Origin of the sequence: Longispora albida DSM 44784 (genome assembly GCF_000379825.1) — a bacterium.
In the GTDB taxonomy this organism is placed as follows: Bacteria; Actinomycetota; Actinomycetes; order Mycobacteriales; family Micromonosporaceae; genus Longispora; species Longispora albida.
In genome coordinates this window covers 55,395-167,477 of record NZ_KB903825.1, presented here as the reverse complement: position 1 = coordinate 167,477, position 112,083 = coordinate 55,395, and the positions used below count along the sequence as shown (strand labels likewise).

Genomic DNA, 112,083 nt, shown 5'->3' with positions numbered 1-112,083 from the left:
CCAGCGATGCCGGCGATCGACGACAGGGTGACGACCCGGCCGCCGGGGCGGATGACGTCGAGCAGGGCCTCGGTGGTGCGCTCCTGTGCCGTCAGGTTCACGGCGATCACCGCGTCCCAGTGTTCCGGCTTCATCCGGCCGAGGGTCTTGTCGCGGATGATGCCGGCGTTGTGGACGACGATGTCGACGCCGTCGTGCCGGTCACGGAAGTACGTGGCGAGAGTCGCGGGAGCGTCGTCCTTGGTGATGTCGAGCTGGAGCGCCGAGCCACTGATCCTGTTGGCCACAGTGGACAGTGCCTCGCCCATCGCCGGTACGTCGAGGCAGACCACGTGCGCGCCGTCGCGGGCGAGCACCTGGGCGATGGCCTCGCCGATGCCCCGGGACGCGCCGGTGACCAGGGCGACCTTGCCGTCGAGCGGCTTGGCGGGGTCGGCGGCCTCGTGGACGGTACCGGCGCCGATCCGGATCACCTGCCCGTCCACATAGGCCGACTTCGCCGACAGGAGGAAGCGGAGCGTGGAGTCGGCGGAGTCCTCGGCGCCCGGGGCCACGTACACGAGCTGGGCGGTCGCGCCGCGCTTCAGCTCCTTGCCCGCCGAGCGGACGAAGCCTTCGAGCGCCCGCTGGGCGGTGCGCTCGTGCCGGTCGGCGCACAGCTCGGGCGGCGTGCCAAGAACGAGAACCCGGCCGGAAGCCATCACGCGCCGGATCACCGGGTGAAAGAATTCGTGGAGGCGGGCCAGCTCCGTGCTGCTCCTGACGCCACTCGCGTCGAAGACCAGCCCGTGGTACCTGGCCTCGGCGGACTCGCTCGCCTCGAAGTGCACCGTGGCGTCGGCGGCCTCGAGGGTCTTGGCCACGGCGGCGTCGAGCCTGCCGCCGGGCGCGGCGCCGAGCAGGACGGGGCCGGCGGCGACCGGCTGGCCCGGCCGGTACCTGCGCAGCTTCGCCGGGTCGGGCAGGCCGAGCTTGGGGACGAGGAAGCGCCCGGGGCCGGACGCTGCGAACTGCTGGTACCGATCGGTCATGGAAAATGCCTCCCTACTCGGCCGTAATCTTACTCACGAGTAGGTTAGAGTGGTAGCCATGACCGAGAAAATCCGCCGGGTCGCCGTGGTCGGCGGCAACCGGATCCCGTTCGCCCGGTCCAACGGGCCGTACTCGCACGCGTCCAACCAGGACATGCTCACGGCGGCCCTCGACGGCCTGATCGCGCGGTACGGGCTGGCCGGCGCGCGCATCGGCGAGGTCGCGGCCGGCGCGGTGCTCAAGCACAGCCGGGACTTCAACCTGACCCGCGAGGCGGTACTGGGCAGCAGGCTCGACCCGCACACCCCCGCATACGACGTCCAGCAGGCCTGTGGCACCGGCCTCGAAGCCGCGATCCTCGTGGCCAACAAGATCGCGCTCGGCCAGATCGACTCGGCTATCGCCGGTGGCGTCGACACCACCTCCGACGCCCCGCTCGGCGTCAACGAGGACCTCCGCCGGATCATGCTCGACGCCAGCCGGGCCCGCTCGCTCGGCGGCAAGCTCAAGCTGGTCGCCCGGCTCCGGCCCGGCCAGCTCGTCCCCGACATGCCCCGCAACGCCGAGCCGCGTACCGGGCTGTCGATGGGGGAGCACGCCGCGATCACGGCCCAGGAGTGGGGCGTCACGCGGGAGGACCAGGACGAGCTGGCCGCGCTGAGCCACCAGCGGCTGGCAGCGGCGTACGAGGAAGGCTTCTTCGATGATCTGGTCACGCCATTCCTGGGGCTGAAGCAGGACCAGAACATGCGCGGCGACTCCACAGTGGAGAAGCTGGCGAAGCTCAGGCCGGTGTTCGGCCGGGGCGAGGGCGCGACGATGACGGCGGGCAACTCGACGCCGCTGACGGACGGCGCGGCCGTGGTGCTGCTCGCGAGCGAGGAGTGGGCCAAGGAGCGCAAGCTGCCGGTCCGGGCGTACCTGACGTTCAGCCAGACGGCGGCAGTCGACTACGTGCACGGTGACGAGGGGCTGCTGATGGCCCCGGCGTACGCGGTGCCGAGGATGCTGGAGCGCGCCGGGCTGACGCTGCGGGACTTCGACTTCTACGAGATCCACGAGGCTTTCGCCTCGCAGGTGCTGGCGACGCTGGCGGCATGGGAGAGCGCGGAGTTCTGCAAGGACAGGCTCGGTCTCGACGCCCCGCTCGGGTCCATCGACCGGTCGAAGCTGAACGTGCGCGGGTCCTCGCTGGCCGCCGGGCACCCGTTCGCGGCGACGGGCGGGCGGATCGTCGCCACCCTGGCGAAACTGCTGGAACAGAAGGGTTCCGGCCGGGGCCTGATCTCGATCTGCGCGGCCGGCGGCCAGGGCGTGACGGCGATCCTGGAGCGGTAGAAACTGTCTGTAGCCATAGCCACACCAACCGTCTACTGTGCAGGAAAACGAACAGTAGCCGGGAGGAAACTATGGGCGACGCACGGCAGATCCTCGAAGACTACGTCTCCGGCGCCAAGGTCATGCAGCTCGCCACCGTGACCGAGGACGGCTCGCCTGTCGTGTGCAACGTGTGGTTCGCGTCGACCCTGAGTCCCGACAAGCTGTACTTCATCTCCCGTCCCGCCCGCGAGCACAGCGCCAACATCCGGCGGGACGGCCGGGTGGCCGGCAGCATCCTCGACATCGAGCTGGACGAGCTGGGCCAGGAAGTCCGGGGCGTCACGTACACCGGGACGGCCCGCGAGCTGCCGGCGACCGGCGTGGACACCGAGATCGGCGTCTTCGCCGGGCGCTGGCCCCGTGCCGCCCGGGCGATCGACGCGGCCCGGATGGCCGCCGGCACGAACCACCACCGGATCTACGAGGTCACCGTCACCGGGTGGATCCTCTTCGACGAGGAGAACTTCGCGGATCAGCCCCGGCAGCCGGTGCCCGTGGAGGATTGAGGGTATTCGCGGTACTCGATCATCGTGGAGTCGATCGAGGACTGTCCTGAATAGCCGGAATTGGCAAATAGCGCAAAGGCCGTCACCCCGGCGTGTCGCCTGCCGTTGACCCGCGTGACAGGTGCTTGACAGCACGCGGGAGGGGTGTAGATGTCTGTGCGGTGGGAGACCGCCTTCGTCCAGGGTTACGGGCGGCTCGTCCGGGCTGCGTACGTGCTGGACGCCGGGCACCGCAGCCGCCAGGCCCGCTGGTGGCGCGCGCACCAGCTCGTGCACCGGGCACTGCCCTGGCGGGCAGGCCGGCAGATCGCCGCCGACGCCGAGGACGGGTACCAGGTCATGCTCGCCCGGGTGCTCAACCGGGCGCTGAGCCGGCGGTGGTCGTGGCCGGGCGCGTTCAGCCGCCTCGCCCGCGCCGCGACCCCGCCCGGCGGGCCGGAGCACGCGGCCGTCGACGCCGCGCTCGCCTCGGCGGAGCCACAGGCCCGGGCCGCGTACCTGCTGCTGATGGCCGAGGGCATGAACCGCAAGAGCGCCACGGCCGTGCTGACCATCGCCGGGGCGCCCGATCCGTACTCCGCGGTGTCGGCAGCCCTGAAGATCCGCGACGGGCTCGCGCACGACCACGGGCTCGACGCCGCCCGCCAGGCCGAGCTGCTCGACGAGCCGGCCATGAACCCGACCGTGGCCCGCATCCAGGCCCCGGCCCCGGCCCTGCTCCGGACGGCCCGGCTCGGCCGTGGCCTCGCGGGCGGCGCCGCTGCCGCCGTGCTGATCGCGGGTGCCGTCGTCCTCACGACCGGCGCGGCCAGTACTCCCCAGAAGCAGCAGCCGGCCGAGAAGCCAGCGGGTGGCGTGCGTCTGGTCGGCGGGACGGCCTGGCAGGGCAGCGCGTACCCGGTGCTGGCCAGCTGGCCCTCGCGCGGCGAGTCCCAGCAGGACAAGCAGCTCACCGGCGCCGCGGTCACGGCGTGGCGGGACAAGAAGAACGTCCAGGTCGGACGGGGGACCGATGGCGCCCCGCCGGTCGGCACGCCGCAGCTGCTCTTCGCGGGGAAGGTCGACGGGGTGCCCGTCGTGCTCCTCGCGGACAAGTCGAGGCTGGCCCGGTACACGGAAGGTAAGGGCCTGGAGCTGTCGCCGATGCCGGCCGCCACGGTCGCCGGGGCGAGCGCGCTGCGCCTGGCGGGTACGAGATATCTGCTCGCGCCGTGGGTGAAGCAGGCCCAGACCGGCGTGCTGGGCGGCGCCTGGCAGGACCTGCCGGCCAAGGACGGCGTGACCGACCCGGTCCGCCCGGTCGCCGGGTCCTGCTACACCGGCCCGCTGCTCCGCCTCACCCTCGCCGACGTCGGGCAGAACGCGCCCGTCAGCCTCGCCGACCTCGGCCAGATCGGCCTGGTGCACCTGACGCAGGGCGAGCCCGGCGCGCCCAGGGCACTCGACGCCCCCGGCGGCGTGTGGGACAAGCTCGGCTGCCAGCTCACCGAGTGGCAGGAGACGGCCGTCGTGGCGGTCCACGCCTGGGAGTTCTGGTCTGGCCAGCTCCCGGCGGGCGGCGGGGCCGGCCGGTGGGCCTGCCTGCGCGGCGACCTCGCCGACGGCAGCAACCAGGCGCGGGCCGTGCTCACCGGCGGCACCGGCGTGCACTCGACGGCTGTCGTGCGCGGCTCCCGGGTGTGCAGCTCGCTCGGCGGGCCGGTCGCCGCGACGACATGGTGGAAGGCTCCGGCCGGCACGTGGCACGTGCTTGCGGCCGCCAGCCCGGGCACGGAGAAGATCGAGGTCACCGTCGGCACGGCCAAGCCCGGAGCCGCGAAGACCTACGTCACGGCCGGCCCGTTCCCCGACCAGAATCGCCCGGTCACCGTGAAGGCGACGGCCGGCGGCAAGGAACTTCCCGTCCTCGGTGTGATCGGAGGCTGACGAGATGGCGCGAGCCCGCTGGTGGGCGCAGGCCCTGGAGGACATACCCCGGCCACGCCGGGCACCGGACCACCTGTTCGCGCTGGCGAGCCTGATCGCCCGGCTGCTCCCGCCGGGCAGGCGCAACGCCCAGCCGGGCAGGTACGGCAAGACCCGGCGGCGCAACGCCACCGGGCACAGGTACTAGGCAGGGCTGAGCCCGGCGGTCACGCGATCCCCCAAGACGCGCGAACCGCCGGGCTCAGCCCTGTTCAGGCTGTCCTATGCCACGTCGGCCCTGGCCGGTTCGGAGCACTTCTTGCTCTCCGTGCCGAGCCGCCGGTAGTAGGGGAAGACCCACTGGCTGCCGAGCTGGTTGGTGATGGTGACCTTGTCCAGGTACCAGTCGGAGGACCACCACGTCCGCGAGCACAGCTTCACGGACACGCCCTCGAAGTTCTCCAGGTCGGTCAGCTCGAAGTCGAAGCTGTCGGACTGACCTGCCCCGAAAGGCTTCTTGCCGTTGTCGAGCAGCAGGAAGCCCGTGCTGCGGTGGGTGCCGTGGAGTTGCAGGTAGACGGTGCCGTCAGTGCCGGCCTCCGGCCCTTTGCCGGTCAGGACCTCCACGGTGTACCGCACCGGGAGGCGTGCCGTGCCCGGCCGGGACCCGGCCTCGCTGACGGGGAGGCCCGGATCCGGCACGGCGGCGTCATGCGCGCTGGCCGGGCTCGCGGCCGTGGCCAGCAGACACGAGAAGAGAAAGGCGCTCAGTTTCACAAGGCGCCACAATAGTCGCTATTCGGACAGAAGCCCGTACAGCTTGCGGCGGGTTTCGCTGAGGATGGCCAGTGCGCGCTCCTGCTGTTCCGCTGAGCCGACCGCCATCACCTGGCCCATCGCCTGCATGATGCCCATCGCGGCGGCCCGCAGGTCGTGCGCGGACTGGCCGGCCTCCTCGGAGATCTGGGTCCACGGCGGAGTGTCCAGCGTGGCGGCCTCGGTCTGCCCGGCCTCGGTCAGCGAGAACCGCTTGCGGCCCTCCGACTCCTGCCCGCTGATCAGGCCCTCGTCCTCCAGCAGCTGCAGCGTCGGGTAGACCGAGCCGGGGCTCGGCCGCCAGGCGCCGCTGGTGCGCTGGTCCAGCTCATTAATCATCTCGTACCCGTGCATGGGCCGCTCGGCCAGCAGGCCCAGGATCGCCGCGCGGACGTCGCCGCGCCTGGCCCCCCGGCCCCGCCCCCGGCCGCCGTGCCCGCGGCCCCTGCCGCCGCCGAACGGGCCGAACGGGCCGAAGGCGAAGGCCAGCCGCTCGGGTCCGCCCCTTCCTCCGGAGCCGTGGCCGGTGAAGCCCCGGCCCCGGCCGCCGTGCTCGCCGCGCCGGTCGCAGTGCTCACGGCGCTCGCCGTGGTGGTGTTCTGCGTGGTGTCGCATGTCGTTTCCTGTTCTCTCGATTATCTCGACACGTTGACGATATATCGAGAAGCAGTCGCGAGACAACGTATTTGGCGTCACGGATTACCGTGCACGAGACCGGCTGGAGGCCGTACCGTCTTAGGGACGCGGGACTTTGGAGGGCGATGTGCGGCAGATCGTGCGCAGGGCGGCCAGAGCCGTCCTCTACGACGAAGACGGGATGTTGCTGCTCATCCGGCGTACGAAGCCCAACCGGCCGATCTACTTCACGACCCCCGGCGGCGGGATCGAGCCGGGTGACTCCTCGCCGGTCGACGCGCTCGAACGCGAGCTGCGCGAGGAACTCGGGGCGACGGCCACCGGCTACCAGCAGGTCCTGCTGAACACGTTCCCGTACCACGAGGGCGTCGTCGTGCAGTACTTCTTCGTCTGCCGGCTCACCAGCCTCGACATGTCGGCGCGCCACGGGCCGGAGTTCGAGGATCCGAGCCGTGGCCGGTACGACCTGGCCCGGGTGCTCCCGCCGGAGGGGCTGCCGCCGATGCTCCGGCCGGAGGGGCTGCGCGAGTTCCTGATCACGAACCACGAGGCGCTGATGCTGGCCGCGGGCTTCGCGAAGGTGTGAGAAAAGGGGCCAGGCTGATGCCTGGCCCCCTCGTTTCCGCTACACGCACCAGCAGGTGACTGTGCAGTCGGGGTTGAAGCAGCAGTAGTAGCTGCCGCCGCTCGGGTAGGAGGCTCCCCGGAAGCCGCAGTTGCGGGCGCAGGCCGCGGTCGCGGCGGCCTTCGGGACCAGGTAACCGAGCAGCTTGTCGGCGAGACGGCCCATGATGACCTCTTTCGATGGGTGACGGGTCGCCTTCACTCTAAAGATTGTTGTCTATTAATGGAATGAGCAGTTTCACGCCGCCGGGTACGCGGAGTAGTCCGGGAAGTTGCCGTAGAGCCGGCCCTCTCCCGTGGTCACGGCGTGGACCAGGTGCTCGCCGCCGACGAAGGCACCCTTCCACGACGCGCCGCGCCCGCCGAACGCCTCAGCACGGTCACCACGGGACCTGGGCTGGTTGATGCCGACCTTGAACGCCTGGAGGTCCACGGCGAGCTTCGCGGCCTCCTCGGTGTCGTCGCAGGCCAGGCTGGCGACCAGGGCGCCGTTGGAAGCGTTCATCGCGGCCAGCAGCTCGTCCTTCGTGTCCACCACGATGATGGTGTCGACCGGGCCGAACGGCTCCGCGTGGGCCAGCCGGGACCGGCCAGGGGGTGCCAGCAGGGCCACCGGGGCGACGTAGGCCGAGGTGTCCTGGCCGGGCAGGAAGTGGTCGCCCAGCGCACCCCGGTACAGCGGTACCGCGCCGCCGCGCAGCGCCTCGTCCACCTTCCGCCGCAGCTCGCCGGCCTTGCCAGCGCTGATCAGCGGCCCGTAGTCGAGCTCGGGCAGCGTGCCGTCGGCGGAGGCCAGCGGGTGGCCCAGCCGGATCGAGGAGACGACGGGCAGGTACATGGCGAGGAACGCGTCGACCAGGTCCCGCTGCACCACGAACCGGGGGTAGGCGGTGCAGCGCTGCTTGCCGTACTCGTAGCCCTTGCGGATGTGGCCGGCGAGCAGGTCCCACTGGCTGAAGTCCCACACGCCCCAGGCGTTGAGGCCCTCCTGCTCGATCATGTGCGGCTTGTCGGAGTCGAGGAGCGCCGCGGCGACCTTGCCACCGTTGGACCGGCCGCCGACGAAGGCCACCGCCCCGATCTCGGGCGCGCGGACCAGCACTTCGGACAGTTCCTCGCCGCCGCCGGACACCAGGGTCACCGGGAGCCCGGCCCGGCGCATCAGCGCGTGCGCCACGGTGAGGCACACCGCGCCACCCTGCGTCGGGGTCTTCGCGATCACGGCGTTGCCGGCCAGGAGCTGGACCAGCTCGGCATGCACGAGGACGCTCATCGGGTAGTTCCAGCTGGCGATGTTCGACACCGGGCCGGGCAGCGGGTCCCGCCCGGCGGTCATCGGGCCGATCTCCGCGAGGTACCAGCGCACGCCGTCGAGAGCCCGGTCGACGTCCGCGCAGGCCAGCCGCCACGGCTTGCCGATCTCCCAGCACAGCAGGAGGGCCAGGGTGTCGCGGTGCTCCTGGAGGGCGTCGACAGCGGCCGATACCCGGGCGTGCCGCTCGGCCAGGGGCTGCACGGCCCACTCGCGGTGCTCGGCGGCGGCGTGGGCCACCGCGCGGCCGGCGGTGACCGGGTCGAGACGGGGCAGGTACGCGAGCAGGGAACCATCCACCGGGGTGTGCAGCGGGCTCGGCGTACCGGCGTCCGACCAGGCACCCTCGATCAGGTTCAGCAGCCGGTCACCGGCGAAACCCTCCGGGGTCGCCCCGGCGGCACGGGCGAGAACGTCGGTCCAGCCGGTACCTGCGACAAGCTCAAGCGCCATGACGGCTCCTTCACAGTACGTGGAAGAAGCGGCGGCAGCACTGGCGTCGCTGATCCGTTCACCCTGCCGGTGACGGGCACGCCGAAGCAACGTGACCTGGAGCACTTAGGTAGTGCCGGCCCGCTGAGCGTTAGATCAAGAACTACGAGGCCCAGGTAGTTCTGACGTGGTTGATGTGGACGGTCATCAGCTTCTCTGCGGCGTCGGCGTCGCCCTTGGCCAGGGCGTCGAGCAGGCCGTGGTGCTCGCGGGCCGAGTCGACCAGGCCGCCGCGCGCGTGCAGCTCGGCGAGGCCGTAGAGCCGGGAGCGGGTCCGCAGGTCGTTGACGACGTCGACCAGGTGCCGGTTGCCGGCCAGGGCGAGCAGGCCCAGGTGGAAGCGCAGGTCGGCGTCGATGTAGGCGATGAGGTCGCCGCGCTCGGCAGCCGCGACGATCTCGTCGGCGAGCGGGCGGAGGGCTGTCAGCTCCGGCGCGGTGGCGCGCTGGGCGATCGAGCGCATCATCGGCACCTCGATCAGGGCCCGGATCTCCAGGAACTCGTCGAGATCGCGGTCGGACAGCGCGGTGACCCGGAAGCCCCGGTTGCGCACGACCTCGAACATGCCCTCCTTGACCAGGTCGAGCAGCGCCTCGCGGACCGGGGTGACGGAGACGCCGAAGGTCGTGGCGAGGGTCGCGGCCGAATACACCGTGGCGGGGCGCAGCTCGCCGGAGATGAGCGCGGCGCGCAGGGCGGCGGTAACCTCCTCACGGAGGGTCCGGCGGGCGGCGGAGGGGAGCCTGAGGGTTGGCAGGTCGTGCTCGCTCGCCACAGGTCTCTCCATTCGCCAGTGCCCAGTGCCTCGGGTGCCCAGACGGTACCACTAGCCACCCAGTGTGACCGGTGCCGTCAAGTACCCGGCCGGGCTGATTTCTATGTAGTACGTCATATGTTAGGCCAGGGGTCCGGGGGCTGTCACCGCGCACCCGGTCCAGCGGGCCGTGCGGCGGGCGACGGGCGTGCCGTGCCGGATTTGATTGCGCTATTCAAGTTTTCCAATGGGTGTCACGCCGCCCGCCGCCGGCAATACGTTCTTCTGTTTCGGTTGAATTTGTGCTGGTTGGAATGTCTACAGGGGACTGGAGATTGTGTGCCGCGTGGTGTTGACTGTGACCGCAGCAATCCATATGCGAGCGTCGCGAAGGAATCCCATGTCTGTCTCCACCCCTCTCACCGTGGGCGATCCCCAGGCGGGGGAGCGCCCCGGCCGGGCCGAGCGGCTGCTGCTGCCGGCAACGTTCATCACGAACCTCGGTAACAACATCCAGGTCATCGCGGCAGCCCTGCTGCTGATCCAGGCGAACAAGGAAGGCTCCGTCGCCTTCGCCGTGAGCTGGCTGTTCATCGCAGTGGCCATCCCGCAGATGCTGCTCAGCGTCTACTTCGGCAGGCTGGCCGACCGGTTCGACCGGCGGACGATGTGCATCATCGCCGACGTGTGCAGCATGGTCGCGGCCGCGTCCCTCCCGGCATTCCTGCTGCTCGGCGGGAATGCGGGCATCGGGGTGTACATCGGTAACTTCGCGCTGGCGTGTTTCGCCGCCGTGTTCATGCCGGCCAGTAACGGGCTCGTCAAGGAGCGCATTCCCGAGGCGCGGCTGGGTAAATTCAATGCCAATTTCGATATCGCCACCCAGGCGGGCACGCTGATGTCTGCCGCGATCGGCGGTTTCATGATCCAGTGGTTCGGCGCCGAGCCGATGCTGTTCTTCAACTCCCTGACGTTCCTCGGTTCCGCCGTGCTGCTGTTCCTGATGGGCAAGCGCCCGGCGGACCCGGCGCCCGCCGCTGTCCCGGCCGGGGTCACCGGCCCGGCCCCCGAGCCGGCCGAGCCGACCTTCACGCTGGTCAAGGCGCCGGTGGTCCGGCTGTCGATGTTCGTGTCGCTGGTCTTCGTCACGATCACGCTGAGCAACGTGCTCAACCCGGTGTTCGTGATGTCCACCCTGAAGAAGGGGGCCGGCGCTGTCGGCATCGTCGACACGATGGCCGCGATCGGCTTCCTCATCGGCGGCGTGCTCTACAAGCGGATCTCCGCCAGGTTCGGCAACTTCACGATCGCGGTCGCGGCGTTCGTGCTGTGCGCGGTGCTGACGGCCTTCCAGGCGTCCTTCGGGCTCGTCGGCATGATCGTGCTGCTGGCCCTCGGCGCGCTGGTGCTCTGCCACGCCTCGGTCGCCGCCCGGACGCTGCTGATGACCTCCGTGCCGGAGAACAAGGTGTCCGGCGTGTTCGGCGCGGTCAACGCCTTCCGGCTGGGCTTCGCGACCGTCGCGGCCCTGACCATCTCGAAGTTCGCCGACGACACCAACATCGAGTACGCCTTCTTCGCCTTCGGCGGGCTGATGCTGGTCGTCTCGGTGGTCACCGCGCTGACCCTCATGGGCACCCCGAAGAACGCCCGCGCCGCCAGCTGGTAGGCCACCCCACCTGGGGTAACCAGCGTCACAGAGCAGCCCGTCCCGGTTTGCCCGGGGCGGGCTCCTCTGTGTCCATATCGGACTTGGAGATCGGCTGGGCCAGGTGTTTCACTGGTCCGTCCACAGTTGATCTCTGGAAGGGCACGCATGTCCGTCAGCTCGACCCTGGTACCACCCGCCACGGGCCCCTCCCTGGCAGAACGCCTGTTCGTCCCGGCGAACTTCATCGCGAACCTGGCGAAGAACGCCCAGCTCCTCGCGGCGTCCATCCTGCTGATCAAGGCCGAGAAGACCGCGCTGGCCGTCGCGGTGCTCGTCGTGGCCAACGCCATCCCCACGGTCGGCCTGTCGCTGTGGTTCGGCAGGCTGGCCGACCGCTTCGACCGCCGTACCCTGTGCCTGGTGTCCGATGTGGTCAGCGCGGTCGCCGCCCTGGCCCTGCCGCTCTGGATGCTGTCGGGCGCGCCGGTCAACGCCGGCATCTACGTGACCAACTTCGTGCTCGCGGTGTCGGCCGCCCTGTTCGTGCCGGCCAGCAACGCCATGATCAAGGAGCGGGTGCACGCGGACCGGCTCGGCGCGTTCAACGCCCGGTTCGAGATCTCCACGCAGGCCGCGGCGCTGATCTCGGCGGCGGTCGGTGGCTTCCTGATGAAGGCGGTCGGGATCGAGCCGGTGCTGTACTTCAACGCCGTCTGCTTCGTGGTCTCCGCGCTGCTGTTCTTCGCGATGGGCCGCAAGCCGGCCGTGGCGACCGTCGAGGTGACCGACGCCGAGGGCAAGACGACGACGGTCGTGGCCGCTGACGCCGGTACACCGGTACGGGCACCGATCGTGAAGATCTCCGTGCTGTTCGCACTGGTCCTGGTCACGGTGACCCTGAGCAACGTGCTGAACCCGGTGTTCGTGCTGGAGACGATGAAGGCCAGCGAGTTCGAGGTGGGCCTGGTGGACGCGTTCGCCGGCATCGGCTTCATCGTCGGCGGGCTGTTCTACAAGAAGATCGCCAAGCTGGGCAACTTCACCATCGCGATCGGGGCCTTCGTGCTCTGCGGGCTGGTGACGGCGTTCCAGGCCTCGTTCGGGCTGGTCGGCATGATGGCGCTGCTCGGCGTCGGCGCGTTCATCCTGTGCAACGCGGCGATCGCCACCCGGACGCTGCTGATGACGTCGATCTCCGCCGACCGGGTCGGCCGGGTGTTCGGCGCGGCCAACGCCTTCCGGGTTGCCTTCGCCGCCGTGGCGACGCTGACCCTGGCGCAGTTCGCGGACAGCCAGAACGTCGAGTACGCGTTCTTCGCGTTCGGCGCGCTGATCGCCGGTGTCGCGATCATCTTCGGTGTGCTGCTGTGGCGCACTCCGGCGGAGCGCCGCGCTGTTTCCTGGTAGCGCCGCAAGATCGTGGGACCCCTCACGTCGCTATAGCGACATGAGGGGTCCCACCGCCATTACGGGCGTAGCGTCCACTTCTGGCCGGAGCACGTGGCCAGTTCGAGCTTCGTGCCGTTGGTGGGGTTGTTGCCCACCGGGGCCAGGCACTTCGTGCCGCTCGTGACCGTGCCGTCGGCCTGTGCCACCCACTGCTGCCCGGCCGAGCCGTTGCAGGTCTGGATGGCGACGACCGCCGCCGCGCCGTCCAGGCACACGCCGCCCTTGCCGGTCAGCGTGCCGTTCGCGTTGAACGACCAGCGCTGGTGCGTGGCGCCGTTGCAGGAGTAGAGCGTCGGCTGGGTGCCGGGCGTGGTCGAGCCGTAGGGGATGTCGGTGCACTTGCCGGTGGCCTGGTGCACCAGCTCCACATTGGCCGGAGCCGGTACGGCAGTGCCGGTCGCCGTCAGCTCGGCCGCCGACGTCCACGGCCCCCGGTTACCGGCCTCGGTGATGGCCCGCAGCCGCAGGTACCGGCCGGTCGCCGCCGGGAAGCTCACCGTCTTCTCGGCCGAGGTGTCCGCGAACGTCCCCGTCCCGACCGGGCTGCCCCAGGTCGTGGTGGAGTTCGACACGTACACCTCGTACTGGCCGATCCGGCCGTTCACGCCGCCGTCCTGGCGGGGCAGGTAACGGAGCGAGTCCACCTTGTACGCCGCGCCCATGTCGATCTGGATCTCGTGCGGCAGCGTGCCACCCGACCAGGCCGTGTGCCACATGGTCGACGTGTTGCCGTCGAACGCGTTCGCAGCGGCGTTGTTCGCGCTCGCCGTCTCCTGGCTGTCGGCGTACACGAGCGACCAGCCGGTCTTCGGGATCGCCGGGGAGCCGGGCGGGGTGGACGGGGCGGGCAGCGAGGCACCCGCGATCGTCACCGAGAACGCGCCGCTCTGCGAGCCGGCCTTGGTCCACAGCACACCGGCCTCGAAGTACCAGCCGGTCGCGGCGGCGTCGTACGCGGCCTTCGTGCCGTGCGCCGGAAGCGCCGTGCCGCCGAGCGTCACCGAGGCCGGAGCCGTCGCCACGTGCGTGGTGAACTCGTAGCCCCGCGAGGCCGGCTTGCCGGTGTAGGAGCCGGTCGAGGCGCCGACGCTCACCGTGATGTCACCGGTACCGGACTGCGGAGCGGTCACGTTCACGGCCTGGGTGGCGAAGGAACCGGTCTGGTAGGCACGGGTGACGCCGTCGTCCTCGTACAGGTTGAACGAGGAGTTGCCGCGCGGGTAGATGTCGTAGGTCAGGGTGCTGACCGGCTTCTCCCCGGTGTAGTTCATCTGGGGCCACATCGGCACGATCGCGCCGCCCTTGACGAACAGCGGCAGCCGGTCGAGCGGCGCGTTGTAGCCGTTGATCGTGGTCGGGCCCTGGTAGACGGTGCCGGTCCAGTAGTCGGTCCACGTGCCGGCCGGCAGGTAGATGCCGTCGCGGGTCGTGGTGTTGGAGACGACCGGGGCGACCAGGAACGAGTCACCGGCCATGAACTGCCCGCTGGTCGCGTTGCCGCGCGCCACCGGGTCGTCCGGGTACTCCAGGACGAGCGCCCGCGTCGACGGCGTGCCGGTCAGGCTGGCGTTGCGGCTCATCGTGTACATGTACGGCATCAGCCGCATCTTGAGCTGGAGGTACTTGCGGTTGACGCTCAGGTACGGGTCGGCGAACCGCCACGGCTGCTTGTCGTTGTAGCCGGTGGCCGGATTCGTCGCGCCCCAGCCGGACATCGTCATGAAGGCCGGCGTGAACGCCTTCCACTGGAGGTCACGGGTGAAGGTGGCAGGGGAGCCGGAGAAGATGCCGTCCACGTCACCAGCGGCGTAGTTGTGCCCGGACAGCCCGGCCCCGGCGATGGCCGGCACGTGCCAGCGCATGTCGTCCCAGGTGCCGTACGTGTCGCCCGTCCACACCACAGCGTTGCGCTGCGTGCCGGCCCAGCCGTCGACCGTCCACACGAAGCGGCGGGCGTCGGAGTTGTTCTCGATGCCGTTGACGGCCTGCTGCACGCCGTCGAAGGCGTACTTGTAGCCGGAGCCGATCCAGGCCACGTCGGTCTTCACGGCCCGGGTACCGGCGGTGCCGACCTCCCAGCCGATGTTCGCCAGGCCGGTCGACGTCCACAGGCCGGTCTGGAAGCCCTTCGCCTTCAGGTCGGTGACGACCTGCTGGAGGCTCTCGTAGTTGCAGCCGTAGCCGTCGTTCGGGAGGAACCAGCCGCTCGGCATGTCCTTCGCGCGGGCGTCGCTGGCGTACGCGACCACGTCCGGCGTCTTCAGGTGCCCGGCGCGGTTCTGCGGACCCTGGTTCGGGTCGGTGTCGTACGTGCTCCAGCAGTCGGCGTTGCCCAGCTCGAAGCCCCACATCGGCGCGAGGAACGGCTTGCCGGTCACGTCGGTGTAGGCGTTGAGCACGCCCTTGAGGCTGGAACCGGCGAAGTAGTACGCGTCGAACCGGTTCTCGTCGTGGGTGAAGTTCGACGGGCCGGTGAAGGCGTAGGTCCCGCCAGCCCACGTGTTACGGAGCACGCCGTAACCGTTGGTGGACATGTAGAACGGCGCGGGGGAGGCGTTGGTGTTCTCCCGCCACTTGTTGTCCACCTTGACCGGTACTGTCTTGTCGCGCAGCGCCCACTCGCCGAGCCGCAGGCCGGTGCCGTAGAACTGCTCGTCGGCACCCCGGCTGAGCGCCTGGGTCGTGGCGCTGCCCGTCCAGCTCAGCGGGGCCGACTCGGCCCAGAGCAGGGTGGCGTTGTCCGCACGGTACGCCTCGAACCGCAGCGGGGACTTGTTGACCCGCAGCGTGACGGCGCTGGTGTTGATCCGGTAGTAGGACCCGGCGTCCGACCAGTTCGTCGTGACCGCGCCGAAGTCGGTCCTGATCGTGATGTCGGTGCCGGCCGGGTCGGTGAACGTCCCGTTCGGCGCGAGCTGCACCCGGAAGATGTCGGCCCTGGCGAAGGTGACCTTGGCCTTGGCGTTCCCGGTGAGCGTGATGTTGTACGTGCTGCCCGCCTGGGCGAAAGCGGTGACATTTCCAGCGGTCGCGGCTGCCGCTGGGGACAGCGGCATGGTCGCGAGGGCAGTGCCACACAGGAGGGCGCCCAGTAGCAGGCGAAGGCTGCGCGGAGGTGAAGTCATGGCGCTCATTGGGCAGCCGGCTGCCCATTCATGTCAATGCTTCGCTAGAAACGAGCAGTAACGAGCATGAATGGACGAACGGGCTGCGGATTCGCGCAGAGTTTGCGCCGTCGGCGGTTGGTTTGTGATGCAACCTGTGTGATTCCGTCGCTGGCCTAGGAAAGGTACTCCACCACTGTGGACACGATGCCGGCGTCGCGGAGGATGCGCTGGTGGCCCAGGCCCTCGGTGAGGACGAGCTTGCCGTCCGGCCAGGCGTCGGAGATCGCGATCCCGTCGGTGTGCAGGGTCTGCTTGTCCCGCCTGTCGTGGATCACGAGGGCCGGAGGGAGGCTCGAGGCCAGGGCGGCCCTGGCCGGGATGTTGAAGTCGGCCATCGGCCGTCCGACCCTGCGTTCGAGCCGCTGGAGGAAGCCGGCCCGGATCGGCTCACCGAAGCCCAGCGCCTTGCCCCAGCCGTAGCTGTACGGCACCGGATCGGCCATCGGCGCGATCATGACCAGCCGGTCCGCGGTCAGCCCGTCGAGGACGGCTGCCGCCACGGCGCTCGACCCGGCGGAGTGGCCGATGAGCGCGTGGGCGGGCCCGCACACCGTCACGACCCTGGTCAGCGCCTCGGCGAACTCGGTCAGCAGGCCGCGCCGCTTCCCGAACCCGCCGGGCGCCGACCCGCCGTGGCTGGGCGCGTCGAGGCCGATCACCCGGAACCCGGCCTCGGTCAGCGGGGCGATGAAGTGCTCCCACTGTGAGCGCCAGCCGCCCCAGCCGTGCATCAGGTACACGTTCGGGCCGGAGCCCCAGGACTCGACGGCGAGGTCGCGGCCGTGCAGCTGCACCGGGACCCGGGTGCCGGGCGCGGCGGCCGGCTTGATCCTGCCGCGCGGGACCGTGCACCACAGCCGCTCGGCGAGCGCGGAGCCGAGGCCGGGGGCTGTGCGCTCCAGGGTCCAGAAGGCGCCACGATAGGTACGAACGATCGTGCTTTTTACCAGCGAGGAAGCGGCCATCGGGATCAGCTCCAAAAAAAAGGGGGGTTAGCGGGCCTGGTCGACCAGGTTGCCGAAGGATCGCCGGGTCCTGGTCTCGGCCAGCGGGTCACGCATCATCCGGTAGGCGTGGTAGAAGCCGAGCATCACGCCATACAGGTCGTGGGCGAACTGCTCGGGGTCGGCGTCTTCGCGGAAGTGGCCCTCCGAGACGCCGCTGCGGAACATCAGGGCGATGGATTCCAGCAGGTCACGGTGGTCGCGGACCAGCTGGTCGCGCACCGGGCCCTCCTGGTCGTCATACTCGGTGGCGGCGGCGACGAAGACGCAGCCCGCCGCTGCCGAGCGCCCGGTCTCCATCCAGCACTCGAAGAGCGTGGTCAGCCGGGGGATGCCGCGCGGCGCGGCGATGGCGGGATGGATGACCAGCTCGGTGAAGCTGTCCCTGGCGAAGGCCAGGACCTGCAGCTGCAGGGCCTCCTTCGAGCGGAAATGGCCGAACAGCCCGCTCTTGGACATCTTCATGCTGGTCGCGAGGTTGCCGATCGTCAGGCCGGACAGGCCGAGCCGGCCGGCAGTGGACACCGCCTGCTCCAGGACAGCCTGACGGGTCTCCTCACCCTTACCCATGACGCTATTTTGCGCACGATCGTGCGGTCACGTCAAGCTCTTGATCATCCGGAACGCGTCCTCCACGCCGCCGGTCACGTCCTGGATCGGGTACAGCACTCCGCGGACGGTGGCGGTCGCGTCTAGGACGAGGGTCAGCCGCTTCAGCCGGACAGTACCGCCGGCGCGGAAGGTGGGGAGGCGCAGCGCGGTGGTCAGCTCCAGGCCGGCGTCGGACAGCAGCGGGAAACGGATGCGGTTGGCCTTGGCGAAGGCCGCCTGCTCGCTGGGCAGCTGGGTGCTCAGGCCGGACACGGCCGCGCCGAGCGCCGCGAACTCGTCCAGCCGGTCACGGAACGTGCAGGCCTCCAGGGTGCACCCGGCCGCGCCGGGGATCTGGCCGGCGCCCGGCATGCCGGTGCCCGGATAGCAGTAGAGCACCGTGAAGGCGCTGTCCACTGCGAAACCCTCGACTTTTGTACCCACGAGAGCGCGCACCCGCTGCGCCTCAGCCGACCCCGGCTCCGTCGTGGCACTCGTGCTCCCGTCGCCGAGCAGCCACGTGTCGCCCCACTCCTGGAGCGCGACGAGCACCGGCAGCGCGCCGCGCCCGAGATCCGTGAGGACGTACTCGGAGCGCGGCGGCCGGTCCGAGTACTGCCGCCTGGCCAGCACCCCGGCGTCGGTCAGCTTGACCAGCCGCTCGGTGAGGACCTTGCGGGAGACGCCCAGCTCGGCGCGCAGCTCCTCGAACCTGTGCAGCCCCCGGGCCACGTCGCGGAGCACGAGCAGGCTCCACCAGTCGCCCACCACGTCGAGGGCCTGCGCGATCGCGCACTCTGAGTCGTCGAGCCGGGTACGTCGTGCCATCGGCCCAGTATAGTGAGTTCCCAAAAGAGACTGAGTCAGGTTAGGGTACCGGCCATGCGCGGCATTCCCCGGATCGTGTGGACCCTCGCTGCCGGGCGGTTCGTCAACGCCATCGGCAGCTTCGTCTCCCTCTACCTGTTCCTCTACCTGTCCGGCCCGCGCGGTCTCAGCCTGACCACGGCCGGCCTGATCAGCGGCGGGCTCGGAGCCGGCGTGCTGATCGGCAACTTCACCGGCGGCTGGTTCGGCGACCACTACGGGCACCGGCGGGTCATGCTCCTCGCGTCCACTGTGGGCGGGATCGGCGTGATGACGATCCCGTGGCAGCCGGTGTGGCTGCTGTTCCTGGCCATGCCGGTGCTCGGGTACGCGGGCGCGACGGCCGGGGTGTCACAGGGCGCGCTGGTCGCGCTCGCCGTCGAGCCCGGCGACCGGCGGCGCTCGGTCGCGGTGAGCCGGGCGGCGTTCAACGCGGGGTGCGTGATCGGGCCGCCGCTGGGGGCGCTGCTCATGGCGTACAACATCGAACTGCTCTTTGTTCTTGATGGTCTTGTCACGCTGGCCGTGCGCGCCGTGACCGCACGGCTGCTGCCGGGCGAGCCGCCACGGGAACCGATCAGGCCGGGCAAGCCGGCGGAACGGAAGCTGTGGCGGGCCGTCGTGGCCGATCGCAGCCTGCTGATCCTGCTGCCGGCCATCGTCGTCGTGGACCTCGTCTACCGGCAGCTCTACTCGACCCTGCCCGTCTACCTGCGCGACAGCGGCCACCCCGTCGGCCTCTACGCCGCCCTGATCGCGATCGGCTCCGGCATGATCCTGTGCCTGGAGATCCCGGCGGCCGTCGCCCTGCGGAAGCGGCCGGCGCTGGTGATCATCGCGGCCGGATACGGGCTGGTCGGGCTGGGCTTCGCCGTCTTCGGCCTCGGCCGGGCCGCGTGGCTGATGGTCGCCGCGATGGTCGTGCTCACCATCGGCGAGATCCTCTACAAGACCACGGCCACCGCGCACGTGCTCGACTCCGCGCCGCCCGGGATGGAAGGCAGGTACCAGGGCCTCTACATGGGCGCGGCCACCAGCGGCTCGATGCTCGCCCCACCCGTCGGAGCCCTCGTCTACGGCCTGGCCCCGGGACTGCTGTGGCCGCTGTGCGCGCTCGCCGCGCTCGCCGCGGCCCTCATCGCCTGGCGGGCCCGGTGTCACGATCGTGGGACCCCTCAAGTCGCTATAGCGACTTGAGGGGTCCCACGATCACAGCGGCTTGTGGAAGTGCACGTCGGCGGCGCCGGCCGGCAGGCCCTGGGTACGGCCGGTCTCCAGGTAGCCGAGGCCACGGTAGAACTCGGGGGCCTGGAAGGTCATCGAGGACACGACGATCCGGGTACAGCCGCGCCGGCGGGCCTCCTCCTCTGCGGCGGCGATCAGCTGGCGGCCCCAGCCGTCGCGGCGGTGGTCGGCGTGCACCCAGAGCATGTTGATGCCGGCGCAGCCGCCCCAGGTCCAGCCGGTCAGGCCGCCGATCAGCTCACCCTCGGTGTCCGTGACCTTGACCGACAGTTCCTGCTCGTCGCTCGCGCCGGTCGCGGCCCGGTTGAAGGCCGTCAGTTCCGCGTCGAGGCGTGCCTTGAGGTCCGCGTCCTCCGTACCAGTGACGATCTTCCCCGCTGATTCCATGACCAGGGAGTATAGGCAGGGGCCTGCCGCCTCACCTTCGGCCAGCCCCCGCCGGTTCACGTCAGCTGTCAGCAGCCGCAGGCGCCCCACGTCCACGAGCCACAGAAGACAGTGCAGTCACCGTTGTACTCGCACCAGCGGTACTGCTGGCGCTCCCTGCCCGGGCAGGCCTGGTGGCCGGCGCACCGGGTCTGCTTGAACTCCCCGGCGCAGCCGGCCCGCGCGGTGGCCCGGGGAACGAGCAGGCCGAGCAGCCGGTCGCTGAGCTTTCCGATCATTTTTCCTCCCGTGTGGTGAGAGTGCCGGTGCCCCGTCGCACCGGCGACGCCTCGCACCGTATTCGACACAGATACATGTGTCGATACATGTTCCCGGATTGCCGCCGTCCCTTGACCGACCCTTGTGCACTCCCTTGTGACGTTGCCCGGAGATCACGGCGCGCCGGAGAGTGTGAGGGTCGCCCGCTGGCTTTCCCCGTCGGCGTTCGCGTTCCTTAACGGTCTTCCGTGTTCGGGTGATGAAGCGCACACTGTGCCGATGAGTGTTGAGTCGGGGCTGCTGGGCAGGGAGGAAACGCTCGGACGCTGCCGGACCCATCTGCGGGGTCCCGGCGGGGTGCTCCTGTACGGTCCCGCCGGCATCGGGAAGTCCACACTGGTGGACACGCTCGCGGCGGAGGCGGCCAGATCCGGGCAGCTCGTCCTGCGGAGCACGCCATCGGCCGCGGAGGCCGAACTGCCGTATCTCGCCCTGTTCGACCTGTTCGGCGCCCAGCTGGCAGCCCCGGACCTGCCGCTGCCGCCGCACCTGCGCGCCGCGCTGGAGACCGCGCTGCTGCGCAGTGCCCCGCGTACCGGCGAGGCCACCGGCCCCCTCGCCATCCGCATCGCCGTCGTCGAGCTGCTGCGTGCGCTCGCCGACCGGCAGCCGGTGCTCCTGGTTCTCGACGACGTGCACTGGCTCGACCCGGCGAGCGGTGGCGTGCTGGCCTTCGCGGCCCGCAGGCTCGACGGCAGGCCCGTCAGGGTACTGGCAGCCGAGCGCATCACCGCCGGCGACGAGCCGTTCTCCGCCGAGCTGATGCCGGCCCCCCGGCTGGAGGTCGGGCTGGACGGGCTCCCGGAGATCCTGCTCGGGGAGCTGTTGCGCAGCCGGCTCGACATGGCGCTGCCGACGGAGACGCTCAGCCGGGTACGCGCCGCCAGCGGGGGCAACCCGCTCTACGCCCTCGAACTCGGCCGGGCACTGCGCCGGCGGGGCGAGCCGGTGGGGCCGGACGATCCGCTGCCCGTACCGGAACGCCTCCGCCAGCTCGTGGCCGACCGGCTCGCCGCGCTGCCCGACCCGGCGATGAGCACGCTGCTGCTGATCGCGGCGGCTGCCCGGCCAGCCCCGGCCCTGCTGCCGGCCTCCGATCCCGGGCTCGCCATCGCCCTCGACGCCGGGGTGCTCCTGGCCGAGCCAGGCGGTGACTGGCGGTTCAGCCACCCGCTGCTCGGTGAGCTGGTCTACGCCGACGCCACACCCGAGCAGCGCCGCGCGGCCCACGCCGCCCTCGCCCAGGCCGTGGACGATCCCGTGGAACAGGTCCGGCATCGCGCCCTCGCGACGGCCTCACCCGACGCAGGGCTGGCTGAGGCGCTGGCCCGTGCCGCCAGGGTCGCGGCGGCCCGTGGCGCCCCGGCGACAGCTGCCGAGCTGGCGCGGCTCGCCGCCGGCCACACCCCGGGCGAGCCGGAGGTGGCGTCCGCCCGGCTGCTGGACGCCGCCGAGTACGCCTACGCCGGCGGCCTGCCCGACCAGGCCCGGAGCAACTGCGCTGCCGCCCTGCGCGCCCCGAGCCCCCGGGTCAGGGTCGGAGCCCGGCTGCTGCTGGTCGAGATGGCCGGGCTCGACCGGGCCGGCGTGGACGAGCACCTCGCCGCAGCCGAGTCCGACGCCCAGGGTGACCTTCCGCTGTCGGTGCGGGTCCGGCTGCGCAGGGCCGAAGAGGAGATCATCGCGGGCGGGGCATCCTCTGGCCTCGCCGCGCTGGACGAGCTCGGCTCGCTGGTCGGGGCCGACGAGGACCTGCGGCTGTCGGCGGCGGCGCTGCGCGTACCCCTGGAGCTGCAGCGAGACCCGGCCCGCGCCGAGGCGATCCTGGCCGGGGCGAGTGACCTGGCCGAGGGCCGGCCGCTGACCAAGGCGAGCGTGTTCCTCCGGCTGAGCTGGGCGGTGGTGCAGCTCCGCCGGGGCGAGGTGGAAGCGGCGACCCGGATCCAGGAACGGCTGCGCGCCGACGTGGAACGCGCCGGGCGGATCTACGACCTGTGCGACGTGCTCTACATCCTCGCCTCGATCTACGACCGGGCCGGCCGCAGTGCCGAGGCCTGCGCGGTCGGGACGCTGGGCGGGCGGCTGTCGGAGGAGGTCGAGCACCCGCAGGGCCCGGCGACCCTGATGCTCGGGTCGGCAGAGCTCAACGGCGGCACCGTCGAGCGCGCGGTCGGCCTGCTCGACGACGCGATCGCCCAGGCGGCGCGGGCACGTAACCCCGAGCCGCTGGCCTATGCCCTCGGCCTGCGCGGCCGGGCGGAGATCCTGCTCCGGCGGCCGTCCGGTGCCGTGCGCGAGCTGGAACGGGCCCGGCGCATCCTGCACGGCCTCGGATACACCGACCCCACCACGATCCTGATCGACGCGGACCTCGCGGAGAACCTGGCCCTCACCGGGGCGCAGGCCGAGGCCGGCCGGGTCATCACCGAGACACTGTCCGAAGTGGACCGGCTGGGCCGTGACGTCGCCCGGCTCGGCCTCGCCCGGGCTGCCGCCATGCTCGCCGGGATCACCGGGGACGCGCGGGCGGCCGCCGACCGGCTGCGCGCGGAGATCCCGGCCGAGCATCCGTACCCGCTGGAGATCGCCCGCGCCCACCTGAGCCTGGCCGCCCTGGAGCGCCGGGCCCGCCGGCGTGCGGCCGCGCGCACGTCGCTCCAGGAGGCGCTGAGCCGGTTCGCGCACGCCGGCAACCAGCCGTGGCAGGAGTACACCCGGGTCGAACTGTCCAGACTCGACACCGAGGGCCCGCTGACCGACGTGGAGCTGCGGATCGCCGAGCTGGTCAGGGCCGGTGCGACGAACCGCGAGATCGCCGGCATCCTGCACCTGTCCGTGAAGGCGGTGGAGGCCAACCTGACCCGCCTCTTCCGCCGCCTCGGCGTCCGCAACCGCGCCGAGCTGATCAGCAGGGCGCCGAACGGCTGACCAGCCTGGCTTCCCTTTCCTCCGTCATGAGCGGTCCTCCCGGAACTCGGCGTGCCTCCGGGCCATCGGGTCGTACTTGCGGAGCACCAGCCGGCCGGGATCGTTGCGCCGGTTCTTGCGGGTGACGTAGGTGTAGCCGGTGCCGGCCGTCGAGCGGAGCTTGACGATCGGGCGTACGCCGGTCGGCTTCGCCATCTCAGTGCTTCCTTCCTGTCTTCCTTGTGGGCAGAGCTTCTGCCGTACCGGTGAGCCGGCCCCCGTGAGGTCGCCTCGCCTGCCCGTGTGCTTATGATAACGACAATCATTTTCAACTTGTTCCCTGGAGGCTGGAATGCGCGAGGTGCGCCTGCTCACGGACCTGCGGCCCGCCGTCACGGTGGTCGGCGGGTTCTCGGCCGAGGCGAGCGGCGCGGCGGCCGGCGCCCTGCTGGAGACGGACCCCAGCCTCGTCGTGATCCGGCACGCGCTGACCGGCGGCACGGTGCACCGGCTCGTCTGGGGTGCTGAGGGCGTGCTGGAGGACGAGCGCGTGGACCTCGTACACGGCTGCGTGTCCTGCACCCTCCGGGAGGACGTGCTGCCGGCTATGGTCCGGCTGGCCCGCAGGTTCCCGGCCCGCGACCAGGTACTGGTCCTGCCGGCGGCCGTCGAGCCCGAGGCCGTGGCCGAGGCGTGCGGGCACTGCCTGGTGGACGGCGCGCCCGCCGGCGAGTCGGTGCGGATCACCACATACGTGACAGTGGCCGACGCCGCCTCCTTCCTCGCCGACCTGACCAGCGAGGACGAACTCCGGCACCGTGGCGCCCACGCAGCGGACGACGACAACCGGGGCGTGGCTGACGTGGTCGCCCGGCAGGTCGAGTACGCCGACGTCGTCTGGCTGCACGGCTCCTCGCCGGACGGCGCGTACGGCACCGCGCAGCTCCGGGTACTCCTGCGCAGGCTCGCCCCGTGGGCAGCCCTCGCGGAAAGCCCAGCCGAGGTCCTGGGCCGCCGCGACCACAGCGCCACCCGCCCGGCGATCCTGGCCCGGGGCCTTGAGGGATACCTGGTCGGAGCGAGCGGCCCAGCCGACTGCGACATCGTGTCCACTGTGTACGCGACCCGCCGCCCCTTCCACGCTGAGCGGCTGCACGAGTCCCTCGAAGAGATCACGGCGGGGTGCGTGCGCAGCCGGGGGCACATGTGGCTCGCGAGCCAGCCGGGCACCGTGGTCGCCTGGGAGTCGGCGGGCGGCGGCGTGGCCCTCAGCGGCCTCGGCCGGTGGCTGGCGTCCCTGCCCGGCGACCACTGGACAGAAGCCAGCCCGTACCGGCAGATCACGGCGGCGGCGCACTGGGACCCCTACTACGGCGACCGGTGTACCCGGCTGGCCTTCACTGGTGTGGACCTCGACATCGCAGCCCTCCGCGAGCTGCTCGACTCCTGCCTGCTCACCGACGCCGAACTATCCGAGGGCATGCCCACCTGGATCACCTGGGACGACCCGTTCACAGGCTGCTTCACCCTGGAGAGGACCTGAGGTCATGAAGAAGAACATCCATCCCCGGTACGACTACGTGGTCTTCCGCGACAAGAGCGCCGACTTCGCCATCCTGACCCGGTCGACCATGACCAGCGACAAAACGATCGTCTGGACGGACGGCCGGACCTATCCCGTCGTGGACGTGGAGATCTCGGCCGCGAGCCATCCCCTGTGGACCGGGCGCCAGCGCGTGATGGACACGGCCGGCCGCGTCGAGAAGTTCCACCGCAAGTACGGCAAAAGCTGACTGGCGCCCATGATCCTCCGCCTCGTCAGATCGCCGGGTTTCTGCGGGAGCCGGGCAGACCCAGCATGCGGCGGGGCTTCTCCGCCCCACCTGTACGCCGGAGAGCGTGAAGCCGACCGGCCGGCAGCGTGTGCTGGACGCTGCCGGCCGGGGTTGCTAGCCGATCAGCTGGCCGTCCTGCATGGTCAGCTGGGTGCCGGTGAACCAGCGCCGGAAGCTCCGGTCGTGGGAGACGGCGATGATCGTCCCCGGGTAGGCGGCCAGCGCCTCCTGGAACTCCTCGATCAGGTTCAGTGACAGGTGGTTCGTCGGCTCGTCGAGGATGAGGAGCCCGGCGGGGCGGGTGACGAGCCGGGCCAGTTCGAGGCGGCGCTGCTGGCCGATCGACAGTACCCGGACGGGGCGGTGGAGATCGTCCACAGTGAACAGTCCGAGGCGCAGCAGCCGTTCGGCGTGGTCCTCTGGCTGCCCGCGCAACCCTGCGGCGAAGGCCGACAGGACCGTCGCCCCGGGCGGGACCGCCGGTACTTCCTGCTTGAGGTACCCGAAGCGGGCCGGCCGCTGCACCGTCCCCTGGTCGGGCGTGAGGTCCCCGGCGAGGACGCGCAGCAGTGTCGTCTTGCCCGCGCCGTTCGGGCCGGTGATCAGGACTCGCTCGCCGGGCTCGACGGCGAACTCCGGTACCTTGAGCCGCCCGTCGACCACCACGTCCGCCAGCCCAGCCCCGGCTGGCTTGCCGGCCAGCTGGGCCGAGAAGCGCAGCGGGTCCGGCGGGCGGGGCACCGGGTCGTCCTCGGCGCGGCGGAGCCGTTCGCGGGCGTTGCGTACCTGTGCGGACAGGCCGCCCTCGTGGTCACGCCGGTGGCCAGAGTTCTTGATGACCTTGGGTTTCGGGTACGCGGCGTTGATTGCCTCGATGCCGGAGTCGGCCAGCTCGGACTGCCGGGCGATCTCGGCCAGCCACGCCGCGTACTCCTGCTCCCAGCGCCGCCGGGCAGCGGCCTTCGCCGTCAGGTACCCGGTCCAGCCGTCGCCGTAGCGCTGCACCGTACGCCGGTCGCCGTCGACTTCGAGGATCGTGGTGGCGATCCGGTCGAGGAACGTGCGGTCGTGGGTGACCGCGACGACCGTGCCGCGGTAGGCGCGCAGCTGCTTCTCCAGCCACGTCATCGCCTGTTCGTCGAGATGGTTCGTCGGCTCGTCGAGCAGCAGCAGCTCGGGGGACGCGGCGAGCACGCAGGCCAGGCCCAGCCGGGACTGCTCGCCGCCGGAGAGCGTGCCGAGGATCCGGTCGCGGCCGAGGCCGCCGAGCCCGAGGTGGTGCAGTGCCCCCGCCAGCCTGGCGTCCGCCTCGTATCCGCCGCGTTGCTCGAACGCGGCCAGCACATCGCCGTACACAGTGAGGGTTTCTTCGGTCAGGCCGGCTTCCAGAGCCCGGAGCTGACGCTCCAGGTCTCGCAGTTCTGATAGTGCGACATCGATGGCGTCGTCGACGGTCAACGCCGGATCCAGGTCAAGCGTCTGGCCGAGATAGCCGATGCCGCCAGGGGCGGAGACAGTCACGTCGCCCTGGTGGTCCTGGAGTCCGGCGATCAGCCTGAGCAGCGTCGACTTCCCCGAGCCGTTCTCGCCGATCACTGCGGCCTTCTCTCCACTGCGGACAGAGAGGGACACCTGATCGAGAACGACTTTTTCCTGGTACGCCACGGTGGCAGCGCTCACAGCGAGCTGAAACATGGGTGCTTCCTTCGAAAAAAGACATGGGTGTACCGGCTGGCGCGAGGCGCGAGCGGATTAGAGGTAGAACACCCAGAAGGAAGACATGAGCCGACCGTACCCGCCGCCCGCGACGGAACGCGACCGAATTACCCCTCGACCAAGGCTGGGCGGCGCGGATCGTCCCACCGGACCACCACGTCGGCGAAGGACCCCGGCGACACCTCGTCCTCGTACTGCTCGATGGCCGGCAACGTCCACGCCTCCTCAGGCGGCGTACGCCGGGCGAGCGCGCCGGGGGAGAGCGCGATGTGCACGGCGTAGTCGAGCGGAAGCCCCTGCCCGAGGAGCAGCGGGCCGTCGAGGATCAGGACCCCGCCCGGCGGAAGAGTCACATACGCCGCCCGGCTCGCCCGGTCCGTGGCCGCGTCCCGGAGCGAGGGCAGGACGCGGCCCGTGCCGCCGGGGGAGAGCGGGGCCAGCACCTCGCGGGTCAGACCTGCCGCGTCGAGCCAGCCGGTGTAGTACGACTCGGGGTCCTCCCGGCCCAGCTCGAACCGCAGCGAGGCTGCCCGCAGGAAGTCGCCGGCCCTGACCCGCAGGGCCGGCCTGCCCAGCAGCCTCAGCGGCTCGGCCAGCGCGTCGGCGAACTCACCGGGCCGGGCCGCGCCGGCCCCGTCGACCGCCACCCGGGCCCACCCCTGGGCGGGGAACCGGGTGGCGATCCGCCCGGCGACCTCAGCCGCCAGCGCTTCGGGGGTGATCGGCCGGGCACGCATGCCAGCCATTCTCCCCAGTGAGGGTTACCGGCTCAGGTTCCGGTACCGGTGGACGGACAGCGGGACGAAGATCGCCAGCAGGACGACCGGCCAGGCGAACGCGTGGAGCAGCGCGTGCTCGGCGACCCAGGAGCCGCCACCGGCCCCGGGATTGCCGAACAGGTCACGCATCGCGTACACGGTGGCCGACAGCGGGTTCCACTCGGCGATCGCGCCCAGCCAGGCCGGCATGCTGGCCGGGTCGGCGAAGGTACTGGTCACCATCGTCAGCGGGAAGAGCAGGGTCTGCACGGCCGCCGCGGCCCCGGCGCTGCGGATCAGGAGCCCGAGGTAGATCCCCATCCAGAGCACCGCCAGCCGGAGCAGGAGCAGCAGCCCGATCGCCGCGGCGGCCTCCAGCGCGCTGCCCCGGACCCGCCAGCCGAGGACCAGGCCGGTGGCGATCAGGATCGCCAGGTTCGCGACGGAGTTGAACATGTCGGCGGTGTTCCGCCCGGCCAGCACGGCTGCCTGCGACATCGGCATCGACCGGAACCGGTCGGTGATGCCCTTGTCCGCGTCGGCCTGCACGGCGATCATCGTCTCCGCGATCCCGAAGGTCACCGCCATCACGAACATGCCCGGCATCAGGAACTCCAGGTAGTCCCCGCCGCCCGGCACGCGCATCGCGCCGCCGAACAGGTACCCGAAGAGCACCACCAGCATGATCATGAAGGCCATGCCGGCGATCACCTGCCCGGGCATCCGCACCCAGTGCGCCAGCCCGCGCTGCGTCATCGTCCACGAGTCCCGGATCATCGTCGTCACGCCACGACCTCCTTCTTCCGTCCCGTGAGATCGGTTTCTTTTTCCTTATGGCCGGTCAGGTGCAGGAAGACCTCATCCAGCGTCGGCCGCCGGACTCCGATGTCCTCGGCGGTGATGCCCTCGGCCGCCAGGTCGCCGGCCACCCTGGTCAGGGCGGTCACCCGGTCGCGGACGGCCACGCTGACCCGGCGCTCGTCGGCGTCCGTCTCCGGCGGGCTCTCCGAGTACCTGGCCAGGACCCCGGCCGCGCGTGCCAGGTCGGCGGCGTCGTGCACGACCACGTCGAGCCGGTCGCCGCCGATCTCCGACTTGAGCTGGCCGGGGCTGCCCTCTGCGGTCACCCGGCCGGAGTCGAGCACGCAGATCTGGCCGGCGAGCTGGTCGGCCTCGTCGAGGTACTGCGTCGTGAGCAGCACCGTCGTCCCGCCGGCCACGAGTTCGCGGACCATGCTCCACACCTCGTTGCGGCTGCGCGGGTCGAGCCCGGTGGTCGGCTCGTCGAGGAACAGCACCGGCGGGGCCAGGATCAGGCTGGCCGCGATGTCTAGCCGGCGCCGCATGCCGCCGGAGTACTGCTTCACGGGTTTCTTCCCGGTCTCGTCCAGCCCGAACCGGCCGAGCAGCTCGGTGGCCCTGGCCTTCGCCGCCCGGGTACCGAGGTGGTGGAGCCTGCCGAACATGACCAGGTTCTGCCAGCCGCTCAGCACCTCGTCCACGGCCGCGTTCTGGCCGACCAGGCCGATCCGCCGCCGGACGTCCGCCTGCCGGGTCCGCACGTCGAAGCCCGCCACCTCCGCCCGGCCGCCGTCCGGCCGGAGCAGGGTGGACAGGATCCGCACCGCTGTGGTCTTCCCGGCACCGTTGGGGCCGAGCAGGCCGCAGACGGTGCCTTCCCTGACGCTCAGCGCGAATCCGCTGAGCACTTCCTTGCTGCCGTAACGCTTCCGCAGGCCTTCGGCCAGGATCGCGGGCACGGCTGCCTCCCTCACTTTAACTGGGTACGCTGTACTCGATTGCCGCGTACAGCGTACCCAGTTTTAGGATGATCCGCATATGACCACCGAGTACACCGGGACCGGCGACCCGGCAAAGAGCCTCGAGCTGCTGTGGGGCACGAAGAACCCGCCCAGCCGGGGGCCGCGCCCAGCGCTGACCGTCGAGCGGATCGTCGCCGCAGCCATCGAGGTGGCCGGAGCGGAGGGCTGGCAGGCGCTGTCCATGCGCCGGGTCGCCGACGCGCTCGGCGTCGGCACCATGACCCTCTACCGGTACGTGCCGGGCAAGGGCGAGCTGCTCGACCTGATGATGGACGCGGCGTTCGGCGAGCTGGACCGCCGGCCCCACGAGGGCACCTGGCGGGAACGCCTCGACCGGGTGGCCCGGGCCAACTGGGAGCTGTGCCACCGGCACCCGTGGCTGCTGAACATCTCGATGTCCCGCCCGGTCCTCGGCCCGAACGTGCTCGCCAAGTACGACCACGAGCTCGGCGCCGTCGACGGCCTCGGCCTGTCCGAGATGGACATGGACGCGATCCTCACCCTCGTGCTCAGCTTCGCGGCCGGCGCGGCCCGGGTCTCCGTCGAGCAGAGCCAGGCTCCGCAGCGCACCGGCATGACCGACGAGCAGTGGTGGAACGCGCACGCCCCGATCCTGGAGCGGCTGTACAAGGCCGACGAGTATCCGCTCGCGCAGCGGGTCGGCACGGTCGTCGGCGAGGCGATGCAGGCGGCGTACGACGCCGGCCACGCCTTCGAGTTCGGCCTGGCCCGGGTGCTCGACGGCATCGAGGTCTACATCGAGGACGCCGCCGGCTGAACAGGCATTGACCCTGGGCGATCGGAGAGCTTGACTGTCGGCACCCTATCCAGCTCCAGAGAGGACAGTGTGATGACCCGACGGCTCCTAGCGGTGCTCGCCTTGCTGGCGACAGCCGCGATGCTCGCCACCGGTACCGCCGCCACCACGGCCGTCGCCGACGGCCCCGGTGACTTCGTGTGGAACGACTGCCCGTGGGAGGCGCAGCCGGACGGCACCTGCCGCCCGTAACACAGTGAGAGCGTGTCCCCGAGGGTGCCCGGGGGCATTACTGGCCCTTCACCGACACGGCCACCCAGTCGACGAGCATGGGACGGCCAGGGACGGTCGCCGGCGTGACGCCACCGCCGAACGCGGCCGGGAGCCCGCCGCCCATCGCCACGTTCAGGATGAGCATGAAACCCTGGGTCGCCTGACGCCACGCGGCCGGCTCGACATCGGCCGCCCTGACGGTCTGGCCGAGTACACCGTCCACGTACCAGCGGATCTCGGCGGCGTCCTGCTCGATCGCGTACGTGTGGAAGCCGGTCAGGCACGCCGCGCACGCCCGCTCGCCCGACCCGAGCCCGGCGGGTTCCTTGCACGGCCCGCCGGGGAACGTCCCGCAGTGGAAGGTCCCGAACACCGCCGGCCGCCCGTTGACCTGCTCCAGCACGTCGATCTCGCCCACGCCCGGCCACCCGGTGTACCCGTCGCGCAGCTTCCCGCCCAGCAGCCAGAACGCCGGCCAGTACCCGGCCAGCTCCGCCGGCGTACCCTGCGGGAGCTGGACCGAGGCCTCGGCGCGCAGCGTACCGCCAGGCGGGGCCGCGAACGCCCGCTGCTGCGTCTCGATCCGCCCCGACGTCCACTTGCCGCCGGCCAGGGCCGGTGTGATCGACAGGTGCCCGCCGGAGACCCGCACTGCCGCCTCGGTCATCTCCTCGATCTCCCCGGTACCCCACTGCGGGGCCGGGCAGCCGGGATAGCAGGTACCGAGGTCGTAGAGCCAGTTCTGCGCGGACAGTGCCGTGCCGGTGAAGTCGTCCCGGAACACTTCCTGCCAGCCCTGCTTCTGGACCGGAGGGGAGGAACAGGAAGCCAGGAGCAGGCACAGCACCAGCACGGCACGTCTCACAGCAGTCCCTTCGCGGCGAGAAGCTGCTCGACGCGCGGGGCGAGCAGTGTGGTCAGGGTGTTCGTCAGGTGCGTGTCGTCGCGGTAGAGCAGCACTCCGGCGATGACGGCCGGGCACTGGCTACCCGGGCACAGCACGTCGTTCACGTCGACCACCTGGAGGTCCGGCCGCTGCCGGCCGGCCAGCGGGTCGGCGCGCAGCCCGGTCTGCCGGGGGAACTGGCACGCTTTCCAGTCCTTCAGCGCGCCGGAGACGCACGATGGCACGTCCTTGCCGGGCAGGGGAGTGGCCTTCAGGTAGGCGACCGGCGCTCCGCTCCTCCCGAGCTGGGTGAGCGTCGCCTGCCAGGCGGCCAGCAGGGCCGGCTGGTCGGCCGTGTAGCTGTTCAGGCTGGTGGCCAGGATCAGCTTCGGCTTCTGCCCGGCCGAGATCCGCTCCAGCGCGTGCTGCCGCCACACCCCGCATTCCTTGTACTCCCGCCCGAGCTGCGGGTTGGTCACCGTCAGCGCGGGCAGCGGGCAGCCCTGCTTGGTCAGAACCTCCACTGTGTACCCGCGGCGCGAGGCGATCTGGCTGACAGCCGGATACCACTGGGCAGCGTGGGAGTCGCCGACGAGGACGATGCGTTCCTTGCCGGTACCGAAGGTGCACGCCGGGCTCGCCGTCGCGGCCGGGGCGACCAGGCACTCGCCGGGCAGCGGGCCGTAGTCGGTGCGGGCGCTCGCCGGGCCGGGCAGGACGGGGCCTTCGCCCGGCGGGTTCGCCGAGCTGGCCGCAGCCAGGAACTCCGAGATCGTCGGGAGCCGCGCGGGACTGTCCCGCATGGCCTGGACGCTCGCGGTGCCGATCAGGAGCCCGGCGGCCACGGGCAGCGCCACGGCTGTCGCGCCGATCGCCAGGCCCCGCCTCGGGAGTACCGAGATGGTCGTCGAGAACCGGATCGGCCGCTCGACCAGCCACAGCGTCGCGGCGGCCAGCAGGCCGGCCAGCCCGACCAGCGCCACCTTCACCGGCCAGCCGAGGGCGCCGTAGCGGGCCTCCGCGAGGACCAGGACCGGCCAGTGCCATAGGTACCAGGAAAAAGACAACCGCCCGATCAGCCGCAGCGGACCCCAGGCCAGCAGCCGCGCAGGGCCGGCGTTGGACAGCAGCACGGCGATCGCCCCCAGCGTGGGCAGCAGGGCCGCAGTGCCGGGGAAGGCGGTCTTGTTGCTGAACAGGACCGTGGCGGCGGCGATGGCCAGCAGGCCTGCCAGGCCGAGCGTGCCCCGCGTCCAGACCGGCAGCCGGGCTACCCGGTGTGCCACGATCGCGGCCAGCGCGCCCAGCCCGAACTGCCACGCGCGGGTCGGCGAGGACAGGTAGGCCAGCGGCCCGTTGGTGTCCGTCCACTGGAGTGACAGCGCGAACGAGGCCGCCGTGGTGATCACGATCGCCGGCACGAGGAAGCGGAACCGCGCGGCCACCAGCAGCAGCGGGGCCCACAGCAGGTAGAACTGCTCCTCGACGGCCAGCGACCAGTAGTGCAGCAGCGGGCTGGGATCGCCGGCGTGCAGGTAGTCGGTCTGCGCGGCGATGAACCGCCAGTTCGCGACCTGCCCGGCCGCCGCGATCACGTCCCCGGCGATGTCCCGCTGGCGCAGCGGCGGCAGGAGCAGCCAGCTCGCGGCGGCCGTGACCAGCAGGACGACGCCGGCGGCTGGCAGGATGCGCCGGGCGCGGCGCGCGTAGAAGTCCGCGAGCGAGATCCGGCCCGTCTTCGCCAGCTCGGCCAGCAGCAGGCCGGTGATCAGGAAGCCGGAGATCGCGAAGAAGACGTCGACGCCGACGTAACCGCCCCCGAAGTACGGCACCGCGGCGTGGAAGCCCAGCACGGTCAGGACAGCGATGGCGCGCAGTCCCTCGATGTCCGTGCGGAAGGGTTCCTTCGCCGCCGGTGGCGTGGCGACCGGGGCGGCGAGGGTCAGCGTGCCCACGGCAGCATCGGATCGACCCAGCCGGTGGCCAGCAGGCCCAGCACGGCCAGGACGGCGGTCACCGCGAGGCCTTCCGGCCACGAGTAGCGAGTGGTGTTCATGATTCCCCCAGAGATCTTTCGTTACGCCCCGGCGGCCACGAGCTGCCGGTTCTTCCTGGCCCGCTTCTTGCGCGTCGTCCACAGCCCGCGGGCCAGGTCCCAGATGAGCGGCAGGGTGAGGTAGGACGACAGCAGCAGGTACCCGGCGACGGCCCAGTGCGAGCCCAGCCCCGAGTGCCAGACCGCGTAGCCGAACCCGGCCCACCCGGCCAGCGTGGTCAGCCCCAGCCAGCCGATCGCCAGCCTGCTCACCTTCACGGCGAGCGCCGACCGGCCGCTCCCGGTACCGGTCGGGACCCAGGTCGCGCTGCGGCGGCGGAGCGTGTGCCAGGCCGCGGCGGCTCCGGCGAAGCTCACGACCAGGTGGGCCCGGATCACCTCGATCCGCCAGTACGACTTGGACACGGCCGGGAGCAGCACGAACCACACCCACAGCGGGGCGAGGATCGGCAGGGCGTGCCATGGCCGGATGTCGCCCGGGTAGCCGAACAGCATGACCAGCGGCGGGAGCGGGGCGGCGAAGGCGTTGATGGCGCCGACCGAGTACCCGGCGATGCCGCTCCAGTAGGAGGCCTTCAGCCGCCAGGACGCGCGCATCCGGTGGAAGTCCCGGTCGTGGACCAGGTGCAGGTTGCCCATCGCCCAGCGGTACTGCTGGTTGATGAAGGCCGGCATGGTGTCCGGCGAGATGCCCTTGGCGAGCAGAACCGGAATGTACTGGGTGCGGTATCCGCGCTTGAGTAATTCCAGCCCGGTGTACATGTCCTCGCTGTGGTCCAGCTTCGCGAAACCGCCGATCTCCTCGATGGCCGAGCGCCGGTAAAGCGCATTGCTGCCGCAGCAGATCGCGGCATTGTCGGCGTCGCGGGACGGCTGGAGCCAGCGGAAGAACCATTCCTGCGCCGAGCCGGCCGAGCGCTGGATCCAGTTCATCTCACGACTCGTGTCGAAGAACTGCGGGCTCTGCACGATCCCGACGGCCGGGTCGGACAGATAAGGCGCGAGATGCGCGAGGAAATCGGGCCGGGGACAGAAGTCGGCATCGAAGATCGCGATGTATTCGCCGCCGGTCAGCGTCAGGGCGTTGTTGAGGTTCCCGGCCTTCTTGAGATGCGGCCGGTCGGGCCGGACGTGGTACCGGAAGCCGTGCGCCTCCGCCAGCTCCGCCACCTCTGGGCGCGCCGCGTCGTCGAGCACGTGCACCTCGAGCGGGCCGTCCCAGCGCATCCTGGCCACGTGCCGGTAGGCGTTGGCCAGCACGTCGAGCGGCTCGCCGCAGGTCGGCAGGTAGACGTCGACGCCCGGGTACCGGCCGGGCCGCCAGGAGTGCATCAGCAGCTCGTGGGCCTGCCGGGTGATCCGGCGCTGGCGCTGGCCGTCCACGAGGGACAGCAACCACGCCGCGACGTTGACGGCGAGTACCGCGAGGAAGATCCACAGCGCCGGGTGCCGGAGCGCGAACAGGAACAGCGTCACGGCGGTGAATATGTAGGAGGCGAAGACGGCGAGCAGGACCCAGCGGCGCTGCGGGCCGAAGTACCAGTACAGCTCCTCGTCCGTCGGCGCGGACGGCAGAGCCGGTGTCGCGGGCTGGGCCGCTGCGGGCAAAACGGTGGTTGGAGCGGCTGACGCGGACATGCTGACGCGGAACCCCCCGATTGGGATGCGTTGAATACACGCCGGACGATGCTTTCGGCGCGTGGGCGAACATGCTTGATGGGGCGGTCACCAGAGCGGGATACGAGGCCGGAGGGCCACACTGCTCCACCGGTTCCCGTGCTTTAGTTAACAGGGCTGCCAGTAAGTCTGGCTACCCGGAAAGCCGGGCTGTGAGGCGGCTCACCGCGAGGACAGTCCATACTGGACAGTAGTCGCTATTTCTTTACCCGGAGTTCCATTCCGTTAACCAATTCGGCCTTCCTTTCCGTGCGGGGCCGGCCGGCCTGAGATCATGTCGGGCATGGACGACAGCAGCCGGCGGGTCCGCGCCGTGTACGACGAGATCGCCCCGCGCTTCGCGGAGGTACGCCGCCAGATGCCGGCCGAGCTGGCCGAGCTGGCGGGCCAGTTCCTCCAGGTCGGCGGCGGGGGCGGCCCGGTGCTCGACCTCGGCTGCGGGGCCGGCCGCGACGTCGCGTACCTCGCGGGCCTCGGCGCCAAGGTCACCGGCCTCGACCTCTCCGCCGGGATGCTCGCGGAGGCGGCGGCGCTGACCGGGGCACCACTGGTCCAGGGCGACGCGCGGCGGCTGCCCTTCGCGGACGGCAGCTTCGCCGGCGTGTGGTCGATGGCCGCGCTGCTGCACCTGCCGAGGTCCGAGGCGCCGGGCGCGCTGGCAGAGATCGCCCGGGTGCTCAGGCCCGGCGGGGTACTCGCGCTGAGCATGCAGGCGGGGGAGGGCGAGCGGTGGGAGACCGGGCCCTACGGGGAGCGCAACGCGCGGCTCTTCTCCCGGTACTCCCTGGCTGAGCTGCGCAAGCTCGTCAACGCGTCGGGCCTGGCTGTTGGGGACTCGCGGGCCCACCGGGTGAAGGACGGCCGCGGCTGGATCCAGGTACTCGCCCTCAAAGTCGTTTCGTAACCCCTCCGGCGTGGACTGTTCCGGCCAAAGTGGAGCGCGTGTATAGGAAAGGCATAGGCCGCCCTGTCACTGTATTGGGCATCTTCTATCCATGAGGGAGAGCTCATGCGCCACAGCCGTACCCTTCTCGCCAGCCTGGCCGTCACAGCGGCCGTGCTGGCGACGGCAGCGCCCGCCCACGCGGCGGCACCGGGCTACACGGCACTCGGGGACTCGTACTCCTCGGGCGTCGGCACCCGTGAGTACTACTCCGACTCGGGGGGCTGCCAGCGGTCCCCGCACGCGTACCCGGTCATCGACGCCGGCCGGCTCGGCGCCACGCTCACCTTCGCCGCGTGCAGTGGCGCCCGGGTGACCGACGTGCAGGGGCAGCTCGGCGCGCTCAACAGCGGCACGAGCTACGTGACCGTCTCGGTCGGCGGCAACGACGCCGGCTTCGCCGACGTGATCACGCAGTGCGCGAAGCCGTGGCCGTACACCTGCACCACCGAGATCAACAACGCCAACAACTTCATCCGCAACACGCTGCCCGCCCGGCTCGACGGCCTGTACGCGCAGATCAAGGCCAAGGCGCCCAACGCGCGCGTCGCGGTCGTCGGCTACCCGAGGCTGTTCAACGGCCAGGAGTGCAACTTCTTCGCCCGGATCTCGCCCGGCGAGCAGTCGGCGCTGAACGGCACCGCTGACCTCCTCGCCACGACGACAGCCGGACGGGCCGCGGCGGCCGGGTTCGCCTTCGTGGACTCCCGTGCGGCCTTCACCGGCCACGCCGTCTGCTCCAGCAGCGAGTGGGTCAACGGCCTGTCCAACCCGGTCAGCGAGTCCTACCACCCGAACCGGGCCGGTCAGGTGGGCTACGCCAACATCGTCGAGCCGGTGCTGCGCGGCACGGCGGCCGCGCCGGCGTTCAAGGACACCACGCCGTCCCTGACCGACCCGGCGAAGATCAAGGCGATCCTCGACGCCGAGGCCAAGGCCGACGCGCGGGCCGCGGGCTTCGTCGCCGCCGACTAGAGGCGCGAGCGGCACGAGGGCGGTCCCAGCCGGGGCCGCCCTCTCGCCTGTAGTGGACGGACGAATACGGCGATTCTTCCTGTAAATCGTGCTAATCGCCGTGGATTTTGCCCTGATTCCGGTAGGACGCTCCGATGGCTGCCGAGGTGTTCGCCCGCCGTAAATCCCTGCCATACCAGGGTTTCGCCTGCTGCGGGAAGCACCTCCCGGCATGTGATGTATGACATTGTTCACGCCACGCCTCACCGCCGAGGCGTCCGGGATCATCCCGGTTCACCCCTTTGAGGATGTGGCGATGAGCAAACCCCTCGGCTTCGCCAAGCTGCTGTTGGCCGGCCTGGTGACGGGAGCGGTCACCACCGGGCTGATCGCGGCACCCGCCGCGGCAGCCCCGGCGGAACGCCCGGCCCCGGCCGGCAAGACCCACCCGGCGGCCCTCCCGCCGGCCCGTGGCCAGCAGACGGCCACCCCGGCCGTCAGCGCGGCGGGCAGCGTGCTGACCATCTCGTACTCCTGCGACGCCAGCCACAAGATCCGCGCGCAGGACATGACCAGCTCCGAGCTGGCCGCGACCTGCCAGAGCCTGCTGAACCAGGACGCCTTCTTCTACGGCGTCGTCGGGAGCAACGGCCAGCCCGTCGCGAACGACCTCAACACCAGCATCGAGATCAACGTCTACAACTCCAGCACCGACTACCAGAACCACGCCGGCGCAGAGTTCGGGATCAGCACCAACAACGGCGGCATGTACCTCGAAGGCGACCCGTCCAGGGCAGGCAACCAGGCCCGGTTCATCGCCTACGAGGCCGAGTGGCTGCGCCCGGTCTTCGCGATCTGGAACCTCAACCACGAGTACACCCACTACCTCGACGGCCGCTACGACATGTGGGGCGACTTCCGCCAGTCGAGCGGCGCGAACACCATCTGGTGGATCGAGGGCGTCGCCGAGTACGTCTCCTACAGCTACCGCGGCGTGGCGTACACCTCGGCGATCGCGGAGGCGCGCAAGGGCACGTACACGCTCAGCACCGTCTTCGACACCACCTACCGGCACAGCGCCAGCCGGATCTACGACTGGGGCTACCTCGGTGTCCGGTACATGCTGGAGCGCCACCCGGCGGACGTGACGACCCTGCTCGGCTACTACCGGGCCGGCAAGTACACGAACGCGCGGAACTTCCTCCGCAACACCATCGGTACCCGCTACGACGCCGACTTCAAGGTGTGGCTGGCGGCGTGCGGCGCCGGAGCCTGCTCCTAGGAGACAACAGGGCCGGTGGCCGCGTACCAGTGACGCGGCCACCGGCTCTGCCCGATAGCATTCCCAGCAGGGCCGCTGACCGGCGGCCGGAGCGCCGGGAGACCGGCCCTGCTGAAGGAGAAACACGGTGTCCGCACTGAACCCAGCCGTCAAGGCCGACGCACCTGCGCGCGTTCTGGTCCCGGCCGGGACGACGGCTGCGGAGGCCGTGGAGGCGGCGGGACTGCCAACTACCGGCCCCAAGGCTGTCGTCGTCGTGAGGACTGACGACGGCACACTCAAGGACCTGTCCTGGACTCCGGACAGCGACACCGGGGCCGAGGCCGTCGCCCTCGACAGCCCCGACGGCCTGAACGTCCTGCGCCACTCGGCGGCCCACGTCCTCGCCCAGGCGGTGCAGGACGTCTACCCCGAGGCCAAGCTGGGTATCGGCCCGCCGATCCTCAACGGCTTCTACTACGACTTCTCCGTCGACAAGCCCTTCCACCCGGATGACCTGTCCAAGCTCGAGAAGCGCATGCAGGAGATCATCAAGTCCGGGCAGAAGTTCTCCCGCCGGGTCTTCGGCACCCTCGACGAGGCCAAGGCCGAGCTGAAGGACGAGCCGTTCAAGCTCGAGCTGGTCGACATCAAGGGCGACGTGGACCCCGACGTCATGGAGGTGGGCGGCGGCGAGCTGTCCATCTACGACAACCTCGACGCGAAGACCGGCGAGAAGTGCTGGGGCGACCTGTGCCGTGGCCCGCACCTGCCGACCACCCGGCACATCCCGGCCTTCAAGCTGATGCGCTCCGCCGCAGCCTACTGGCGCGGCTCCGAGAAGAACCCGCAGCTCCAGCGGATCTACGGCACCGCGTGGCCGACCCGCGACGCGCTCAAGGAGCACCTGCGCCTGCTGGAGGAGGCCGCCAAGCGCGACCACCGCAAGATCGGCGCTGACCTCGACCTGTTCAGCTTCCCCGACGAGATCGGCTCCGGGCTGGCCGTCTTCCACCCCAAGGGCGGCATCATCCGCCGGGAGATGGAGAACTACTCGCGGCTGCGCCACGAGCAGGCCGGGTACCAGTTCGTGAACACCCCGCACATCGCGAAGGGCTCGCTGTTCGAGATCTCCGGGCACCTGCAGTGGTACAAGGACGGCATGTACCCGCCCATGCAGCTCGACGGCGCCGACTACTACGCGAAGCCGATGAACTGCCCGTTCCACAACCTGATCTTCCGTTCGCGGGGCCGCTCGTACCGTGAGCTGCCGCTGCGGATGTTCGAGTTCGGCACCGTGTACCGGTTCGAGAAGTCCGGCGTGGTGCACGGCCTGACCCGGGTCCGCGGCCTGACCCAGGACGACGCGCACATCTACTGCACCAAGGAGCAGATGGGCGCCGAGCTGAAGAACCTGCTCACCTTCGTCCTCGACCTGCTCCGCGACTACGGCCTCACCGAGTTCTACCTGGAACTGTCCACTCGCGACGACTCGCCGAAGTTCGTGGGCGAGCCGGAGGAGTGGGAGGAGGCCACCGAGGCGCTCCGCCAGGCGGCGGAGGAGTCGGGCCTGGAGCTGGTGCCGGACCCGGGTGGCGCGGCCTTCTACGGCCCGAAGATCTCGGTGCAGTGCAAGGACGCCATCGGCCGTACCTGGCAGATGTCCACGATCCAGGTCGACTTCCAGCTCCCGCAGCGCTTCGAGCTGGAGTTCAACGGCCCCGACGGCTCCCGGCCGCGCCCGATCATGATCCACCGGGCGCTGTTCGGCTCGATCGAGCGGTTCTTCGGCGTGCTCACCGAGCACTACGCCGGGGCGTTCCCGGCCTGGCTGGCGCCGGTGCAGGTGGTCGGCATCCCGGTCCGCGACGAGAACGTCCCGTACCTCACCGACTTCGTCGAGAAGCTGGTCAAGGAGGGTATCCGGGCCGAGGTCGACGCCTCAGACGACCGGATGCAGAAGAAGATCCGCACGGCGCAGCAGCAGAAGATCCCGTTCATGGTGATCGTGGGCGACGACGACGCGGCCGGCGGCACCGTGAGCTTCCGGTACCGGGACGGCTCGCAGCGCAACAACGTGCCGATCGCCGAGGCCGTCGCGCACGTGACCGAGGTCGTCCGCTCGCGGGTCAACACGGGGCCTTCCGCGGAGTAGTAGTGCCACGGGCCCGCCGTCGCGCGGCGGGCCGGTGGTCACGGAGTACAAGATGAAGATTGTGATCTTGATCTAACGCGCGGTGGCCCGGTGAGCGGAAATCTGACAAGCGGAAAAGACGCCCTAGTACTGCGGTACTTGGGCGTTTTCTCCGCGCAGCTCAGATTTTCGCTCACCGGGCCGGCACAATCTAAGATCGCGGGATGACGGATGACCGGTTGCAGCGGCTGTGGACACCGCACCGGATGGCCTACGTGGCCGGCGGGGAGAACAATCCTGTGGGCGACGGGCCGGACGGCTGCCCGTTCTGCCGGTCGCAGGACCGGCCCGACGACGAGGTCAACATCGTCGTGCGCGGCGAGCACGTCTTCGTGCTGCTGAATCTGTACCCGTACAACTCCGGTCACCTGATGGTCTGCCCGAAGCGGCACGTCGCCGACTACACGGACCTGACGCCGGGGGAGACGGCGGAGCTGGCCAGCTTCACGCAGAAGTCCATGCGTGCCCTGCGCGCCGCCCAGCAGCCGCACGGCTTCAACATCGGGATGAACCAGGGCTCGGCCGCCGGGGCCGGGATCGCCGCGCACCTGCACCAGCACATCGTGCCGAGGTGGAGCGGCGACGCGAACTTCATGCCGATCGTCGGCCAGACGAAGGTGATCCCGCAGCTGCTGCCCGAGACCCGCAAGCTCCTCGTCGAGGCGTGGGCCGCCCTTGACTAGCAGGCGCGGGTTCTTCCGGGGGGCGTTGCTGGTCGCTGGCGGGGCTGTGCTGGGCGCTGCCTCGTCGAAGGTGCCCCGGTGGTTCGGGCCGGACCGGCAGCCGCTCCAGGGCGGGTACGCGGCGGGCAGTGACCGTAACCTGTGGCCTGCGGAGGGGCAGCAGGGCGTCACGTGGCACGTGAGTACCGACCAGCCGCTCGTCGCGCTGACGTTCGACGACGGGCCGGGGCCGAACTACACGCCGCTCGTGCTGGACACTCTGGACAAGTACGACGCGCCAGCCACGTTCTTCATGGTCGGCGAGCGGCTGGCCGAGCACCACAAGCTCGTCGAGGGCAGGCTCGGGCGGCACGAGGTCGGCAACCACACGTGGAGTCACGCCGACCTGTCCGAACAGGACTTCGACGGGGTGACCCGCCAGCTCAAGCGGACCCACGACGCGATCGTCACGTACACGGGGCGGGTGCCGAGGCTGCTGCGGCCGCCGTGGGGGCACCTGGGCGGGTCGACGCTGCTGGCGGCGAACGCGCTCGGGTACGACGTGGTGCTCTGGTCGTACCAGATGCACGAGAAGCGGTACGCGCAGAATCCGCAGGCGCAGATCAGCGACATCGTCACGAAGTCGCGGCCCGGCGAGATCATCCTGGCCCACGACTACGGCGACCAGCAGCGGCTCGTCGCGCTGGGCCACCTCGGCCCGATGATCGAGGGCCTGCGGGCCCGTGGCATGAAGCTGGTCACGGTGTCGGAGCTGCTGGCGGCGGGCAGGGTCCGGCCTCCGAAAGGTCCATAGTGGAGACCTGGGAGGCCGGAGCGCCCGGCGTTCTCCGCCTGCCCTCCGGCCGGCTGGTGCGCGGCCGGGGCCTGCGCCGGCCGCCTCCGCCGGGACCGTCACCGGCCTTCGGTGTGTACCTGCTGGGCAAGCCCCCGCCCCAGGTCCCCTGGCCGGCGCTCTGGCTGCGCTGGCCGGACTTCTGGCTGCCGTCCGATTCCGGCGCGGCCCGGGCGGCCTTCACCGAGGCGCTGGACCGGGCCGGGACCGGGCGCGTCGAGCTGGCGTGTGCCGGAGGCCGGGGCCGCACGGGCACAGCGCTCGCCTGCCTGGCCGTGCTCGACGGGATACCGCCCCTCGACGCCGTCGCGTACGTGCGCGAGCACTACGACCGGCACGCCGTCGAGACACCGTGGCAGCGCCGGTACGTGGCCCGGGGCGGATGGAGACCGCCCCGGGGCTGAGTCACGCGTTCGTGTCCTTGCGGACCTGCTCTGCGACGTGAGCGGGCATCGGGTCGAAGCGGGCGAAGGACCGGCGGAACGTCCCGGTGCCCGACGTCATCGCGCGCAGCTCGACGGCGTAGCGGAGCAGCTCGATGGCCGGCACCTCCGCCCGGACCTGGGTACGGTCGGCGGCGCCGGTCAGCTCCGGCTCGCTGCCGAGCACCCGGCCGCGCCGGCTGGACAGGTCGCTGAGGACCGCGCCGACGTAGTTGTCGGGGACGACGATGGTGACATCGTCCACGGGTTCGAGGAGGGTGACCTGGCCCTTGTCAGCCGCGTCCTTGAGCGCCAGGGCCCCGGCAGTCTGGAACGCCGCGTCGGAGGAGTCCACGCTGTGCGCCTTGCCGTCGACGAGGGTCACCTTGAGGTCGACGACCAGGTTGCCGGTGACCAGGCCCCGCTCCAGCTGGTGCCGGATGCCCTTCTCGACGCTCGGGATGTACGCCTTCGGCACGGCCCCGCCGACCACCCGGTCGTGGAACTCGAAGCCTGAGCCCTGCGGCAGCGGCTCCACCTCGATGTCGCACACCGCGTACTGCCCGTGCCCGCCGGACTGCTTGACGTGCCGCCCGTGCCCCTTGGCGGCCGCGCCGAACGTCTCCCGGAACGCCACCCGCACCGGCTCGATCTCCAGCTCCACCCCGCCGGCCCGCAGCCGGTCGAGCACGACGTCGGCGTGCGCCTCGCCCATGCACCACAGCACGAGCTGGTGGGTCTCCGGGCTGCGCTCCAGCCGCAGGGTCGGGTCGCCGGCCACCAGGCGGGCCAGGTTCTTCGCGAGGTTGTCCTCGTCGGCACGGCTCTTGGCGACGATGGCGATCGGCAGCAGCGGCTCCGGCATCTCCCACGGGGCGATCAGCAGCGGCTTGTCCTTGGCGGAGATCGTGTCACCGGTCTCTGCGCTGGCCGACTTGGTGATCGCGCAGATGTCGCCGGCCACGCAGTAGGAGACCTCGCGGAGCTGGGCGCCGAGCGGGGCGAACAGGTGCGCCACCCGCTCGTCGGCGTCGTGGTCGGGGTGGCCGCGCTCGGCGAGCCCGTGGCCGGAGATGTGCAGGGCCTGTTCGGGGCGCAGGGTGCCGGAGAAGACACGGACCAGCGACACCCGGCCGACGTACGGGTCGATCGTGGTCTTCACGACCTCGGCGACCAGCGGGCCGTCCGGGTCGCACGCCAGCTCGTCGCGCGGGCTGCCGTCGGTCCCGGTGACGGCGGGCAGCGCGTGTTCGAGCGGGGAGGGGAAGGCCTTCGTGACGACCTCCAGGAGCACGTCGAGCCCGAGGCCGGTCAGCGAGCACACCGGGATCACCGGGTAGAAGCTGCCGCGCGCGACGGCCGTCTCCAGGTCGTCGACGAGCGTGCCGACGCTGATCTCCTCGCCGGCCAGGTACCGGTCCATCAGGGTCTCGTCCTCGCTCTCGGCGATGATCCCCTCGATCAGCTCGGCCCGGGACTCCTCGATCGCGGTCACGTGCTCCGGATCGGGCTCCTTCACCACCGCCGGGTACCCGCCGGAGTAGTCGAACACCCGCTGCGTGAGCAGGCTCAGCAGCCCGGCCACGCTGTCGTCGTCGCCGTGCATCGGCAGGTAGAGCGGCATGACGCCCTCGCCGAACACCCGCTGGCACAGCGCGACCATCTCGTCGAAGTCCGCCCGGTGGTGGTCCATCCTGGCCACGGCGACCGCGCGGGGCATGCCGACGGCGGCGCACTCCTCCCACAGGGCGACCGTGGCGGCGTCCATGCCGTCCACGGCGGACACCACGAACAGCGCGGCGTCGGCGGCCCGCAGGCCTGCCCGCAGCTCACCGGTGAAGTCGGCGTAGCCGGGGGTGTCGAGCAGGTTCACCTTGATGCCCTCGTGCACGAACGGCGCGCACGACAGGCTCACGGACCGCTGCTGGCGGATCGCCGCCGGGTCGTGGTCGGTGACCGTCGTGCCCTCCGTGACCGAGCCGGCCCGGGAGATCGTCCCGGTCGCGGCCAGCAGGGCCTCGGCGAGGGTGGTCTTGCCAGCTCCCGAGTGACCGACGAGCACCACGCTGCGGACAGCGTCCGGCCGCTCCGCTACCGGCGCGGGGCCGGTCACCCCTCGTTCCGGGTTCTTCTGGGCCATTCGTCCCTCCCAAGATCGACGGAGTGTGACCGGTGTCACGACTCTGTGTCCGATTCCATACCCGGAAGACCGGGTAGCGCAACCCTTGACGCTACCTGGCCGACGTCAGGCCTCTGGCAGTTGGCCCGTATCGTGTAGCCCGACATGGCAAAGCTTCTCAGTGTGTTCGGGCGGGCCGGGGCGGCCCGCGTGCTGGACCCGGTCGGCGCGGCCCTCGTCCGCGCCGGCGTCTCGCCCAACACCGTCACCGTGGCCGGTACCGCCGGCGTGCTCATCGGCTGCCTGGGTTTCGTGACCCGCGGCCACATCCTCACCGGCCTGATCATCGTCACGCTGAGCTGCCTCACCGACCTGGTCGACGGCGCGATGGCCCGGGCGAAGGGCGGCGGCAGCACGTTCGGCGCCTTCCTCGACTCGACGATGGACCGGGTCGCCGACGGCGCGATCTTCGGCTCGCTCGCCTTCTGGCTCGGCACGCAGGACCGGCCGTGGGCCGCCGGCGCCGCCCTGCTGGCGCTCGTCCTCGGCCAGGTCGTCTCCTACGCCAAGGCCCGCGCCGAGGGCCTCGGGATGACCTGCAACGTGGGCGTCGCCGAGCGGCCGGAGCGGCTGATCCTGATCGGGATCGGCGGCCTCGGCTCGATGGCGTGGCCGTGGTTCATGGACGGCGCCCTGTGGCTGCTCGCCGTCCTGTCCCTGATCACGGTCTGGCAGCGGATGGCCCACGTGTACAGGCAGGCCACCAGGTGAACGCCCAGGAGCTCGCGTACACAGCTGCCTGGCGCCTGGTCCGCGCGCTCCCGGAGGGCGTGGCCAGGGCACTGTTCCGTGCCGGAGCCGACCGGGCCGCCCGCAAGCGCGGCCCCGGGGTCCAGCGCCTGGAGCGCAACCTGGCCCGCGTCGCGCCCGGCGCCGACCTGGCCGCGCTGACCCGGGCAGGGATGCGCTCCTACGCCCGGTACTGGATGGAGGCCTTCCGGCTGCCCTCCCGCAGCAGGGAGCAGATCGCCCGGGGCTTCCGCCTCGACGGCGGCGACATCCTGATCAAGCACGCGCAGGCCGGCGAGGGCGCGGTGGTCGCACTCCCGCACGGCGGCAACTGGGACGCGGCGGGCGCCTGGGCGGCCGCGAACGGCATCCCGCTCACCACGGTCGCCGAGCGCCTCAAGCCCGAGAGCGTGTACCGCAAGTTCCTCGCCTTCCGCGAGGGCCTGGGCATGCAGATCATCCCTGAGCGGGGCGGCGACCGGGCACCGATGGAGGTCCTGGTGGAACGGGTGGCCGCCGGTCATCTCGTACCGCTGCTCGCCGACCGTGACCTGTCCCGCCGTGGCGTCGAGGTGACCTTCTTCGGCGGGCGTACCCGGATGCCGGTCGGCCCGGCCCTGCTGGCCCTGCGCACGGGAGCCCCGCTCTACACCGTCTCGATGTGGTACGAACCGGACGCGGCGTGCGGCAGGCTCGAAGGCCCCCTCCCCGTACCGGAACACGGCTCCCTCGCCGAGCGCGCCGCGGCCCTCACCCAGACGGTGGCCGACTCGCTCGCCAAGGGCATCGCCGAGCACCCCGAGGACTGGCACATGCTCCAGAAGCTGTGGCTGGACGAGAAGGCCGGCCAGACCGCGGTGGCGGCGGTGGACGAGAATTGAGCATGCGGATCGGCATCGTGTGCCCGTACTCCTTCGACGTCCCCGGCGGCGTCCAGTACCACATCCGTGACCTCGCCGAGGCGCTGATCGCCCTCGGCCACGAGGTCAGCGTGCTCGCCCCGGCGGAGGACGAGCGGGAGCTGCCGCCGTACGCGGTGTCGGCGGGCCGGGCTGTCGCGGTGAAGTACAACGGCTCGGTGGCCCGGCTGACCTTCGGCCCGATCTCGGCCGCCCGGGTGCGGCGCTGGCTGGCCAGGGGCCAGTTCGACGTGCTGCACGTGCACGAGCCGGTGACCCCGAGCCTGTCGATGATGGCGACGCTGGCCGCCCGTGGCCCCGTGGTGGCGACCTTCCACACCGCGATGACCCGCTCGCGGACGATGGCGGCGGGCGCGAGCCTGCTCCAGCTCGTCCTGGAGAAGATCACCGCCCGGATCGCCGTGAGCGCCCTGGCGCGGAAGGTGCAGGTCGAGCACCTGGGCGGCGGGGCGGTGGAGATCCCGAACGGTGTGGCCGTCAGCGCCTTCGCCGGCGTGCCCCCGCTCGACGGCTGGCCGGGGGACGGCGGCACCGTCGGGTTCCTCGGCCGGTTCAATGAGCCGCGCAAGGGCTTCGACGTGCTGGTCAGGGCCTTCGCCCAGATCGCGCCGGACCGGCCCGGCCTGCGGCTCCTGCTGGCCGGCCCTGGAGAACTGTCCGAAGTGGACATGCCGGAGATCGTCCGCGAACGCCTGACCTACCTCGGCAAGGTGTCCGACGAGGACCGGGCCCGGATGCTGCGCAGCCTCGACGTGTACGTGGCCCCGAACATCGGCGGCGAGTCCTTCGGCATGATCCTGACCGAGGCGATGGCGGCCGGGGCGACGATCCTCGCGAGCGACATCGACGCGTTCCGCCGCGTCCTCGACGACGGCCGGGGTGGCGAGGTCTTCCCGGTCGGCGACGCTGACGCGCTCGCGGCCCAGCTCGCGGCACTGCTGGACGATCCGGGCCGCAGGGCAGAGCTGTCGGCGGGCGCGTCCAGGGCGGTGTCGGCGTACGACTGGCCGGTCGTCGCCAAGCGCATCGTCGAGGTCTACGCGACCGCGATCTCGGCGACGACGGGCGTGGTCGTGGGCGACGACCCGGAACTCGACGCCCGCCTGGCCGGCCTGCCGTAAACCTGCTCCCGTACATGGACCCGGAGGGCGCCGCGGTCCCCGGGCCCCGGCTCTGCCCTAGACTCCGGCAGCATGTGGTGGGTCGTGGCCGTCGTACTGGCCGTAGTGCTGGTGGCAACCTACGTCACCTGGCTCGCAGCCCGGGTCGACCGGCTGCACGCCCGGGTGACGGCCGCCGCCGCGGCCCTGGACGCCCAGCTCGTCCGCCGGGCCGTCGCCGCGGTGAACCTCGCCGACGGCGAGCACCCCGAGCTCCGTGAGGCGGCCGCCGCTGCCCTCGCGGCCGGGCCGGAGGACCGCGTGGCCGCCGAGAACGACCTGACCCGCCAGCTCCGCGCCTGGCAGGGCAAGGCGGAGGCCGGCGACGTGGAGACGACGAGCCGGAGGGTCGCGCTGGCCCGCCAGGTACACGAGGATCTGGTGCGCGACGCGCTGAACACCCGGCGGCGGAAATGGGTCCGGATGCTCCGCCTGGCCAGAAAGCACCCCCGGCCTGCGTTTTTCGACATGGAGGAACCCACACTGGCGCCGTGAGACCTGTCACACGGGCGCGCGAGCCCCGCTAGGCCGCGACGTAACATGAGGGTGAACCTTCTTCCACCCTGCACCAAGGAGTCAGCGTTGACTGAGACTGTCACCGGTACCGCCCGCGTCAAGCGAGGCATGGCCGAGATGCTCAAGGGCGGCGTGATCATGGACGTGGTCAACGCTGAGCAGGCCAAGATCGCCGAGGACGCTGGCGCCGTCGCCGTCATGGCGCTGGAGCGGGTCCCCGCCGACATCCGCGCGCAGGGCGGCGTGTCCCGGATGAGCGACCCCGACATGATCGACGGCATCATCAACGCCGTCTCCATCCCCGTGATGGCCAAGGCCCGCATCGGCCACTTCGTCGAGGCCCAGATCATCCAGTCCCTCGGTGTCGACTACATCGACGAGTCCGAGGTCCTCACCCCGGCCGACTACGCCAACCACATCGACAAGTGGAACTTCACGGTTCCCTTCGTCTGCGGCGCGACCAACCTGGGCGAGGCACTCCGCCGGATCACCGAGGGCGCGGCCATGATCCGCTCCAAGGGCGAGGCCGGCACCGGTGACGTCTCCAACGCCACCACCCACATGCGCAAGATCCGTGGCGAGATCCGCCGCCTGTCCTCCCTCCCCGAGGACGAGCTGTACGTCGCCGCCAAGGAGCTCCAGGCCCCGTACGAGCTGGTCAAGGAGGTCGCCGAGAGCGGCAAGCTCCCGGTGGTGCTCTTCACCGCCGGCGGCATCGCCACCCCGGCCGACGCCGCGATGATGATGCAGCTCGGCGCCGAGGGCGTCTTCGTCGGCTCCGGCATCTTCAAGTCGGGCAACCCGGAGCAGCGCGCCGCCGCGATCGTCAAGGCCACCACCTTCTTCGACGACCCGGACGTGCTGGCGAAGGTCTCGCGTGGCCTGGGCGAGGCGATGGTCGGCATCAACGTCGACGAGATCCCCCAGCCCCACCGCCTAGCCGAACGCGGCTGGTAGACCGTTTGGACCCGCTGTAGCTGACGCTGGACTGCGCGTCGCGGCCTCCCACGTACAACACCGGTACGAGGGAGGCCGCGACGCTTGCCAGCCCCAGCTACAGCGGGCCACTTCGCCTTAGATCAAAGGCAAGATCAAGGTCTGGGGTCAAGGGCAAGATCAAAATTCTGTGTTTGTACTGGTAGCGGGGCACTCTGCCGCATCCGGTGACCGTTCGCCTCGCTGGCCTGGCCGGCGGGCTGAGGTGACGCCCGGCCGGGTGTGGCCGGTCAGCGGGATGCGGGAACGGTGTCGATGAAGCGTCGATACCCTCAGCCCTCCGGCAGCCGTAAGGTGTGGAACGTGAACGACGATCTGATCATTGGTGTCTTCGCCCTCCAGGGCGACTCCCGCGAGCACCTGGAAGCCCTCGCCGAGTGCGACGTGGTGGCCAGGCCGGTCCGCCGCCCCGAGGAGCTCGCCACCGTGCACGGGCTGGTCATCCCCGGCGGGGAGTCCACGACCATGAGCAAGCTGGTCGGCATCTTCGGGCTGCTGGACCCGATCCGGGAGCGGATCAAGGGCGGCATGCCGGTCTACGGTTCCTGCGCGGGCATGATCATGCTGGCCGACGAGGTGCTGGACGGCCGCGACGACCAGGTCACCTTCGGCGGGATCGACATGGTCGTGCGCCGCAACGCCTTCGGGCGGCAGGTCGACTCGTTCGAGGCTGACGTGGACATCGAGGGCCTGGAAGGCGACCCGTTCCACGCCGTGTTCATCCGGGCACCGAAGGTCGAATCGGTCGGCGAGGGCGTAGAGGTACTCGCCCGGATCAGCGGCGGAGAGGCTGACGGTACGATCGTGGCCGTGAAGCAGGGGAACCTGCTGGCGACGGCGTTCCACCCCGAGCTGACCGGGGACCTTCGCGTGCACAGCCTGTTCGTGGACATGGTGCGCGCCGCCGGTCGCTGACGACTACGGAGGATTTGGAACAGATGAGCGGCCACTCCAAATGGGCTACCACCAAGCACAAGAAGGCCGTCGTCGACGCCAAGCGCGGCAAGATGTTCGCGAAGCTGATCAAGAACATCGAGGTTGCCGCTCGTACTGGCGGCGGTGACCCCACCGGCAACCCGACGCTGTTCGACGCCATCCAGAAGGCGAAGAAGAGCTCGGTGCCGAACGACAACATCGACCGCGCCGTCAAGCGCGGCTCGGGTGCCGAGGCCGGCGGCGCCGACTGGCAGACGATCATGTACGAGGGCTACGGCCCGAACGGTGTGGCGATCCTCATCGAGTGCCTCACCGACAACAAGAACCGGGCGGCTGCCGAGGTGCGTACCGCGCTCAGCCGTAACGGCGGCAACCTCGCCGACCCGGGCAGCGTGGCGTACATGTTCAACCGCAAGGGTGTCGTGATCGTCGCCAAGAACGGCAAGACCGAGGACGACATTCTCGACGCCGTGCTCGACGCCGGTGCGGAGGAGTGCAACGACCTCGGTGACGAGTTCGAGGTCGTGAGCGAGGCCGGTGACCTGGTCGCGGTGCGCACGGCGCTCCAGGACGCCGGCATCGACTACGAGTCGGCCGATTCGAGCTTCCTGCCGACCCTCAGCGTCCCGCTGGACGAGGAGGGCGCGCGGAAGATCTTCAAGCTGATCGACGCGCTGGAGGACAGCGACGACGTGCAGAACGTCTACGCGAACTTCGACGTCAGCGACGAGATCATGGCCAAGCTCGACGACTGATCCTCCTGCCGCGTACTGTGCCCCGGCCGGGTTCGGCCGGGGCACAGCCGTGTCAGGACTATTCCTCGATCCGGCCCGAGTACGGCGGGGCGAAGAACACGAGCAGCGTCAGGTCCTCGGTGATGTCGACGAAACGGTGCTCCTCGCCGCCGGGGACGAAGATGACGGAACCGGGGCCGACCTCAGCCTCCCCGTCGCTGGTCACGATCCGGGCCCGGCCGCTGGTCACCGCGTAGATCTCGTCCTCGCGGTGCACTCCCTGGTCGTCGACCCCGCCGGCCGGGATGGAGTACGTGCCGACGGACATGTCCTTTGTGACCAGATGACTGACGTAGTGGTTGGGCTCGCCACTGGGGGCGGTGTAGGCGTGTTCGATAAGACGCATGTCGTAACCCTAGGGTAGGTTCGGCCGAACAGGTGTTCGCTGGATCTTGAGGGAGGCTCGCCGTGCGGGTGCTGGGCGTCGACCCGGGGCTGACCCGGTGCGGGGTCGGCGTGGTCGAGGGCCTGCCGGGCCGGCCGTGCAGGCTCGTGCACGTCGAGGTGATCCGCTCCGACCCGGACGAGGATCTGGCCCTGCGGCTGCTCACCGTCGACACCGGCCTGCGGAGGCTGATCGAGGCCTGGCAGCCTGAGCAGGTGGCGGTCGAGCGGGTGTTCAGCCAGCACAATGTCCAGTCAGTGATCGGCACGGCCCAGGCCAGCGGCATCGCGCTGCTCGCGGCGGCCAGCGCTGGCCTGCCAGCGGTGACGTACACGCCGAGCGAGGTGAAGGCGGCCGTCACCGGTTCCGGGACGGCGGACAAGGCGCAGGTCACGACGATGGTGACCCGGCTGCTCCAGCTCAAGGTCGCGCCGAGGCCCGCGGACGCCGCCGACGCGCTCGCCCTGGCGATCTGCCACATCTGGCGGGGCGGTACCCAGGCCCGGCTCGCGGCTGCGATCCGGGCGCAGCGGACGACACAGACAGGAGGATGGCGGTGATCGCCAGCGTGCGGGGCCAGGTCACGACGGTCGGGCCGGATGTCGTGGTGGTCGAGGTCGGCGGGGTCGGGCTCGCGTTGCACTGCTCGCCGGCCACCCTGGCGGAGCTGCGGGTCGGCCAGCAGGCCCGGCTGGCGGCCAGCCTGGTGGTCAGGGAGGACTCCCTGACGCTGTACGGCTTCCCCGACGACGACGCCAAGGCTCTCTTCGAGCTGCTCCAGACGGCCAGCGGTGTCGGGCCGAAGCTCGCACAGGCCGTCCTCGCCGTGCACAGCCCGGACGCGGTGCGCACGGCCATCGCCACGTCGGACACCGCCGCGCTCACCCGGGTGCCCGGCATCGGCAAGAAGGGCGCCGAGCGCCTGGTCCTGGAGCTGCGGGACCGGATCGGTGCCGTGGCCGTCCTCGACGAGGGCGGAGTGACCACTGTGGGCACCGGCCCGGTCTGGCAGGAGCAGGTCCGCCAGGCACTGATGGGGCTCGGCTGGGCGGCGCGGGACGCCGAGGCCGCAGTGACGGCCGTCGCGGGCTCGCTGGAGAAGGGTGAGCCGGTGCCGCCGGTCGCGGCGCTGCTCAAGCAGGCGATCCGTCTCCTCGGGCGCACGCGGTGAGCGAGGAGTACTTCGAGGACGGTTCCCGGCTGATCTCCCCTGAGGTCACCGACGAGGAGGCCGACCTGGAGCGCAGCGTCCGGCCGAAGCGGCTGGACGAGTTCATCGCCCAGCACCGGGTCCGCGAGCAGCTCCAGGTGCTCCTCCAGGGCGCGATCCGCCGCGGCTCCCCGCCCGACCACATCCTGCTGTCCGGCCCGCCCGGCCTCGGGAAGACGACCCTGGCCATGATCGTGGCGGCCGAGCTGGGTACGGGGCTGCGGATGACCTCCGGCCCCGCGATCGAGCGCTCTGGCGACCTGGCCGCGATCCTCACCGGCCTCGGCCCCGGCGACGTGCTGTTCATCGACGAGATCCACCGCATCGCCAAGCCGGCCGAGGAGCTGCTGTACTCGGCGATGGAGGACTTCCGGGTCGACGTCATCGTCGGCAAGGGCCCGGGCGCGACGGCCATCCCGCTCGATGTGGAGCCGTTCACGCTGGTCGGCGCGACCACGCGGGCCGGGCTGCTCACCGGGCCGATGCGCGACCGGTTCGGTTTCGTGGCGCACCTGGACTTCTACGAGCCGGAGGCGCTCCGGCACATCCTGCACCGCTCGGCGCGCATCCTCGACGTCGAGGTCACCGACGACGGCGCCATCGAGATCGCCGGCCGGTCGCGGGGCACGCCACGTATCGCCAACCGGCTGCTGCGCCGCGTCCGGGACTACGCGGAGGTCCGTGGCGACGGACTGGTCACTGTGGACGCCGCCCGGGCGGCGCTCAAGGTCTACGACGTCGACGAGCTGGGGCTCGACCGGCTCGACCGTGCGGTGCTGCGCGCGCTGGTCACCTCGTTCGGCGGCGGGCCGGTGGGCCTGTCGACCCTCGCTGTCGCGGTGGGGGAGCAGCCGGACACGGTGGAGGAGGTGTGCGAGCCGTTCCTGGTCCGGGCCGGGCTGCTCGCCCGTACTCCGCGCGGCCGGATGGCCACCGCGGCGGCCTGGAAACATCTCGGGCTGACGCCACCGGAGCGGGCGGGGCAAGCCCAGTACGACGCGCCCGATATCTTTACCCTCGATCCGTGACCGGACCGTGACCCGTGCCACTACGGGCGCTGGTCTCCGGGACCGACTAGACTCCCCGCGATCCACTGATCGCGGAACACCGGAAGGCAACACGAAGTGCCTATTGCACAAGATGGCGGCGGTGGCGGCAGCCTCGTCACGCTCCTGATGTTCGGCGCGCTGATCGTCGGCATGTACTTCCTCCTCATCCGCCCGCAGCAGAAGCGCCGCCGGGAAATGATGGAGCAGCAGGCCAGCATCACCATCGGCGACGATATCGTCACGATCGGTGGTTTGTATGGCACGGTCATCGCCCTGGACGACGAGAGCATGACCCTCGACATCGGCAACGGCGTCACTGCCCGCTACGCCCGGCAGGCGTTCGGCCGCGTGGCTCCGAAGCAGGACAACGGATCCGAGGCCGCCGGCGACGGCGAACCGGGTACCGGCGACTCCGCTAAGTAACGTTTCCCCGGTAATCACGGGGTGACCTCTTCCCGTGGCGACGGGAATACTGAATAGTCATGTCCGGCCAGTAATGGCCGGACATGCGGCCTGGGGCCGGTGGCACGCGCCGCCGGACACGACTTTGTGCAGGGAGACGGGACAGCCGTGGCACCACAAGGAAAGCTGCGGGTGAAGTGGCACTTCATCACGCTGGTGAGCATCACAGCGATCATCTTCGCTCTCGTGTTCGCCACTGGTAAGGGATCGGTTACAGACCGTCTCAAGCCTCGGCTCGGGCTCGACCTGCAGGGCGGTACGAGCATCACGCTCGAGGCCAAGCTGCTCAACGGCAAGCTGCCGCAGGCCGACCAGATGGAGCAGGCCCGCAACATCATCGCCAGCCGTGTCGACGCCAGTGGTGTCGCCGAGCCGGAGGTGGTCATCGAGGGCGACCGCAACATCGTGGTCAACATCGCCGGCGAGCAGAAGACCGAGACCCTCAAGGAACTGGTCGCCCCCGCCGAGCTGCGTTTCCGCCAGGTCATCCAGACCCAGCCGGACGTGACGGAGGCCGAGGTCAAGGCCACGCCGAGCCCGACGCCGAGCGCGTCGGCCAGCCCGGGTGCCACGCCGTCGCCTTCCGCCACGCCGTCCGCGAACGCCTCGGCGTCCTCCGCTCCCTCGTCGACGCCGAGTGCGTCCGCGACCCCGAGCGGCAGCGCTTCCCCGTCCGCCAGCGCCTCGCCGTCGGCGACCCCGAGCGGCTCCGCGAGCCCGGGCGCCACGCCGAGTGCGAGCCCGCCGGTCAACCCGGACGCGGCCAAGGCCAGGGAGGAGGCGCTCGCCAAGGCCAAGTCCGAGGTGGGTGACACCGCCTGGCAGATGGCGCAGGCCTTCGTCGCCGACCCGAGCCAGTTCCAGGACGAGGCGAAGAAGATCCAGCTCTACGACACGCTCAAGCCGTTCAGCAAGCTGAAGGGCGACCAGGTCGCTGCGCTCTCCCTCGAGATGCAGTTCCTGGTCCCGAACATCACCTGCCAGCAGCTGATCAACCGGCCGCCGGGCTCCGTCGCCGACCCGAACCAGAAGATCGTGGCCTGCGACAAGGACGTCGACGAGAAGACCAAGAAGGTCTCGTACAACAAGTACGTCCTGGACAACGCGAAGGTGCTCGGCACCGACGTGTCCTCGGCCAACTTCGGCTACGACAAGGGCTGGAAGGTCTCGATGGCCTTCAACAGCGCCGGCCAGTCGAAGTGGACGGACCTCACCAAGCTCGCCTACAACAGCGGCCAGAACGCCGGCAAGCCCGAGCAGCGGGTCGCGATCGTGCTGGACAACGAGGTGGTCTCCGCCCCGGCGATCCAGACCGTGATCACCGGCGACGCCGAGATCACCGGCTCGTTCACCCGTGACGAGGTGTCGACGCTGTCGGCGCAGCTGCGCTTCGGCTCGCTGCCGCTGACCTTCGAGATCCAGCAGGCCGACACGATCTCCCCGACCCTGGGTGGTGAGCAGCTCCGCGCTGGTCTCCTCGCGGCCGGTATCGGCATGCTGCTGGTCATCATCTACGCGTTCTTCTACTACCGCCTGCTGGGCACGGTCATCTTCCTCAGCCTGGTGATGTCCGGCATCCTGGTCTTCGGCATGCTGGTCTTCCTCGGCCGGCAGATCGGCTTCACGCTGACCCTGGCGGGTATCGCAGGTTTCATCGTCTCACTGGGCGTCGCGGCCGACTCGTTCGTCATCTACTTCGAACGACTGAAAGACGAGATCCGCGAGGGCCGCTCACCACGCAGCGCCGTGCCGCGCGCGTGGGCCCGGGCCAAGCGGACCATCATCTCGGCCAACGCGATCTCGCTGCTCGCCGCCGTCGTGCTGTACCTGGTCGCCGTCGGCACGGTCAAGGGCTTCGCCTTCGCGCTGGGCCTGGCCACGCTGCTCGACCTCGTGGTGGTCTTCCTGTTCCGCCACCCGCTGATGGCGGCGTTCGCCAGCACCAAGGCCTTCCTCTCGCCGCGGGTCTCCGGCCTCGGGCGCGTGCTGCAGCGCGACCCGGCCGCCGACGCCTCCCGCTCGACCAACCCGAAGGAGGCGTGACGTGAGCGGTCACGGTCTCGCTACCCGGCTCTACCGCGGTGACGCGGGGCTGGACATCATCGGCAAGCGCAAGGTCTGGTTCTCGGTCGCGCTGGCTGTGCTGGTGCTCGCGGCCCTGAGCTTCGGGCTGAAGGGCTTCACCGCTGGTATCGACTTCACCGGCGGCAGCAAGTTCAAGGTGCCGGCCTCGGTCGGCTCGGTCTCGGAGTTCCAGAAGGCCACCGAGGACGCGGTGAAGGCCGTGGACCCGAAGGGCACCGTCTCGGCCGTGCAGAAGGTCCGCAGCCTGACCGGCGGTGAGGGCCACTACGAGATCCGCACGAGCAAGCTCAAGACGGCCGACAACACCTTCAAGGTGAAGCAGGCCCTCGCCGAGAAGTTCAAGATCGACCCGGGCAAGGTCTCCGACAGCCAGGTCTCCGGCGCCTGGGGTGACCAGGTGACGAAGAAGGCCCTGCTGGGTCTGGCGATCTTCCTGGTCCTGGTCATCGGGTACCTGGTGATCCGGTTCGAGTGGAAGATGGCGATCGCCTCGGTCGCCTCGCTGCTGCTCGACCTGGTGCTCACCGCGACGGTGTACATCCTGGTCGGCTTCGAGGTGACGCCGTCCACGGTGGTCGGCTTCCTGACGATCCTCGGCTTCGCGCTGTACGACGTGGTCGTCGTGTTCGACAAGGTCCAGGAGAACACGCACGGCATCCTGGGCAAGACCCGGCAGACGTACGCCGAGGCGGCGAACCTGGCCGTCAACCAGACGCTGATGCGGTCGATCAACACCGGCCTCGTCGCCCTGCTGCCGGTCGGTGGCCTGCTGTTCATCGGGGCCGGCCTGCTCGGCGCCGGTACGCTCAAGGACCTCGGCCTCGTGCTCTTCATCGGCATGGGCGTCGCGGTCTACTCCTCGATCTTCTTCGCGACCCCGGTGCTGGTGGCGCTCAAGGAGATGGACCCGAGGTTCAAGGCGCACAAGGAGCGGGTGCTGGCCAAGCGGGCGAGCGTCGTCAAGCAGCGGGCCGAGGCCCGTGCGGCGGCGGAGAAGGCCGGCGAGGAGTACAGCGAGGACGGCGACACTCCGGCGACGGTGAGCATGGCCGGGGCGTACACCGCCCCGCGTCCGGGCCAGCGGCCGGAGGGCCGTCCCGGTAAGCAGCGCAAGCGCTAGGCACGTCCGATGTGAAGCCCCCGCCCCGGCGGGGGCTTCCGCGTTTTGAGAGGATTGACCGATGTTCAGCGGTGACAGTGGACCCGAGGTCGCCCGCCTGGTCGCGAGCCGGGTGGCCGACGTGCCGGACTTCCCGAAGCCCGGGATCCTGTTCAAGGACCTGAGCCCGCTGTTCGGTGACGGGCCGTTGTTCAGGGCCGTCGTTGACGAGATCATCGCGTACCACGGGGCGGGCAGTTTCGACGTCGTCGCCGGGATCGAGGCCCGGGGCTTCGTGCTCGCCGCGGCCATCGCGTACGCGACAGAGCGCGGTGTGGTGCCGATCCGCAAGGCGGGCAAGCTGCCCCGCGCGGTGCACTCGGCAGCCTACGACCTGGAGTACGGCCAGGCCACGCTCGAGGTGCACACCGACGCCCTGGTCGAGGGTTCCCGGGTGCTCGTGGTGGACGACGTGCTGGCCACCGGGGGTACGGCCGGAGCTGCTCTTGATCTGATCACCAGGGCCGGTGGCGTGGTCAGCGGCTTCAGCGTCGTCCTGGAACTGGGCTTCCTCGACGGCAGGGAACGCCTGGCCCCCCGCCCGGTGCATGCCCTGCTGACCGTTTAGGGTTTACTGGTCGCAGCCGAGGCCCGGTGGGGGAACGGGCTGAAGGGCTACGATGAAGCGTCCCCAGACATCTCGTGGCGAGGAGCGGACGATTGTCGAGCGACGTCACTTCCCCCGTGGCGGGCTCACGTGCGCCGGAGCCGCCCCGTGGACCAGGCCTGCACGTGGTCCCGCCAGCTGACGAGCCGGAGCTGCCCGAGGAAGGCGGCTCGGGAGTCCGGCCGGGTCTGGGCAGTGTGCCGACCGGCCGCCGCGTCCGGGCCCGCTTAGCCAGGTTCAACGCGCCGTGGCAGAGCACCCAGGTCCGTGAGGTCCTGGAGCCGCTGGTCGCCACGCACCGGGCCAGCCACGCCAAGGCCGACGTGCGGCTGCTCCAGCAGGCCTACGACGTGGCCTCGCAGCACCACACGGGGCAGTACAGGAAGTCTGGCGACCCCTACATCACGCACCCGCTGGCCGTGGCGACGATCCTGGCCGACCTGGGCATGGACACCACGACGCTCGTGGCGGCGCTGCTGCACGACACGATTGAGGACACCTCCTACACCCTGGAGGAGATGCGCCGCGACTTCGGCGGCGAGGTGGCGCTCCTGGTCGACGGCGTGACGAAGCTGGACAAGGTCAAGCTGGGCGACGCGGCGAAGGCCGAGACGATCCGGAAGATGGTCGTGGCGATGGCCAAGGACCCCCGGGTCCTGGTGATCAAGCTGGCCGACCGCCTGCACAACATGCGGACGCTGACCTTCCTCCCGCAGGCCAAGCAGGAGCAGAAGGCCCGCGAGACCCTGGAGATCCTGGCCCCGCTGGCCCACCGGCTCGGTATGAACACGATCAAGTGGGAGCTGGAGGACCTGGCCTTCGGCACGCTGTACCCGAAGCGGTTCGACGAGATCCGCCGGCTCGTGCTCGACCACTCCGGCCAGCGGGACGCGCTGCTGGCCCAGGTCACCGAGAAGGTCAACACCGACCTGCGCACGTCGAAGATCAAGGCGAGCGTGACCGGCAGGCCCAAGCACCTGTACTCGATCTACCAGAAGATGATCGTCCGCGGCCGGGACTTCTCCGACATCTACGACCTGGTCGGGGTGCGGATCCTGGTCGACACCGTCCGGGACTGCTACGCGGCGCTCGGCGTGATCCACGCCAACTGGCAGCCGGTGCCGGGGCGGTTCAAGGACTACATCGCGATGCCGAAGTTCAACATGTACCAGTCGCTGCACACCACCGTGATCGGGCCGAACGGCAAGCCGGTGGAGATGCAGATCCGGACGTACGCGATGCACCGCACCGCCGAGTACGGCATCGCCGCGCACTGGAAGTACAAGGAGACGAAGGGCGCGACGATCGTCGGCCCGCCGGCCCACATCGACGAGATGGCCTGGCTGCGCCAGCTGCTCGACTGGCAGCGCGAGGCGGCCGATCCGAGCGAGTTCCTCGACGCGCTGCGCTACGACCTGTCGAGCCAGGAGGTGTATGTCTTCACCCCGAAGGGTGACGTCATCGCCCTGCCGAAGGGCTCGACTCCGGTCGACTTCGCGTACGCCGTGCACACCCAGGTCGGCCACAAGTGCATCGGCGCGCGGGTCAACGGCAAGCTCGTCCCCCTCGAAAGCTCGCTCAACAACGGCGACGTGATCGAGATCTTCACGTCCAAGTCGGACACGGCCGGCCCCACCCAGGACTGGCTGGGCTTCGTCAAGAGCCCCCGCGCCCGGACGAAGATCCGGCAGTACTTCAACAAGGAACGCCGCGAAGAAGCCATCGAGGACGGCAAGGAGCAGATCACCAAGGCCATGCGCAAGCAGGGCCTGCCGCTCCAGCGGATGCTCACCCTCGACGCGCTGACCACGATCGCCCGCGACCTGCACCTGCAGGACGTGTCCTCGCTGTACGCGGCGGTTGGCGAGCACCAGGTCTCCGCCCAGTCCGTCGTCCAGAAGCTCGTGGCCGGCTACGGCGGCGAGGAAGGCCTGGTCGAGGACGTCGCCGAGACGGCGCTGCCGACCCGCATGCCGAAGAGCCGCGGCCAGTACGACCCGGGTGTCGTCGTCCACGGCGTCTCCGACGTGTGGATCAAGCTGGCCCGGTGCTGCACCCCGGTGCCCGGCGACCAGATCATGGGCTTCGTGACCCGTTCCGGCGGCGTCAGCGTCCACCGCCAGGACTGCGTCAACTCCGACGACCTGCGCAGCCAGCCCGAGCGCCTGGTCGAGGTCACCTGGAAGCCGAGCGCAGGCTCGACGTTCCTCGTCGCCATCCAGGTCGAGGCGCTCGACCGGCACAAGCTGCTGGCCGACGTGACCCGGGTCCTGTCGGAGGAGAAGGTCAACATCCTGTCCGCCACGGTCACCACGACACGCGACAGGGTGGCCGTCAGCCGCTTCACGTTCGAGATGGCCGACCCGAAGCACCTGGGGCACCTGCTGAGGGCCGTACGTGGCGTTGACGGCGTGTACGACGCCTATCGCGTAACCTCCGGCGCGTGATTGTGCCGACCCGCTGAGCGAAAATCTGAGCTGCGCAGAAAAAACGCCCAAGTACACCAGTACTAGGGCGTTTTTTCCTGCGATCAGATTTCCGCTCAGCGGGCCACCGCGCCTTAAATCAAGATCAGAAGACTAAAGATCAAGAGATTGATTTTGTACTGGTGACGTGGCTGGGCGGGTGACGGCCGGTGTGCCGGGGTGATCAATTGTCCAAAGTGGATGAGCCGTGCCTAGTATGGCTCGATGGACGTCAATCCTGATGCGATCCGGGTTCTCTGTTTCGGTGACTCGAACACGTACGGGCAGCGGGCCGAGGATGTCGACCGGGGGCGGTGGCCGGTGGACGTGCGGTGGACGGGGCTGCTCCAGAAACTGCTCGGCGACGGGTACTCCGTGATCGAGGAAGGACTCAACGGCCGGACGACGGACCTGGACGAGGAGGGTGGCCGCCCGGGTCGCAGTGGTCGTGCCTACCTGATTCCCTGCCTTGAGAGCCACTACCCGCTCGACGTCGTCGTGCTGTGGCTCGGGGCCAACGACTGCAAGCCCCAGTTCGGGAGGCCGGTGGCGGAGATCGTGGCCGCTGTGGGCCGCCTGGTCGGCGACATCCGGGCCTGGGTGGCAGGACAGGAGGCCGTCGAGCCCCGCATCATCCTGCTGGGGCCGACCGATCTCGACGAGTCCCAGCCGGACTTCCACGAGTTCGTCCCGGCCCAGTACGCTCCCGAGATCCTCGCCAAGGTCCGGCAGCTTCCGGCGGCGTACCGGGCACTGGCAGCTGAGCTGGGCGTAGAGTTCGCGGACGTGAGCACCGCAGGGAGGCCGGGGGCTGACGGCATGCATCTGAGCCTGGACTCCCACCCGGCGGTGGCGGCGCTCGTCGCGCGGGCTGTGGCTGGGTGAGCAGTACGTTCCGGCGATTCATGCGGGACCTGGACAGCCGCGATCCCCAGGTGTGGGAGGACGCCTTCCACGACCTGTCGGGCCGGGCTGGTGAGTTCGTGCTGGAGCTGGTCGCGGAGTTCCGCCGTGCTCAGCGGGAGGACCCGGGCCGGTGCTGGTGGCTGCTGGAGCTGCTGGGCGACGCGTCGAGCAGTTCCACGGCACTGACGAGCAGCTGCGGACGTGGGCCAGGTGCGGCCTGGAGGAACTTGGAACGAAAGACGCCCGCAGGGTGCTGTGGCAGGACGAGGTGAACGGATGACGGGGGACGAGTTCGTGATCCGGCTGAGCCGGGACCAGGCGCTGGTGCTGTCGGACTGGCTGGACCGGATGATGGGGACCGCCGCGTTCGACAGCCTGGTGAACGAGGACCGGGCAGTGTGGTCGCCGATGTACGTGATCTCGGGGAATCTGGAGACCACGCTCCCAGAGATCTTCATGCCGGACTACGGCGAGCGGCTTCACGCGGCCCGTGAGCGGCTGCTGGACACCCTCGGTGACGTGGGCAGGCCCCCGGTCGAGGCTGAGTAGCCGCGACGCTCTCAGGGGAGGTCTGGCGGGGGTGCGTCCCAGACGGGGCGGGTCGAGTGGAGATAGCGGAGTTCCTCGGCGGCGCCAGCCTCGGGGAAGTGTGTGTCGACGAGGTGCAGGGTCTCGGCGATCAGGTCGTCGGCGAGCCCCGCAGCCATGTGCGGCGGAGCGCTGAGGAGCTCGCTGAGCCGGTCCGCGTAGCGGTCGGGCGCCAGGGGCAGGCCGGTTGGCAGCCACTTGTAGCCGAGATGGGGGAACCACACCCGGTTCAGGCCGCACAGCACCAGCCACAGCCGCTCGGCGGTCTCGGTCAGGTCCCGGTGCAGCGGTACCAGCTCGCCCCGGTCCGCGAGCTTGCGGCGGTGCCAGGCGGTGCGGAAGCCGAGGTGCTCGCGGATCATGGCCAGGGAGAGGGCCGCCGGGTAGACATCGGTGCGGGCACACCAGCTGGCGACGAGGTCAGCTCCGGACAGCGGCACGCCGTAGCGGATGAGCGCGATCATGTCCTGCTTGACGAGGTCCGGGTCGTGGCCGGTGACGGCGGCGTCCATCCATGACTCGGCCTGGGTGGCCGTGCGGTGGCTGGTCTGGAGTTCGACCCCGTTGACCAGGACGTCCTCGGACCACTCGGCGTTGTCCTCGTCGTAGTCGTGTACCTCGGCCCCGGGGCCGGCCAGCTCGCGCCGCAGGGCGTCGTCCGGCGCGGAGGCCCAGAAGACCATCAGCTCGATGTCCGACCACCGGTCGGCCAGCCCCCGGGCCACCGAGCCGGCCAGGAGCACGGCCACGACCTGGGGCAGCCCGGTGTACCTGAGGGCGAAGGTCTCCGCGATCCGCCGCCGCCAGCTGCTGTGTCCCGTCACGCGGCAGTCATACCGGCCGGGGAGCCGCGCCGTCCATCGAATTCCGCCGGTACGGAAAGCGGCCCGTCCCGGAATGGGACGGGCCGCTTCGCGTTACTGGATCAGGAGGAGGCCGTCGGGGCCGGTGCCGGGCTGCTCGGGGTGCCCGAGGGGACTCCGGCCGGGGGCTTGACGGGGCTGACGGTGACCGAGGTGAAGGAGATGTCCTTCTTCGGCTTGCCGCCGCCGGCCGAGTTGGAGCCGTCGTCACCGGCCGCTGCGACCTGGTCGACGATGTCCTGCCCGGTGATCACCTTGCCGAGGACGGTGTAGTCCGCCGACAGGGTGCTGTCCTTGTGCATGATGAAGAACTGGCTGCCGTTGGTGTCCGGGCCGGCGTTGGCCATCGCCACGGTGCCCTTCGGGTACGGCGTCGCCTTGCCCTTCGGCAGGTTCTCGTTGGCGAACTGGTAGCCGGGGCCGCCGGAGCCGTTGCCTGCCGGGTCGCCGCACTGGAGCATCGGCGGGTCGTTGGCGACGCGGTGGCAGCTCGTGCCGTCGAAGTACTTCTTCTCGGCCAGGTGCGTGAAGCTCGCGGTCGTGCAGGGCGCCTTGGTCGCGTCCATCTCGATCTCGACCTTGCCGAGGTTCGTGTTGAGCGTCATGACCCGGGTACCGCCACCCGGGGCCTCGCTCTCCTTGCCCGGCTTGCCGACCTGGCGGGTGCCCGGCCGCTCCGAGTCCTTGTACTGGCAGGCACCCGGCTCGGTGCTCGGCTGCGCCGAGGGCTTCTTGCTGTCCTTGCCGAACAGGGCGATCCCGCCCCACACGCCGAGCGCGACGACGAGGACGACGGCGACAGCCGCGCCGATGCCGGTCTGGAGCTGCTTGCGCTTCTGCGCGGCCTCAGCCTTGACGGTCATCTCGGCCTGGAGCTTCTGGCGGGCGGCTTCCCGCTGCTGGCGCTCGCGGTTGGAGGTCACGGACTTAACTCCTCGGGTGGCTCAGGTCGCCGACTGGGTGGGCTTCGCGACGGTCAGGGACTGGATGGTGACCTCGGTCTTCGGGCGGCCGTCGCCGATCGCCTTGCCCTCGGGGTTGACCGCTCCGGCCTCGGCGGCCTTGGAGATCAGGTCGAGGCCGCTGGTCACCTTGCCGACGATGCCGTAGGCGGCGCTGGCGAGGGTGTCCTTGTAGAAGATGACGAACTGGCTGCCGTTGGTACCGGCGCCGGCGTTCATCAGGGCGATCGTGCCGGCCGGGTAGCTGGCCTTGCCGGACGGGGCCTGCGGCTCACCGGTCGCCGACGGCGAAGGCGCGCCCGCCTGCGGGACGAACTCGCTGCTGTACTGGTAGCTCGGCTCACCCGAACCGTCACCGTTCTTGCTGCCGCACTGGAGCAGGAACAGCTCCGAGGTGGACAGCCGGTGGCACTTGGTGTTGTTGAAGAACTGCTTGCCGGCCAGGTGCGCGAAGCTCGCGCCGGCGCACGGGGCCTTGGCCAGGTCGAGCTCCGACTTGATCACGCCGAGGTTGGTGGTGATCTCCATCGGGGCGACGCCGGTCTTGGCCATGCCGGAGGCCGGCGGGTTGCCGGTGTCGATGACACTGTTGCCCGAGTTGTTGGGGAGCCAGGAGCAGTCGCCCGCGGCGGCCGGCTTGGCGGGCTTGGGGTCGAAGACGCCGCCGTACCAGAGCGCGCCTCCGATGATCACCAGCAGCGCGACGCCAGCGGCGACGCCGGCGTTGACCTGCCGGCGGCGGCGGACCCGCTCGGCGCGCCTCACGGTCTGCCGTTCGAGCTTCTCTCTGGCAAGCTGGCGCTGCCGGTCCCTGCTGGAAGCCACTGGTGCTCCCCTCCCCAAAAGGGCACGGGTTCCCGTGCCGTACGTCACATCCGCCCGAGTGTAAGGTCAGGCCGGTTCGCCAGGGTACTAGGTCAGCCTGTATCTGCGTGAGCCTGGCTGAGCGCAGCCGTTAGGCTCTACGCAGCAGTCGGTAGCGCTGACATAAGGATCTTTCGTGTTTATTGCCGGGTTTCCCGCGGCAGCCCTGGGGACGAATTGTTATGTGATCTCCGCCCGGGCTGGCGAGTGCGTGGTCGTCGACCCGGGCATCGGGGTGCTGGACCAGCTCCGGGCGCTGCTCGCCGAGCAGCGGTTCACCCCGGTCGCGGTGCTGCTGACCCACGGCCACTTCGACCATGCCTGGTCGGCGGCCGCCGTCGGTGAGGAGCACGGGGTGCCGGTGTACGTGCACCCGGCCGACCTCGGCCTGCTGAAGGACCCCACGATGGGCCTCGGTATCAGCCTGGACCAGCTCGCCGCGGCCGGCGGCCCGTACGCGGAGCCGGGGGACCTGCGCGAGGTGGCCGACGGCGACCGGCTGGAGCTGGCCGGCGTCGAGTTCGTGGTCGACCATGTCCCTGGCCATACCGGCGGGTCGGTGCTGTACCGGACCCTCGGCGGCGAGGACGGTCCCGTGTGCTTCACGGGCGACGTCCTGTTCGAGGGCACGATCGGGCGCACCGACCTGCCGGGCGGCGACCCAGCGACGATGACGGCCAGCCTGCGCGAGCGGGTGCTGGGCCTCGGCGACGCGACGGTGTGCCTGCCCGGCCACGGCGGCTCCACGACCATCGGGCGCGAGCGCGCTGCCAATCCCTACCTGCGGTTCGGCGGGGATGGCGCCATCGAAGCCCGGCGCACAGGATTCTGAGGAGTAACCAGCATGACCCGTCCCACCCCGCTGAGCGGCTTCCCCGAGTGGCTGCCCGCCCAGCGCCTGATCGAGCAGTCCCTCATCGAGCGGATCCGCAGGACCTTCGAGCTGCACGGCTTCGCCCCGGTCGAGACCAGGGCCGTCGAGCCGCTGGACCAGCTCCTGCGCAAGGGCGAGACCTCGAAGGAGGTGTACGTGCTGCGCCGGCTCCAGGCTGACGCGGCCGACGCCACCGACTCGGGCCTCGGCCTGCACTTCGACCTGACCGTGCCGTTCGCACGGTACGTGCTGGAGAACGCCGGCAAGCTGAACTTCCCGTTCCGCAGGTACCAGATCCAGAAGTGCTGGCGGGGCGAGCGCCCGCAGGAGGGCCGCTACCGCGAGTTCTACCAGGCGGACATCGACGTCATCGACCGTGACGGCCTGCCGAACCACTACGAGGCCGAGCTGCCCGTGGTGATCGCGGAGGCGCTGGCCGGGCTGCCGCTGACGTTCAAGATGCACGTCAACAACCGCAAGCTCTCCGAGGGCTTCTACCGGGGTGCCGGCCTGGCCGATCCGATGGCAGCGATCCAGGCGATCGACAAGCTCGACAAGATCGGGCCGGACAAGGTCGCGGCACTCCTGGCCGAGACGGCCGGTGCCACCGAGGCGCAGGCTAAGGCGTGCCTGGCGCTGGCGGAGATCTCCGCGGAGGACGGCTCGTTCGCCGAGGCCGTCGCGAAGCTCGGTGTCTCCGACCCGCTGCTCGACGAGGGCCTGGCCGAGCTGACCACGGTGATCGAGACCGGCCGTGAGCACGCTCCGGGCCTGCTGGTCGCGGACATGCGGATCGCCAGGGGCCTGGACTACTACACCGGTACCGTCTACGAGACCTTCATCGCCGGCCGGGAGCGTTTCGGCTCGGTGTGCTCCGGCGGCCGGTACGACAACCTGGCCAGCCTGGGCGACGAGACCTTCCCCGGCGTGGGCCTGTCGATCGGGGTCAGCCGGATCCTGGGCGTGCTGTTCGGGCAGAACGCGCTGAGCGTCAGCCGCCCGACGCCGACCTGCGTGCTCGTCGCGCTGCCGGCCGAGGATGACCGCCCGGAGTGCAACCGGATCGCCGCCGCCCTGCGCGCCAGGGGCATCGCGACCGAGGTGGCCCCGGCCCCGGCCAAGTTCGGCAAGCAGATCAAGTTCGCGGACAGGCGCGGCATCCCGTTCGTGTGGTTCCCGGGCGCCGAGCAGCAGGTCAAGGACATCCGCTCGGGCGAGCAGGCGGCCGCGGACCCGGCACAGTGGACGCCGCCGGCCGCCGACCTGTATCCGGTCGTCGGATAGTCACCCCGCAGCGGCCCGCCCGTTGTCATGGGCGGGCCGGCTGCGAGAATTCAGGGCGAGAAATCGGACTAAGGAGAACTGAAGTGATCCGCACCCACGAGGCCGGCACGCTGCGCGCCGCGCACGTCGGCGAGCAGGTGACCCTGGCGGGCTGGGTAGCCCGGCGCCGCGACCACGGCGGGGTGATCTTCATCGACCTGCGGGACGCCTCCGGCTTCGTCCAGGCGGTGTTCCGTGATTCCTCGTCGGAGGACGCGCACAAGCTCCGCAACGAGTACTGCGTCAAGGTCACCGGCACCGTCGAGCGCCGCCCGGCAGGCAACGACAACCCGGAGCTGGCCACCGGCGAGATCGAGCTGAACGTCTCCGAGCTGGTGATCCTGTCCGAGGCCGCCCCGCTGCCGATGCCGATCGACGAGCACGTCGAGGTGGGCGACGAGGCGCGGCTGAAGTACCGCTACCTGGACCTGCGGCGCTCCGGCCCGGCCGCGGCGCTGCGGATGCGCTCGGACGCCAGCAAGATCGCACGGAACCTGCTCGACGACCGCAACTTCGTCGAGATCGAGACGCCGACCCTGACCCGGTCCACTCCGGAGGGTGCCCGCGACTTCCTGGTGCCGGTGCGGGTGAAGCCGGGTACCTGGTACGCGCTGCCCCAGTCCCCGCAGCTGTTCAAGCAGCTCCTGATGGTGGCGGGCATGGAGCGGTACTACCAGATCGCCCGCTGCTACCGCGACGAGGACTCGCGCGCCGACCGCCAGCCCGAGTTCACGCAGCTCGACATCGAGATGTCCTTCGTGACCCAGGAGGACGTGATCGAGCTCGGCGAGTCCATCGTCGAGGCGCTGTGGCGTGACCTGGCCGGCCACCAGATCCAGCGCCCGCTGCCCCAGATCACCTGGCACGAGGCGATGGACAGGTACGGCTCCGACAAGCCCGACCTGCGCTACGGCCTGGAGCTGACCGAGCTGACCAGCTACTTCGCCGGCACCGAGTTCCGGGTCTTCCAGGCGGAGTACACCGGCGCGGTCGTCATGCCCGGCGGTGCCACCCAGACCCGCAAGGAGCTGGACGGCTGGCAGGACTGGGCCAAGCAGCGCGGCGCGAAGGGCCTGGCGTACGTGCTGTTCGACGCCGAGACCGGCGAGGCGCGCGGCCCGGTCGCCAAGAACCTGTCCGAGGCGCACCTGGCCGGCCTGGCCGACGCGGCCGGCGCCAAGCCGGGCGACGCGGTGTTCTTCGCGGCCGGCGACCGCCGCCACTCGCAGGAGCTGCTCGGCGCGGCCCGGATCGAGATCGCCAAGCGGGCGAAGCTGGTCGACGAGGACGCCTGGGCGTTCTGCTGGGTGGTCGACGCTCCCATGTTCGAGAGGACGGACGAGGGCGGCTGGACGGCCGTGCACCACCCCTTCACCTCGCCGAACGAGGAGTGGGAGCCGAAGTTCGAGGAGGCTCCGGACCGGGCGCTGGCCTACGCCTACGACATCGTCTGCAACGGCAACGAGATCGGCGGCGGCAGCGTCCGTATCCACTCGGGTGACGTGCAGCGCCGGGTGTTCGACCTGCTGGGCATCTCGGAGGAGGAGGCCAGCGACAAGTTCGGCTTCCTGCTGGAGGCGTTCGCGTTCGGCCCGCCGCCGCACGGCGGCATCGCGTTCGGCTGGGACCGGGTGTGCATGCTGCTGGCCGGCGCTGACTCGATCCGCGAGGTCATCGCCTTCCCGAAGTCCGGTGGTGGTTACGACCCGCTGACCAGCGCCCCGACGCCGATCACGGCACAGCAGCGTGCCGAGGCAGGCGTGGACGGCCCGCCGAAGAAGGCCTGATTTCTTTCTTCGTACCCGCGTGAGATGCCCCCGGCAGCCACTGGCCGCCGGGGGCATCGCCCTCTTACTTGAGGTGCTTCTCGGCCTCGACGCAGTTCCCCATCGGCGGCGGGGCGGTGAGCGCGGCCGGCGGGAGTACCGTGGCGCCTTCCGGGAGTGGTGTGACGCCCGGGGGCAGGGTGATCTGGCCGCCGGGGCTGATGCTCGGCGGGTTCGCCTGGACCTGCTTGAAGAACTCCGCGACCGACCGCTGGTGGCTGGCGGTGTCGCGCACGCACGCCTTGATCAGGTCGTAGCCCTTGGCGTCGGGTACCTTGCCCTCGGCGGTGGTGGCCCGCTGCTGGAGTTCGGTGTTCTGCTTCCTGAGCGTCTCGATCTCGCCCGACTGCCGGCTGATCGCCGCGCTGTCCCGGCGGGCGTCGCTGGCGCCCGACACGTACAGCGTGGTCATCACCGCGCCGAAGACGAGCAGCGCGACAGAGACGACGCCGAGAATCACCGGCAGGCGCCGGGTACGCGGCGGTGCCGGCTGCTCCGGTGTCTCCGGTGTCTCCACACTGGACTGTTCCTGGGTGACTTCCTCTTCCGGTTCCACCGTGTGCGTGCCTTCCCCGTGAGTCGTACTGGATCGATGGTTGTCGAGTGTGACACGGGGCGGCCGCCGGAGGCAGTACCCTTTCGGACCATGAAGATGCTGATCACCGGGGCCAGCGGGTTCCTCGGCTCGCGGGTGGCCCGGCTGGCCGTCGCCGCCGGGTACCGCGTGACGGGCTGTTACGCGACCAGCCCGGCTGACGTGCCGGGCGCGGAGTGGCGGCGGCTCGACATCCTCGACGAGGCGGCTGTGGCGGCCGTGATGGCCGAGGTGCGGCCGGATGCCGTGGTGCACACGGCTTTCGTGCAGTCGAGCTGGCCGGTGATCGTGGACGGTACGGCCAGCGTCGCCAAGGCGTGCGGGCCGTCCCGGCTGGTGCACGTGTCCAGCGACGCGGTGTTCGGCGGGCGCGCTGAGGCGTACACGGAAAAGGATCTGCCTTCCCCGGTGAACCCGTACGGCGCGGCAAAAGCAGCAGCCGAAGCGGTCGTGCGCGCCCTGCGCCCGGAGGCGGCGATCGTGCGGAACTCGCTCATCATCGGTGACGGGGACAGCTCGCACGAGCGAGTGATCCGCTCGGTGGCGGCTGGCCAGGGCATTCTCTTCACGGAGGAACTGCGCTCGCCGATCCACGTGACCGACCTGACGGCGGCGGTCCTCGAACTGGCCACAATGGACTATTCCGGTGTGCTGAACGTGGCCGGCCCGGAGGCCATGAGCCGCTACGAGCTGGGCGTGGCCCTCGCCCCCCGCCTCGGCATCGACCCGGCGGCCCTGAAGGGCGGCCCGGCGCCGTTCGCGTGCCCGGGCGAGGTCGTGCTGGACACGAGCCGGGCCCGCGCGCTGCTCCGGACCCGCCTGCGCGGCGTTTCCGAGCTGGTCTGACCGGGAGCTGGTCCTAGGACCAAGGTCGCAGCCGCCCTCCGGTCTCCGGTCCGATGGCACTGCCCGGCCCGGTGCATAGCCTCGGGAACGTCCACACCGGACCTGATCCTGGGGGAACTCATGACGTACCTGGTAACCGCAGCGACCGGCAGGGCCGGCCGGCACGTGGTGGCCGAGCTGCTGCGCAAGGGGGAGAAAGTCCGGGCGCTGACCCGCGACCCGGCGAGCGCGAACCTCCCGCCAGAGGTGGAGGTCGTGGGCGGCGACCTGACCGACCCGGCCTCGCTCGCCGGGGCCTTCGACGGCGTGACCGGCGTGCACCTCGTGGTGCAGGGCGGCGACGGCTACGCGACGCTGAGGACCGGCCCGGACATCGCCGTCCTGGCCAAGCGGGCCGGAGTCCAGCGCGTCGTCGTGCTGTGGAACGGCGATCCCGGCCCGGTCGAGGAGGCCATCGCGGCCAGCGGCCTGCCCTGGAGTTCTCTCCAGCCGCCGGACTTCATGGTCAACACGCTCTCGTGGGCGGCCTCGATCAAGGCCACCGGCGGGATCAGTGAACCTTTCGGTGACGTCCTCAGCGCGGCCGTGCACGAGGCCGACGTGGGCGCGGCCTCGGCGGCGCTGCTCGTCAGGGAGGACCACAGCGGGCAGGCCTACCCGCTGACCGGCCCCGAGGCGCTCAGCCCGCGCCGCAAGCTCGCCATCCTCGGCGAGGCCATCGGCCGTGACCTGGTCTTCACCGAGCTGACCGAGAACCAGGCCCGCGAACGCTGGCAGCGGGCAGGCCACGCCCCCGACCTCGTCGACCTCCTCGCGAGCTGGGCGAAGAACCCGCCCGCCTCGGCGTACACCGTCACGGGCAACGTCGAGCGGCTCACCGGGCGCCCGGCCAGGGACTTCGCGAGCTGGGCAGCCGAGTACGCCTCCAGCTTCCGCTGACGCCGCAGGTCAGGGCTCGCCGGCCGGCTCGTCGTCCCAGGTGATCGCGGTCGTGGTGCCGTGCTCCCAGTCGGCGCGGAGGATGCCGTAGCCGATCGTGTCGTGCAGCTCGCCGCCCTGGCCCTGCCACGACTGCCGGTAGTGCGCCTCCTTGACGTAACCGGCCCGGCCGAACACCCGGCGCATCGCCGTGTTGTCCCGCCGCGTCGTGCCTTCGACCCTGGTGATGGCCGGGTACTCCGTGAACAGGTACCCGGTCAGCCACCGCACGGCCACCAGCCCCGTGCCCTGCCCCCTGGCTGCCGCCACGAGCCGCAGGTCGAACATCGGGATGTCGTCCCCGAGGTCCATCAACCGGACCAGCCCCGAGCGCTTCCCGTCCGCCACGATCCAGAACGAGCGGGCCTCGGCACTGTCGTAGTACCCGGTGGCGGCCAGGCGCAGCACCCGTTCCCGGCTGACCGACCGGGTCACGTGGAACGGCCACTCCTCGCCGGACAGCAGATCGGCCAGTTCCTCAGTGTCCGCAGTGGACGGTACCCAGCGCTCGAAGATCACATCCGGCATGGCCGGATCGTAGAGCAGCCGGGTACCGGTGTCAGACCGGTTTACTGACCTCTCAGGCCAGCTTGCCGGAGACCCGGGAGTCGCCGGGGGAGTAGCCGAGCCTCTCGTACATCGCGATGGCCGGGGCGTTCACCGTGTACACCCCGAGCGAGGCGAAGCCGAACTCCTCCAGGTGCATGCGGGTCAGGGCTGCCGTGATCGCCGCGCCCAGCCCCCGGCCCTGCGCGCTGGGCCGCACACCGATGCCGGAGATCGTCCCGAACCCGTTCCGGCTCACGTCGGCGGCCACGGCCACGAGCTCGCCACCGGCGGCCCGGATGCCGTACCAGGCACGGACGTGCGCGCTCCCCGGCCGGGCCGTGCTCTCCGGCAGGGCCAGGTCCAGCACCTCGTTGATGCCGTCCGCGTCGGTGGTGACCTCGACGAGTTCCTCGCCCGCACGGAGCTTCGGTGGCGCGGTCGTCCACTTGAAGTCCCACTCGTGGACCTTGCCTGCCAGGGCCAGCCCGGTACCGTGCGGGCTGCTGGTCCAGCACCCCGGCCGCAGCGCGCCCTCGGCGATCGCGTACTCGTACAGCGCCCGGCAGACCACCGGGTCGCCGAGCGCCTGACCCTCCGGATCGGCCTCGTGGACGTCCTGGGCGATCGCGAGCACCGCGCCGTCCGCCACGTAGGCCCTCGCGTGCTCGTCGTCGCGCAGCGAGTACGCGAGATACGGGGTGTAGCGGGCGGCGAGGATGGCCGCGCGGCCCTCGATGATCTCTGGGGTCACGGTCCACACCGTATCGCCGTGACTGGCGTCACCGTGAACCGGACATACGTGCTTGTGTCCCACCCCGCCGGTAGGGTCTGCGGCGTGGACGCGCTCTTCGATCTCTCGGGGCCCGGCGAGGGCGGCGACAGCTTCGCCGACGTGCCGCCCGGCGCGCCGCTGGCAGTGCGGATGCGGCCGAGGACCCTCGCGGAGCTGGTCGGGCAGGAGCACCTGCTCGCGCCCGGTGCCCCGCTGCACCAGCTCGTCACCGGGGACTCGCCCATGTCGGTGATCCTGTGGGGGCCGCCGGGCAGCGGCAAGACCACCGTCGCGCACCTCGTCGCGCGCTCGGCCCAGCGCAAGTTCGTCGCGCTGTCGGCGCTGTCCGCCGGGGTCAAGGACGTCCGGGCCGTGATCGACGCGGCCCGCGCCGACCGGCGGCGCTCCGGCAAGGCCACCGTCCTGTTCATCGACGAGGTGCACCGCTTCACCAAGACCCAGCAGGACTCGCTGCTCGCGGCCGTCGAGGACCGCACGGTCACGCTGCTGGCCGCGACCACCGAGAATCCGTACTTCTCGGTCGTGTCGCCGCTGCTGTCCCGATGCGTGCTGCTCACCCTCCGCCCGCTCGGCGAGACGGCCGTCGGCAAGCTCGTCGACCGGGCGCTGACCGACGAGCGCGGCCTCGGCGGCACCGTCACGCTCAGCCCCGAAGCCCGCGACCACCTCGTCCGGCTGGCCGGCGGCGACGTCCGCAAGGCACTCACGGCACTGGAGGCCGCGGCCAGCACCGCCGACGGCGAGATCGGCCTCGCGACCATCGAGCAGGCCCTCGACGTGGCCGCCGTGCGGTACGACCGCGACGGCGACGGGCACTACGACATCTCCAGCGCGCTGATCAAGAGCCTCCGCGGATCCGACGTGGACGCCGCGCTGCACTGGCTGGCCCGGATGCTGGTGGCGGGGGAGGACCCCCGGTACATCGCCCGGCGGCTGGTCATCTTCGCCAGCGAGGACATCGGGATGGCCGACCCGGTCGCACTCCAGGTCGCGGTCGCCGCGGCCGAGGCCGTCGCGTTCATCGGCCTGCCGGAGGGGCGGCTCAACCTCGCCCAGGCCGTCATCCACCTGGCCACCGCGCCCAAGTCCAACGCGGTGATCGTCGCGATCGACGAGGCGATGGCCGACGTGCGGGCCGGGCGTACCGGCACCGTCCCCGCCCACCTCCGCGACGCCCACTACGCCGGGGCCAAGGGCCTCGGGCACGGCGCGGGTTACCGCTACCCGCACGACGACCCACGGGGCGTGCTCAGCCAGCAGTACGCCCCCGGCCCGGCCCTCGGCCGCGACTACTACCGCCCGTCCGGCCACGGCTCCGAGCGTGCCGTGGCGGAGCGGCTGGACAAGCTCCGGGCCATCATCCGCTCGGAACAGCCCCGCAACAGCCACAGCTAACGCAGAAGGAATCCCGGTGCGTACACGATCCATGATCTTCCCTGCCCTGCTGGTGGCTGCCCTCGCGCTCACCGGCTGCGGCGGGGTCGGCGGCGCCGACGACGCCCTCGCCAAGGTCAAGGTGCCCGACTGGTTCACCGAGCCGTCGGACAAGACCGAGGACGGGAAGTTCGTCCGGACATACCTCAAGCTGCCCAAGAGCGGCCCGGAGGCCGAGGTCGCCTACGCGCAGGCCCTGGACCGGGCCGGCTGGAAGTTCCACGACGAGGGCCCGGTCTGCGGGAAGAAGGCGGCCAAGGAGGGCTGCTGGACGGGCAGCGACCTGCTGGTCACGTTCAAGGCCAGCGCGAACGACGGCCGGGCCGACACGGTCGTCGCCACTACCCTGACCGTCGTCGTGTCGGCAGGGGAGTAGCGATAGGGTTCTGCGCGGTAGGTTTGTCACGAAGGGGGACACCCGTGTCGTACGGAGAGGTCGCGGCGCTGATCGCGGCGGTGGCATTCGTCGCGCTGGTCGCGTTTCTCGCGGTTCCGATCCTGCGGCTGCGGCACACGGTCGACGCCGCGACGCGGGCGCTGACCGACATGACGGACCGCACCGGCCCGTTGCTGCGCAACGTCAACACCACAGTGGACAACGTGAACGTGGCCCTCGGCCAGGTGCAGACGACGCTGGACGGCGTCAACGTGCAGCTCGCCAAGGTGGACACGATCACGAGTCACGCCTCGCACGTCACGGCGAACGTGGCCAACCTGGCCACCGTCGTCACGGCCGCGGCGTCCAACCCGATCGTCAAGGTGGCCGCGCTCGGCTACGGGTTCCGCAAGGCCACGGCCAAGCGGAGGCACGACTCGGAGGAACGCGAGGTCCGCGAGGAGATGAAGGCACGCCGGAAGGGCAGGTAGGCCATGTTCAAGCGGGTGCTGTGGCTGGGCATCGGCGTCGGGATCGGCGTGCTGGTGATCCGCAAGCTGACCCAGACCGCCGAGTCCTTCACCCCGAAGGGGATCGCCGGGCAGATCGGGGACTCGGCCGGCGGCCTGCTGGGCGAGGTCCGTAGCTTTATCGACGACGTACGCAACGGCGCGGCCGAGCGCGAGGCGGAGATCCACGCCGCCTTCGCCGACGGCGCGCTGATCACCGACTATGTGGAAGAAGAGAGCGACGGCTACTGATGCGGACCGCGGAGATTAAGCGCCGGTTCCTGGCCCATTTCGAGGCGAACGGGCACACGGTCGTGCCCAGCGCACCCCTGCCGGCGATCGAGGACCCCAACCTCCTGTTCATCAACGCCGGCATGGTGCAGTTCGTCCCATACTTCCTGGGTCAGCAGGCAGCCCCGTGGCCGCGTGCCGTCTCCGTGCAGAAGTGCATCAGGACGCCCGACATCGACGAGGTCGGCAAGACCAGCCGGCACGGCACGTTCTTCCAGATGAACGGCAACTTCTCCTTCGGCGACTACTTCAAGGCCGAAGCGATCCCGATGGCCTGGGACCTGCTCACCAAGTCCGTCGCCGACGGCGGCTACGGGCTCGACCCCGAGCGGCTGTGGGCCACGGTGTACCTCGACGACGACGAGGCCATCGACATCTGGCACACGTCGGTGGGCCTCCCGCTCGACCGGATCGTCCGCCGGGGCAAGGCCGACAACTTCTGGTCGATGGGCATCCCCGGCCCGTGCGGCCCGTGCTCGGAGATCTACTACGACCGCGGCCCGGCCTACGGCCAGGAGGGCGGCCCTGCCGTCGACGAGGACCGCTACCTCGAGGTCTGGAACAACGTCTTCATGCAGTTCGAGCGCGGTGCCGGCTCGGACAAGGAGAACTACCCGATCCTCGGTGAGCTGCCCTCCCGCAACATCGACACCGGCATGGGCCTCGAGCGGATCGCCTCGGTGCTCCAGGGCGTCGACAACCTGTACGAGATCGACGAGGTCCGCCCGCTGATCACCAAGGCCGAGGAGCTGACCGGCAGGCGGTACGGCCTCTCCAAGAGCCACATCGCCTCCGAGTCGCACCCCGACGACGTGCGGCTGCGCGTGATCGCCGACCACGTCCGCACCGGCCTGATGCTGATCGGCGACGGCGTGACCCCGTCGAACGAGGGCCGGGGCTACGTGCTCCGCCGGATCATCCGCCGGGCGATCCGCTCGATCCGGCTGCTCGGCTTCGAGGGCCAGGCCCTCCCGCACCTGCTGCCGGTGGCCCGCGACTGCATGGCCCCGAGCTACCCGGAGCTGGAGAGCGACTTCGAGCGCATCTCGCAGTACGCCTACGCCGAGGAGGACGCCTTCCTGTCCACCCTCCGGCAGGGCACCACGATCCTCGACCTCGCGCTCACCGAGACCAAGCAGGCCGGCGGGCAGGCACTGGCCGGGACGAAGGCGTTCCAGCTGCACGACACGTACGGCTTCCCGATCGACCTGACCCTGGAGATCGCCGCCGAGCAGGGCCTGACGGTCGACGTGGAGGGCTTCCGCTCCCTGATGGCCGAGCAGCGCGCGCGGGCCAAGGCCGACGCCGCCGCCCGCAAGAGCGGTCACGCCGACCTGTCGGCCTTCCGCTCGGTACTCGACGAGCACGGCCCGACGGACTGGCTGGCGTACTCGACGCTGGAGACGGACTCGACGGTCCTCGCGATGCTGAAGGACGGCCTGCCGACCCGGCACGCCGCCCCGGGCGAGATCGTCACGGTGATCCTGGACCGGACCCCGTTCTACGCCGAGTCCGGTGGCCAGGACTCCGACGCCGGCCGGATCGCCGGCGACTCGGTCGAGGCCGAGGTGCTCGACGTCCAGCGGCCGGTGAAGAAGCTCGTCACCCACCAGGTACGCGTGCTGCACGGTGAGCTGCACGTCGGCCAGAAGGTGCACGCCGCCGTCGACCCCGAGTGGCGGGTCGGCGCCCGGCAGGCGCACTCCGGCACGCACGTGGTGCACGCCGCGCTCCGGCAGGTGCTCGGCCCGGCGGCGCTGCAGTCCGGCTCGTACAACCGGCCGGGTTACCTGCGGCTCGACTTCTCGTGGCGCGGTGGCCTGTCGGCCGAGACGCGCAGCGAGGTCGAGGAGGTCTCCAACCTCGCCGTCCGCAAGGACCTCGCCGTCACCGCGAACGTGATGCCGCTGGCGAAGGCCAAGGAGATCGGCGCGATCGCGCTGTTCGGCGAGACGTACGACGAGGACGTCCGGGTCGTCGAGATCGGCGGCGAGTGGTCGCGTGAGCTGTGCGGTGGCACGCACGTCGACCGTTCGGCGCAGATCGGCCCGCTGGCCGTCACCGGGGAGTCGTCCGTGGGCGCTGGCTCGCGGCGGATCGAGGCCGTGGTCGGCATCGAGGCCTTCCGGTACCTGGCCCGCGAGCGCGACCTCGTGCTGCGCCTGTCCGAGCTGATGAAGGTGCCGTCCGACCAGCTCGGCGACCGGGTGACGCAGCTCGTGGCCCAGTTCAAGGACACGGAGCGCGAGCTGGAGAAGCTGCGCGCCCAGATGGTGCTGGCCAACTCCGGCGGGCTCGCCGCCGGTGCCAGGGATGTCCGGGGCGTGGCCTTCGTGGGGGCTGAGGCGCCGGAGGGTACCGGGGCAGGCGATGTCCGCACGCTCGCCCAGGATGTCCGGGGCAAGATCGACCCGGCCCGTCCGGCTGTCGTGGCGATCACGGCGAAGGCCGGCGGTAAGGCCTCGATCGTGATCACGGTGAACGCGAAGGCCAAGGAGCTGGGCCTGTCGGCCGGCGACCTGGTGAAGGGCGCGCTGTCCGGCAAGGGCGGCGGCAGCCCCGATCTGGCCCAGGGTGGTGGCCTCCCGGCCGAGCAGGCTGGTGCGCTGCTGGCCGCCGTGGAGAAGCTGGTCGGCGACCGCGCCTGACATGTCCGACGCATCCGGTCAGCCCTGGTGACGGGGCCGGCCGGATGCTGCGCACCGGGGCTGGTGCCGCTAGCCTGCTGGCAGCGTGGCCGCGCCCGGGTACGGGCTGTGCCGGGGGTTCGGTGCTCGTGAACGGTGCCGGGGGAGCAGACTTGCTTCTGGTGCCGTGACTGCGATCGAGAGGGGCAGGCGCGTGACGGCCGCTGAGTGGCGGCGCGGGGTCCGGGTGGGGATCGACGTCGGGAACGTCCGGGTCGGGGTGTCGCGCTCCGATCCCGATGGCATCCTGGCCACTCCGCTGGTCACGCTGCGCAGGGACCCCGAGGGGGGTGCCGAAATTGGGGAAATCGCCCAGATTGTCGCCGAATATGAGGCAATAGAGGTCGTTGTCGGCCTCCCGGTGGCACTGAACGGGAAAGAGGGGCTCGCGGCTGCCGCCGTCCGGCAGTACGCTGCCCGATTGACGGAAAGGCTGCCGGGCATCGGCGTCGTCTTCGCGGACGAGCGGATGTCGACGGTGGTGGCGGGCCGCAGGCTCGCCGAGCGAGGCGTCAAGGGGAGGCGTCAGCGAGCGGTCGTCGATCAGGCGGCCGCGGTCGAGATCCTTCAGGGATACCTGGACGCGCGGAGGCGGCTGTAGATGATGGACGACCTGGAGCTCGTGTACGAGGACGTCGATCCCGGCCGGCACCGCAGGCGGCGGAAGAAGGGCCGTAGCGGCCTGGCCATGATCCTGGTCGTCGTGATCCTCGGCGCGCTGGGCGGCGGCGCCTGGTACGGCGCGAACAAGCTCGGTGACTTCTTCGCCGTGCCGGACTACGAGACAGCTGGCTCTTCCGACACGAGCGTGAAGGTGAAGAAGGGCGAGTCCATCGCCGACATCGGCAACAACCTGATGCACGCCGACGTCGTCAAGAGCGCCAAGGCCTTCGTCAACGCCGCGAAGGAGAACCCGGACAGCACCAAGATCCAGCCGGGGACGTACAAGGTACGCAAGCAGATGCGGGCCAAGGACGCGCTCGCGATGCTGCTGGACCTCAAGAACAAGATCACGACGAAGGTGACGCTCCGCGAGGGCCTGACCATCGGCGGCACGCTCGACGCGCTGTCGAAGGCCACCGGCATCCCCGTCGCTGACTACAAGGCGCTGATCGCCGATCCCGTGGCGCTGGGCGTGCCGGACTTCTGGTTCAAGCGCAACGACGGCAAGCCGGTCGAGAAGTCGATCGAGGGCTTCCTGTTCCCGGACACCTACGAGTTCGAGCCGGGCTTCACCGCGGAGTCGGTGCTCAAGGCCATCATCTTCCGGTTCAACCAGGAGATGGAGGCGCTGGACTTCCTGAACAAGGTGCAGAACGAGCGGAAGATCTCGCCGTTCGAGGCGCTGGTCGTGGCCTCACTGGCCCAGGTGGAGTCGGGCAATGTGGACGACCTGGGTAAGGTTGCCAGGGTGGCGTACAACCGCGCGTACAAGAAGAACATGCCCCTCCAGTTCGACGTGACGGCCAACTACTGGCTGGAGAAGCAGGGCAAGCCGACGAAGAGCTCCTCGGACCTGACCGCGGCGGAGCTCAACGACACCAAGAACCCGTACAACACCGGGGCGAGCAGCAAGGGCCTGCCGGCCGGCCCCATCTCGAACCCGGGCTCGGCCGCGCTGAAGGGCGCGATGGACCCGCCACCCGGTGACTGGGTCTTCTTCGTCGCCGTCGACAAGGAGGGCCACTCGGCCTTCGCGGTCACCGACGACGAGCACCGGGCCAACATCCGCAAGGCATGCCAGGCCGGCGTGCTGTCGGGGGATGCCTGCAAGTGAGAGCCGCGGTCCTCGGCTGCCCGATCAGCCATTCCCTGTCGCCCGTGCTGCACAACGCCGGCTACGCCGCCCTGGGGCTCGACTGGAGCTACGGCGCCTTCGAGGTGGACAAGCCGGATCTGGCGTCCTTCGTGGACAGCTGCGGCCCAGAGTGGGCCGGGCTGTCGCTCACGATGCCGCTGAAGGAGGTCGCCCTGCCGGTGGCGACCGAGGTCTCGGAGCTGGCCCAGCTGCTCGGCGCGGCCAACACGCTCGTCCTGCGGGACGGCCGCCGCTACGCGGACAACACCGACGCGCCGGGCATGGTGTCGGCGTTGCAGGACGTGGACTGCTTCCAGGTCCGCGACGTCGCGATCCTCGGCGCGGGCGGTACGGCCAAGGCCGCGCTGAGCGCCGCCTACGTGCTCGGTGCGCGGGTCACGGTCTTCGCGCGGCGCGAGCAGGCCGCCGTGGACTCCCTGCTGCCGCTGGCGTCGCGCATGGGCGTCCCGATGGTCACCGGTTCCTGGGAGGAGGTCCGGGAGGCTGCCAGCGCCGACGTGATCATTTCGACGGTACCGAAGGGCACGGCCGGCCTGGACAACTTCCAGCTCCGCCCCGAGACGGTCGTCTTCGACGTGCTCTACGACCCGTGGCCGACCCCGCTGGCCGCCTCGGCCCTGCGCGCCGGCTGCCAGGTGGTGAGCGGGCTGGACCTGCTGGCCGCCCAGGCGTACGGCCAGTTCCAGCTCTTCACCGGCCTCCCGGCCCCGCGCGAGCAGATGCGCACGGCCCTGGACGCTGCGGTCCTCGCCCGAGGCTAGCGTCAGAACCAGTGCAGGCAGTGCGGGGCACGCTCGGGGCGGAAGAGAGCGTCAGCGCGGGCTGCGGCCTCCGGGCTGTGAGCCCTGATGTGCCCGGCATGCACGAGCGTGCTCGGCGCGGTGCCGCCGAGGTAGACAGAGGCTAGGTCCCGCACGTCGAGTGACAGGTCGGGATCCAGGTCGGTCGGGACGCACTCGGCCCGGCCACCCCGTACCGACAGCAGGTGGCAGCCGTGCTCGCCGAGGAACGGGTCGCTGACGTCGAGTACGAGGTCGCCGTCGGTGAACCACGCGCGGGCGGCCAGCGCACGCGGAACGTCCAGCAGGCGTAGCCAGAGCCAGTCCTTCTCGTCGGTCACCTGGCCTGCCCGGTAGTCCGCGAGCTGCCAGCGCAGCGGGTGCCCGGGCGGGTGGTTCCTGAACACGATCTGCTTGACCAGGTCGTGCTGGAGTACCAGCCCAGCGAGGGCAGTGAAAACGGCATCGTCGGCGGCAATGGTCTCGTCGACCGTCAGGGTCTCGGAGTCTCCGCTGAGGGAGTAACTGGCGTACCCGTCCGGGACGCCGTGAGCGTCACGGTGGACGGCGACGTAGCGCGGTGTGGCGGCGACCGGAGGCTGACCCGCGCCCAGTGCCCACCAGCGGTGTGGCCTCGACAGAGCACCGGGCTGCACGCGGCGGTACTGGTCGTACACCTCCTCCAGGATCTCGCCGCACCTGGCACGCAGCAGAACCTCGGCCGAGCCGCCCGCCAGTGTCCCGGCCGTCGCGCCCGCCCGGGGCGGGGTGAGGGCGGCCCGGTGGCGTGGCACGGTCAGCCGGGAGGTGAACGTCGCCGGCCCGTAGCCGAACCTGCCGTAGATCGGGGCCTCGGAGGCGGTCAGCACGGCGAGGAACTCGCCTCGGGCCCGCAGGCCAGCGAGCTGCTGCCGCATCAGCGCGGTGAGCACGCCCTGACGCCGGTGTGTGGGCAGGACGCCGACGAGGGTCACCCCGGCAGCCGGGGCGAGGATCCCGCCGGGCAGGGTGAGCTCGAAGGTATACGCGCCGGCGGTGCCGATCGGCTGCCCCTGCGCCGTGACGGCGAGCAGGTTGCGGTCCATCTCGATCGCCGACCACCAGACTCCGCGGCCCTCGGCCGGGTTCTCCCGGAAGAACCCGAACGCGGCGTGCAGCGTGTCGACGAAGACGTCGAGGTCCTGGTCGGTCGTAGGCCGGATCTCCATCGCCGCTGCTGCCTCCCCGTGATACCGGCACCGTGCCCGGTGTCCCGCCACAGTGCACGGTCGCCCCTGGAGCAAGTCAAGCGAAATTCGGCCGGGCCCGGACAGCAGGCCGCCCGGGACCAGACGGAGGAGCGGTCCCGGGCGGAGTGCGTGGTGTTACAGGCCGGCGGTGTTCAGCAGCCGGTTGGCGGTGTTGCCGGTCGAGCCGCCCGAGATGATGCCGGGTGTGGCCTTGTCGACGAACCACTGGTTGAGCGTGGCGGTCGTGACGTCACCGTTGGCCGCCTTGTACAGCGCTGCGGCACCCGCGACGTGCGGGGTGGCCATGGACGTGCCGCTGTAGGTCGCCGTCCCGCCGTTGCGGATGGTCGACAGGATCGACGTACCCGGGGCGTAGAGGTCGACGCAGGTGCCCGTGCTGGACGAGGAGGCACGCGCGTCGTCCTTGGTGGAGTTCGCGACGACGGTGATCCCGGCTGCAGCGCGCGGCGAGATCGAGCAGGAGTCCGCGCCGGTGTTCCCGGCCGAGGCCGCGACGAAGACACCGGACGCGGCCAGCGCCTCGACGGCGTCGTTGAGGGTCTGGTCGAACTGGCCGGAGGCGTTCCACGACATGTTCGCCACGGCGGGCTTCTGGGCGTTGGCGGTGACCCAGTTGACGCCGTCGATGAACATGGACATCGTCTGCCGCTTGCACGCGATGACCTTCACGCCGTGCAGCTTGGCCTTCTTCGCGACGCCGTACGTCGCCGAGCCGATCGTGCCGGCCACGTGGGTGCCGTGGTCGTCACACAGGCCGCCCCGGTCGCGGGTCGCGTCGTAGTCCTGGCTGGCGCGGCCGCCGAAGTCCGGGTGGGACGGGTCGACGCCGGTGTCGATGATGTACGCGTGCACGCCGGTGCCGTCGGCGTTGTAGGTGTAGCCACCCGACAGCGGGAGGGCCGTCTGGTCGATCCGGTCGAGGCCCCAGGACGGTACCGGCGTCTGGGTGGTGTCCAGGGCCGGCGCGTCGAGGTAGCTGTCCTGCTGGACGTAGCTGACCTGTGCCTGGCGGCGCAGCGCCGTGAGCTGCCCGGTGCTGAGCTGGGCTGTGAAGCCGGAGATCCCGGCCTGCCAGGTCCGCTCGGCCTTGATACCCAGGGCGCGGGCCAGGCCGGGCGCGTCGGCGCCGTCACGGAGCCGGACGATGTAGCTGCCCGGCACTGCGGCCCCGGACGAGGCCCCGCGTACCTCGGCGAGGCCCAGGCCGTGACCGGGGATGGGCGTGCCGGCCGCGCTGGCCGGTACACCTGTGGCCGCGGCGAGCAGGCCAGCGGCGGCGGCGGTGAGGAGCAGGCGTTTCATGTGGTTCCTTCCTTCGGGGGGTGGCAGTGTGGCCGCGGTCCGGAACGGACAGCGGCCACACTGGTGAGGAGGGAAGATCAGCCAGCCGGGGTCAGGTTCATCTCGGTGGCGAGGACGGCCCGGTCGACGGACACGCAGTCAGCGGCGGTGATGCCGCCGGTGCCCGAGGTGGCCAGGGAGCGGCAGGCGGCCGGGAGCACGGTGTTGAGCTCCTTGTAGGTGGCCGAGGAGGTCAGCGTGTTCTGCGCGCGCCAGAAGATCTGGCCGGCCTTCGCGAGGCCCAGGCCGGTGATGGTCTGGCCGTTGAAGGTGCCGCCGTCGGCGATCAGGAACGCGGCCTTGTTGCCGACGCCGGAGTTGATGTGCACGTAGGCGCTGTTGTTCGTGCCCTTGTACCAGAGGCTGCTCGACACCTTGTCCGGGTCGCTGAACCGGGTCGGGTCCGACATGGAGCGGATGACGCCGATCGAGGCCGGCAGATCCTCGCCCATGTCCCAGCGGACACCGGCCGCGTCGTTGCCCCGGCCGTTGGTCAGGTCGGAGTACTCACCGAAGATGTCGGACAGCGCCTCGTTGATCGCGCCGCTCTGGCTGGAGTACACCAGGCCGGAGGTGTGCTCGGTGACGCCGTGGGTGAGCTCGTGGGCGATCACGTCGTCGGCGGAGGCGAAGCCGGCGCCGAAGGTCATGCCCTTGCCGTTCCAGAAGGCGTTCTCCATCGGGCAGCCGTAGCCCTGGACGCAGGCCCGGACGATGGCGCGCAGCCGCTTGACGTTGTCGCCCTTGCCGGTCGAGCCGATGGCGGCGGTCAGGTCGTAGCCGAAGTTGGTCTGGTAGTACGACGAGGTGGTGCCGAACAGGTCGAAGGCGTCGTTGACGTCGGTCACGCCGGAGACGGCGCCACCCTCGACGCGCGCGGCGCCCTTGGCCAGGCAGAAGGCCGAGGTCGACACGTAGGTGCTGTTCGCGTCGCAGATCGCGCGGCTGAGCGCCTCGTGCTTGTGCGACAGGCGCAGCACCTCGGTGCCGGAGGTCGCGTCGTAGAGCACCTCGCCGCCCCAGGCGTCGAGGCCGGCCGGCTCGACCTTCACGGACCAGACCAGCTTGACGTCACCCTTCGACGGGGTGCCGGCGTAGATGGCCGGGTCGAACCACGCGAGCTGGCTCTCCGCCTCCTCCAGCGCGTCGACGCCGGTCTTCGCCTCGTCGGCGAAGGACTGCCGGGTCTTCGCGCCGAACTCGCCAGCGCCCTTGGCCGGCTTGGCGGCCTTGTCGGTGGCGGTGGTGGTGTTGCCGTGCAGCGAGGACAGCGCGCCAGCGCCGTCGAGCACCGCCACGAGCTGGCCGCCGAGCACCGGCGCGCCGCCGATGGTCTGCTGGAACCGGACGACGGTGCCGCCGGGCAGCGCGGTCGTCTTGTCGACGGCGAACTGCTTGGCGTTCACGCCGAACCGGCCGGCCAGCGCCTTGAGGTGCGCGGTCGCCTGGGCGGCGGCGTCACCCTTGGCAGCGGGCCGGAGGGTGTGGCCAGCGGCAGCCGACAGGCCGGTGATCCGGCCGGCCGCGTCGTAGGAGACGAGGTCGGCGGGGCGCTCGGCGCTCGCCGGAGAGGTGACCAGCAGGCTGCCGGCCACCAGGGCCGCGCCGGCCAGGGCGATGGCGGCTTTTGCCCGCCGTCCGCCGGGAAGTGCTCGCATGGAGTCGTCCTTCGATCGAGGGGTGAGGGGTTGTGCGAACCCTCGGGTCTGGATCGGAGTATTCGATCTTCAAGCTGAAGCACGCCGGAACATTTGCCTAAAGTTTGCTTAAGAGTGGATTCTTAACTGTTCCGGTCATCCGTCACGGAACACAGCAAAGAGGACCTGCTCGCAGCAGGTCTTTCACCGCTATCGCGATCCGGCGCGAGACTGTTACACCGGTCACGGGAAACCCGCGATCATGTCGCCGGTGCGCTGTCACCCGGCGTGTCCGGCCCGGAAGTTCATGATCGATGTGTACCGGGAACCGGCCACAGTAGACAGGCCGCATGACCTGCACCCCGGCCACGCTCGCCGGCTACGCGATCCTCGCCGTCCTGGGCCTCGCCCTCACCCGGGCCGACCTGGCCTGCCGCCGGCTGCCAGACCGGCTGGTCCTGCCCGGGTACCTGCTGGCCGGGGTGCCGCTCGCGATCGGGCAGCCAGCGGCGCTGCCGAGGGCGGTCGCGGCGGGGCTCGCGTGCGCGGCCTGGTACGGGCTGTTCTGCGCGGCCGGCTGGCTGGGCTTCGGGGACGTGAAGCTCGGCGGGCTGCTCGGCCTGGCCCTCGGTTTCCAGTCCTGGGGCGCCGTCGTGGCCGGGCTGCTCGCCTCCGCTGTGCTCGGCGGGCTGCACGCCGCGCTGGCCCGCCGGCCGGTGATCCCGTACGGCCCGGCCATGCTCGCCGGGAACTTCGTGATTCTTCTCGGCTCCCTGGCGCAATGATCCGGGGTGCTCGTCCCGTCTGAGAGGGTGAGACCCCCTCGGAGGTGAGATGACGTTCGACGAGTTCGCCAGCGCCCGGCTGGACGCCCTGCTCAGGTATGCCGTGATGCTGACCGGTGACCGGCACCTGGCACAGGACGTCGTGCAGGAGACGATGATCCGCGTCCAGCTCAAGTGGCGGAAGGTCGCCAGCGCTGGCCGCCCGGAGGCGTACGTGCGCCGGATGCTGACCAACGTGTACCTGGACTGGCGGCGCGGCTCCTGGTGGCAGCGGGTCGTGTTCGGCCACCCGGACAGGACACCGCCCGAGTCGACAGGGGGAGCGCGGCAGGGCGGATGGCTGGGCACGGCGACCCAGCCGGACCACGCCGTCCTCGCGGCCGAGCGCGACGAGATGTGGGCCAGGCTGGCCACGCTGCCCCGCCGCCAGCGCGCCGCCGTGGTGCTCCGCTACTACGAGTCGCTGACCGACGACGAGATCGCCGAGGTGCTGGACTGCGCCGTCGGCACCGTCCGCAGCAGCATCAGCCGCGCCCTCGCGGCCCTGCGCACCGAGCTGGTCCCGGCCCCCACAGGAGGAAAGCGATGATCGAGGACGAACTCCGGGCCACGTTCGCCCGGCACGAGGACCTGGTACCGGCCGGCGAGCCACTCCTGCCTGCCATCCACTCCGGCGCGGCCCGCCGCCGGTCCCGCCGCCGCTGGGCCGGTGCGGCCGCAGGGCTGGCCGTCGTGCTGCTCGCCGCCGTACCCGCGATGGCACTGCGCGACACCACGGCAGCCCCGGTACCGGGCGCGGCGGCCCCGGCGGCCGAGGCCCGCCAGCTCAACTACCTGATCCTGGGCACGGACCAGGCACAGCGCCCCGACACCATCATGATCCTGAGCGTGAGCCCGGCCAGGGACCGCGCCGCCCTGGTGTCGATCCCGCGCGACCTCGTCACGGACCGGACTCCGGCGGGGACGGCCAGCGAGGTGTCCCGCCTGACCGGGCTGACCTTCGACGGCGCGTTCATCGCCCGGTTCGAGGGCCTGAGCGGCGTGGTCGACGCGGTCGGCGGGCTGGACCTGTGCCTGGAGCACGCGATCCGCTCGCTCCACACCGGACGGACCTACCCGCCGGGCTGCCGCCACTACACGGGGGCCGAGACGGTCGACCTCGCCCGGCAGCGCTACGACGTGCCCCGGGGCGACTTCGGGCGGATCGACAACGGGCAGCAGGTGTTCAAGGCACTGTTCGCCAAGGTGGGCAAGGCCGGCCCGGTTCAGGCCGACGCCGCGCTGCGCGCCGCCGGGGCCTCGCTCAGCGCCGACCTGCGCGGCCGGAGCACCGCCGAGGTGTTCGCCGAGCTGGCCAGGCTCGACCCGGCCACGATGGTCACGGCCACCGCCCCGGTCGAGGTCGAGCCGGTGCACGGCCGGACCAGGGCCACCCCGGAAACCGCCAGGTTCTTCGAGGCGCTCAGGGCCGGGACCATGCAGGCCTGGGTCATCGCCAACCCGCCGAAGACCGTCAACCCGGTGAAATAGGCGCGTGGCTCACCCGGGTACACCCAGAGGATCTTGACCTTGGTCTGGACCGGGAACAGTTCTAGATCTCAATGAGTGGCACTGTACGGGGTCGTGGAGCGGGAACCAGGTGCGCGTGAAAGACTCGACACGTGCTGCGATGGTTTACTGCTGGAGAGTCCCACGGCCCCGCGCTCGTCGCGATCCTGGAGGGTGTGCCCGCCGGGGTGGAGGTCACGAGCGCCGAGATCGAGCGGGAGCTGGCCCGGCGCCGGCTCGGCTATGGCCGTGGCGCCCGGATGAGCTTCGAGAAGGACGTCATCGAGATCATCGGCGGGCTGCGGCACGGCGTGACCCTCGGCAGCCCGTTCGCCGTCCGGGTGGGTAACAGCGAGTGGCCCAAGTGGCAGACCGTGATGGCCGCCGACCCGGTCGACCCGGACGAGCTGGCGGCGCAGGCCCGCAACGCCCCGCTGACCCGGCCGCGTCCCGGGCACGCCGACCTGGCCGGCATGGCGAAGTACGGCCACGACGACGCCCGGCCGATCCTCGAACGGGCCAGCGCCCGCGAGACGGCCGCGCGGGTCGCGATCGGCACGGTCGCCAAGGCACTGCTGAAGCAGGCGTACGGCATCGAGATCGTGTCGCATGTGGTCGAGCTGGGTTCCGTGGCCGCCAAGCCCGGCGTGCTCCCGCTGCCGTCCGACGAGGAACGCATCGACGCCGACCCGCTGCGCTGCCTCGACCCGGAGGCCAGCGCGCGGATGGTCGCCGAGGTCGACGCGGCCAAGAAGGACGCCGACACGCTCGGCGGCATCGTGGAGGTCCTGGCCTACAACGTGCCGATCGGCGTCGGCACGCACACCCAGTGGGACCGGCGGCTCGACGCCAGGCTCGCGGCCGCGCTGATGTCGATCCAGGCCATCAAGGGCGTGGAGGTCGGCGACGGCTTCACCCAGGCCCGCAGCCGGGGGAGCGTCGCCCACGACGAGATGTACCCAGCCGACGGCGGTGTCCGCCGCGAGACCGACCGGGCCGGCGGTATCGAGGGCGGGATGGCCAACGGCCAGCCGATCCGGGTACGCGCCGCGATGAAGCCGATCAGCTCCCTCAACCGGGCACTGGCCACTGTGGACGTGACGACCGGCGAGGCCGCGACGGCGATCAACCAGCGCTCGGACGTCTGTGCCGTACCGGCGGCCGCCGTCGTCGCCGAGGCGATGGTCGCGCTGGTGCTGGCCGACCTGGCTGCCGAGAAGTTCGGCGGCGACTCGGTGGCGGAGATCCGGCGCAACGTGACCGGGTACCTCGACGGGGTGAAGCTCCGGTGACCCGCCCGCTCTGCGTGCTCGTCGGCCCGCCCGGAGCCGGCAAGACCACGATCGGCCGTGCGCTCGCCGAGGCTGCCGGGGTCGCCTTCCGTGACACCGACGCCGACATCGAGGCCCTGGCCGGCAAGCCGATCCCGGAGATCTTCGTCGACTCCGGCGAGGAGCACTTCCGCGCGCTGGAACGCGAGGCGGTCGCCTCGGCCCTGGCCAGCCACGGGGGCGTCCTGGCCCTCGGCGGCGGCGCCGTCCTCGCCGACAGCACCCGCAAGCTCCTGATGGACCACGTCGTCGTGTACCTGGAGCTGGACCTGCCGGCCGCGCTGTCCCGGGTCGGCCTCGGCGGCGGGCGGCCGCTGCTGATCGCGAACCCCCGGGCCACGCTCAGGCATCTCCTCGACCAGCGCCGCCCGTTGTACGAGGAGGTGGCCGACGTGATCGTGCCTGCTGGCGGTACCCCCGCCGAGGTGGTCGCCATGATCAGGGAAGCGATGCGGGAACTCGCCACGTAGGTGTTTCGCGGCGCAGGAATCAGGTACGAGGGAGCTGGCGGCATGACCACGACGATCCCGGTGGGCGGGGACTACGACGTACTCATCGGCAGGGAGCTGCCGGTCACCGTGCCGGGCGCCGACCAGGTCGCCGTGATCCACTCGGCCCCGCTGGCCGAGCACGCGCACCGGATCGCCGCCTCGCTCGGCGGCGCGCGCCCGCTGCTCATCGAGGTACCGGACGCCGAAGCAGGCAAGACCGTCGCGACGGCGGAGAAGTGCTGGGCGGCGCTGGCCGAGGCAGGCTTCACCCGGACCGACGCCGTGGTCGGGGTCGGCGGCGGGGCGGTGACCGACCTGGCCGGGTTCGTCGCGGCGAGCTGGCTGCGCGGGGTCCGCGTCGTCCAGGTACCGACGAGCCTGCTGGGCATGGTCGACGCCGCGGTCGGCGGCAAGACCGGCGTGAACATCGCTGCGGGCAAGAACATGGTCGGAGCGTTCCACCCGCCGTCGCAGGTGGTCTGCGATCTGTCCACCCTGGACACTCTCCCGGCTCCCGAGCTGGTCAACGGGATGGCCGAGATCGTCAAGTGCGGCTTCATCGCCGACCCGGTGATCCTCGACCTCGCGGCGGCGGACTGGAAGGCACACCTGCCGGAGCTGATCGAGCGTTCCATCCAGGTCAAGGTGGACGTGGTCGTCGACGACCTCCGCGACACCGGCCGCCGCGAGTTCCTGAACTACGGGCACACCCTCGGCCACGCCATCGAGCACCTCGAGCACTATCGCTGGCGGCACGGCCACGCGGTCTCCGTCGGCCTGGTCTTCGCCGCCGAGCTGGCCCGGCTCACCGGCCGCCTCGACGAGAGCACGGCGGCCCGGCACCGGACGGCGCTGGCGCAGGTGGGGCTGCCGGTGCAGTACCGGAAGGAGAGCTGGGCCGATCTGCGGGCGGCGATGCGGATCGACAAGAAGGCGCGCGGCTCGGCGCTGCGGTTCGTCGTCCTCGACGGCCTGGCCCAGCCCGCCATCCTGACCGGCCCCGCCGAGGACGTGCTCGAAGAGGCCTTCCAGGCGGTGGCGGCATGAAGGTGTACGTCCTCAACGGCCCCAACCTCGGCCGCCTCGGCCTGCGCGAGCCGGACGTCTACGGCTCCGGCACCCACGCCGACCTCGCGGACCTCTGCCGCAGGACCGGCGCGGAACTCGGCCTCGACGTCACCATCCGCCAGACCGACCACGAGGGCGAGATGATCGGCTGGCTGCACCAGGCGGCCGGCGAGGGCGCTCCGGTCGTCCTCAACGCCGGGGCGTGGACGCACTACTCGATCGCCGTCCGGGACGCGTGCGCGCAGCTGCGAGCCCCGCTGATCGAGGTGCACATCTCCAACGTGCACGCGCGTGAGGAGTTCCGGCACCACTCGGTGCTGTCCGCCGTCGCCACAGGAGTGATCGCGGGCCTGGGCTTCAACAGCTACACCCTGGCCCTGCGCCACATCGCCAGTACATAAGACCTTTCACTTTTTACGAGCCGCCGTAGCACCCTTCCCCGACTCCGCGCTCTCCCGTCCAGCAAGCCGGCCCGGCACTCCTACCGCTTCATCCGGCGTGCCACCATCCCGCCGAACGCGCACCCGATGGCGAGCACGACGATCCAGCGCCTCGTCTCCTTCGAGTCGGCCTTGGGCCGCTTCGGGATCTCGGCGGCGATCGGCGCGTACGGCAGCCCTGGCACAACGACCGGCGGCGGCACCGGCCGAGGGCTCGGCGGAGGCGGGGGAGGAGGCGGAGGCGGAGGCGGAGGCGGAGGCGCACCCGGCACAGGAGGCAACGGGGCCGGCGGCTGCGGTACCAGAGGCGGCTCCGGCGAAGGCACCGGCACCGGCACCGGCTTCGGGGCCGGGCTGGGACCCGGGCTCGGCTTCGGGCTGGGACTCGGCGAAGGCGAAGGCGACGGACTCGGCGTGGGAGACGGCGGCACGGGAGCCGCACAGCTCGTCGCGTCGCTGCTCGCGGCCTTCGGCCCCTGCCCGGCCGGTGCGGCCCTGCGCGGGTCGGCCAGCGGGATCGAGTACCAGTGCGAGGGCTCGCCCGGCGTGTTCACCAGGCCGTACATGACCCGGCCCGGCCCCATGTACAGCGCACCGTACGCCGAGCCGCCCGGCAGGGTCGTCACGGCCTGCGTAAGCCCCGTCGCGGGGTCCACTGTGACCAGACGGGCCGGGCCCAGCAGACCGGACGTCACGCCGTACAGCGAGCCGGTCTGCGCGTCGTACTCCCAGTCGCCCAGCTCCGCCGGCGGGAACATCAGCCGGCTCCGGACCACGCGCGCGCCGCCCGGGTCGATCTCGTGCAGCCAGCCCGACGCTGCGACGTAGTACCGGCTGCCGACCATCGTGCCCGCGTACCCGGTGGCCAGCATGAACCCGAGCGAGCCCCTGTCGGTGACTTCCCCGGACGGGCTGATCTCCAGCAGGTGGGCGCCGTCGCCCATCGGATGCCCGTCCTTACGAAGCCCGAGCGCGTAGAGCCGTTGCCCGTCGCGGGCCAGAGCGTTGACCTGATATCGAAGCTGAACACTGCGTCCCTCGGTGATCACAGCGGAGTTTCCCGAGCTGGCGGGCGTGATCACCACATGGCCGCACGGCATAGGCCCCAAAGGGATCATTATCGGCGCAACGGGACCCACTAGGGAAAACGCCGTGATCAGTATGCTACGCATTGTTTTTTGAGTGTAGTAGGTCAAAATACGTACGTGAACCTCTACCTTCAGGGCATCCTCTGGGTCATCGGCGCGGGCCTGCTGGCCAGCGCGCTCCTGTACTTACTCCAGCGGTACGGCTCGGCGGAGCTGCGGGCCCAGCACAACGACGTCACCGGCGCCGTGTACACCAACCTCGGCGTCCTGTACGCCGTGATGCTCGCGTTCATCGTGATCGCGGTCTGGGACTCCCTCGGCGAGGCGGAGCGCACGAGCTACGCGGAGGCCAACGACCTCGTCGAGGTGTACTGGGCCGGCCAGCACGCCCCGGCACCCCAGGGCCCGAAGATCAAGGAACTCTCCCGGCAGTACGCGATGACGGTCACCGAGGCCGAGTGGCCGAAGATGGCCAGGGGAGAGGCGACCGGCCCCGAGGGCTGGGCCGTCCTCGACCAGCTCCGCACGCAGGTCGAGAGCCTCAAGTCCGAGGACGCCACGGTGCAGGCCCGCTACGACTCCGCCGTGGCCAAGGTCGTCTCCCTGATCGAGAACAGGCAGTCCAGGCTGGACGCCGGCGGCGGCCTGACCCCGGTCGTGTGGCTGGTACTGATCGGCGGCGGGATGCTGTTTATCGCCTTCGCGTTCCTGTTCGGCGTGCCCAGCAGGATCGGCCACCAGATCCTGGTGGTGACGATCACGATGATGGTGGTCATGCTGCTCTTCGCCGTCTACCAGCTGGAGGATCCCTACAGCCGTTCGGGCGCCGTAGGCCCGGAGGGCATGCGCTTCGCCCTGTCCCGCTTCACGCAGATCGGCTGACCGCCGGCCCTGGGCACCAGCGCGTACGGCGGCGAACCGGGCAGGTCGGCATTCGCCGCCGGGGGCTAACCGGGTTCCAGTAGACTTCCCTGCGGCCATTCAGGGCCATCGTAGTTTTCAGACAACTGACATGAAAGAGGACGTAGCGAGGCATGGCATCCACTAATGATCTCAAGAACGGCCTCGTCCTCAACCTCGACGGCGAACTGTGGACCGTCATCGAGTTCCAGCATGTGAAGCCGGGCAAGGGCCCAGCCTTCGTGCGGACGAAGCTGAAGCACGTCATCTCCGGCAAGGTTGTCGACAAGACCTTCAACGCCGGGATCAAGGTCGACACGGCCACCGTGGACCGCCGGGACAACCAGTACCTGTACCCGGACGGCGACGACTACGTCTTCATGGACACCAGCTCCTACGAGCAGTCGCACGTCTCCGGCGAGATCGTCGGCGAGGCCGCCGAGCTGCTCCTCCCCGAGATGATCGTCCAGATCGCCTTCCACGAGGGCGTCGTGCTCTACATCGAGCTCCCGACCAGCGCCGTGTACGAGATCACGTACACCGAGCCCGGCCTGCAGGGCGACCGGTCCACCAGCGGCAACAAGCCCGCCACCGTGGAGACCGGCGCGACGATCCAGGTCCCGCTGTTCATCAACCAGGGCGAGAAGATCAAGGTCGACACGCGAGACAAGCGGTACCTCGGTCGTGCCTGACGATGTGACGGGCTACAACCCGGCGCGCCGCAAGGCGCGCCGGCGAGCCCTCGACGTGCTGTACGAGGCGGACATCCGCCAGGTCGGCATCCTCGGGATCCTCACGGCCCGCCAGCAGATCTCCACCCGTGAGCAGAAGTCGGGCACGCCGCAGTTCTCCGAGTACGCCGTGGCCCTCGTCGAGGGCGTCGTCGCGCACCGCGAGCACATCGACGAGCTGATCGCCAGCTACGCCGAGGGCTGGACCCTCGAGCGCATGCCGGCCGTCGACCGCAACCTGCTCCGCATCGCCGTGTTCGAGCTGATGTGGGGCGAGGACATCGACGCCCCGGTCGCGATCAGTGAGGCCGTCGAGCTCGCCAAGGAACTGTCGACCGACGACTCCCCGCGCTTCGTCAACGGCGTCCTCGGCCGCATCAGCGACTACTCCGGCCGCTGGTAGTTCTGGTTCTGCCGACCCGGTGAGCGAAAATCTGAGCTGCGCAGAACAAAAGCCCGTGTACAACCAGTACACGGGCTTTCATTCTGCTTGTCAGATTTCCGCTCACCGGGCCACCTCGTCTTAGATCAAGATCAAGAGCCTGATCTAGGGCTTGTGGGGTGGGCTGTCGTTACTGGGTGTAAAACGGGACGATATTCTGAATTCAGCCGAACCAGGAGTGACCTGGCATCCCCCCGCTGGGCCGCCCCTGGTTCGGTTCCCGGGGGACGAGTCAGCCGCAGTTGGCGGTGAGGGACTGCCAGCGGTAGCCGTAGCCGGCCCGGTAGGCGGTCGATGCGGTGCCGTTGCAGTAGTAGACGGTGCCGCCCATGCCCTCGTCCACAGTGGTCCAGACCCCGCCGACGTTCTTCTGGAGCTTGACGTAGGCCTGGCCGCCCTGGGTGGGGTCGTAGCAGACCAGCTCGCCGTAGCCCTGGATGTTGGTGGGCCAGGCCTCGACGTCGTAGACGGGGAAGCATGACGGCGCGGCCTGGGCGGCGGTGGCGGCCGAGACGGCGAGGCCGGTGGCGGCAATGGACAGCGCGGCAAGCAGTACCGCCGGGCGCGGGATACGTGACACGGGGATTCCCTCTCTGGCAGAACAGAAAGCGATGACGCCCATCAATGTAGTGATGATGGGGTCCCGTGGCGTCTCAACCTTGTCTCACGTTCTGTGGCCGCGCCGGGCCGGTACGGCATCTGGCTCGTGCGACGCGAAAGCCCCGGACGCGGATCCGGGGCTTCACGTGCTGAGTGGTGCGGGGGGATTGCGGATGGTTCAGGCGTTGCCATTGTTCTGCATCAGCGAACGCGGATCGGCGACCAGTACACCGAAGTCGTTCAGCTGCTCGACCAGGCCCGACGGCGTCGTGTCGAACACGACGGCCAGCGTGCGGAGGTCGTCGGCGCGGATCGACAGCACCCGGCCGTTGTAGTCGCCGCGCTGCTGCTGGATCCCCCGGGCGTACCGGGCGACTACCGCCAGCTCGTCGGCGCTGTGTTCGTACAGCTTCTCAAGATCAAGAATGATCTTGTTGGCCTGCTCGTGACGGACACTGCTACCGTCCGGCAGCAGCTCGCCCACTGGCACCCGGTAGAACTCGGCGAGTTCTGCCAGGCGGGCGACAGTCACGGCCCGGTCGCCGCGCTCGTAAGAGCCGACAACCACGGCCTTCCACCGGCCGCTCGACTTCTCCTCGACACCCTGCAGGGACAGGCCCTGCTGCTGCCGGATGGAACGGAGCCGAGAACCGAGGGCCTTCGCGTACTCAGAGGGCATCGCTGACACTCCCAGTCACTTGCCCGGGGACGCTCCCCAGTCTTCGCTACGGAGCGTGACGGTACGGCTCTTCGCGCGCCCGGTCAAGTGGTTGTTACCCACCCGTTGAGATCGCCGCGGCTGTTGTTAGGGTTGACGTCGGCAGACAACCTTTAACGACCCGTCCCGTGAGGCGGGGAAGGCAGTCAGATTGATATGAGTAACAGTGCTATGCCCGAAATGCCGGGCTCGGAAGCGCCGGCCGTGAAGGAGATCCTCTCCGCCGCCGACATCGCCCGGATCGTCGACCGGGTCGCGCACCAGATCCTGGAGAAGACCTCCGGGGCCCGCGACGCCGTCCTGCTCGGCATCCCCACCCGTGGCACGCCCCTCGCGCGGCGCCTGGCCGGCCGGATCCGCGCCTTCGAGGGCACCGACGTGCCGCAGGGCGTTCTCGACATCACCCTCTACCGCGACGACCTGCGGACCCGCAGCGCCCGCCCGGTCGGCCCGACCAGCGTCCCGCCCGGCGGGATCGACGGCAAGCGCGTGATCCTCGTCGACGACGTCCTCTTCTCCGGCCGTACCGTCCGCGCGGCGCTCGACGCGCTCAGCGACCTCGGCCGCCCGAGCCACGTGCAGCTGGCCGTCCTGGTTGACCGTGGCCACCGCGAGCTGCCGATCCGGGCCGACTACGTCGGGAAGAACATCCCCACCTCCCTGTCGGAGAGCGTCCGCGTGCTGTTCAGCGAGACGGACGGAACCGACGCCGTGCTGCTGACGGGAAGTACAGCGAAGTGAAGCATCTCCTCTCGGCGGCTGACCTCGATCTGGACGCCGCCACCCTCGTGCTGGACACCGCGACGGAGATGGCCGCGATGGCCTCCCGCGAGGTGAAGAAACTGCCGACCCTGCGCGGCCGCACCGTCGTGAACCTGTTCTACGAGGACTCGACCCGGACCCGGATCTCCTTCGAGACCGCGGCCAAGCGGCTGTCGGCCGACGTCATCAACTTCTCGGCCAAGGGTTCGAGCGTGGAGAAGGGCGAGAGCCTGAAGGACACCGCGCTCACCCTCCAGGCGATGGGTATCGACGGTGTCGTGATCCGCCACCCCGCCTCGGGTGCGCCGAATACGCTGAGCCAGTGGGTCGACGGTTCCATCCTCAACGCCGGCGACGGCACCCACGAGCACCCGACACAGGCGCTGCTCGACGCGTACACGATGCGCAGCCGGCTCGGCCAGCTCAAGGGGCTGCGGGTCGCGATCGTCGGCGACGTGCTGCACAGCCGGGTCGCCCGGTCCAACGTGCTGCTGCTGCGGACGCTCGGCGCCGAGGTGACCCTGGTCGGCCCGCCGACCCTGGTGCCGGTCGGCGTCGAGGACTGGCCGGCCACGGTCTCCTACGACCTCGACTCCGTCCTCCCCGGCACCGACGCGGTGATGATGCTGCGCGTGCAGCGGGAGCGGATGGGCCAGGCCTACTTCCCCTCAGCCCGGGAGTACTCCCGCCGGTACGGCCTCGACAACCGGCGAGTGAAACTTCTTCCGGAGCATGCAATAATTATGCATCCCGGTCCGATGATCCGGGGCATGGAGATCGCGCCAGAGGTGGCCGACTCGCCGCGTTCCACCATCGTCGAGCAGGTCGCCAACGGCGTGAGCGTCCGGATGGCCTGCCTCTACCTGCTCCTCGGAGGCAAGTGAGATGACCACGTACCTGATCAAGAACGTCTCCGTCCTGGGCGGTGAGCCCCGCGACCTCCTGGTCCGCGACGGCCAGCTCCACGAGCCGTCCGGCCCGGCAGCCGACGTCACCATCGACGCCACCGGCCTCGTCGCCCTGCCCGGCCTGGTCGACCTGCACACCCACCTCCGCGAGCCGGGCCGCGAGGACGCCGAGACGGTCGAGACCGGCTCCCGGGCCGCGGCGCTCGGCGGGTACACGGCCGTGTGCGCGATGGCCAACACCGACCCGGTCGCCGACACCGCTGGCGTCGTCGAGCAGGTGTACCGGCTGGGCCAGGCCGCTGGCCTCGTCGACGTCCAGCCTATCGGCGCCGTGACCGTCGGCCTGAAGGGCGAGACGCTCGCCGAGCTGGGCGCGATGGCCGAGTCGGCCGCGAAGGTCACGATGTTCTCCGACGACGGCTTCTGCGTGAACGACCCCCGGCTCATGCGCCGCGCGCTGGAGTACGTGAAGGCCTTCGGCGGGGTCATCGCCCAGCACGCCGAGGAGCACCGGCTGACGGAGGGCGCGCAGGTCCACGAGGGCGTGCAGTCCGCCAAGCTGGGCCTCACCGGCTGGCCGGCCGTCGCCGAGGAAGCGATCATCGCCCGCGACGTCCTGCTCACCGAGCACGTCGGCTCCCGGCTGCACGTCTGCCACGTCTCGACGGCCGGCAGCGTCGAGGTGCTCCGGCACGCGAAGGCGCGCGGCGTCAACGTCACGGCCGAGGTCACCCCGCACCACCTGCTGCTGACCGACGTCCGGGCCTGCACGTACGACCCGGTGAACAAGGTCAACCCGCCGCTGCGCACGCAGTCCGACGTGGACGCCCTGCGCGCGGCCCTCGCCGAGGGCATCATCGACGCGGTCGCCACCGACCACGCCCCGCACGCCGCCGAGGACAAGGAATGCGAGTGGTCGCGGGCCCGGCCGGGCATGCTCGGCCTGGAGACCGCCCTCTCCATCACGATGCAGGTCCTCGGCAACGACTGGGAGACCATCGCCGAGCGGATGAGCCGGACCCCGGCCCGGATCGCCGGGCTGAGCGAGCACGGCCACGACCCGCTGCCCGGCAACCCGGCGAGCTTCACGCTCGTCGACCCGGCCGCCCGCTGGACCGTCGACCCGGAGGCGCTGGCGAGCCTGTCGCGGAACACGCCGTACGCCGGTATGGAACTCCCCGGCAGGGTGGTCGCGACGTTCCTGCGTGGCGAGGCCACCGTTCTGGATGGGAAGGCGACCCGATGAGCTCAGCGATTCTGGTACTGGAAGACGGCACCGTCTTCGAAGGCGACGCGTACGGCGCCGTGGGGGAGACCTTCGGCGAGGCGGTGTTCTCCACCGGCATGACCGGCTACCAGGAGACCCTGACCGACCCGTCGTACCACCGCCAGGTCGTCGCCATGACGGCCCCGCACGTCGGCAACACCGGCTGGAACGACGAGGACGACGAGTCGTCGAAGATCTGGGTGGCCGGCTACGTGGTCCGCGACCCCGCCCGCCGCCCGTCGAACTGGCGCTCAACCCGTTCCCTCGAAGCAGAGCTCGACCGGCAGGGCATCGTCGGCATCTCTGGTATCGACACCCGGGCGCTGACCCGCCACCTCCGCGAGCGCGGCGCGATGAAGGCCGGCATCTCCAGCCTGCACGCCGACCCGGCGACGCTGCTGGCGAAGGTCCGCGAGCAGGCGCCGATGACGGGCGCGAACCTGCTGGCCGACGTGTCAGTGAAAGAGAACTACGTGATTCCGGCCAAGGGCGCCAGGCGGTACACCGTCGCGGCCCTCGACCTCGGCATCAAGAGCAACACGCCGCGCCGGATGGCCGAGCGGGGCATCGAGGTGCACGTGCTGCCCGCCGGTTCCTCCATCGAGGACGTCCTCGCGGTGAACCCGGACGCGGTGTTCCTCTCCAACGGGCCGGGCGACCCGGCCACCGCGGACACCCAGGTCGAGCTGACCAGGGCGGTGCTCGACCGGAACATCCCGCTGTTCGGCATCTGCCTCGGCAACCAGATCCTCGGCCGGGCGCTGGGCTTCGGCACCTACAAGCTCAAGTACGGCCACCGGGGCATCAACCAGCCCGTGATGGACCGCACGACGGGCAAGGTCGAGGTGACGGCCCACAACCACGGCTTCGCGGTCGACGCGCCGCTGGAGGGCGTGGCCGAGACGCCGTACGGGCGCGTCGAGGTCAGCCACGTCTGCCTGAACGACAACGTGGTGGAGGGGCTGCGGCTGCTCGACAGGCCGGCCTTCTCCGTCCAGTACCACCCTGAGGCCGCAGCAGGCCCGCACGACGCCGACTACCTGTTCGACCGCCTTGTCGAGCTGATCGAAGGGGCGAGGAACAATGCCTAAGCGTGAAGACATCAAGCACGTGATGGTGATCGGCTCAGGCCCGATCGTCATCGGCCAGGCGTGCGAGTTCGACTACTCCGGTACCCAGGCCTGCCGGGTGCTGCGCGCCGAGGGCATCCGCGTCTCGCTGGTCAACTCGAACCCGGCGACCATCATGACCGACCCGGAGTTCGCCGACGCCACGTACGTCGAGCCGATCACCCCGGAGTTCGTCGAGCAGATCATCGCCCAGGAGCGCCCCGACGCGCTGCTGGCGACCCTCGGCGGCCAGACGGCGCTGAACACGGCCGTCGCGCTGCACGAGAACGGCGTGCTGGCCAAGTACGGCGTCGAGCTGATCGGCGCGAACATGGAGGCCATCCACCGGGGCGAGGACCGGCAGATCTTCAAGGAGATCGTCGCCAAGGCCGGCGCCTCGCTGGGCTGGGGCGACGAGCCGCTGGTCCCGCGCAGCAGGGTCTGCAAGTCGATGGAAGAGGTCCGCGAGACCGTCGCCGAGCTGGGCCTGCCGGTCGTCGTCCGGCCCTCGTTCACGATGGGCGGCCTCGGCTCCGGCATGCCGCACACGCCGGAGGACCTGGAGCGCATCGCCGGCGCCGGCCTGGCGGCGTCCCCGGTGCACGAGGTCCTGATCGAGGAGAGCGCGCTCGGCTGGAAAGAGTACGAGCTGGAGCTGATGCGTGACCGCAACGACAACGTCGTGGTGGTCTGCTCGATCGAGAACATCGACCCGATGGGTGTCCACACCGGGGACTCGGTGACGGTCGCCCCGGCGATGACCCTGACCGACCGCGAGTACCAGAAGATGCGCGACCTGGCCATCGCGGTGATCCGTGAGGTCGGCGTCGACACGGGTGGCTGCAACATCCAGTTCGCCGTGCACCCGGACAACGGCCGCCTGATCGTCATCGAGATGAACCCTCGGGTGTCCCGGTCCAGCGCCCTGGCTTCCAAGGCCACCGGCTTCCCGATCGCGAAGATCGCGGCGAAGCTGGCCATCGGCTACACGCTCGACGAGATCGCCAACGACATCACCAAGGAGACCCCGGCGGCGTTCGAGCCCACGCTCGACTACGTCGTGGTCAAGGTGCCGCGGTTCGCGTTCGAGAAGTTCCCCGGCGCCGACGCCGAGCTGACCACGACCATGAAGTCGGTCGGCGAGGCGATGAGCATCGGCCGCAACTTCACCGAGGCGCTCGGCAAGGCCATGCGCTCGATGGAGGAGAAGCGGGTCGGCTTCTGGACCGGCCCTCCGGTCACCGGTGACCTGCTGGAGATGCTGGCAACCCCGCACGACGGCCGGCTCTACACAGTGGAGGCCGCGCTGCGCGCCGGCCACAGCATCGACGAGGTCAAGCAGGCCTCCGGCGGCATCGACCCGTGGTTCATCGACCAGATTCTGTACCTGGTGGAGCTGCGCACCGAGATCGAGGCCGCCCCCGTCCTCACCGCCGAGCTGCTCCGCAGGGCGAAGCGGGCAGGCCTGTCCGACCGCCAGCTGTCCGAGCTGCGCCCCGAGCTGGCCGGTGAGGACGGTGTCCGCCTGCTGCGCCACCGCCTGGGCCTGCGCCCGGTGTACAAGACGGTCGACACGTGCGCCGCCGAGTTCGCCGCGGCCACGCCGTACTACTACTCGACGTACGACCTGGAGACCGAGGTCGCCCCGTCGGACCGGCCGAAGGTCGTCATCCTCGGCTCCGGCCCGAACCGGATCGGCCAGGGCATCGAGTTCGACTACTCGTGCGTGCACGCGGTGATGGCGCTGCGCGAGGCCGGGTACGAGACCGTCATGGTCAACTGCAACCCGGAGACCGTCTCCACCGACTACGACACCGCCGACCGGCTGTACTTCGAGCCGCTGACCTTCGAGGACGTCCTCGAGGTCATCCACGCCGAGGACTCCTCCGGCAAGGCCTCCGGCGGGCCGGGCGTCGTGGGCGTGGTGGTCCAGCTCGGCGGGCAGACCCCGCTGGGCCTGGCCGCGAAGCTCAAGGCTGCCGGGGTGCCGATCGTCGGCACGTCCCCGGAGTCCATCCACCTCGCGGAGGAGCGGGGCGCGTTCGGCGCGCTGCTGGCCAAGGCGGGCCTGCCAGCTCCGAAGCACGGCATGGCCACCTCCTTCGAGGAGGCCAAGGCGATCGCCGACGAGATCGGGTACCCGGTCCTGGTCCGCCCGTCCTACGTTCTCGGCGGCCGGGGCATGGAGATCGTCTACGAGGACGTGGTGCTGGAGGCGTACATCGCCAGGGCCACCGAGATCTCGCCGGAGCACCCGGTGCTGGTCGACCGGTTCCTCGACGACGCGATCGAGGTGGACGTCGACGCGCTGTGCGACGCGACCGGCGAGGTGTACCTCGGCGGCATCATGGAGCACATCGAGGAGGCCGGCATCCACTCCGGCGACTCGGCGTGCGCCCTGCCCCCGATCACCCTCGGCGAGGCGAACATCACGATGATCCGGCGGCACACGGAGAAGCTGGCGCGCGGCATCGGGGTACGCGGCCTGCTGAACGTCCAGTACGCCCTCAAGGACGACATCCTCTACGTCCTGGAGGCCAACCCGCGCGCCTCGCGCACCGTGCCGTTCGTGTCGAAGGCGACCGCCGTACCGCTGGCCAAGGCCGCCGCCCGGATCGCTCTGGGCGCGACGGTCGCCGAGCTGCGGGCGGAGGGCATGCTGCTGGCCGAGGGCGACGGCGGCCACATGCCAGCCAGCGCGCCGATCGCGGTCAAGGAGGCCGTGCTGCCGTTCAAGCGGTTCCGCACGCCGTCCGGCCGGGGCATCGACACGCTGCTCGGCCCGGAGATGAAGTCGACGGGCGAGGTCATGGGCATCGACGTGGCCTTCGGGCACGCGTTCGCCAAGTCCCAGGCCGCGGCGTACGGCTCGCTGCCGACCAGCGGCACGGTGTTCATCTCCGTCGCCAACCGGGACAAGCGCGCGATGGTCTTCCCGGCCAAGCGGCTGGCTGACCTGGGCTTCGACCTGGTCGCCACGGCGGGGACGGCCGACGTGCTGCGCCGGCACGGCATCACCTGCCGGGTCGTGCCCAAGCACCTCGACAACGTCGAGGGCGTCCAGCACGCCGTCGAGCTGGTCGAGGCCGGCGAGGTCGATCTCGTGATCAACATCCCGGCCGGGTCGGGTGCCCGCGTCGACGGGTACGAGATCCGCTCCGCCGCCGTCGCGACCGAGACGCCCTGCATCACGACGGTCCAGGCCGCCGCTGCCGCCGTCATGGGCATCGAGGCACTGATCCACGGCGACCTGCGGGTCCGCCCGCTCCAGGAGCTGCACAAGGCCCTGCGGGGTTAGAACCTTCACCGTGTACCGGTGTGCCCGCCGCTGGATGGCGGCGGGCACACCGGCCGCACCCATGTCACCACATCGGTGAATTTTAGGATTAATGTCCGGAATGCCATGAGGCATGCCCGGGTACGACCACGGGCGGGGCTCGAGGTTAGCTCTGCCCTGCCCTGGGAACGGAGTTGCGGTGATCTACGAAAAGGCCCTCCGGCCGATGCTGTTCCGGATGAGTGGCGGCGACGCGGAAGAGGTGCACGAGTGGACGATGCGGCGGCTCGCCGGGATCTCCCGCAGGCCAGCCGCGCTCAGCGCGCTGCGCACGGTGTTCTCGGCCCAGGCTCCTAGGACGCTCTTCGGTGTGCGGTTCCCGTCACCCGTCGGCCTGGCCGCCGGGATGGACAAGGACGGCCGTGCCCTGCCGGCCTGGCCGGCTCTCGGCTTCGGCTTCGTCGAGGTCGGCACAGTCACCTGGCACGCGCAGCCCGGCAACGACCGCCCGAGGCTGTTCCGGCTGCGTGGCTCAGAGGCGATCATCAACCGGATGGGCTTCAACAACGCCGGGGCGCAGGCCCTGGCCGCCAAGCTGGCCGCTCTGGGGCCGCTGGGCGTCCCGCTGGGCATCAGCCTGGGTAAGTCCAAGGTCACGCCGCTTGAGGCCGCTGCTGAGGACTACGCGGCCTCTTACGCCGCCCTCAAGGATCACGGCGACTACTTCGCGGTCAACGTGAGCTCCCCGAACACCCCTGGCCTGCGCGCCCTGCAGGACAAGGACGCGCTGGGCGACATCCTGGCCGCGCTCCGTGGCGGCAAGCCCGTCCTGGTGAAGATCGCGCCGGACCTGACCGACCACGCGATCGCCGACCTGCTGGGTGTGTGCGCCGACCACGGCGTGGCCGGCCTGATCGCGACCAACACGACGCTGGGCCGTGGCGGCCTGGCGCCCTCCGACGAGCACCTGGCCAGCCAGGCCGGGGGGCTGTCCGGCAGGCCGCTGACCGGCCGGGCCCGCGAGGTGGTGTCCTTCGTGTCCCGGGAGACGGGCGGGCGGCTGCCCATCATCGGCGTGGGCGGGATCGGCTCCGCCGACGACGCGCTGCGCATGCTGGACGCGGGCGCGAGCCTGCTCCAGGTCTACACCGGCCTCATCTACCACGGCCCCGGCCTGGTCCGCAGCATCAACCGGGCCGTGGCCGCCCGCTCCTGAGAGGAACACAGATGGATTCCTTCGGTACCCGCCTGCACGCTGTGATGGCCGAGCGCGGCCAGCTCTGCGTCGGCATCGACCCGCACGCCCAGCTCCTGCACCAGTGGGGGCTGGCCGACGACCTGGCCGGCCTGGAGACGTTCAGCCGGACGGTCGTCGACGCGCTCGGCGACCAGGTGGCCGTGTTCAAGCCGCAGTCGGCGTTCTTCGAGCAGCACGGCTCGCGGGGGATCGCTGTCCTGGAAGATGTGATCTCCGCCGCCCGGGCGGCTGGCGCGCTCGTGCTGCTGGACGCGAAGCGTGGCGACATCGGCTCGACGATGGCGGCCTACGCCAGGGCATACCTGGATCCGGCCAGCCCGCTGGCTGTCGACGCGGTCACAGTGAGCCCGTTTCTGGGCTTCGGCTCGTTGAGTCCGATAATTGACACTGCGCGCCTGCACGGGGGTGGAGTTTTTGTGCTCGCGCTCACGTCCAACCCCGAGGGCCCGCAGGTCCAGCACGCCGTGGCGGCCGGCGGCCGGACGGTCGGCCAGCTGATGCTCGACGAAGTGGCTGCCCTCAATGCGGGTGCCGAGCCGCTGGGCAGCTTCGGGGTGGTGGTCGGTGCCACCATCGGGGACAGCGGGCACGATATTTCCGGACTTAATGGTCCATTTCTCGTCCCGGGCATGGGTGCCCAGGGTGGCCGTCCCGAGGACCTGCGCCGGATTTTCGGCGACTCCCTCGGCGCCGTCCTGCCCTCGTACTCCCGCGAGGTCCTGGCTGGCGGGCCGACCCCCGATGGCCTGCGCGCGGCGACGGCAAAGGCCCTCGAAGACTGCCGTTCAGCTCTGGCTGAATGAGTAACCCGCAAAAAATTGCGGGTCGCTATGCGAAGTTTGCCCGAGTTTGGACCCTCGGCCAGCCGCCTGTACAGCGATGATCACGCGGGGCTACGTTGCCGGAACAGGCTCCGGACCGCTAGGTTTCCGGCGCTGGTACCACCTTTCGCCTGTTCGTTGACCTAAGGAGACCTGGTGTCGCTCCCGTCGCTCACCCCTGAGCAGCGCGCTGCCGCCCTGGAGAAGGCAGCTGTTGTTCGTAAGGCCCGTGCCGAGCTGAAGGACAAGCTCAAGCGCGGCGAGACCACGCTCGGCGAGGTCATCGAGCTCGCTGACGCCGATGACGTCGTCGGCAAGCTCAAGGTGTCGGCCGTGCTCGAAGCACTGCCCGGCATCGGCAAGATCCGCGCCACCGCCATCATGGAGCGCCTGAAGATCGCTGACTCCCGTCGCCTCCGTGGCCTCGGCGAGCAGCAGCGCAAGGCACTTCTGGGGGAGTTCCCCGCGACCGGCAAGTGAGCGGTTGCTAGAAACACCTAGTGAGCTTTAGCGAAGACGCACGTCCGGCCGGGTGGCACGACGCACGGTTGCTGGTCCTCTCCGGCCCCTCAGGGGTCGGCAAGGACAGCGTGATCGAGTGGGTCCGTAGTCACCCGCACGAATTCTGGCTGTCGGTTTCCGTCACCACCCGGCCGCGACGGGCGTATGAGGTCGACGGGGAGCACTACTTCTTCGTCGACAACGCCGAGTTCGACCGGCTGCTGGAGTCAGGGCAGCTGCTCGAGTGGGCCGAGTTCGCGGGGAACAGGTACGGCACTCCCCGCAAGCAGGTGCACGCCAGGTTGTCCGAGGGCGTGCCGGTCCTGCTGAAGATCGATCTGCAGGGCGCCAGGCAGGTCAAGCTGGCCATGCCGGAGGCGCTGCTGGTGTTCCTCGCCCCGCCGAGCTGGGACGAGCTGGAGCGCCGCCTGCGCGGGCGTGGCACGGACGATGCCGAGACGATCGCGCACCGCCTGGAGCACGCCCGTGAGGAACTGGCCGCCGAGGCCGAGTTCGACGTGACCATCGTCAACGACTCCGTCGAGCGTGCGGCCGGCGAGTTGGTACAATTGCTCGATTCCGCATCCAGGACTCCCGTGAGTCACCGTCGATCCAGAGGTTGATCCGCTTTGTCTGGAACTGTTGCAAACCCGGTTGGTATCACGAACCCGCCGATCGACGAGCTGCTCGAGAAGACCTCGTCGAAGTACGCGCTGGTCATCTTCGGCGCGAAGCGCGCCCGCCAGATCAACGCCTACTACAGCCAGCTCGGTGAGGGCCTGCTGGAGTATGTCGGCCCGCTGGTGGAGACCACTCCGCAGGAGAAGGCCCTGTCGATCTCGCTGCGTGAGATCAACGCCGGCCTGCTGACCGCGGAGCCGACCGAGGGCTGAGCGCCCCCACAGCACCGGCTGCCCCGTGATCCAATAGGAGGATCGCGGGGCAGTGTCGTGTCTGGGTAGTGTCTGGGGGTTTGATGAACATCGTGCTGGGCGTGTCCGGCGGCATCGCGGCGTACAAGGCCTGTGAGCTGCTGCGCCTGCTGACGGAGTCGGGGCACAGTGTCCGCGTGGTCCCGACAGCGGCGGCGCTGGAGTTCGTGGGCGCGCCGACCTGGGCCGCGCTGTCTGGCCAGCCCGTGACGCCCGACCCGTTCGACGCGGTGCACGAGGTCCCGCACGTCCGGATCGGGCGGCAGGCCGACCTGGTCATCGTCGCCCCGGCAACGGCTGACCTGCTGGCGAAGGCCGCGCACGGCCTGGCTGACGACCTGCTGACCAACACGCTGCTGACGGCGACGAGCTGTCCGGTGATGTTCGCCCCGGCGATGCACACGGAGATGTGGGAGCACCCGGCGACGCAGGCCAACGTCGCGACGCTGCGGGCGCGCGGCAACGTCGTCGTCGAGCCGGCCGTGGGCCGCCTGACCGGCAAGGACACCGGCAAGGGCCGCCTGCCGGACCCCAGGGAGCTGTACGCGGTCGCGATGCGCCTGGCCCGCCGGGGCAGCCTCACGCCGGACCTGGCTGGCCGCCACGTGGTCGTCACGGCTGGCGGCACGCGTGAGCACCTCGACCCGGTCCGCTTCCTGGGCAACACGTCCAGCGGCAAGCAGGGCTACGCCTTCGCCACCACGGCGGTGGCGCGCGGCGCGCGGGTCACGCTGATCAGCGCGAACGTCTCGCTGCCCGTCCCGGCTGGCGTCGACCTGGTGACTGTCGTGTCGACAGCCCAGCTGCGCGACGCGGTCATCACCGCTGCCGCCGACGCCGACGCGATCGTCATGGCTGCCGCACCCGCCGATTTCCGGCCACTGCGTTATTCGGAACAGAAAATCAAGAAAACCTCATCCGGTACCGCGCCAGCGATCGAACTTGCGACCAATCCGGATATCGCCGCGGAACTGGGTTCGGCGAAACGCGCGGGGCAGCTGCTGATCGCATTCGCGGCCGAGACGAATGACGCGCTGGAGCACGCCCGGGGCAAACTCGTGCGTAAGAAAGCCGACTTGATCGTGGTGAACGAGGTCGGGGAGGGCCGGGCATTCGGCACAGACGACAACACAGTGGTCGTGCTGCATCCCGACGGTACCCAGGCAAAGATCGCATCAGCCCCCAAAGAGGAAATCGCTGACGCGGTCTGGGATATTGTCATACCTCTGTGGTAGGGATTACAGGCGCGCCCCGAGCGTGCCATCTAGGGCCGGACCACGTACCGGCGCTAGACTTACTCAAAGTCGTCAAACCCTGGTAGGAGAGCTGTGGCACGCCGCTTGTTCACGTCCGAGTCGGTGACCGAGGGCCACCCGGACAAGATCGCTGACCAGATCAGCGATGGCATCCTGGATGCACTGCTCGCCAAGGACCCGAAGAGCCGGGTCGCGGTCGAGACTCTGATCACGACCGGCCAGGTGCATGTCGCCGGCGAGGTGACCACGTCCGCCTACGCCGACATCCCGACCATCGTCCGCGAGACCATCCTGCGGATCGGCTACGACTCGTCCAAGAAGGGCTTCGACGGCGCTTCCTGCGGCGTGAGCGTGTCGATCGGCTCGCAGTCCGCCGACATCGCGCAGGGCGTCGACACCGCGATCGAGACCCGCAGCGGTGAGGCCGGCGACGAGCTCGACCTCCAGGGCGCCGGCGACCAGGGCATGATGTTCGGCTTCGCGTGCTCGGAGACGCCGGAGCTGATGCCGCTGCCGATCGCGCTGGCCCACCGGCTCGCCCGCCGCCTGGCCCAGGTCCGCAAGGACGGCACCGTTCCGTACCTGCGGCCTGACGGCAAGACCCAGGTCACCGTGGAGTACGACGGCCTGCGGCCCGTCCGGCTCAACACGGTCGTCGTGTCCTCCCAGCACGCCCCGGACATCTCGCTCGAGTCGCTGCTCACCCCGGACATCCGCGAGCACGTGATCGCGCCGGAGATCGAGGCGCTGGGCCTGGAGACCGACGGGTACCGGCTGCTGGTCAACCCGACCGGGCGGTTCGAGATCGGCGGCCCGATGGGCGACGCCGGCCTGACCGGCCGGAAGATCATCGTCGACACCTACGGCGGCTACGCCCGGCACGGCGGCGGCGCGTTCTCCGGCAAGGATCCGTCGAAGGTGGACCGTTCCGCCGCGTACGCCACCCGCTGGGTCGCGAAGAACGTGGTGGCCGCCGGCCTCGCCGAGCGCTGCGAGGTCCAGGTCGCGTACGCGATCGGCAAGGCCCACCCGGTGAGCCTGTTCGTCGAGACCTTCGGCACCGAGACCGTCCCGGTCGAGCGGATCGAGAAGGCCATCCAGGAGGTCTTCGACCTGCGCCCGGCCGCGATCATCCGTGACCTCGGCCTGCTCCGCCCGATCTACCAGCAGACCGCTGCGTACGGCCACTTCGGCCGCGAGCTGCCGGATCTGACCTGGGAGCGCACGGACCGGGTATCCGACCTGAAGTCGGCCATTAGCTAGTGCCTAGCCAGTGCCGACCCGCTGAGTGAAAATCTGAGCTGCGCAACGCAAAAGCCCGTGTACAACCAGTACACGGGCTTTTGCGTTGCTTGTCAGATTTCCACTCAGCGGGCCACCTCGGGTTAGATCAAAAACCTAGGTCAAGTACATGCTGGTGGGGCCCTGGCCTGGGGTGTTGTGGCAGGTGTAGCGGAGGCCGGTGGTCTGGGCGATGAGGGTTAGGCAGCGGGCCATGGCCTGCTGGCCGTAGGCGTTGGGGTGGAAGGACTCCTGGCGGTCGCCGGGGGAGGACGTCCAGCCGGTGACCAGCCAGCGCACCCACTCGGAGGTGGCGCCGGCGGGCGGGTGGGTGCTGTCTGCCTGTGTACTGGCCTTCGCGCACACCTCGCGGCCGGCGAAGGCGTCGCGCAGGTCGAGGAACGTGACGCCCTTGGCGGTGGCCACCGAGGCGAGCGCGTCGGACAGCTGGCCGGTCAGGCGGTCGCGGGCCCAGTCGAGGTCGCCGTTCCAGAAGGGGCAGCCGCCGGTCGAGGTACGGGTCCAGCCGTACTCGCGGTAGCGGTTGTCCGCGCCCCGGGACAGCGGCGAGGGGTAGGACTGGAGCACGAACCGGTACGAGCCGGGAGCCTGGCCCGCGGAGGCGAGCGCGGCGCGTACCTCGTCGATGGCCTTGCCGACGTTGGCCCGCACGGTGGGCAGCAGGCTGTCGACGCCGGACTGCTCGCCGGGGTTGCAGTAGTAGTAGCCCATGTACGCGGTCACACAGCGCGTGATGATGTCCGCGAAGCCGAGGTCGTTGCCGCCGGCCGACAGCACGACGAGCTTGACGGTCCGGGTACGCGCGAGGCCGGCGAGCTGGTCGGCCTGCGGTGCCTCGCCCTTGAAGGACTGCCCGCCGTTGGAGGCGCGGTACACGTTGGCGGACGTGGCCCCGGAGCAGGCCAGGTTGATCCGCTCGTCGACGGCCAGGTCGGCGGCCAGCGCCGGGGCCACGTCGGAGCGGTGGCAGCCGGAGGCGTGCGTGGCGCCGTACACGCCGGCGGGGTCACCGGAAGCACGGTCGGTGCCGCCGGAAGTGGAGCCGGTGACGAGGCTGTTGCCCTGCCAGCGGCCGGCCTCACCGGAAATGAAGCTGTCACCAAGTGTGACTGCCACAGTGGATGGTTCCGCCATAGCCGTGCCGGGTACCAGGGCTGAGGCAATGGCGGCCATGACTGCGACGGTGAGCGCGAGGGGTTTGCGAGGCAAGGTAAATCTCCTGGTGGGCGGCCGGAAGTTACCGGGGAGTATGAGCCAGGTCACATCGAAGCGGCAAGATCGAAACCGTGCGCCCCTGGTTGCTTTCCGTGATGGGGGTGCGGGTCCGGCGGTAATGTCGCACGTGGGGTTCGCGCCATCCGTGCCGACGAGAGGGCAGTGCCATGGCTCTGCACAAGATCACTCCGCATCTGTGGTTCGACAAAGAGGCCGAGGAGGCGGCGGAGTTCTACTGCTCCGTCTTCCCCGAGTCGCGGATCACCAACAAGACAGTCCTGCGCGACACGCCGTCCGGTGACACGGCCGTGATGTCGTTCGACCTGTGGGGCTGCGGCTTCATGGGAATCAGTGCCGGTCCGCTGTTCACGTTCAACCCATCGGTTTCGTTCTTCGTGAACTTCGGCCCGCCGCACCAGAAGAGCGACGCCAAGGCGATGCTGGACGATGTGTGGGAGAAGCTGCACGGCGACGGCGGCAAGGCCTTGATGCCGCTGGGTGAGTATCCGTTCAGCGAGCACTACGGCTGGGTCCAGGACAAGTACGGCGTCTCCTGGCAGCTGATCCTGACCGGCGAGGATGGGGATGCCCGGCCGCCGATCGTGCCATCGCTGCTGTTCGTCGGGGACAGGTGCGGCCAGGCCGAGGAGGCGGTCGACTTCTACGTGTCCGTGTTCGCCGACTCGGAGAAGGGGCAGGCGGCCCACTACGGCGAGGGCATGGAACCCGACCGGCCAGGCACCCTGATGTTCGGCGACTTCAAGCTGATCGGCGAGTGGTTCGCCGCTATGGACAGCGCGCACGAGCACAAGTTCAGCTTCGGTGAGGCCATCTCGTTCCTGGTGCAGTGCGAGGACCAGAAGGAGATCGACTACTACTGGGAGAAGCTGTCCGCCGTCCCGGAGGCCGAGCAGTGCGGCTGGCTCAAGGACAAGTACGGCGTCTCGTGGCAGATCTCGCCGCGCGGCTTCGACGAGTGGATGGGCAAGGGCACCCGCGAGCAGATCGACCGGGTGACGCAGGCGTTCATGCCGATGAAGAAGCTCGACATCGCGACGCTGGAGAGGGCCTTCGCGGGAGACTGACGGTGGTGGCCGGGCCGGAGTGTCGGAGGTGTCTGGTAGGAACGGGGTGTGACCTCAGGGGATGGGCTGTTCGAGTTGCCGGCCGGCGAAGCCGTAGAGCCGCCGTCCGCCACGGTCACGGGCCGGGCAGGTAAGGGCGGTAAAGCCCCTGGTAAACGGGTCGCGGCCGAGGAGTTGCCGGTCGCCAGGGTGTGTGTGGACCTGCCGCTGCCGCATCTCGACCGGCCCTTCGACTACCTCGTGCCGTCCACTATGGATTCCAAGGTCACGGCCGGGAGCAGGGTGCGCGTCCGGTTCGCCGGGCAGCTGGTGGACGGGTTCGTGCTGGAGCGGGTCAGCGCCAGCGAGCACCCGGGCAACCTGGCCTTCATCGAGCGCGCCGTGTCAGCCGAGCCTGTCGCCGGGCCGGAGACCGCCAGGATGGCGCGGGCTGTCGCCGATCGGTATGCGGGGAATCTGGCCGATGTGCTGCGGCTGGCCATCCCGCCCCGGCATGCCCGGGCTGAGGGGCGTTCCCGTAAGGAGGCCGAGGCCGGGCCTCTGACCCTGCCCCCGGCCGACGGCTGGGTGGCGTATCCGGCCGGGGCCGCGTTCCTGAGAGCCCTGTCCGACGGGCGCGCGCCGCGTGCTGTGTGGACGGCGACGCCGGGCGAGGACTGGGCCGCCAGGTACGCGGAGGCGGTCGTCGCGACACTGGCCGGCGGCCGGGGCGCCATCGTGGTCGTCCCCGACGCCCGCGATCTGAACAGGCTGGACGCAGCCCTGACCGCGCTGGCTGGCCCTGGTCACCACGTCGCGCTGTCGGCGGCCACGGGGCCAGAGGAGCGCTACGCGAGGTACCTGCGGGTCAGCCGGGGCGAGATCCGCGCCGTCATCGGTACCCGGGCCGCGATGTTCGCCCCCGTCACCGGCCTCGGCCTGGTGGCCATCCTCGACGACGGCGACGACGTGCTCGCCGAGCCCCGCGCGCCGTATCCGCACGCGCGCGACGTGCTGCTGACCCGGGCCGAGCAGGACGGGGCCGGCGCGCTGGTCGGCGGGTACGCGAGGTCGGCCGAGGCCCAGCTGCTCATCGCGACCGGCTGGGCGAAGGAGCTGGCCGCGAGCAGGGAAGCGCTGCGCGCCCGCGCTCCCCGGGTCGTGCCCGCCGGCGACGACGCCGACCAGGCCAGGGATGCCGGTGCCGCGACGGCCCGGCTGCCCAGCGTCGCCTGGCGGGCCGCCCGCGAGGCGCTGGCCGCCGGGCTGCCGGTGCTGGTGCAGGTGCCCCGGCGGGGGTATGTGCCGTCGACGGCCTGCGCGACCTGCCGGGCTCCGGCGCGCTGCCCGCACTGCGCGGGGCCGCTGGCGCTGGAGTCCGCAGAGGCCGCCGCCTGCCGGTGGTGCGGGCGGGGCGCCGGGGGGTACCAGTGCCCGCAGTGCGGCGGGCGGCGGCTGCGCGCTTCGATCGTGGGTGCCCGGCGGACCGCCGAGGAGCTGGGGCGGGCCTTCGCCGGCGTGCCGGTCCGGACCTCGGGCCGGGGCGAGGTGCTCGACACCGTCCCCAGCGGACCGTCCCTCGTGGTGGCCACGCCGGGAGCCGAGCCGGTCGCTGATGGCGGGTACGGGGCTGTGCTGCTGCTGGACACGTGGGCGCTGCTGACCCGGGCCGACCTGCGGGCGGCGGAGGAAGCGCTGCGGCGGTGGCTGTCGGCGGCGGCCCTGGCCCGGGCCGGCGGGACGGTCGTCGTGATCGCCGACGGTGCCGTCCCTGCCGTGCAGGCCCTGATGCGCTTCGACCCCGGCTGGCACGCCGCCAGGGAGCTGGCCGAGCGGGCGGAGCTGGGCTTCCCGCCAGCCGTCCGGGTCGCCAGCCTGACCGGCAGGCCGGAGGCCATCGAGGAACTTCTCGCCGCCGCCCACCTCCCCGAAGCCGCCGACCTGCTCGGGCCCGTGCCGGTCACGGGGGAGGAAGAGCAGGAGAGGCTGCTCATCCGGGTACCGCGAAGCCAGGGCCGGGCGCTGGCCGGTGCCCTGCACGGGGCGGCCGGGGTCCGCAGCGCGCACCGGGCGAAGGCTCCCGTGCGCGTACACATCGATCCTCTTGATCTGTTGTGACCCGGCGCCGCGTGCTGGTGCTGGTGAACGGCATTCCCGGTTCGGGAAAGTCGAGCCTGGCCCGTGCCCTGTCCGCCCGGACGGGACTGCCGCACCTCTCGAAGGACGACCTGAAGAACTACCTGGCCGGCCTGCACCCGGCAGAGCCGGAGCCCGCCGAGCTGAGCCAGCTGGCCGGGCAGGTCCTGTGGGACCTGGTGGCCGCACTGCCCGGCGGTGCCATCGTGGAGACGTGGTTCGGGCCGACCGGGCGGAGCGCCGTGCTCGGCGGTGCAGCCCGGGCAGGGTTCCCGGCC

Annotated in this window: 111 protein-coding genes (2 of these 111 running past the window's edge); 76 read left to right on the top strand and 35 right to left on the bottom strand. The window is 70.5% G+C overall.

Translation table 11 applies throughout. From position 1 onward, the window contains the following. A protein-coding gene (locus A3G1_RS0114480) for a 3-oxoacyl-ACP reductase (protein ID WP_018350199.1) crosses the window boundary here: on the bottom strand, window positions 1-1,031 show its 5' portion. It extends 307 nt beyond the left edge of the window; 1,031 of the gene's 1,338 nt are visible here — the first part of the coding sequence; it begins with the start codon at window positions 1,029-1,031; its stop codon lies beyond the left edge, outside the window. Between the two features lie 58 nt (window positions 1,032-1,089). Between A3G1_RS0114480 and A3G1_RS0114475 the strand changes: the two genes are divergently transcribed. The 4 genes from A3G1_RS0114475 to A3G1_RS0114460 all read left to right on the top strand — a co-directional run bounded on the left by A3G1_RS0114475 (window position 1,090) and on the right by A3G1_RS0114460 (window position 5,031). After that, the gene (locus A3G1_RS0114475) at window positions 1,090-2,370 is read left to right on the top strand and encodes an acetyl-CoA C-acetyltransferase (RefSeq protein ID WP_018350198.1); all 1,281 of its coding nucleotides are present in this window, start codon (window positions 1,090-1,092) and stop codon (window positions 2,368-2,370) included. A 71-nt stretch (window positions 2,371-2,441) separates the two neighbouring features. Beyond that, window positions 2,442-2,918, top strand: a complete 477-nt coding sequence (locus A3G1_RS0114470; protein WP_018350197.1) for a pyridoxamine 5'-phosphate oxidase family protein — start codon at window positions 2,442-2,444, stop codon at window positions 2,916-2,918. Window positions 2,919-3,068: 150 nt separating this feature from the next. Further along, window positions 3,069-4,844: a hypothetical protein gene (locus A3G1_RS0114465; RefSeq protein WP_018350196.1), complete on the top strand. Its 1,776-nt coding sequence runs from the start codon at window positions 3,069-3,071 to the stop codon at window positions 4,842-4,844. Between the two features lie 4 nt (window positions 4,845-4,848). Beyond that, complete coding sequence (locus tag A3G1_RS0114460) at window positions 4,849-5,031, top strand: hypothetical protein (protein ID WP_018350195.1); 183 nt, start codon at window positions 4,849-4,851, stop codon at window positions 5,029-5,031. 74 nt (window positions 5,032-5,105) lie between these two features. Here A3G1_RS0114460 and A3G1_RS0114455 read toward each other — a convergent pair whose 3' ends face one another. Further along, complete coding sequence (locus A3G1_RS0114455) at window positions 5,106-5,600, bottom strand: PLAT/LH2 domain-containing protein (RefSeq protein WP_018350194.1); 495 nt, start codon at window positions 5,598-5,600, stop codon at window positions 5,106-5,108. Between the two features lie 18 nt (window positions 5,601-5,618). Continuing rightward, window positions 5,619-6,254: a PadR family transcriptional regulator gene (locus A3G1_RS0114450; protein WP_018350193.1), complete on the bottom strand. Its 636-nt coding sequence runs from the start codon at window positions 6,252-6,254 to the stop codon at window positions 5,619-5,621. A 148-nt stretch (window positions 6,255-6,402) separates the two neighbouring features. On the opposite strand from A3G1_RS0114450, the gene A3G1_RS0114445 reads away from it, so the two are divergent. Then, window positions 6,403-6,861 (top strand): NUDIX domain-containing protein, encoded by a 459-nt coding sequence (locus tag A3G1_RS0114445; RefSeq protein ID WP_018350192.1) that lies wholly within the window; start codon window positions 6,403-6,405, stop codon window positions 6,859-6,861. 39 nt (window positions 6,862-6,900) lie between these two features. On the opposite strand, the gene A3G1_RS40560 is transcribed toward A3G1_RS0114445, so the two are convergent. From A3G1_RS40560 to A3G1_RS0114430, 3 genes are all read right to left on the bottom strand, one after another. Beyond that, window positions 6,901-7,065, bottom strand: a complete 165-nt coding sequence (locus A3G1_RS40560) for a hypothetical protein (protein ID WP_018350191.1) — start codon at window positions 7,063-7,065, stop codon at window positions 6,901-6,903. A 72-nt stretch (window positions 7,066-7,137) separates the two neighbouring features. Continuing rightward, window positions 7,138-8,664: an aldehyde dehydrogenase family protein gene (locus A3G1_RS0114435; protein WP_018350190.1), complete on the bottom strand. Its 1,527-nt coding sequence runs from the start codon at window positions 8,662-8,664 to the stop codon at window positions 7,138-7,140. Window positions 8,665-8,806: 142 nt separating this feature from the next. Further along, entirely contained in the window at window positions 8,807-9,478 is a 672-nt protein-coding gene (locus A3G1_RS0114430; protein ID WP_018350189.1) for a GntR family transcriptional regulator, read from the bottom strand. Window positions 9,479-9,857: 379 nt separating this feature from the next. On the opposite strand from A3G1_RS0114430, the gene A3G1_RS34900 reads away from it, so the two are divergent. Together A3G1_RS34900 and A3G1_RS34895 are read left to right on the top strand one after the other, a co-directional pair. Next, entirely contained in the window at window positions 9,858-11,126 is a 1,269-nt protein-coding gene (locus tag A3G1_RS34900; protein WP_083936933.1) for an MFS transporter, read from the top strand. A 147-nt stretch (window positions 11,127-11,273) separates the two neighbouring features. Next, window positions 11,274-12,515 carry an MFS transporter gene (locus A3G1_RS34895; protein WP_018350187.1) on the top strand — a complete coding sequence of 414 codons (1,242 nt, stop codon included), beginning with the start codon at window positions 11,274-11,276 and terminating at the stop codon, window positions 12,513-12,515. A gap of 59 nt (window positions 12,516-12,574) precedes the next feature. Here A3G1_RS34895 and A3G1_RS34890 read toward each other — a convergent pair whose 3' ends face one another. From A3G1_RS34890 to A3G1_RS0114400, 4 genes are all read right to left on the bottom strand, one after another. Then, on the bottom strand, window positions 12,575-15,613 hold the full coding sequence (locus tag A3G1_RS34890; RefSeq protein ID WP_018350186.1) for a TIM-barrel domain-containing protein: 3,039 nt from the start codon (window positions 15,611-15,613) through the stop codon (window positions 12,575-12,577). A gap of 224 nt (window positions 15,614-15,837) precedes the next feature. Continuing rightward, complete coding sequence (locus A3G1_RS0114410) at window positions 15,838-16,689, bottom strand: alpha/beta fold hydrolase (RefSeq protein ID WP_018350185.1); 852 nt, start codon at window positions 16,687-16,689, stop codon at window positions 15,838-15,840. A 27-nt stretch (window positions 16,690-16,716) separates the two neighbouring features. Beyond that, window positions 16,717-17,298 carry a TetR/AcrR family transcriptional regulator gene (locus A3G1_RS0114405; RefSeq protein ID WP_018350184.1) on the bottom strand — a complete coding sequence of 194 codons (582 nt, stop codon included), beginning with the start codon at window positions 17,296-17,298 and terminating at the stop codon, window positions 16,717-16,719. A 27-nt stretch (window positions 17,299-17,325) separates the two neighbouring features. Then, window positions 17,326-18,147 (bottom strand): winged helix-turn-helix transcriptional regulator, encoded by an 822-nt coding sequence (locus A3G1_RS0114400; protein ID WP_018350183.1) that lies wholly within the window; start codon window positions 18,145-18,147, stop codon window positions 17,326-17,328. 54 nt (window positions 18,148-18,201) lie between these two features. On the opposite strand from A3G1_RS0114400, the gene A3G1_RS0114395 reads away from it, so the two are divergent. Continuing rightward, window positions 18,202-19,383: an MFS transporter gene (locus A3G1_RS0114395; RefSeq protein WP_018350182.1), complete on the top strand. Its 1,182-nt coding sequence runs from the start codon at window positions 18,202-18,204 to the stop codon at window positions 19,381-19,383. Between the two features lie 12 nt (window positions 19,384-19,395). Here the strand turns inward: A3G1_RS0114395 and A3G1_RS0114390 are convergent, their stop codons facing one another. Both A3G1_RS0114390 and A3G1_RS0114385 read right to left on the bottom strand, forming a co-directional pair. Further along, window positions 19,396-19,818, bottom strand: coding sequence for a GNAT family N-acetyltransferase (locus tag A3G1_RS0114390; protein WP_040478501.1), 423 nt, complete (start codon window positions 19,816-19,818; stop codon window positions 19,396-19,398). 68 nt (window positions 19,819-19,886) lie between these two features. Beyond that, a complete protein-coding gene (locus A3G1_RS0114385; protein WP_018350180.1) occupies window positions 19,887-20,096 on the bottom strand; it encodes a hypothetical protein in 210 nt (69 codons plus the stop codon). A gap of 259 nt (window positions 20,097-20,355) precedes the next feature. Here A3G1_RS0114385 and A3G1_RS0114380 point away from each other — a divergent pair, with 259 nt between their 5' ends. Then, the gene (locus A3G1_RS0114380) at window positions 20,356-23,064 is read left to right on the top strand and encodes an AAA family ATPase (RefSeq protein WP_040478396.1); all 2,709 of its coding nucleotides are present in this window, start codon (window positions 20,356-20,358) and stop codon (window positions 23,062-23,064) included. 24 nt (window positions 23,065-23,088) lie between these two features. Here A3G1_RS0114380 and rpmG read toward each other — a convergent pair whose 3' ends face one another. Then, the gene (gene rpmG / locus A3G1_RS0114375; RefSeq protein ID WP_018350178.1) at window positions 23,089-23,259 is read right to left on the bottom strand and encodes a 50S ribosomal protein L33; all 171 of its coding nucleotides are present in this window, start codon (window positions 23,257-23,259) and stop codon (window positions 23,089-23,091) included. A 136-nt stretch (window positions 23,260-23,395) separates the two neighbouring features. Between rpmG and A3G1_RS0114370 the strand changes: the two genes are divergently transcribed. Both A3G1_RS0114370 and A3G1_RS0114365 read left to right on the top strand, forming a co-directional pair. Then, a complete protein-coding gene (locus A3G1_RS0114370) occupies window positions 23,396-24,586 on the top strand; it encodes a CobW family GTP-binding protein (protein WP_018350177.1) in 1,191 nt (396 codons plus the stop codon). Window positions 24,587-24,590: 4 nt separating this feature from the next. Further along, on the top strand, window positions 24,591-24,836 hold the full coding sequence (locus A3G1_RS0114365; protein WP_018350176.1) for a type B 50S ribosomal protein L31: 246 nt from the start codon (window positions 24,591-24,593) through the stop codon (window positions 24,834-24,836). 156 nt (window positions 24,837-24,992) lie between these two features. Here the strand turns inward: A3G1_RS0114365 and abc-f are convergent, their stop codons facing one another. From abc-f to A3G1_RS0114345, 4 genes are all read right to left on the bottom strand, one after another. Then, window positions 24,993-26,573 (bottom strand): ribosomal protection-like ABC-F family protein, encoded by a 1,581-nt coding sequence (gene abc-f / locus A3G1_RS0114360; RefSeq protein WP_018350175.1) that lies wholly within the window; start codon window positions 26,571-26,573, stop codon window positions 24,993-24,995. A gap of 128 nt (window positions 26,574-26,701) precedes the next feature. Then, a complete protein-coding gene (locus A3G1_RS0114355) occupies window positions 26,702-27,331 on the bottom strand; it encodes a nucleoside/nucleotide kinase family protein (protein ID WP_018350174.1) in 630 nt (209 codons plus the stop codon). Window positions 27,332-27,355: 24 nt separating this feature from the next. Continuing rightward, the gene (locus A3G1_RS0114350) at window positions 27,356-28,129 is read right to left on the bottom strand and encodes an ABC transporter permease (RefSeq protein WP_051110557.1); all 774 of its coding nucleotides are present in this window, start codon (window positions 28,127-28,129) and stop codon (window positions 27,356-27,358) included. A 5-nt stretch (window positions 28,130-28,134) separates the two neighbouring features. Next, window positions 28,135-29,112 (bottom strand): daunorubicin resistance protein DrrA family ABC transporter ATP-binding protein, encoded by a 978-nt coding sequence (locus A3G1_RS0114345; protein ID WP_018350172.1) that lies wholly within the window; start codon window positions 29,110-29,112, stop codon window positions 28,135-28,137. A 79-nt stretch (window positions 29,113-29,191) separates the two neighbouring features. Between A3G1_RS0114345 and A3G1_RS0114340 the strand changes: the two genes are divergently transcribed. Together A3G1_RS0114340 and A3G1_RS40555 are read left to right on the top strand one after the other, a co-directional pair. Further along, window positions 29,192-29,953, top strand: coding sequence for a TetR/AcrR family transcriptional regulator (locus A3G1_RS0114340; protein ID WP_018350171.1), 762 nt, complete (start codon window positions 29,192-29,194; stop codon window positions 29,951-29,953). Window positions 29,954-30,025: 72 nt separating this feature from the next. Further along, entirely contained in the window at window positions 30,026-30,184 is a 159-nt protein-coding gene (locus A3G1_RS40555) for a hypothetical protein (protein WP_157641139.1), read from the top strand. A gap of 37 nt (window positions 30,185-30,221) precedes the next feature. Here the strand turns inward: A3G1_RS40555 and A3G1_RS41425 are convergent, their stop codons facing one another. The 3 genes from A3G1_RS41425 to A3G1_RS0114315 all read right to left on the bottom strand — a co-directional run bounded on the left by A3G1_RS41425 (window position 30,222) and on the right by A3G1_RS0114315 (window position 34,785). Next, the gene (locus A3G1_RS41425) at window positions 30,222-31,070 is read right to left on the bottom strand and encodes a family 16 glycosylhydrolase (protein WP_211216310.1); all 849 of its coding nucleotides are present in this window, start codon (window positions 31,068-31,070) and stop codon (window positions 30,222-30,224) included. Continuing rightward, window positions 31,067-33,046: an acyltransferase family protein gene (locus A3G1_RS0114325; RefSeq protein ID WP_018350168.1), complete on the bottom strand. Its 1,980-nt coding sequence runs from the start codon at window positions 33,044-33,046 to the stop codon at window positions 31,067-31,069. The genes A3G1_RS41425 and A3G1_RS0114325 overlap by 4 nt, the downstream gene beginning before the upstream one ends. Window positions 33,047-33,168: 122 nt before the next feature. Continuing rightward, the gene (locus A3G1_RS0114315) at window positions 33,169-34,785 is read right to left on the bottom strand and encodes a glycosyltransferase family 2 protein (protein ID WP_083936932.1); all 1,617 of its coding nucleotides are present in this window, start codon (window positions 34,783-34,785) and stop codon (window positions 33,169-33,171) included. A 322-nt stretch (window positions 34,786-35,107) separates the two neighbouring features. On the opposite strand from A3G1_RS0114315, the gene A3G1_RS34880 reads away from it, so the two are divergent. From A3G1_RS34880 to A3G1_RS0114280, 7 genes are all read left to right on the top strand, one after another. Then, window positions 35,108-35,728, top strand: a complete 621-nt coding sequence (locus A3G1_RS34880; protein WP_051110534.1) for a class I SAM-dependent methyltransferase — start codon at window positions 35,108-35,110, stop codon at window positions 35,726-35,728. A gap of 105 nt (window positions 35,729-35,833) precedes the next feature. Beyond that, window positions 35,834-36,742, top strand: a complete 909-nt coding sequence (locus A3G1_RS0114305) for an SGNH/GDSL hydrolase family protein (RefSeq protein ID WP_018350164.1) — start codon at window positions 35,834-35,836, stop codon at window positions 36,740-36,742. A 295-nt stretch (window positions 36,743-37,037) separates the two neighbouring features. Then, window positions 37,038-38,003, top strand: a complete 966-nt coding sequence (locus tag A3G1_RS34875; protein WP_018350163.1) for a collagenase — start codon at window positions 37,038-37,040, stop codon at window positions 38,001-38,003. A 127-nt stretch (window positions 38,004-38,130) separates the two neighbouring features. Then, complete coding sequence (gene thrS / locus A3G1_RS0114295; protein ID WP_018350162.1) at window positions 38,131-40,137, top strand: threonine--tRNA ligase; 2,007 nt, start codon at window positions 38,131-38,133, stop codon at window positions 40,135-40,137. A 203-nt stretch (window positions 40,138-40,340) separates the two neighbouring features. Then, the gene (locus tag A3G1_RS0114290) at window positions 40,341-40,859 is read left to right on the top strand and encodes an HIT family protein (protein WP_026212130.1); all 519 of its coding nucleotides are present in this window, start codon (window positions 40,341-40,343) and stop codon (window positions 40,857-40,859) included. Beyond that, window positions 40,852-41,652, top strand: coding sequence for a polysaccharide deacetylase family protein (locus tag A3G1_RS0114285; protein ID WP_040478394.1), 801 nt, complete (start codon window positions 40,852-40,854; stop codon window positions 41,650-41,652). Before A3G1_RS0114290 ends, A3G1_RS0114285 begins: the two co-directional genes overlap by 8 nt. Beyond that, complete coding sequence (locus A3G1_RS0114280) at window positions 41,652-42,095, top strand: protein-tyrosine phosphatase family protein (RefSeq protein ID WP_018350159.1); 444 nt, start codon at window positions 41,652-41,654, stop codon at window positions 42,093-42,095. Before A3G1_RS0114285 ends, A3G1_RS0114280 begins: the two co-directional genes overlap by 1 nt. A gap of 1 nt (window position 42,096) precedes the next feature. Here the strand turns inward: A3G1_RS0114280 and A3G1_RS0114275 are convergent, their stop codons facing one another. Next, on the bottom strand, window positions 42,097-44,253 hold the full coding sequence (locus A3G1_RS0114275) for an elongation factor G-like protein EF-G2 (protein WP_018350158.1): 2,157 nt from the start codon (window positions 44,251-44,253) through the stop codon (window positions 42,097-42,099). Window positions 44,254-44,397: 144 nt separating this feature from the next. On the opposite strand from A3G1_RS0114275, the gene pgsA reads away from it, so the two are divergent. From pgsA to A3G1_RS0114240, 7 genes are all read left to right on the top strand, one after another. Then, a complete protein-coding gene (gene pgsA / locus A3G1_RS0114270; protein WP_018350157.1) occupies window positions 44,398-45,003 on the top strand; it encodes a phosphatidylinositol phosphate synthase in 606 nt (201 codons plus the stop codon). Beyond that, window positions 45,000-45,902, top strand: coding sequence for a phosphatidylinositol mannoside acyltransferase (locus A3G1_RS0114265; protein ID WP_018350156.1), 903 nt, complete (start codon window positions 45,000-45,002; stop codon window positions 45,900-45,902). The genes pgsA and A3G1_RS0114265 overlap by 4 nt, the downstream gene beginning before the upstream one ends. A 2-nt stretch (window positions 45,903-45,904) precedes the next feature. After that, a complete protein-coding gene (locus A3G1_RS0114260) occupies window positions 45,905-47,062 on the top strand; it encodes a glycosyltransferase family 4 protein (protein ID WP_018350155.1) in 1,158 nt (385 codons plus the stop codon). A gap of 72 nt (window positions 47,063-47,134) precedes the next feature. After that, the gene (locus tag A3G1_RS0114255; protein WP_026212129.1) at window positions 47,135-47,596 is read left to right on the top strand and encodes a hypothetical protein; all 462 of its coding nucleotides are present in this window, start codon (window positions 47,135-47,137) and stop codon (window positions 47,594-47,596) included. 87 nt (window positions 47,597-47,683) lie between these two features. Further along, window positions 47,684-48,574, top strand: a complete 891-nt coding sequence (gene pdxS, locus A3G1_RS0114250; protein WP_018350153.1) for a pyridoxal 5'-phosphate synthase lyase subunit PdxS — start codon at window positions 47,684-47,686, stop codon at window positions 48,572-48,574. A gap of 333 nt (window positions 48,575-48,907) precedes the next feature. Then, entirely contained in the window at window positions 48,908-49,528 is a 621-nt protein-coding gene (gene pdxT, locus A3G1_RS0114245; protein ID WP_018350152.1) for a pyridoxal 5'-phosphate synthase glutaminase subunit PdxT, read from the top strand. A gap of 23 nt (window positions 49,529-49,551) precedes the next feature. After that, window positions 49,552-50,304: a YebC/PmpR family DNA-binding transcriptional regulator gene (locus A3G1_RS0114240; protein ID WP_018350151.1), complete on the top strand. Its 753-nt coding sequence runs from the start codon at window positions 49,552-49,554 to the stop codon at window positions 50,302-50,304. Window positions 50,305-50,362: 58 nt separating this feature from the next. On the opposite strand, the gene A3G1_RS0114235 is transcribed toward A3G1_RS0114240, so the two are convergent. After that, complete coding sequence (locus A3G1_RS0114235) at window positions 50,363-50,689, bottom strand: cupin domain-containing protein (RefSeq protein ID WP_026212128.1); 327 nt, start codon at window positions 50,687-50,689, stop codon at window positions 50,363-50,365. Window positions 50,690-50,751: 62 nt separating this feature from the next. Between A3G1_RS0114235 and ruvC the strand changes: the two genes are divergently transcribed. The 11 genes from ruvC to A3G1_RS0114180 all read left to right on the top strand — a co-directional run bounded on the left by ruvC (window position 50,752) and on the right by A3G1_RS0114180 (window position 61,220). Further along, complete coding sequence (gene ruvC, locus A3G1_RS0114230; protein WP_018350149.1) at window positions 50,752-51,288, top strand: crossover junction endodeoxyribonuclease RuvC; 537 nt, start codon at window positions 50,752-50,754, stop codon at window positions 51,286-51,288. Then, on the top strand, window positions 51,285-51,899 hold the full coding sequence (ruvA, locus tag A3G1_RS0114225; RefSeq protein WP_026212127.1) for a Holliday junction branch migration protein RuvA: 615 nt from the start codon (window positions 51,285-51,287) through the stop codon (window positions 51,897-51,899). The genes ruvC and ruvA overlap by 4 nt, the downstream gene beginning before the upstream one ends. A gap of 29 nt (window positions 51,900-51,928) precedes the next feature. Then, window positions 51,929-52,966: a Holliday junction branch migration DNA helicase RuvB gene (gene ruvB / locus A3G1_RS0114220; RefSeq protein ID WP_026212126.1), complete on the top strand. Its 1,038-nt coding sequence runs from the start codon at window positions 51,929-51,931 to the stop codon at window positions 52,964-52,966. 96 nt (window positions 52,967-53,062) lie between these two features. Continuing rightward, on the top strand, window positions 53,063-53,410 hold the full coding sequence (gene yajC / locus A3G1_RS0114215; RefSeq protein ID WP_040478390.1) for a preprotein translocase subunit YajC: 348 nt from the start codon (window positions 53,063-53,065) through the stop codon (window positions 53,408-53,410). A 147-nt stretch (window positions 53,411-53,557) separates the two neighbouring features. Beyond that, window positions 53,558-55,492, top strand: coding sequence for a protein translocase subunit SecD (gene secD, locus A3G1_RS0114210; RefSeq protein ID WP_051110533.1), 1,935 nt, complete (start codon window positions 53,558-53,560; stop codon window positions 55,490-55,492). Window position 55,493: 1 nt separating this feature from the next. Next, window positions 55,494-56,654 (top strand): protein translocase subunit SecF, encoded by a 1,161-nt coding sequence (gene secF, locus A3G1_RS0114205; RefSeq protein ID WP_018350144.1) that lies wholly within the window; start codon window positions 55,494-55,496, stop codon window positions 56,652-56,654. Between the two features lie 61 nt (window positions 56,655-56,715). Continuing rightward, window positions 56,716-57,261 carry an adenine phosphoribosyltransferase gene (locus A3G1_RS0114200; protein ID WP_018350143.1) on the top strand — a complete coding sequence of 182 codons (546 nt, stop codon included), beginning with the start codon at window positions 56,716-56,718 and terminating at the stop codon, window positions 57,259-57,261. Window positions 57,262-57,335: 74 nt separating this feature from the next. Then, window positions 57,336-59,747 (top strand): RelA/SpoT family protein, encoded by a 2,412-nt coding sequence (locus tag A3G1_RS0114195; RefSeq protein WP_083936929.1) that lies wholly within the window; start codon window positions 57,336-57,338, stop codon window positions 59,745-59,747. Window positions 59,748-59,990: 243 nt separating this feature from the next. Next, a complete protein-coding gene (locus A3G1_RS0114190; RefSeq protein ID WP_018350141.1) occupies window positions 59,991-60,650 on the top strand; it encodes a GDSL-type esterase/lipase family protein in 660 nt (219 codons plus the stop codon). 20 nt (window positions 60,651-60,670) lie between these two features. Further along, window positions 60,671-60,943 carry a hypothetical protein gene (locus tag A3G1_RS0114185; protein WP_157641138.1) on the top strand — a complete coding sequence of 91 codons (273 nt, stop codon included), beginning with the start codon at window positions 60,671-60,673 and terminating at the stop codon, window positions 60,941-60,943. A 4-nt stretch (window positions 60,944-60,947) separates the two neighbouring features. Next, window positions 60,948-61,220: a hypothetical protein gene (locus tag A3G1_RS0114180; protein WP_018350139.1), complete on the top strand. Its 273-nt coding sequence runs from the start codon at window positions 60,948-60,950 to the stop codon at window positions 61,218-61,220. A gap of 11 nt (window positions 61,221-61,231) precedes the next feature. Here A3G1_RS0114180 and A3G1_RS0114175 read toward each other — a convergent pair whose 3' ends face one another. The 3 genes from A3G1_RS0114175 to A3G1_RS0114165 form a co-directional block, all read right to left on the bottom strand. Next, a complete protein-coding gene (locus tag A3G1_RS0114175; RefSeq protein WP_018350138.1) occupies window positions 61,232-62,083 on the bottom strand; it encodes a nucleotidyltransferase domain-containing protein in 852 nt (283 codons plus the stop codon). Window positions 62,084-62,184: 101 nt separating this feature from the next. After that, on the bottom strand, window positions 62,185-63,045 hold the full coding sequence (locus A3G1_RS34870; RefSeq protein WP_018350137.1) for a peptidylprolyl isomerase: 861 nt from the start codon (window positions 63,043-63,045) through the stop codon (window positions 62,185-62,187). 21 nt (window positions 63,046-63,066) lie between these two features. Then, window positions 63,067-63,909 (bottom strand): peptidylprolyl isomerase, encoded by an 843-nt coding sequence (locus A3G1_RS0114165; protein ID WP_018350136.1) that lies wholly within the window; start codon window positions 63,907-63,909, stop codon window positions 63,067-63,069. 175 nt (window positions 63,910-64,084) lie between these two features. Between A3G1_RS0114165 and A3G1_RS0114160 the strand changes: the two genes are divergently transcribed. The 3 genes from A3G1_RS0114160 to aspS all read left to right on the top strand — a co-directional run bounded on the left by A3G1_RS0114160 (window position 64,085) and on the right by aspS (window position 67,932). Beyond that, window positions 64,085-64,780 carry an MBL fold metallo-hydrolase gene (locus A3G1_RS0114160; RefSeq protein ID WP_026212124.1) on the top strand — a complete coding sequence of 232 codons (696 nt, stop codon included), beginning with the start codon at window positions 64,085-64,087 and terminating at the stop codon, window positions 64,778-64,780. 12 nt (window positions 64,781-64,792) lie between these two features. Continuing rightward, window positions 64,793-66,106: a histidine--tRNA ligase gene (gene hisS / locus A3G1_RS0114155; protein WP_018350134.1), complete on the top strand. Its 1,314-nt coding sequence runs from the start codon at window positions 64,793-64,795 to the stop codon at window positions 66,104-66,106. Window positions 66,107-66,189: 83 nt separating this feature from the next. Next, on the top strand, window positions 66,190-67,932 hold the full coding sequence (aspS, locus tag A3G1_RS34865; RefSeq protein WP_018350133.1) for an aspartate--tRNA ligase: 1,743 nt from the start codon (window positions 66,190-66,192) through the stop codon (window positions 67,930-67,932). A gap of 64 nt (window positions 67,933-67,996) precedes the next feature. Here aspS and A3G1_RS0114145 read toward each other — a convergent pair whose 3' ends face one another. Then, window positions 67,997-68,527: a hypothetical protein gene (locus tag A3G1_RS0114145; RefSeq protein ID WP_018350132.1), complete on the bottom strand. Its 531-nt coding sequence runs from the start codon at window positions 68,525-68,527 to the stop codon at window positions 67,997-67,999. 90 nt (window positions 68,528-68,617) lie between these two features. On the opposite strand from A3G1_RS0114145, the gene A3G1_RS0114140 reads away from it, so the two are divergent. Together A3G1_RS0114140 and A3G1_RS0114135 are read left to right on the top strand one after the other, a co-directional pair. After that, entirely contained in the window at window positions 68,618-69,412 is a 795-nt protein-coding gene (locus A3G1_RS0114140) for an SDR family oxidoreductase (protein ID WP_018350131.1), read from the top strand. Window positions 69,413-69,532: 120 nt separating this feature from the next. Next, the gene (locus A3G1_RS0114135) at window positions 69,533-70,351 is read left to right on the top strand and encodes an NmrA family NAD(P)-binding protein (protein WP_018350130.1); all 819 of its coding nucleotides are present in this window, start codon (window positions 69,533-69,535) and stop codon (window positions 70,349-70,351) included. A gap of 9 nt (window positions 70,352-70,360) precedes the next feature. Here A3G1_RS0114135 and A3G1_RS0114130 read toward each other — a convergent pair whose 3' ends face one another. Together A3G1_RS0114130 and A3G1_RS38575 are read right to left on the bottom strand one after the other, a co-directional pair. Continuing rightward, the gene (locus A3G1_RS0114130) at window positions 70,361-70,918 is read right to left on the bottom strand and encodes a GNAT family N-acetyltransferase (RefSeq protein ID WP_018350129.1); all 558 of its coding nucleotides are present in this window, start codon (window positions 70,916-70,918) and stop codon (window positions 70,361-70,363) included. A 52-nt stretch (window positions 70,919-70,970) separates the two neighbouring features. Then, on the bottom strand, window positions 70,971-71,690 hold the full coding sequence (locus A3G1_RS38575; RefSeq protein ID WP_157641137.1) for a GNAT family N-acetyltransferase: 720 nt from the start codon (window positions 71,688-71,690) through the stop codon (window positions 70,971-70,973). An 84-nt stretch (window positions 71,691-71,774) separates the two neighbouring features. Here A3G1_RS38575 and A3G1_RS0114120 point away from each other — a divergent pair, with 84 nt between their 5' ends. The 8 genes from A3G1_RS0114120 to A3G1_RS0114085 all read left to right on the top strand — a co-directional run bounded on the left by A3G1_RS0114120 (window position 71,775) and on the right by A3G1_RS0114085 (window position 79,609). Further along, on the top strand, window positions 71,775-73,127 hold the full coding sequence (locus A3G1_RS0114120; protein ID WP_425411384.1) for a replication-associated recombination protein A: 1,353 nt from the start codon (window positions 71,775-71,777) through the stop codon (window positions 73,125-73,127). A 16-nt stretch (window positions 73,128-73,143) separates the two neighbouring features. Beyond that, window positions 73,144-73,542: a hypothetical protein gene (locus A3G1_RS0114115; RefSeq protein ID WP_157641136.1), complete on the top strand. Its 399-nt coding sequence runs from the start codon at window positions 73,144-73,146 to the stop codon at window positions 73,540-73,542. A gap of 44 nt (window positions 73,543-73,586) precedes the next feature. Further along, window positions 73,587-74,033 carry a DUF948 domain-containing protein gene (locus A3G1_RS0114110; RefSeq protein ID WP_018350125.1) on the top strand — a complete coding sequence of 149 codons (447 nt, stop codon included), beginning with the start codon at window positions 73,587-73,589 and terminating at the stop codon, window positions 74,031-74,033. A 3-nt stretch (window positions 74,034-74,036) separates the two neighbouring features. Then, a complete protein-coding gene (locus A3G1_RS0114105) occupies window positions 74,037-74,303 on the top strand; it encodes a DUF6167 family protein (protein ID WP_018350124.1) in 267 nt (88 codons plus the stop codon). Continuing rightward, the gene (gene alaS, locus A3G1_RS0114100; RefSeq protein ID WP_018350123.1) at window positions 74,303-76,990 is read left to right on the top strand and encodes an alanine--tRNA ligase; all 2,688 of its coding nucleotides are present in this window, start codon (window positions 74,303-74,305) and stop codon (window positions 76,988-76,990) included. Before A3G1_RS0114105 ends, alaS begins: the two co-directional genes overlap by 1 nt. A 166-nt stretch (window positions 76,991-77,156) precedes the next feature. Next, the gene (ruvX, locus tag A3G1_RS0114095) at window positions 77,157-77,630 is read left to right on the top strand and encodes a Holliday junction resolvase RuvX (RefSeq protein WP_018350122.1); all 474 of its coding nucleotides are present in this window, start codon (window positions 77,157-77,159) and stop codon (window positions 77,628-77,630) included. Further along, window positions 77,631-78,806 carry an endolytic transglycosylase MltG gene (mltG, locus tag A3G1_RS0114090; protein WP_018350121.1) on the top strand — a complete coding sequence of 392 codons (1,176 nt, stop codon included), beginning with the start codon at window positions 77,631-77,633 and terminating at the stop codon, window positions 78,804-78,806. Continuing rightward, the gene (locus A3G1_RS0114085) at window positions 78,767-79,609 is read left to right on the top strand and encodes a shikimate dehydrogenase (protein ID WP_051110532.1); all 843 of its coding nucleotides are present in this window, start codon (window positions 78,767-78,769) and stop codon (window positions 79,607-79,609) included. The genes mltG and A3G1_RS0114085 overlap by 40 nt, the downstream gene beginning before the upstream one ends. A gap of 2 nt (window positions 79,610-79,611) precedes the next feature. Here the strand turns inward: A3G1_RS0114085 and A3G1_RS0114080 are convergent, their stop codons facing one another. The 3 genes from A3G1_RS0114080 to A3G1_RS0114070 form a co-directional block, all read right to left on the bottom strand. After that, window positions 79,612-80,835, bottom strand: a complete 1,224-nt coding sequence (locus A3G1_RS0114080) for a GNAT family N-acetyltransferase (RefSeq protein WP_018350119.1) — start codon at window positions 80,833-80,835, stop codon at window positions 79,612-79,614. A gap of 156 nt (window positions 80,836-80,991) precedes the next feature. Beyond that, window positions 80,992-82,179, bottom strand: a complete 1,188-nt coding sequence (locus A3G1_RS0114075; RefSeq protein WP_018350118.1) for a S8 family peptidase — start codon at window positions 82,177-82,179, stop codon at window positions 80,992-80,994. Between the two features lie 77 nt (window positions 82,180-82,256). Further along, window positions 82,257-83,876 (bottom strand): M4 family metallopeptidase, encoded by a 1,620-nt coding sequence (locus A3G1_RS0114070; RefSeq protein ID WP_018350117.1) that lies wholly within the window; start codon window positions 83,874-83,876, stop codon window positions 82,257-82,259. Window positions 83,877-84,205: 329 nt separating this feature from the next. Between A3G1_RS0114070 and A3G1_RS34855 the strand changes: the two genes are divergently transcribed. From A3G1_RS34855 to aroQ, 7 genes are all read left to right on the top strand, one after another. Beyond that, window positions 84,206-84,640 carry a prepilin peptidase gene (locus A3G1_RS34855; RefSeq protein WP_018350116.1) on the top strand — a complete coding sequence of 145 codons (435 nt, stop codon included), beginning with the start codon at window positions 84,206-84,208 and terminating at the stop codon, window positions 84,638-84,640. Between the two features lie 49 nt (window positions 84,641-84,689). After that, on the top strand, window positions 84,690-85,229 hold the full coding sequence (locus A3G1_RS0114060) for a SigE family RNA polymerase sigma factor (RefSeq protein WP_018350115.1): 540 nt from the start codon (window positions 84,690-84,692) through the stop codon (window positions 85,227-85,229). Continuing rightward, complete coding sequence (locus A3G1_RS0114055; protein WP_018350114.1) at window positions 85,226-86,170, top strand: LCP family protein; 945 nt, start codon at window positions 85,226-85,228, stop codon at window positions 86,168-86,170. Before A3G1_RS0114060 ends, A3G1_RS0114055 begins: the two co-directional genes overlap by 4 nt. A gap of 131 nt (window positions 86,171-86,301) precedes the next feature. Next, a complete protein-coding gene (gene aroC / locus A3G1_RS0114050) occupies window positions 86,302-87,480 on the top strand; it encodes a chorismate synthase (protein WP_040478385.1) in 1,179 nt (392 codons plus the stop codon). Further along, window positions 87,477-87,989, top strand: coding sequence for a shikimate kinase (locus A3G1_RS0114045; RefSeq protein WP_018350112.1), 513 nt, complete (start codon window positions 87,477-87,479; stop codon window positions 87,987-87,989). Before aroC ends, A3G1_RS0114045 begins: the two co-directional genes overlap by 4 nt. Before the next feature lie 42 nt (window positions 87,990-88,031). Further along, a complete protein-coding gene (gene aroB, locus A3G1_RS0114040) occupies window positions 88,032-89,057 on the top strand; it encodes a 3-dehydroquinate synthase (protein WP_018350111.1) in 1,026 nt (341 codons plus the stop codon). Next, window positions 89,054-89,479: a type II 3-dehydroquinate dehydratase gene (gene aroQ / locus A3G1_RS0114035; protein WP_018350110.1), complete on the top strand. Its 426-nt coding sequence runs from the start codon at window positions 89,054-89,056 to the stop codon at window positions 89,477-89,479. The genes aroB and aroQ overlap by 4 nt, the downstream gene beginning before the upstream one ends. Before the next feature lie 80 nt (window positions 89,480-89,559). Here aroQ and A3G1_RS0114030 read toward each other — a convergent pair whose 3' ends face one another. Further along, on the bottom strand, window positions 89,560-90,618 hold the full coding sequence (locus A3G1_RS0114030) for a DUF6923 family protein (protein ID WP_425411383.1): 1,059 nt from the start codon (window positions 90,616-90,618) through the stop codon (window positions 89,560-89,562). A gap of 105 nt (window positions 90,619-90,723) precedes the next feature. Here A3G1_RS0114030 and A3G1_RS0114025 point away from each other — a divergent pair, with 105 nt between their 5' ends. The 3 genes from A3G1_RS0114025 to nusB all read left to right on the top strand — a co-directional run bounded on the left by A3G1_RS0114025 (window position 90,724) and on the right by nusB (window position 92,640). Beyond that, the gene (locus tag A3G1_RS0114025) at window positions 90,724-91,488 is read left to right on the top strand and encodes a bestrophin-like domain (RefSeq protein WP_018350108.1); all 765 of its coding nucleotides are present in this window, start codon (window positions 90,724-90,726) and stop codon (window positions 91,486-91,488) included. Between the two features lie 152 nt (window positions 91,489-91,640). Next, complete coding sequence (gene efp / locus A3G1_RS0114020; RefSeq protein WP_018350107.1) at window positions 91,641-92,198, top strand: elongation factor P; 558 nt, start codon at window positions 91,641-91,643, stop codon at window positions 92,196-92,198. Then, a complete protein-coding gene (gene nusB, locus A3G1_RS0114015; protein WP_018350106.1) occupies window positions 92,191-92,640 on the top strand; it encodes a transcription antitermination factor NusB in 450 nt (149 codons plus the stop codon). The genes efp and nusB overlap by 8 nt, the downstream gene beginning before the upstream one ends. Window positions 92,641-92,911: 271 nt before the next feature. Here the strand turns inward: nusB and A3G1_RS0114010 are convergent, their stop codons facing one another. Further along, entirely contained in the window at window positions 92,912-93,259 is a 348-nt protein-coding gene (locus A3G1_RS0114010; protein WP_018350105.1) for a hypothetical protein, read from the bottom strand. 198 nt (window positions 93,260-93,457) lie between these two features. After that, complete coding sequence (bldD, locus tag A3G1_RS0114005; protein ID WP_018350104.1) at window positions 93,458-93,958, bottom strand: transcriptional regulator BldD; 501 nt, start codon at window positions 93,956-93,958, stop codon at window positions 93,458-93,460. 195 nt (window positions 93,959-94,153) lie between these two features. Between bldD and pyrR the strand changes: the two genes are divergently transcribed. The 12 genes from pyrR to metK all read left to right on the top strand — a co-directional run bounded on the left by pyrR (window position 94,154) and on the right by metK (window position 107,351). Beyond that, the gene (gene pyrR, locus A3G1_RS0114000) at window positions 94,154-94,738 is read left to right on the top strand and encodes a bifunctional pyr operon transcriptional regulator/uracil phosphoribosyltransferase PyrR (RefSeq protein WP_051110531.1); all 585 of its coding nucleotides are present in this window, start codon (window positions 94,154-94,156) and stop codon (window positions 94,736-94,738) included. After that, window positions 94,735-95,643, top strand: coding sequence for an aspartate carbamoyltransferase catalytic subunit (locus A3G1_RS0113995; protein ID WP_018350102.1), 909 nt, complete (start codon window positions 94,735-94,737; stop codon window positions 95,641-95,643). The genes pyrR and A3G1_RS0113995 overlap by 4 nt, the downstream gene beginning before the upstream one ends. 1 nt (window position 95,644) lies before the next feature. After that, a complete protein-coding gene (locus A3G1_RS0113990) occupies window positions 95,645-96,913 on the top strand; it encodes a dihydroorotase (RefSeq protein WP_018350101.1) in 1,269 nt (422 codons plus the stop codon). After that, the gene (gene carA, locus A3G1_RS0113985) at window positions 96,910-98,025 is read left to right on the top strand and encodes a glutamine-hydrolyzing carbamoyl-phosphate synthase small subunit (RefSeq protein WP_018350100.1); all 1,116 of its coding nucleotides are present in this window, start codon (window positions 96,910-96,912) and stop codon (window positions 98,023-98,025) included. Before A3G1_RS0113990 ends, carA begins: the two co-directional genes overlap by 4 nt. After that, window positions 98,018-101,341, top strand: coding sequence for a carbamoyl-phosphate synthase large subunit (carB, locus tag A3G1_RS0113980; RefSeq protein WP_026212120.1), 3,324 nt, complete (start codon window positions 98,018-98,020; stop codon window positions 101,339-101,341). The genes carA and carB overlap by 8 nt, the downstream gene beginning before the upstream one ends. A 178-nt stretch (window positions 101,342-101,519) precedes the next feature. Further along, a complete protein-coding gene (locus A3G1_RS0113975; RefSeq protein WP_018350098.1) occupies window positions 101,520-102,536 on the top strand; it encodes a quinone-dependent dihydroorotate dehydrogenase in 1,017 nt (338 codons plus the stop codon). 11 nt (window positions 102,537-102,547) lie between these two features. Continuing rightward, window positions 102,548-103,381: an orotidine-5'-phosphate decarboxylase gene (pyrF, locus tag A3G1_RS0113970; RefSeq protein WP_018350097.1), complete on the top strand. Its 834-nt coding sequence runs from the start codon at window positions 102,548-102,550 to the stop codon at window positions 103,379-103,381. A 174-nt stretch (window positions 103,382-103,555) separates the two neighbouring features. Beyond that, on the top strand, window positions 103,556-103,879 hold the full coding sequence (mihF, locus tag A3G1_RS0113965) for an integration host factor, actinobacterial type (protein WP_018350096.1): 324 nt from the start codon (window positions 103,556-103,558) through the stop codon (window positions 103,877-103,879). A gap of 20 nt (window positions 103,880-103,899) precedes the next feature. Then, window positions 103,900-104,523, top strand: coding sequence for a guanylate kinase (gene gmk / locus A3G1_RS0113960; RefSeq protein WP_051110530.1), 624 nt, complete (start codon window positions 103,900-103,902; stop codon window positions 104,521-104,523). A 6-nt stretch (window positions 104,524-104,529) separates the two neighbouring features. After that, entirely contained in the window at window positions 104,530-104,793 is a 264-nt protein-coding gene (gene rpoZ / locus A3G1_RS0113955) for a DNA-directed RNA polymerase subunit omega (protein WP_018350094.1), read from the top strand. 83 nt (window positions 104,794-104,876) lie between these two features. Then, on the top strand, window positions 104,877-106,067 hold the full coding sequence (coaBC, locus tag A3G1_RS0113950; protein WP_018350093.1) for a bifunctional phosphopantothenoylcysteine decarboxylase/phosphopantothenate--cysteine ligase CoaBC: 1,191 nt from the start codon (window positions 104,877-104,879) through the stop codon (window positions 106,065-106,067). 93 nt (window positions 106,068-106,160) lie between these two features. Beyond that, window positions 106,161-107,351, top strand: coding sequence for a methionine adenosyltransferase (gene metK, locus A3G1_RS0113945; RefSeq protein WP_026212119.1), 1,191 nt, complete (start codon window positions 106,161-106,163; stop codon window positions 107,349-107,351). Between the two features lie 135 nt (window positions 107,352-107,486). Here the strand turns inward: metK and A3G1_RS0113940 are convergent, their stop codons facing one another. Further along, window positions 107,487-108,563 carry a GDSL-type esterase/lipase family protein gene (locus tag A3G1_RS0113940; protein ID WP_051110555.1) on the bottom strand — a complete coding sequence of 359 codons (1,077 nt, stop codon included), beginning with the start codon at window positions 108,561-108,563 and terminating at the stop codon, window positions 107,487-107,489. 209 nt (window positions 108,564-108,772) lie between these two features. On the opposite strand from A3G1_RS0113940, the gene A3G1_RS0113935 reads away from it, so the two are divergent. From A3G1_RS0113935 to A3G1_RS39630, 3 genes are all read left to right on the top strand, one after another. Further along, window positions 108,773-109,690 carry a VOC family protein gene (locus tag A3G1_RS0113935; protein ID WP_018350090.1) on the top strand — a complete coding sequence of 306 codons (918 nt, stop codon included), beginning with the start codon at window positions 108,773-108,775 and terminating at the stop codon, window positions 109,688-109,690. Between the two features lie 195 nt (window positions 109,691-109,885). Further along, window positions 109,886-111,787, top strand: a complete 1,902-nt coding sequence (locus A3G1_RS0113930; protein WP_018350089.1) for a primosomal protein N' — start codon at window positions 109,886-109,888, stop codon at window positions 111,785-111,787. Further along, window positions 111,784-112,083: the 5' end (the start) of a P-loop nucleotide/nucleoside kinase family protein gene (locus A3G1_RS39630; protein ID WP_083936927.1), read on the top strand. The gene runs 354 nt beyond the window's last position; only the first 300 of its 654 coding nucleotides appear in the window; the start codon lies at window positions 111,784-111,786; its stop codon lies off the right edge, out of view. Before A3G1_RS0113930 ends, A3G1_RS39630 begins: the two co-directional genes overlap by 4 nt.

What these genes read in the sequence shown, in the direction of transcription:
- A3G1_RS34890 (WP_018350186.1), bottom strand. Translation starts at nt 15,613, where the DNA reads ATGCCGCTGTCCCCAGCGGCAGCCGCGACCGCTGGAAATGTCACCGCT.
- hisS (WP_018350134.1), top strand. Translation starts at nt 64,793, where the DNA reads ATGACCCGTCCCACCCCGCTGAGCGGCTTCCCCGAGTGGCTGCCCGCC.
- pyrR (WP_051110531.1), top strand. Translation starts at nt 94,154, where the DNA reads ATGAGTAACAGTGCTATGCCCGAAATGCCGGGCTCGGAAGCGCCGGCC.
- A3G1_RS0114305 (WP_018350164.1), top strand. Translation starts at nt 35,834, where the DNA reads ATGCGCCACAGCCGTACCCTTCTCGCCAGCCTGGCCGTCACAGCGGCC.
- A3G1_RS0114075 (WP_018350118.1), bottom strand. Translation starts at nt 82,179, where the DNA reads ATGAAACGCCTGCTCCTCACCGCCGCCGCCGCTGGCCTGCTCGCCGCG.
- A3G1_RS0114410 (WP_018350185.1), bottom strand. Translation starts at nt 16,689, where the DNA reads ATGGCCGCTTCCTCGCTGGTAAAAAGCACGATCGTTCGTACCTATCGT.
- A3G1_RS0114355 (WP_018350174.1), bottom strand. Translation starts at nt 27,331, where the DNA reads ATGCGTGCCCGGCCGATCACCCCCGAAGCGCTGGCGGCTGAGGTCGCC.
- A3G1_RS0114130 (WP_018350129.1), bottom strand. Translation starts at nt 70,918, where the DNA reads ATGCCGGATGTGATCTTCGAGCGCTGGGTACCGTCCACTGCGGACACT.
- carB (WP_026212120.1), top strand. Translation starts at nt 98,018, where the DNA reads ATGCCTAAGCGTGAAGACATCAAGCACGTGATGGTGATCGGCTCAGGC.
- A3G1_RS0114385 (WP_018350180.1), bottom strand. Translation starts at nt 20,096, where the DNA reads ATGATCGGAAAGCTCAGCGACCGGCTGCTCGGCCTGCTCGTTCCCCGG.
- A3G1_RS0114260 (WP_018350155.1), top strand. Translation starts at nt 45,905, where the DNA reads ATGCGGATCGGCATCGTGTGCCCGTACTCCTTCGACGTCCCCGGCGGC.
- A3G1_RS0114085 (WP_051110532.1), top strand. Translation starts at nt 78,767, where the DNA reads ATGCCAGGCCGGCGTGCTGTCGGGGGATGCCTGCAAGTGAGAGCCGCG.
- pyrF (WP_018350097.1), top strand. Translation starts at nt 102,548, where the DNA reads ATGGATTCCTTCGGTACCCGCCTGCACGCTGTGATGGCCGAGCGCGGC.
- A3G1_RS0114070 (WP_018350117.1), bottom strand. Translation starts at nt 83,876, where the DNA reads ATGCGAGCACTTCCCGGCGGACGGCGGGCAAAAGCCGCCATCGCCCTG.
- A3G1_RS0114105 (WP_018350124.1), top strand. Translation starts at nt 74,037, where the DNA reads ATGTTCAAGCGGGTGCTGTGGCTGGGCATCGGCGTCGGGATCGGCGTG.
- A3G1_RS0113990 (WP_018350101.1), top strand. Translation starts at nt 95,645, where the DNA reads ATGACCACGTACCTGATCAAGAACGTCTCCGTCCTGGGCGGTGAGCCC.
- A3G1_RS0114140 (WP_018350131.1), top strand. Translation starts at nt 68,618, where the DNA reads ATGAAGATGCTGATCACCGGGGCCAGCGGGTTCCTCGGCTCGCGGGTG.
- efp (WP_018350107.1), top strand. Translation starts at nt 91,641, where the DNA reads ATGGCATCCACTAATGATCTCAAGAACGGCCTCGTCCTCAACCTCGAC.
- A3G1_RS0114030 (WP_425411383.1), bottom strand. Translation starts at nt 90,618, where the DNA reads ATGCCGTGCGGCCATGTGGTGATCACGCCCGCCAGCTCGGGAAACTCC.
- A3G1_RS0114470 (WP_018350197.1), top strand. Translation starts at nt 2,442, where the DNA reads ATGGGCGACGCACGGCAGATCCTCGAAGACTACGTCTCCGGCGCCAAG.
- A3G1_RS0114365 (WP_018350176.1), top strand. Translation starts at nt 24,591, where the DNA reads ATGAAGAAGAACATCCATCCCCGGTACGACTACGTGGTCTTCCGCGAC.
- A3G1_RS0114290 (WP_026212130.1), top strand. Translation starts at nt 40,341, where the DNA reads ATGACGGATGACCGGTTGCAGCGGCTGTGGACACCGCACCGGATGGCC.
- A3G1_RS0114200 (WP_018350143.1), top strand. Translation starts at nt 56,716, where the DNA reads ATGTTCAGCGGTGACAGTGGACCCGAGGTCGCCCGCCTGGTCGCGAGC.
- carA (WP_018350100.1), top strand. Translation starts at nt 96,910, where the DNA reads ATGAGCTCAGCGATTCTGGTACTGGAAGACGGCACCGTCTTCGAAGGC.
- aroB (WP_018350111.1), top strand. Translation starts at nt 88,032, where the DNA reads ATGACCACGACGATCCCGGTGGGCGGGGACTACGACGTACTCATCGGC.
- A3G1_RS0114395 (WP_018350182.1), top strand. Translation starts at nt 18,202, where the DNA reads ATGCGCGGCATTCCCCGGATCGTGTGGACCCTCGCTGCCGGGCGGTTC.
- alaS (WP_018350123.1), top strand. Translation starts at nt 74,303, where the DNA reads ATGCGGACCGCGGAGATTAAGCGCCGGTTCCTGGCCCATTTCGAGGCG.
- aroQ (WP_018350110.1), top strand. Translation starts at nt 89,054, where the DNA reads ATGAAGGTGTACGTCCTCAACGGCCCCAACCTCGGCCGCCTCGGCCTG.
- A3G1_RS0114380 (WP_040478396.1), top strand. Translation starts at nt 20,356, where the DNA reads ATGAGTGTTGAGTCGGGGCTGCTGGGCAGGGAGGAAACGCTCGGACGC.
- A3G1_RS0113935 (WP_018350090.1), top strand. Translation starts at nt 108,773, where the DNA reads ATGGCTCTGCACAAGATCACTCCGCATCTGTGGTTCGACAAAGAGGCC.
- A3G1_RS0114405 (WP_018350184.1), bottom strand. Translation starts at nt 17,298, where the DNA reads ATGGGTAAGGGTGAGGAGACCCGTCAGGCTGTCCTGGAGCAGGCGGTG.
- A3G1_RS0114475 (WP_018350198.1), top strand. Translation starts at nt 1,090, where the DNA reads ATGACCGAGAAAATCCGCCGGGTCGCCGTGGTCGGCGGCAACCGGATC.
- A3G1_RS0114390 (WP_040478501.1), bottom strand. Translation starts at nt 19,818, where the DNA reads ATGGAATCAGCGGGGAAGATCGTCACTGGTACGGAGGACGCGGACCTC.
- A3G1_RS0114460 (WP_018350195.1), top strand. Translation starts at nt 4,849, where the DNA reads ATGGCGCGAGCCCGCTGGTGGGCGCAGGCCCTGGAGGACATACCCCGG.
- A3G1_RS40560 (WP_018350191.1), bottom strand. Translation starts at nt 7,065, where the DNA reads ATGGGCCGTCTCGCCGACAAGCTGCTCGGTTACCTGGTCCCGAAGGCC.
- rpmG (WP_018350178.1), bottom strand. Translation starts at nt 23,259, where the DNA reads ATGGCGAAGCCGACCGGCGTACGCCCGATCGTCAAGCTCCGCTCGACG.
- A3G1_RS0114055 (WP_018350114.1), top strand. Translation starts at nt 85,226, where the DNA reads ATGATCGAGGACGAACTCCGGGCCACGTTCGCCCGGCACGAGGACCTG.
- A3G1_RS0114435 (WP_018350190.1), bottom strand. Translation starts at nt 8,664, where the DNA reads ATGGCGCTTGAGCTTGTCGCAGGTACCGGCTGGACCGACGTTCTCGCC.
- abc-f (WP_018350175.1), bottom strand. Translation starts at nt 26,573, where the DNA reads ATGTTTCAGCTCGCTGTGAGCGCTGCCACCGTGGCGTACCAGGAAAAA.
- A3G1_RS0114450 (WP_018350193.1), bottom strand. Translation starts at nt 6,254, where the DNA reads ATGCGACACCACGCAGAACACCACCACGGCGAGCGCCGTGAGCACTGC.
- A3G1_RS0114350 (WP_051110557.1), bottom strand. Translation starts at nt 28,129, where the DNA reads ATGATCCGGGACTCGTGGACGATGACGCAGCGCGGGCTGGCGCACTGG.
- mltG (WP_018350121.1), top strand. Translation starts at nt 77,631, where the DNA reads ATGATGGACGACCTGGAGCTCGTGTACGAGGACGTCGATCCCGGCCGG.
- pgsA (WP_018350157.1), top strand. Translation starts at nt 44,398, where the DNA reads ATGGCAAAGCTTCTCAGTGTGTTCGGGCGGGCCGGGGCGGCCCGCGTG.
- A3G1_RS34900 (WP_083936933.1), top strand. Translation starts at nt 9,858, where the DNA reads ATGTCTGTCTCCACCCCTCTCACCGTGGGCGATCCCCAGGCGGGGGAG.
- A3G1_RS0114315 (WP_083936932.1), bottom strand. Translation starts at nt 34,785, where the DNA reads ATGTCCGCGTCAGCCGCTCCAACCACCGTTTTGCCCGCAGCGGCCCAG.
- A3G1_RS34895 (WP_018350187.1), top strand. Translation starts at nt 11,274, where the DNA reads ATGTCCGTCAGCTCGACCCTGGTACCACCCGCCACGGGCCCCTCCCTG.
- coaBC (WP_018350093.1), top strand. Translation starts at nt 104,877, where the DNA reads ATGAACATCGTGCTGGGCGTGTCCGGCGGCATCGCGGCGTACAAGGCC.
- A3G1_RS0114255 (WP_026212129.1), top strand. Translation starts at nt 47,135, where the DNA reads ATGTGGTGGGTCGTGGCCGTCGTACTGGCCGTAGTGCTGGTGGCAACC.
- A3G1_RS34855 (WP_018350116.1), top strand. Translation starts at nt 84,206, where the DNA reads ATGACCTGCACCCCGGCCACGCTCGCCGGCTACGCGATCCTCGCCGTC.
- A3G1_RS0114340 (WP_018350171.1), top strand. Translation starts at nt 29,192, where the DNA reads ATGACCACCGAGTACACCGGGACCGGCGACCCGGCAAAGAGCCTCGAG.
- A3G1_RS34880 (WP_051110534.1), top strand. Translation starts at nt 35,108, where the DNA reads ATGGACGACAGCAGCCGGCGGGTCCGCGCCGTGTACGACGAGATCGCC.
- A3G1_RS0114400 (WP_018350183.1), bottom strand. Translation starts at nt 18,147, where the DNA reads ATGGCACGACGTACCCGGCTCGACGACTCAGAGTGCGCGATCGCGCAG.
- A3G1_RS0113940 (WP_051110555.1), bottom strand. Translation starts at nt 108,563, where the DNA reads ATGGCCGCCATTGCCTCAGCCCTGGTACCCGGCACGGCTATGGCGGAA.
- A3G1_RS0114185 (WP_157641138.1), top strand. Translation starts at nt 60,671, where the DNA reads ATGCGGGACCTGGACAGCCGCGATCCCCAGGTGTGGGAGGACGCCTTC.
- A3G1_RS0114080 (WP_018350119.1), bottom strand. Translation starts at nt 80,835, where the DNA reads ATGGAGATCCGGCCTACGACCGACCAGGACCTCGACGTCTTCGTCGAC.
- A3G1_RS0114180 (WP_018350139.1), top strand. Translation starts at nt 60,948, where the DNA reads ATGACGGGGGACGAGTTCGTGATCCGGCTGAGCCGGGACCAGGCGCTG.
- A3G1_RS0114370 (WP_018350177.1), top strand. Translation starts at nt 23,396, where the DNA reads ATGCGCGAGGTGCGCCTGCTCACGGACCTGCGGCCCGCCGTCACGGTG.
- A3G1_RS0114135 (WP_018350130.1), top strand. Translation starts at nt 69,533, where the DNA reads ATGACGTACCTGGTAACCGCAGCGACCGGCAGGGCCGGCCGGCACGTG.
- A3G1_RS34875 (WP_018350163.1), top strand. Translation starts at nt 37,038, where the DNA reads ATGAGCAAACCCCTCGGCTTCGCCAAGCTGCTGTTGGCCGGCCTGGTG.
- A3G1_RS0114190 (WP_018350141.1), top strand. Translation starts at nt 59,991, where the DNA reads ATGGACGTCAATCCTGATGCGATCCGGGTTCTCTGTTTCGGTGACTCG.
- A3G1_RS0114235 (WP_026212128.1), bottom strand. Translation starts at nt 50,689, where the DNA reads ATGCGTCTTATCGAACACGCCTACACCGCCCCCAGTGGCGAGCCCAAC.
- A3G1_RS0114275 (WP_018350158.1), bottom strand. Translation starts at nt 44,253, where the DNA reads ATGGCCCAGAAGAACCCGGAACGAGGGGTGACCGGCCCCGCGCCGGTA.
- bldD (WP_018350104.1), bottom strand. Translation starts at nt 93,958, where the DNA reads ATGCCCTCTGAGTACGCGAAGGCCCTCGGTTCTCGGCTCCGTTCCATC.
- A3G1_RS0114465 (WP_018350196.1), top strand. Translation starts at nt 3,069, where the DNA reads ATGTCTGTGCGGTGGGAGACCGCCTTCGTCCAGGGTTACGGGCGGCTC.
- A3G1_RS40555 (WP_157641139.1), top strand. Translation starts at nt 30,026, where the DNA reads ATGACCCGACGGCTCCTAGCGGTGCTCGCCTTGCTGGCGACAGCCGCG.
- A3G1_RS0114060 (WP_018350115.1), top strand. Translation starts at nt 84,690, where the DNA reads ATGACGTTCGACGAGTTCGCCAGCGCCCGGCTGGACGCCCTGCTCAGG.
- A3G1_RS0114240 (WP_018350151.1), top strand. Translation starts at nt 49,552, where the DNA reads ATGAGCGGCCACTCCAAATGGGCTACCACCAAGCACAAGAAGGCCGTC.